Annotated in this window: 89 protein-coding genes, 2 tRNA genes and 7 pseudogenes (2 of these 98 running past the window's edge); 41 read left to right on the forward strand and 57 right to left on the reverse strand. The window is 38.6% G+C overall.

Annotated features, from left to right (window positions below; all coding sequences use genetic code 11):
* From E2I05_RS22045 to E2I05_RS11495, 4 genes and pseudogenes are all read right to left on the reverse strand, one after another.
* On the reverse strand, positions 1 to 131 hold the 5' portion of the coding sequence (locus tag E2I05_RS22045; RefSeq protein ID WP_170179632.1) for a hypothetical protein. 16 nt of this gene lie to the left of the window's left edge; 131 of the gene's 147 nt are visible here — the first part of the coding sequence; the start codon lies at positions 129 to 131; its stop codon lies beyond the left edge, outside the window.
* Positions 128 to 463 (reverse strand): IS110 family transposase, encoded by a 336-nt coding sequence (locus E2I05_RS11480; protein ID WP_425325186.1) that lies wholly within the window; start codon positions 461 to 463, stop codon positions 128 to 130. Before E2I05_RS11480 ends, E2I05_RS22045 begins: the two co-directional genes overlap by 4 nt.
* Before the next feature lie 346 nt (positions 464 to 809).
* Positions 810 to 1,244: pseudogene (locus tag E2I05_RS22555) on the reverse strand (ISAzo13-like element transposase-related protein).
* A gap of 29 nt (positions 1,245 to 1,273) precedes the next feature.
* Complete coding sequence (locus tag E2I05_RS11495; RefSeq protein ID WP_133309646.1) at positions 1,274 to 1,519, reverse strand: helix-turn-helix domain-containing protein; 246 nt, start codon at positions 1,517 to 1,519, stop codon at positions 1,274 to 1,276.
* A gap of 912 nt (positions 1,520 to 2,431) precedes the next feature.
* On the opposite strand from E2I05_RS11495, the gene E2I05_RS11500 reads away from it, so the two are divergent.
* Complete coding sequence (locus E2I05_RS11500) at positions 2,432 to 6,442, forward strand: pentatricopeptide repeat-containing protein (RefSeq protein WP_133309647.1); 4,011 nt, start codon at positions 2,432 to 2,434, stop codon at positions 6,440 to 6,442.
* 151 nt (positions 6,443 to 6,593) lie between these two features.
* Here the strand turns inward: E2I05_RS11500 and E2I05_RS11505 are convergent, their stop codons facing one another.
* Both E2I05_RS11505 and E2I05_RS11510 read right to left on the reverse strand, forming a co-directional pair.
* Positions 6,594 to 6,869, reverse strand: a complete 276-nt coding sequence (locus E2I05_RS11505; protein WP_121854404.1) for a type II toxin-antitoxin system RelE/ParE family toxin — start codon at positions 6,867 to 6,869, stop codon at positions 6,594 to 6,596.
* A complete protein-coding gene (locus E2I05_RS11510; RefSeq protein WP_121854405.1) occupies positions 6,869 to 7,129 on the reverse strand; it encodes a CopG family ribbon-helix-helix protein in 261 nt (86 codons plus the stop codon). Before E2I05_RS11510 ends, E2I05_RS11505 begins: the two co-directional genes overlap by 1 nt.
* A gap of 160 nt (positions 7,130 to 7,289) precedes the next feature.
* Here E2I05_RS11510 and E2I05_RS23020 point away from each other — a divergent pair, with 160 nt between their 5' ends.
* Positions 7,290 to 7,379 carry a helix-turn-helix domain-containing protein gene (locus E2I05_RS23020; protein WP_165905534.1) on the forward strand — a complete coding sequence of 30 codons (90 nt, stop codon included), beginning with the start codon at positions 7,290 to 7,292 and terminating at the stop codon, positions 7,377 to 7,379.
* A gap of 380 nt (positions 7,380 to 7,759) precedes the next feature.
* On the opposite strand, the gene serC is transcribed toward E2I05_RS23020, so the two are convergent.
* Together serC and gyrA are read right to left on the reverse strand one after the other, a co-directional pair.
* A complete protein-coding gene (gene serC, locus E2I05_RS11520) occupies positions 7,760 to 8,869 on the reverse strand; it encodes a 3-phosphoserine/phosphohydroxythreonine transaminase (RefSeq protein ID WP_121854407.1) in 1,110 nt (369 codons plus the stop codon).
* A 64-nt stretch (positions 8,870 to 8,933) separates the two neighbouring features.
* On the reverse strand, positions 8,934 to 11,639 hold the full coding sequence (gene gyrA / locus E2I05_RS11525; protein WP_121854408.1) for a DNA gyrase subunit A: 2,706 nt from the start codon (positions 11,637 to 11,639) through the stop codon (positions 8,934 to 8,936).
* A gap of 364 nt (positions 11,640 to 12,003) precedes the next feature.
* Between gyrA and ubiG the strand changes: the two genes are divergently transcribed.
* The 8 genes and pseudogenes from ubiG (at position 12,004) to E2I05_RS11565 (ending at position 19,880) form a co-directional block, all read left to right on the forward strand.
* Positions 12,004 to 12,714: a bifunctional 2-polyprenyl-6-hydroxyphenol methylase/3-demethylubiquinol 3-O-methyltransferase UbiG gene (gene ubiG / locus E2I05_RS11530; protein ID WP_121854409.1), complete on the forward strand. Its 711-nt coding sequence runs from the start codon at positions 12,004 to 12,006 to the stop codon at positions 12,712 to 12,714.
* On the forward strand, positions 12,711 to 13,376 hold the full coding sequence (locus E2I05_RS11535; protein WP_121854410.1) for an HAD family hydrolase: 666 nt from the start codon (positions 12,711 to 12,713) through the stop codon (positions 13,374 to 13,376). Before ubiG ends, E2I05_RS11535 begins: the two co-directional genes overlap by 4 nt.
* A gap of 381 nt (positions 13,377 to 13,757) precedes the next feature.
* The gene (nrdA, locus tag E2I05_RS11540) at positions 13,758 to 16,046 is read left to right on the forward strand and encodes a class 1a ribonucleoside-diphosphate reductase subunit alpha (protein ID WP_121854411.1); all 2,289 of its coding nucleotides are present in this window, start codon (positions 13,758 to 13,760) and stop codon (positions 16,044 to 16,046) included.
* 89 nt (positions 16,047 to 16,135) lie between these two features.
* Positions 16,136 to 16,840: pseudogene (gene nrdB / locus E2I05_RS11545) on the forward strand (class Ia ribonucleoside-diphosphate reductase subunit beta); the annotation flags it as partial.
* Between the two features lie 140 nt (positions 16,841 to 16,980).
* Positions 16,981 to 18,111 carry a class Ia ribonucleoside-diphosphate reductase subunit beta gene (nrdB, locus tag E2I05_RS11550; RefSeq protein WP_121854412.1) on the forward strand — a complete coding sequence of 377 codons (1,131 nt, stop codon included), beginning with the start codon at positions 16,981 to 16,983 and terminating at the stop codon, positions 18,109 to 18,111.
* Complete coding sequence (yfaE, locus tag E2I05_RS11555) at positions 18,080 to 18,364, forward strand: class I ribonucleotide reductase maintenance protein YfaE (protein ID WP_121854413.1); 285 nt, start codon at positions 18,080 to 18,082, stop codon at positions 18,362 to 18,364. Before nrdB (E2I05_RS11550) ends, yfaE (E2I05_RS11555) begins: the two co-directional genes overlap by 32 nt.
* Before the next feature lie 132 nt (positions 18,365 to 18,496).
* On the forward strand, positions 18,497 to 18,712 hold the full coding sequence (locus E2I05_RS11560; RefSeq protein WP_121854414.1) for a hypothetical protein: 216 nt from the start codon (positions 18,497 to 18,499) through the stop codon (positions 18,710 to 18,712).
* Positions 18,713 to 19,004: 292 nt separating this feature from the next.
* Positions 19,005 to 19,880, forward strand: a complete 876-nt coding sequence (locus E2I05_RS11565) for an ankyrin repeat domain-containing protein (protein ID WP_121854415.1) — start codon at positions 19,005 to 19,007, stop codon at positions 19,878 to 19,880.
* Positions 19,881 to 20,085: 205 nt separating this feature from the next.
* On the opposite strand, the gene E2I05_RS11570 is transcribed toward E2I05_RS11565, so the two are convergent.
* On the reverse strand, positions 20,086 to 20,484 hold the full coding sequence (locus tag E2I05_RS11570) for a hypothetical protein (protein WP_133309648.1): 399 nt from the start codon (positions 20,482 to 20,484) through the stop codon (positions 20,086 to 20,088).
* Positions 20,485 to 20,605: 121 nt separating this feature from the next.
* Between E2I05_RS11570 and E2I05_RS11575 the strand changes: the two genes are divergently transcribed.
* Entirely contained in the window at positions 20,606 to 20,812 is a 207-nt protein-coding gene (locus E2I05_RS11575; protein ID WP_279387034.1) for an ATP-binding domain-containing protein, read from the forward strand.
* 85 nt (positions 20,813 to 20,897) lie between these two features.
* On the opposite strand, the gene E2I05_RS11580 is transcribed toward E2I05_RS11575, so the two are convergent.
* The 8 genes from E2I05_RS11580 to E2I05_RS11615 all read right to left on the reverse strand — a co-directional run bounded on the left by E2I05_RS11580 (position 20,898) and on the right by E2I05_RS11615 (position 30,488).
* Positions 20,898 to 21,827 (reverse strand): hypothetical protein, encoded by a 930-nt coding sequence (locus E2I05_RS11580; protein ID WP_121853872.1) that lies wholly within the window; start codon positions 21,825 to 21,827, stop codon positions 20,898 to 20,900.
* 69 nt (positions 21,828 to 21,896) lie between these two features.
* Complete coding sequence (locus E2I05_RS11585) at positions 21,897 to 22,601, reverse strand: M48 family metallopeptidase (protein WP_121853871.1); 705 nt, start codon at positions 22,599 to 22,601, stop codon at positions 21,897 to 21,899.
* 7 nt (positions 22,602 to 22,608) lie between these two features.
* A complete protein-coding gene (locus E2I05_RS11590; RefSeq protein ID WP_121853875.1) occupies positions 22,609 to 23,415 on the reverse strand; it encodes a hypothetical protein in 807 nt (268 codons plus the stop codon).
* Positions 23,416 to 23,446: 31 nt separating this feature from the next.
* A complete protein-coding gene (locus E2I05_RS11595) occupies positions 23,447 to 26,491 on the reverse strand; it encodes a type I restriction endonuclease subunit R (RefSeq protein ID WP_121853870.1) in 3,045 nt (1,014 codons plus the stop codon).
* A 37-nt stretch (positions 26,492 to 26,528) separates the two neighbouring features.
* The gene (locus E2I05_RS11600; protein ID WP_121853869.1) at positions 26,529 to 27,824 is read right to left on the reverse strand and encodes a restriction endonuclease subunit S; all 1,296 of its coding nucleotides are present in this window, start codon (positions 27,822 to 27,824) and stop codon (positions 26,529 to 26,531) included.
* Positions 27,817 to 29,568 (reverse strand): type I restriction-modification system subunit M, encoded by a 1,752-nt coding sequence (locus tag E2I05_RS11605; RefSeq protein WP_121853868.1) that lies wholly within the window; start codon positions 29,566 to 29,568, stop codon positions 27,817 to 27,819. The genes E2I05_RS11600 and E2I05_RS11605 overlap by 8 nt, the downstream gene beginning before the upstream one ends.
* A 250-nt stretch (positions 29,569 to 29,818) precedes the next feature.
* Complete coding sequence (locus tag E2I05_RS11610) at positions 29,819 to 30,199, reverse strand: MbcA/ParS/Xre antitoxin family protein (protein ID WP_121853867.1); 381 nt, start codon at positions 30,197 to 30,199, stop codon at positions 29,819 to 29,821.
* Positions 30,200 to 30,254: 55 nt separating this feature from the next.
* Positions 30,255 to 30,488, reverse strand: coding sequence for a helix-turn-helix domain-containing protein (locus E2I05_RS11615; RefSeq protein ID WP_121853866.1), 234 nt, complete (start codon positions 30,486 to 30,488; stop codon positions 30,255 to 30,257).
* Between the two features lie 155 nt (positions 30,489 to 30,643).
* Here E2I05_RS11615 and E2I05_RS11620 point away from each other — a divergent pair, with 155 nt between their 5' ends.
* The 3 genes from E2I05_RS11620 to E2I05_RS11630 are packed head-to-tail and all read left to right on the forward strand — an operon-like array spanning position 30,644 to position 33,028.
* Positions 30,644 to 31,162 carry a hypothetical protein gene (locus tag E2I05_RS11620; RefSeq protein WP_121853865.1) on the forward strand — a complete coding sequence of 173 codons (519 nt, stop codon included), beginning with the start codon at positions 30,644 to 30,646 and terminating at the stop codon, positions 31,160 to 31,162.
* A gap of 10 nt (positions 31,163 to 31,172) precedes the next feature.
* A complete protein-coding gene (locus E2I05_RS11625; protein ID WP_121853864.1) occupies positions 31,173 to 32,588 on the forward strand; it encodes a DEAD/DEAH box helicase in 1,416 nt (471 codons plus the stop codon).
* A 17-nt stretch (positions 32,589 to 32,605) separates the two neighbouring features.
* Positions 32,606 to 33,028: a DUF6957 family protein gene (locus E2I05_RS11630; protein WP_121853863.1), complete on the forward strand. Its 423-nt coding sequence runs from the start codon at positions 32,606 to 32,608 to the stop codon at positions 33,026 to 33,028.
* A 703-nt stretch (positions 33,029 to 33,731) separates the two neighbouring features.
* On the opposite strand, the gene E2I05_RS11635 is transcribed toward E2I05_RS11630, so the two are convergent.
* The 9 genes from E2I05_RS11635 to E2I05_RS11675 all read right to left on the reverse strand — a co-directional run bounded on the left by E2I05_RS11635 (position 33,732) and on the right by E2I05_RS11675 (position 45,578).
* Entirely contained in the window at positions 33,732 to 34,211 is a 480-nt protein-coding gene (locus E2I05_RS11635) for a hypothetical protein (protein ID WP_179952721.1), read from the reverse strand.
* A 2-nt stretch (positions 34,212 to 34,213) separates the two neighbouring features.
* Positions 34,214 to 34,756, reverse strand: a complete 543-nt coding sequence (locus E2I05_RS11640) for a TIR domain-containing protein (protein WP_121853861.1) — start codon at positions 34,754 to 34,756, stop codon at positions 34,214 to 34,216.
* A gap of 125 nt (positions 34,757 to 34,881) precedes the next feature.
* Positions 34,882 to 35,646 (reverse strand): HEPN domain-containing protein, encoded by a 765-nt coding sequence (locus tag E2I05_RS11645; protein WP_121853860.1) that lies wholly within the window; start codon positions 35,644 to 35,646, stop codon positions 34,882 to 34,884.
* A gap of 83 nt (positions 35,647 to 35,729) precedes the next feature.
* Complete coding sequence (locus E2I05_RS22770; RefSeq protein WP_121853859.1) at positions 35,730 to 36,635, reverse strand: toll/interleukin-1 receptor domain-containing protein; 906 nt, start codon at positions 36,633 to 36,635, stop codon at positions 35,730 to 35,732.
* 633 nt (positions 36,636 to 37,268) lie between these two features.
* On the reverse strand, positions 37,269 to 39,431 hold the full coding sequence (locus E2I05_RS11655; protein WP_121853858.1) for an AAA family ATPase: 2,163 nt from the start codon (positions 39,429 to 39,431) through the stop codon (positions 37,269 to 37,271).
* Complete coding sequence (locus E2I05_RS11660) at positions 39,428 to 39,865, reverse strand: VPA1267 family protein (protein ID WP_121853857.1); 438 nt, start codon at positions 39,863 to 39,865, stop codon at positions 39,428 to 39,430. The genes E2I05_RS11655 and E2I05_RS11660 overlap by 4 nt, the downstream gene beginning before the upstream one ends.
* Positions 39,866 to 39,941: 76 nt before the next feature.
* Entirely contained in the window at positions 39,942 to 40,622 is a 681-nt protein-coding gene (locus tag E2I05_RS11665) for a hypothetical protein (protein WP_133309649.1), read from the reverse strand.
* The gene (locus E2I05_RS11670) at positions 40,619 to 44,149 is read right to left on the reverse strand and encodes a VPA1269 family protein (protein ID WP_121853855.1); all 3,531 of its coding nucleotides are present in this window, start codon (positions 44,147 to 44,149) and stop codon (positions 40,619 to 40,621) included. Before E2I05_RS11670 ends, E2I05_RS11665 begins: the two co-directional genes overlap by 4 nt.
* A 1-nt stretch (position 44,150) precedes the next feature.
* On the reverse strand, positions 44,151 to 45,578 hold the full coding sequence (locus tag E2I05_RS11675; RefSeq protein WP_170179633.1) for a site-specific integrase: 1,428 nt from the start codon (positions 45,576 to 45,578) through the stop codon (positions 44,151 to 44,153).
* Between the two features lie 128 nt (positions 45,579 to 45,706).
* On the opposite strand from E2I05_RS11675, the pseudogene E2I05_RS11680 reads away from it, so the two are divergent.
* Positions 45,707 to 46,141: pseudogene (locus E2I05_RS11680) on the forward strand (ribonucleotide-diphosphate reductase subunit beta); the annotation flags it as partial.
* Positions 46,110 to 46,430 (forward strand): class I ribonucleotide reductase maintenance protein YfaE, encoded by a 321-nt coding sequence (yfaE, locus tag E2I05_RS11685; protein ID WP_121853853.1) that lies wholly within the window; start codon positions 46,110 to 46,112, stop codon positions 46,428 to 46,430. The pseudogene E2I05_RS11680 and the gene yfaE (E2I05_RS11685), both read left to right, overlap by 32 nt.
* Before the next feature lie 185 nt (positions 46,431 to 46,615).
* On the opposite strand, the gene E2I05_RS11690 is transcribed toward yfaE (E2I05_RS11685), so the two are convergent.
* The 3 genes from E2I05_RS11690 to E2I05_RS11700 all read right to left on the reverse strand — a co-directional run bounded on the left by E2I05_RS11690 (position 46,616) and on the right by E2I05_RS11700 (position 47,896).
* Complete coding sequence (locus E2I05_RS11690) at positions 46,616 to 46,996, reverse strand: group II intron maturase-specific domain-containing protein (RefSeq protein ID WP_170179634.1); 381 nt, start codon at positions 46,994 to 46,996, stop codon at positions 46,616 to 46,618.
* Between the two features lie 75 nt (positions 46,997 to 47,071).
* Positions 47,072 to 47,611, reverse strand: a complete 540-nt coding sequence (locus E2I05_RS11695; RefSeq protein WP_133309651.1) for a reverse transcriptase domain-containing protein — start codon at positions 47,609 to 47,611, stop codon at positions 47,072 to 47,074.
* Between the two features lie 6 nt (positions 47,612 to 47,617).
* Positions 47,618 to 47,896, reverse strand: coding sequence for a hypothetical protein (locus E2I05_RS11700; protein ID WP_133309652.1), 279 nt, complete (start codon positions 47,894 to 47,896; stop codon positions 47,618 to 47,620).
* A gap of 1,389 nt (positions 47,897 to 49,285) precedes the next feature.
* On the opposite strand from E2I05_RS11700, the gene E2I05_RS11705 reads away from it, so the two are divergent.
* Positions 49,286 to 50,755, forward strand: a complete 1,470-nt coding sequence (locus E2I05_RS11705) for an ISKra4 family transposase (protein ID WP_133309522.1) — start codon at positions 49,286 to 49,288, stop codon at positions 50,753 to 50,755.
* 94 nt (positions 50,756 to 50,849) lie between these two features.
* On the opposite strand, the gene E2I05_RS11710 is transcribed toward E2I05_RS11705, so the two are convergent.
* The 14 genes from E2I05_RS11710 to E2I05_RS11775 form a co-directional block, all read right to left on the reverse strand.
* Positions 50,850 to 51,389 (reverse strand): cell division protein ZapC, encoded by a 540-nt coding sequence (locus E2I05_RS11710; RefSeq protein WP_121853690.1) that lies wholly within the window; start codon positions 51,387 to 51,389, stop codon positions 50,850 to 50,852.
* 164 nt (positions 51,390 to 51,553) lie between these two features.
* Positions 51,554 to 52,573, reverse strand: coding sequence for a quinone-dependent dihydroorotate dehydrogenase (pyrD, locus tag E2I05_RS11715; protein WP_121853689.1), 1,020 nt, complete (start codon positions 52,571 to 52,573; stop codon positions 51,554 to 51,556).
* A gap of 62 nt (positions 52,574 to 52,635) precedes the next feature.
* Positions 52,636 to 57,480 carry an NAD-glutamate dehydrogenase gene (locus E2I05_RS11720; RefSeq protein ID WP_121853688.1) on the reverse strand — a complete coding sequence of 1,615 codons (4,845 nt, stop codon included), beginning with the start codon at positions 57,478 to 57,480 and terminating at the stop codon, positions 52,636 to 52,638.
* A gap of 263 nt (positions 57,481 to 57,743) precedes the next feature.
* A complete protein-coding gene (locus tag E2I05_RS11725; RefSeq protein ID WP_121853687.1) occupies positions 57,744 to 60,050 on the reverse strand; it encodes an efflux RND transporter permease subunit in 2,307 nt (768 codons plus the stop codon).
* A 12-nt stretch (positions 60,051 to 60,062) separates the two neighbouring features.
* Positions 60,063 to 61,076 (reverse strand): WD40/YVTN/BNR-like repeat-containing protein, encoded by a 1,014-nt coding sequence (locus tag E2I05_RS11730; RefSeq protein WP_121853686.1) that lies wholly within the window; start codon positions 61,074 to 61,076, stop codon positions 60,063 to 60,065.
* Positions 61,077 to 61,173: 97 nt separating this feature from the next.
* On the reverse strand, positions 61,174 to 62,538 hold the full coding sequence (locus E2I05_RS11735; protein ID WP_121853685.1) for a DUF1329 domain-containing protein: 1,365 nt from the start codon (positions 62,536 to 62,538) through the stop codon (positions 61,174 to 61,176).
* A 14-nt stretch (positions 62,539 to 62,552) separates the two neighbouring features.
* Positions 62,553 to 64,622 carry a DUF1302 domain-containing protein gene (locus tag E2I05_RS11740; protein ID WP_121853684.1) on the reverse strand — a complete coding sequence of 690 codons (2,070 nt, stop codon included), beginning with the start codon at positions 64,620 to 64,622 and terminating at the stop codon, positions 62,553 to 62,555.
* A gap of 305 nt (positions 64,623 to 64,927) precedes the next feature.
* The gene (locus tag E2I05_RS11745) at positions 64,928 to 65,143 is read right to left on the reverse strand and encodes a DUF2835 domain-containing protein (protein ID WP_121853683.1); all 216 of its coding nucleotides are present in this window, start codon (positions 65,141 to 65,143) and stop codon (positions 64,928 to 64,930) included.
* Positions 65,144 to 65,257: 114 nt separating this feature from the next.
* Positions 65,258 to 67,816: an aminopeptidase N gene (gene pepN / locus E2I05_RS11750; protein WP_121853682.1), complete on the reverse strand. Its 2,559-nt coding sequence runs from the start codon at positions 67,814 to 67,816 to the stop codon at positions 65,258 to 65,260.
* A gap of 472 nt (positions 67,817 to 68,288) precedes the next feature.
* Positions 68,289 to 70,331, reverse strand: a complete 2,043-nt coding sequence (gene prc / locus E2I05_RS11755; RefSeq protein WP_121853681.1) for a carboxy terminal-processing peptidase — start codon at positions 70,329 to 70,331, stop codon at positions 68,289 to 68,291.
* Positions 70,332 to 70,535: 204 nt separating this feature from the next.
* Positions 70,536 to 71,213, reverse strand: a complete 678-nt coding sequence (gene proQ, locus E2I05_RS11760) for an RNA chaperone ProQ (RefSeq protein ID WP_121853680.1) — start codon at positions 71,211 to 71,213, stop codon at positions 70,536 to 70,538.
* 243 nt (positions 71,214 to 71,456) lie between these two features.
* Positions 71,457 to 71,933 carry a GAF domain-containing protein gene (locus tag E2I05_RS11765; protein ID WP_121853679.1) on the reverse strand — a complete coding sequence of 159 codons (477 nt, stop codon included), beginning with the start codon at positions 71,931 to 71,933 and terminating at the stop codon, positions 71,457 to 71,459.
* 69 nt (positions 71,934 to 72,002) lie between these two features.
* Positions 72,003 to 72,281, reverse strand: a complete 279-nt coding sequence (locus tag E2I05_RS11770) for a YebG family protein (RefSeq protein WP_121853678.1) — start codon at positions 72,279 to 72,281, stop codon at positions 72,003 to 72,005.
* Positions 72,282 to 72,380: 99 nt separating this feature from the next.
* Positions 72,381 to 74,351, reverse strand: coding sequence for a BCCT family transporter (locus tag E2I05_RS11775; protein WP_121853677.1), 1,971 nt, complete (start codon positions 74,349 to 74,351; stop codon positions 72,381 to 72,383).
* Positions 74,352 to 75,208: 857 nt separating this feature from the next.
* Here E2I05_RS11775 and E2I05_RS11780 point away from each other — a divergent pair.
* The 4 genes from E2I05_RS11780 (at position 75,209) to ltrA (ending at position 81,663) form a co-directional block, all read left to right on the forward strand.
* Complete coding sequence (locus tag E2I05_RS11780) at positions 75,209 to 75,841, forward strand: paraquat-inducible protein A (protein WP_121853676.1); 633 nt, start codon at positions 75,209 to 75,211, stop codon at positions 75,839 to 75,841.
* 10 nt (positions 75,842 to 75,851) lie between these two features.
* Positions 75,852 to 76,481 (forward strand): paraquat-inducible protein A, encoded by a 630-nt coding sequence (locus tag E2I05_RS11785; protein ID WP_121853691.1) that lies wholly within the window; start codon positions 75,852 to 75,854, stop codon positions 76,479 to 76,481.
* Entirely contained in the window at positions 76,468 to 79,110 is a 2,643-nt protein-coding gene (locus E2I05_RS11790) for a PqiB family protein (protein WP_121853675.1), read from the forward strand. Before E2I05_RS11785 ends, E2I05_RS11790 begins: the two co-directional genes overlap by 14 nt.
* 1,272 nt (positions 79,111 to 80,382) lie before the next feature.
* Positions 80,383 to 81,663, forward strand: coding sequence for a group II intron reverse transcriptase/maturase (gene ltrA / locus E2I05_RS11795; RefSeq protein WP_133309653.1), 1,281 nt, complete (start codon positions 80,383 to 80,385; stop codon positions 81,661 to 81,663).
* Positions 81,664 to 81,800: 137 nt separating this feature from the next.
* Here the strand turns inward: ltrA and dbpA are convergent, their stop codons facing one another.
* Positions 81,801 to 83,216, reverse strand: coding sequence for an ATP-dependent RNA helicase DbpA (dbpA, locus tag E2I05_RS11800; RefSeq protein ID WP_121854228.1), 1,416 nt, complete (start codon positions 83,214 to 83,216; stop codon positions 81,801 to 81,803).
* A gap of 565 nt (positions 83,217 to 83,781) precedes the next feature.
* Between dbpA and E2I05_RS11805 the strand changes: the two genes are divergently transcribed.
* The 4 genes from E2I05_RS11805 to phoU all read left to right on the forward strand — a co-directional run bounded on the left by E2I05_RS11805 (position 83,782) and on the right by phoU (position 89,392).
* Positions 83,782 to 86,037, forward strand: a complete 2,256-nt coding sequence (locus E2I05_RS11805; protein WP_121854227.1) for an ABC transporter permease subunit — start codon at positions 83,782 to 83,784, stop codon at positions 86,035 to 86,037.
* An 89-nt stretch (positions 86,038 to 86,126) separates the two neighbouring features.
* Positions 86,127 to 87,779 (forward strand): phosphate ABC transporter permease PstA, encoded by a 1,653-nt coding sequence (gene pstA, locus E2I05_RS11810; RefSeq protein WP_121854226.1) that lies wholly within the window; start codon positions 86,127 to 86,129, stop codon positions 87,777 to 87,779.
* A 32-nt stretch (positions 87,780 to 87,811) separates the two neighbouring features.
* The gene (pstB, locus tag E2I05_RS11815) at positions 87,812 to 88,636 is read left to right on the forward strand and encodes a phosphate ABC transporter ATP-binding protein PstB (RefSeq protein WP_121854225.1); all 825 of its coding nucleotides are present in this window, start codon (positions 87,812 to 87,814) and stop codon (positions 88,634 to 88,636) included.
* Between the two features lie 45 nt (positions 88,637 to 88,681).
* Positions 88,682 to 89,392, forward strand: a complete 711-nt coding sequence (gene phoU, locus E2I05_RS11820; protein ID WP_121854224.1) for a phosphate signaling complex protein PhoU — start codon at positions 88,682 to 88,684, stop codon at positions 89,390 to 89,392.
* A gap of 118 nt (positions 89,393 to 89,510) precedes the next feature.
* On the opposite strand, the gene E2I05_RS11825 is transcribed toward phoU, so the two are convergent.
* Positions 89,511 to 89,855 carry a hypothetical protein gene (locus tag E2I05_RS11825; protein WP_121854223.1) on the reverse strand — a complete coding sequence of 115 codons (345 nt, stop codon included), beginning with the start codon at positions 89,853 to 89,855 and terminating at the stop codon, positions 89,511 to 89,513.
* Between the two features lie 418 nt (positions 89,856 to 90,273).
* Between E2I05_RS11825 and E2I05_RS11830 the strand changes: the two genes are divergently transcribed.
* Both E2I05_RS11830 and E2I05_RS11835 read left to right on the forward strand, forming a co-directional pair.
* Positions 90,274 to 90,690 (forward strand): CBS domain-containing protein, encoded by a 417-nt coding sequence (locus E2I05_RS11830; protein WP_243641100.1) that lies wholly within the window; start codon positions 90,274 to 90,276, stop codon positions 90,688 to 90,690.
* Positions 90,691 to 90,920: 230 nt separating this feature from the next.
* Positions 90,921 to 91,289 carry a hypothetical protein gene (locus tag E2I05_RS11835; RefSeq protein WP_121854221.1) on the forward strand — a complete coding sequence of 123 codons (369 nt, stop codon included), beginning with the start codon at positions 90,921 to 90,923 and terminating at the stop codon, positions 91,287 to 91,289.
* 96 nt (positions 91,290 to 91,385) lie between these two features.
* Here the strand turns inward: E2I05_RS11835 and E2I05_RS11840 are convergent.
* A pseudogene (locus E2I05_RS11840) lies at positions 91,386 to 92,378 on the reverse strand (ISKra4 family transposase); the annotation flags it as partial.
* Between the two features lie 121 nt (positions 92,379 to 92,499).
* Positions 92,500 to 92,673 carry a hypothetical protein gene (locus tag E2I05_RS22050; protein ID WP_165905521.1) on the reverse strand — a complete coding sequence of 58 codons (174 nt, stop codon included), beginning with the start codon at positions 92,671 to 92,673 and terminating at the stop codon, positions 92,500 to 92,502.
* 461 nt (positions 92,674 to 93,134) lie between these two features.
* On the opposite strand from E2I05_RS22050, the gene radD reads away from it, so the two are divergent.
* Together radD and E2I05_RS11850 are read left to right on the forward strand one after the other, a co-directional pair.
* The gene (radD, locus tag E2I05_RS11845) at positions 93,135 to 94,877 is read left to right on the forward strand and encodes a DNA repair helicase RadD (protein ID WP_121854219.1); all 1,743 of its coding nucleotides are present in this window, start codon (positions 93,135 to 93,137) and stop codon (positions 94,875 to 94,877) included.
* Between the two features lie 54 nt (positions 94,878 to 94,931).
* Positions 94,932 to 95,189, forward strand: a complete 258-nt coding sequence (locus tag E2I05_RS11850; RefSeq protein ID WP_121854218.1) for a GrxA family glutaredoxin — start codon at positions 94,932 to 94,934, stop codon at positions 95,187 to 95,189.
* 454 nt (positions 95,190 to 95,643) lie between these two features.
* Here the strand turns inward: E2I05_RS11850 and E2I05_RS11855 are convergent, their stop codons facing one another.
* Positions 95,644 to 96,441 carry a hypothetical protein gene (locus E2I05_RS11855; RefSeq protein ID WP_133309654.1) on the reverse strand — a complete coding sequence of 266 codons (798 nt, stop codon included), beginning with the start codon at positions 96,439 to 96,441 and terminating at the stop codon, positions 95,644 to 95,646.
* A gap of 674 nt (positions 96,442 to 97,115) precedes the next feature.
* Here E2I05_RS11855 and exaC point away from each other — a divergent pair.
* Positions 97,116 to 98,636 (forward strand): annotated as a pseudogene (gene exaC / locus E2I05_RS11860) (acetaldehyde dehydrogenase ExaC).
* Positions 98,637 to 99,567: 931 nt separating this feature from the next.
* Here the strand turns inward: exaC and E2I05_RS11865 are convergent.
* Positions 99,568 to 99,990: pseudogene (locus E2I05_RS11865) on the reverse strand (ISAzo13-like element transposase-related protein); the annotation flags it as partial.
* A gap of 158 nt (positions 99,991 to 100,148) precedes the next feature.
* On the opposite strand from E2I05_RS11865, the gene E2I05_RS11870 reads away from it, so the two are divergent.
* The 3 genes from E2I05_RS11870 to E2I05_RS11880 are packed head-to-tail and all read left to right on the forward strand — an operon-like array spanning position 100,149 to position 102,741.
* Positions 100,149 to 100,370 (forward strand): hypothetical protein, encoded by a 222-nt coding sequence (locus tag E2I05_RS11870; RefSeq protein WP_133309655.1) that lies wholly within the window; start codon positions 100,149 to 100,151, stop codon positions 100,368 to 100,370.
* Positions 100,367 to 101,431 (forward strand): IS701 family transposase, encoded by a 1,065-nt coding sequence (locus tag E2I05_RS11875; protein WP_133309569.1) that lies wholly within the window; start codon positions 100,367 to 100,369, stop codon positions 101,429 to 101,431. Before E2I05_RS11870 ends, E2I05_RS11875 begins: the two co-directional genes overlap by 4 nt.
* Positions 101,432 to 101,448: 17 nt before the next feature.
* Positions 101,449 to 102,741 carry an IS4 family transposase gene (locus E2I05_RS11880; protein WP_244935385.1) on the forward strand — a complete coding sequence of 431 codons (1,293 nt, stop codon included), beginning with the start codon at positions 101,449 to 101,451 and terminating at the stop codon, positions 102,739 to 102,741.
* A 107-nt stretch (positions 102,742 to 102,848) separates the two neighbouring features.
* Here E2I05_RS11880 and E2I05_RS11885 read toward each other — a convergent pair whose 3' ends face one another.
* From E2I05_RS11885 to E2I05_RS11895, 3 genes are all read right to left on the reverse strand, one after another.
* Positions 102,849 to 106,337: a pentatricopeptide repeat-containing protein gene (locus E2I05_RS11885; protein ID WP_133309656.1), complete on the reverse strand. Its 3,489-nt coding sequence runs from the start codon at positions 106,335 to 106,337 to the stop codon at positions 102,849 to 102,851.
* 244 nt (positions 106,338 to 106,581) lie between these two features.
* On the reverse strand, positions 106,582 to 106,845 hold the full coding sequence (locus E2I05_RS11890; protein ID WP_165905569.1) for a hypothetical protein: 264 nt from the start codon (positions 106,843 to 106,845) through the stop codon (positions 106,582 to 106,584).
* On the reverse strand, positions 106,832 to 107,179 hold the full coding sequence (locus E2I05_RS11895; protein ID WP_121854993.1) for a hypothetical protein: 348 nt from the start codon (positions 107,177 to 107,179) through the stop codon (positions 106,832 to 106,834). The genes E2I05_RS11890 and E2I05_RS11895 overlap by 14 nt, the downstream gene beginning before the upstream one ends.
* Before the next feature lie 418 nt (positions 107,180 to 107,597).
* Here E2I05_RS11895 and E2I05_RS11900 point away from each other — a divergent pair, with 418 nt between their 5' ends.
* The 4 genes and pseudogenes from E2I05_RS11900 to E2I05_RS11915 form a co-directional block, all read left to right on the forward strand.
* The gene (locus E2I05_RS11900) at positions 107,598 to 107,789 is read left to right on the forward strand and encodes a hypothetical protein (protein WP_133372218.1); all 192 of its coding nucleotides are present in this window, start codon (positions 107,598 to 107,600) and stop codon (positions 107,787 to 107,789) included.
* 493 nt (positions 107,790 to 108,282) lie between these two features.
* Complete coding sequence (locus E2I05_RS11905) at positions 108,283 to 108,999, forward strand: reverse transcriptase domain-containing protein (protein ID WP_207805329.1); 717 nt, start codon at positions 108,283 to 108,285, stop codon at positions 108,997 to 108,999.
* Positions 109,000 to 109,081: 82 nt separating this feature from the next.
* Positions 109,082 to 109,189, forward strand: a complete 108-nt coding sequence (locus tag E2I05_RS22335; protein WP_207805330.1) for a group II intron maturase-specific domain-containing protein — start codon at positions 109,082 to 109,084, stop codon at positions 109,187 to 109,189.
* Between the two features lie 491 nt (positions 109,190 to 109,680).
* Positions 109,681 to 109,878, forward strand: a pseudogene (locus tag E2I05_RS11915) (transposase); the annotation flags it as partial.
* A 95-nt stretch (positions 109,879 to 109,973) separates the two neighbouring features.
* Here E2I05_RS11915 and E2I05_RS11920 read toward each other — a convergent pair.
* From E2I05_RS11920 to E2I05_RS11940, 5 genes are all read right to left on the reverse strand, one after another.
* Complete coding sequence (locus E2I05_RS11920) at positions 109,974 to 110,372, reverse strand: CBS domain-containing protein (RefSeq protein ID WP_121854996.1); 399 nt, start codon at positions 110,370 to 110,372, stop codon at positions 109,974 to 109,976.
* The gene (locus E2I05_RS11925; RefSeq protein ID WP_121854997.1) at positions 110,369 to 110,722 is read right to left on the reverse strand and encodes a P-II family nitrogen regulator; all 354 of its coding nucleotides are present in this window, start codon (positions 110,720 to 110,722) and stop codon (positions 110,369 to 110,371) included. Before E2I05_RS11925 ends, E2I05_RS11920 begins: the two co-directional genes overlap by 4 nt.
* Positions 110,712 to 111,500 (reverse strand): DUF1538 domain-containing protein, encoded by a 789-nt coding sequence (locus E2I05_RS11930; protein WP_121854998.1) that lies wholly within the window; start codon positions 111,498 to 111,500, stop codon positions 110,712 to 110,714. The genes E2I05_RS11925 and E2I05_RS11930 overlap by 11 nt, the downstream gene beginning before the upstream one ends.
* On the reverse strand, positions 111,497 to 112,231 hold the full coding sequence (locus E2I05_RS11935; RefSeq protein WP_121854999.1) for a DUF1538 domain-containing protein: 735 nt from the start codon (positions 112,229 to 112,231) through the stop codon (positions 111,497 to 111,499). The genes E2I05_RS11930 and E2I05_RS11935 overlap by 4 nt, the downstream gene beginning before the upstream one ends.
* 405 nt (positions 112,232 to 112,636) lie before the next feature.
* A tRNA-Val gene (locus tag E2I05_RS11940) sits at positions 112,637 to 112,713 on the reverse strand.
* A 290-nt stretch (positions 112,714 to 113,003) separates the two neighbouring features.
* On the opposite strand from E2I05_RS11940, the gene E2I05_RS11945 reads away from it, so the two are divergent.
* From E2I05_RS11945 to tnpB, 4 genes are all read left to right on the forward strand, one after another.
* Positions 113,004 to 114,359: an MATE family efflux transporter gene (locus E2I05_RS11945; RefSeq protein WP_121855000.1), complete on the forward strand. Its 1,356-nt coding sequence runs from the start codon at positions 113,004 to 113,006 to the stop codon at positions 114,357 to 114,359.
* A gap of 158 nt (positions 114,360 to 114,517) precedes the next feature.
* Positions 114,518 to 114,594, forward strand: a tRNA-Val gene (locus E2I05_RS11950).
* Positions 114,595 to 114,861: 267 nt separating this feature from the next.
* The gene (locus tag E2I05_RS11955) at positions 114,862 to 115,233 is read left to right on the forward strand and encodes a hypothetical protein (RefSeq protein WP_133309597.1); all 372 of its coding nucleotides are present in this window, start codon (positions 114,862 to 114,864) and stop codon (positions 115,231 to 115,233) included.
* Positions 115,230 to 115,343, forward strand: partial view of an IS66 family insertion sequence element accessory protein TnpB gene (gene tnpB, locus E2I05_RS11960; protein ID WP_133309503.1) — the beginning only. It continues 219 nt past the right edge of the window; only the first 114 of its 333 coding nucleotides appear in the window; the start codon lies at positions 115,230 to 115,232; the stop codon falls past the right edge of the window. Before E2I05_RS11955 ends, tnpB begins: the two co-directional genes overlap by 4 nt.

Genomic DNA, 115,343 nt, shown 5'->3' on the forward strand with positions numbered 1-115,343 from the left:
CTCATCAATAGCAAGTAAATTTGGGCGTGTCGTTTCTTATGTTGAGCAACACGTGGTTTCTTCTGCTTTATCAAAGCCTCAAGCATTGAACGTTCTTCATTACTCAAACGAACATGGTATTTAACCCTCATCTGAGTTGCTCCTGCTGTGGCGCTGGAACGAAACTTGACCGAACGAGTCCATAGTGACCGAGTGAAGCGAGCCATTGACTGTCAATGACATCTGTCTTTCGACCGGGAACATTCTTGACATGTCTTGCATTAACGACCTGCGTTTTTATGCCAGCAGTAACAAGTGAATGGTAGATGCTTTTCCAGTAAACACCTGTGCTTTCCATTACAGCTAGCTCAATATCATGCTGCTTGAGAAAATGGCATAATTTCAAGCGTTCTTTTTTTAAAGTACCAAAGGATTGAGTGATTTCTTCAATTCCCTGCTCTGTCTCCTTGCGGGTAGTGACCATGACCATCACCTTGTGGACATTCAATCCTGCACAACTTTTTACAATAGGTTCCATAAAATACTACTCCACTGAATTAAAGTGAGTAGCAGAGCCTAGTGGATAGATTGGATTGCCAAGAACTCTAACGAGAACTGGTCATTTTACCGTTCATTCAATGCGTAAAAGCTAAAATAGCGAGAGTACGAGCAACCAGATCCAGATCAGTTTAGGTTCAGTTATGAAAACTAAAAAAATGCGACCACGATTTAAGCTCTGCTAATAGTTAGAATAAAACAGAAAGAATTTTCATGCTGTAGGGTGATAGAAAAATAGTTGTCAAAGTAAACGCATATGACATCTATACCTATCATGAACGAACGTTTAGGTCGTAGATGCCGTGAGGTATGAGTTTACCATGACCATTACTAGGAAAATCATGATCATTAACGGTTGTCGGCTCAGCGGCATCTGTGACTCCATCACGAAAGTAATTACCTAATTGTTCTTTCTTTTTTGTATCGATACTCAGGACGGGGTTCCCCTTATCAAGATAGTCTTGTTTCAGTTGAGCCAGTTTTTCAAACTAAGCGTTACGATCGACATATTGCTTCATCGTTTTGGTTTTCTGAGCCTTACGACGGTGAAAACCCTGCTGACACAATAATCTTGAAACGAGGTTTTTACTGGCGGGTATTCCGTTGGCGTATAGCTTGCGAGATATTTGTCTACGTGATTGGTTTGTCCACCTTAAATCTTGGCGCATAGGATCACCAGCGGTATGGTTTTTTAGAATTGCCTGCAAATTATCATCTAAATCGGGAAAAGTTTATGTCAGCTTTTTTCTACCTCCCCTTTTTTTCTTTGCCCTTTATTGCTCAGCTCTACTTCATCTTCTAACTCATGAATCCCACGACTTATAGTTTTGGGGTCACATTTCAATACCTTGGAAATGTATTCTATACCTCCATGCCCAAGTTTTAAGGCTTTAATGGCAGCATATCGTCTACGATCTCGTTGATTAAGTGATTTGTAAAAACGTAACATTTGATTCTTTACGGTAGAAGAGTAGGTGTTCATGATGTTTCAGAGAAAGCTGGGGGAGAAGGCTTATATTGAACCACCTTACGAGATTAGGTAAACACGGAAGTTATTTTGGAACAGTTCCTAAGCGCTCACAAACTTTGTGTGATATACGGTAGCGGTTCAACTGAGGTTGAGCTGACGATCTCTCTTTGATTTGTTACCTTTAAGCCCTATGTTTTGATCAGTCCTGAAATAAACCTGAAACGCCACGTAGTATTAACATGCTTGCTTCGGATGAATTAATACCAACTTTAAAGTGAGTTCAATCGATCATCTTCACTGTGTTTGGGTGCTAAGGTCTGTTGATCTATCAGGATTAAATTTTGTGCTATTTGATCATTTATCTGTTCAAGGCGTGAGCAGTGATGCTTAGCCATCTAAGTGAGCAGGTCACAACACAGAACAGTGAATGCTCAAAAGCATCGAAGACAACGTAAATTGGTCATTTCTGCTGTGTTATCGTTTTCTTATTTGGAAACGAAGTAACGACAGTTTTGTATGTCGATAATAACCAAACCTCACAAACTCTGCATTGCATGAAATAACCAATTTATCGCTGAAAAAACAATCACGAAAGATCAACAGATCCTAGAACGGCTAAAACCACAAGATGGCTCTTGTGCCACTTAAGATAAGGTTTAAACTGTGAATCCAGAGAGTTGATGAGTTCCATGGCTGTTGGGAGTGTTTTGGTACAACATCCATTATAAAGCACTTTCATCAACTCACTTTTTGTCGTGTACATTGGTCTGAGATACAACGATGAGCTATGAAACGGCTCCCCTGTGCGGTGGATAATTTTTTGTTATACATTTATAGAATGCCTTAAAGCTGAATATTTTTGTATTTATTTTTTTAGTGCGTTATTTATTAGCCTGTTAATTCACTCACTTATTGAGTAATGTGATGGCGACAGTGCGTACTCCTGCTGAGCAACAATCAATATATAGATTCATGCTCAAAAGTCTCCAAGAATACCCAAGCGAAGCCGTATCCTATCTAAACTTTGAGGTTTCAAAGTTTGATGATGATGACGACTTACAACAGGGCTATCAAAGATTAAGCAAAACCGATAGACAAAAGCTGTATGATTTTTTCAACAATAAATCATCGGCGACTCGCTCTAACTCTCACACACGAGAGACTCATTATTGTAAGAAGCCAAGTAATGCTTGCCGACGTTTTGCAACCGAGCACCGCTCCATTACTCCAAAATCGAGCACTCAGTATCCCAAGCAAATACAGCAACCACCTTCCTCCCCTAATTCCTTTTTTACTCAGACCAGTGAGCTTATTCACTCTTGGAAACTTAAACAGAGAAGCAAAAATAAACTGGGTATTGATTTAAATGCATTAATTGGTGGTTGCACTAAACTTTCTCAGCTTATTGAAATCATTCACAGCCTAAAAAACGACAAACAGGTCATGGAAACATCATGGGACATAAGGTTAATCCATAAACTGTTACACAAAGCCGCCGAGTTTTCTGACAGCCATTCATCCAATTTCGACGGCATTTTTAGTGACATAATACGATTTAAATCGTCCTATGAAGCGAAAACATGCACACTATTACTGAAATTAATTAAGTTAAATTTAAATTTTTCAGATGCCAAAAGCTTGGTGCTAGGCAATGCAGCTGAAGCCAGCGTAATGCAGCAATGGGGCATCAAGCCTAATGTTGCCATTTACAGTGCCTTTATCACGGTATGCGCTAAAACTGGCCAGTTTGATAATGCTTGGCAGCTGGTGCGTGGTGATAAGCCCGTGATGGCACCTCATTTGTCATTAAAATCCAATCAGATCACCTGCATGAATTTGCTGACGGCCTGCGCTGAAGCGGGGCGTTATGCCGAAGCTAAATCATTGGTGTTTGGCGATACAGATACAGCCAGCTTAATGCAGCAGTGGGGCATTAAGCCTAATGTTGCCATTTACAATGCCTTTATCACGGTATGCGCTAAAACGGGCCAATTTGATAGTGCTTGGCAACTGGTTTGTGGTGATATGCCCGTGATGGCACCTCATCTACCACTAAAGGCAGATTCAATCACCTGCATGAATTTGCTGGCTGCCTGCGCTGAAGCGGGGCGTTATGCAGAAGCCACATCATTGGTGTTGGGCGATGGCGCTACAGCTAGCTTAATACAACAATGGGGCATCAAGCCTAACGTTGCCATTTACAGCGCCTTTATTACGGTATGCGCTAAAACGGGTCAGTTTGATAGTGCTTGGCAACTGGCGTGTGGTAATAAGCCCGTGATGGCACCTCATCTACCACTAAAGGCAGATTCAATTACCTGCATGAATTTGCTGGCGGCCTGCGCTGAAATGGAACGTTTTACAGAAGCCAAATCATTGGTGTTGGGCGATGGTGCTACAGCCAGCTTAATACAACAATGGGGCATTAAGCCTGATGTTGCCATTTACAGTGCCTTTATCACGGTATGCGCTAAAACGGGCCACTTTGATAATGCTTGGCGACTGGTGTGTGGTGATAAGCCTGTGATGGCACCTCATCTACCACTAAAGGTCAATAAAATCACCTGCCTGAATTTGCTGAGCGCTTGCGCTGAAGCGGGGCGTTATGCCGAAGCAAAATCATTGCTGTTGGGCGATAGTGATGCCGATACTGATACAGCCAGCTTAATGCAACAATGGGGCATCAAGGCTGATGTTGCCATTTACAGCGCCTTTATCACGGTATGCGCTAAAACTGGCCAGTTTGATAGTGCTTGGCAACTGGTGTGTGGTGATAAGCCCGTGATGGCACCTCATTTGCCAATAAAAGCCAATCAAGTCACCTGCACGAATTTGCTGGCTGCCTGCGCTGAAACGGGGCGTTATGCCGAAGCCAAATCATTGGTGTTGGGCGATGACGATGGCAATACAACTACAGCCAGCTTAATAAAACAATGGGGCATTAAGCCTGATGTTGCCATTTATAGCGCTTTTATCACGGTATGCGCTAAAACTGGCCACTTTGACAGTGCTTGGCAACTGGTTTGTGGTGATAAGCCCGTGATGGCACCTCATCTATCATTAAAGGTAGATTCAATCACCTGCACGAATTTGCTGACTGCCTGCGCTGAGACGGGGCGTTATGCCGAAGCCAAATCATTGGTGTTGGGCGATGGCGATACAGCCAGCTTAATGCAACAATGGGGTATCAAGCCTAACGTTGCGACTTACAGCGCCTTTATCATGGTATGCGCTAAAACCTGCCAGTTCGATAGTGCTTGGCAACTGGTGTGTGGTGATAAGCCCGTGATGGCACCTCATTTGTCATTAAAGGCCAATAAAATCACCTGCCTGAATTTGCTGACTGCTTGCGCTAAAATAGAACATTTTATAGAAGCCAAATCATTAGTGTTGGGCGATGGCGATACAGCAACAGCTAGCTTAATGCAACAATGGGGCATCGTGCCAGATGTTGCCATTTACAGCGCCTTTATCACTGTATGCGCTAAAACAGGCCAGTTTGATAGAGCTTGGCAACTGGTGTGTGGTGATAAGCCCGTAATGGCACCGTATTTGCCATTAAAGGCCAATCAAATCACTTGCATGAATTTGCTGACTGCCTGCGCTGAAGCGGGGCGTTATGCAGAAGCCAAATCATTGGTGTTGGGCGATACAGTTACAGCTAGCTTAATGCAACAATGGGGCATCAAGCCTGATGTTGCCATTTACAGCGCCTTTATCACGGTATGCGCTAAAACGAGCCAGTTTGATAGTGCTTGGCAACTGGTGTGTGGTAATAAGCCCGTGATGGCACCTCATCTACCACTAAAGGCAGATTCAATTACCTGCATGAATTTGCTGGCTGCCTGCGCTGAAATGGAACGTTTTACAGAAGCCAAATCATTGGTGTTGGGCGATGGTGCTACAGCCAGCTTAATGCAGCAGTGGGGCATCAAGCCTGATGTTGCCATTTACAGTGCCTTTATCACGGTATGCGCTAAAACTGGCCAGTTTGATAGTGCTTGGAAACTGGTGTGTGGTGATAAGCCCGTGATGGCATCTCATTTGCCATTAATAGCCAATCAAATCACCTGCATGAATTTGCTGACGGCCTGCGCTGAAACGGGGCATTATGCAGAAGCCAAATCATTGGTGTTGGGCGATAGCGATACAGCTACACCCAGCTTAATGCAACAATGGGGCATCAAGCCTAACGTTGCCATTTACAATGCCTTTATCACGGTATGCGCTAAAACGGGCTACTTTGATAGTGCTTGGCAACTGGTGTGTGGTGATAAGCCCGTGATGGCACCTCATTTGTCATTAAAGGCCAATCAAATCACCTGCATAAATTTGCTGACGGCCTGCGCTGAAGCGAGACGTTATGCAGAAGCCAAATCATTGGTGTTGGGTGATGTCGACACAACTACAACCAGCTTAATGCAGCAATGGGGCATCAAGCCTGATGTTGCCATATACAATGCCTTTACTAAAGTATGTATTAATGCAAAGGAATTTGACATTGGAATATGGTATTTAGAAAAAATAATGAACGAATGTAACATGAGTACTACTTCACAAATACATGCTCAGCTTGCGCCGCTTGAAAAAGATAATTTCGCAAGCATGATTGATAAAGGGATAACACAAGGAATATATAAAAAAAATGTTGGCTTAATGAATCATTGTATCGATTTGCATATGGATAAAATCTTCGAAGGACATTCAGGCGATGGTACACATATTCGAGGTGTTCCATTAGCTTTCGCAAAACTATTATTTTGTTACCACAAAAAAAACAATGAACCCAAGATAACATCGATCATAACTGGATACCATGGCAATAATACGTTAAAAAATGGAATGATAAGTTTTCTCGAAGATGAATTTAGACTTGAGTTTAACGAGGATGAATTCAACTCAGGAATGATAGTATTGAACGAGTCTAGCCATTAACTTGATGCTAGCGAGCACACTTTTTAGTATAATCGCATCATAAAATGAACATCATAGAGCAACGACAATATTATAATGATAACTACTTTTTTGTTTTAATATTCTAAACGGTTTGGGGCATAACCTTACCAGCACTTCAATTTAAATTGGATCATCTTTTCTCTCGAGTATGCCAAATTCGAAGGATAAAAAGAACGTCGTCAGTCACTTCATACCGCATTTCATAGCTACTAATGATTAGTCTACGAACGTCACGGTCAGTAAATGAATCAAGTCTCTCTCCAATAAATGGCTGTTGGATGAGCCGATTTGGAGCATCAACCAAAGTTTGTACTGTTTTGGCTGCTGTATTTCGATTAACGTAAGCTAAAAATTCAAATAACCTACTCAAATCGGAGGCTGATTTACTTGTCCATTTGATTTGCATTAACTTGTAACTGATTTGGATTTATCAGTATCTAGACTTTGTGCCCAATCAAGCATTGATTGGTGTTCTATAACATTATTGTTATCAACATCAGCTAGCGCTTCTAATGTTAACTTATGCCTCTCTTCTTCTTGATCAATCCAAGCGGCTAAAGCTTGTTTCATGATCCATGCCTTCGACCGTTCTAATCTATTAGCTAAAAGATCAACCTTCTCAGCTAACGGAACTGGAACATGGGCGGTAATAACTTTAGTGTCCATAATAAAACCTCAAACATAATCTTTATACATCAAAGTTAATCATAGTGAATAATAAATAGCAAATATACCTCTCAAAAAACGAACGTTTTATGAGACTCAAATATTAACAGGGAAAGATCGGAACGAATAACCCTACCCTAAAATATGCATGACGAAAGAAATGAACAATACCAATACCATGTCCATAGATGCCATTTGTGACTCATTATCTATTTCAAAGGCAACTTTTTATCGATATTTATCATTGTAATTCTAGCGATATAAAAAGTTGGGACTTATCGCAGCTATGTGGTCACTCCCCAATTAAATGCTCAACTCAGAGCTATGTATGCGCAAAAAGTACAAACGAAATTGGTGAAAACATAGTTATTACCGACATGCAAAGCTATAGTTATTACATTGCTACGTTGAGATAATTTTGTGAAGTGTTCTTTATAAACCAAAGTGTACGCATACAAGCTCCCGAAGGGCAAGGCTAAAGGTTTCCATTACTGCGTAGCACGTTCTTGAATTATCCCGACTAAAGCACGAAGTGCGTTGAAAGCCAGCTTTGTATGGCGTCCGTAGGGAATATTGTACTTCGAACATGCGCCCTGTACTTAAAACCTTTATCTCTTGATAAGTGAGAGATTAATTACTGTAATTGGTATTAGACTCTTCAAATTCGACCATAAACTTCGTTAGTGCCTGAACACCTTTTACTGGCATGGCGTTATAGATACTTGCTCTCATACCGCCTACAAGACGATGACCTTTCAAGGCGACTAATCCTTTATTTTTAGCCTGCTCTATAAACTCTGTTTCGAGTGTTCCCTTAGTGAGTTTAAACGTAACGTTCATCCAAGATCGGTTCTCTATCGCTACGTCATTAACGTACAGATTAGAGTTGTCGATACAATCATATAAAAGCTCAGCTTTTTTATAATTGTTCTCTTCAATTTGAGCCACACCACCGTTTTGTTTTAACCATTTAAACACTTCAGCAGCGAGGTACCATGCAAATGTGGGAGGTGTGTTATACATGGAGCCTGATTCTACTTGCATCTGATAATTAAAAATTGATGCTTGAGGCAATTTAGGAAGCTTGAGCATATCATTACGTATAATCACAATCGACAACCCTGATGGTCCAATGTTTTTTTGAGCACCAGCATAGATAACCGCATAACGACTGACATCGATTTGTCTGGACAATATATTCGACGACATATCAGCAACAATCGGCCAAGGTGAAGATATATCATCAAAAATTTCGATACCATCAACAGTTTCATTAGGGCAGAAATGTAAATACCTATATTCATCATTCATATTGTTAAAGTCTGGAATCGATATTGATTTTACTACTGGCTCAACTTCATTCTTCGTGACATCAATTGTATCAACGCCTTTTGGACCAACTAACCTAATTGCTTCTTCAGCCGCCGCTTGTGACCACTGCCCAGAAGTTAAATATAACGCTTTGCCATTACTGCCAAGAAAATTATTCACAACAGCAGCAAATTGTGCTCGTCCACCACCATGCATAAATAAAACGTGATAGTTATCCGGAATAGACATTAATTCACGTAAGTCTTGATCAGCTTGCTTTGCCAGTTTCTTAAATTCCGAACTTCTATGGCTAACTTCCATTACTGAAGTGCCTAAACCATCCCAGTTCAGTAGCTCTTTTTGAGCTTTCTTCATGACCTGAGCAGGTAGCATGGCAGGTCCTGCACAAAAGTTATAAACGTCTGTCACTGTAGAACTCCCAAAATAAGGTAAAAAAAGAGCGCCATTAGGCGCTCAATATTAATAGCAAAATTTATTCGTCACCAGTAGCTTCAGTTGATGCTTCATCAGAAACAGCTTGATCATCTGAAAAAGCACTCTGCTCATCTGTAATTTCAGAGCCTTGATTTTCTTCAAATTCGTCATCAGCACACTGAATCTCATCAATTCTTTGTAAACCGACAACACTCTCGCCTTCAGCAGTTCGAATAATAGTGACACCCTGAGTGTTACGTCCGATTGTAGAAACACCTGTTGCAGGTGTGCGTACAAGCGTACCTTTATCACTGATCAGCATGATTTCATCATTTTCACCAACTTGAACAGCACCAACAACTTCACCATTCCGTTCGCTGACTTTAATAGAAACCACACCTTTCGTTGCACGACTCTTAGCTGGGTACTCACTTAACTCTGTTCGCTTACCATAACCATTTGCTGTAACCGTTAAAATTGCACCATCTTCTTTTGGAACAATAAGAGAAACAACTTTTTGGCCATCTTCTAGTCTAATACCACGAACGCCAGTTGCCGTTCTTCCCATCGGGCGAAGAGAAAGAACTTCTTCACCGGTTTCTGGATCAATTTTAACTGCGCCGGTTGCAGCGTCACGAGCTTTCTCACCGAAGCGTACAACTTTACCTTCATTAGAGAACAACATGATCTCGTCATCACCATTTGTGATATCGACACCAATCAATTGATCTTCATCTTTTAAGTTAACCGCAATAATGCCGTTTGCTCTAGGATTACTGTATGCTTTTAACGGTGTTTTCTTAACCGTACCGTGCGATGTTGCCATGATAATGAATTTATCATCCGAATATTCACGTACAGGCAGAATCGCGGTAATACGTTCACCCTCTGAAAGTGGCAACAAGTTAACGATTGGGCGACCACGAGCTGTGCGGCTTGCTAGTGGTAATTGATATACTTTTAACCAATACATCTTACCAAAATCAGAGAAACACAAAATCGTATCATGAGTATTTGCAACCAGCAATTTTTCTACAAAGTCTTCATCTTTGACTTTCGTAGCGGCTTTGCCTTTACCGCCTCGACGCTGTGCTTGATAATCACTCAATACTTGATACTTGGCATAACCAAGGTGAGACAAAGTCACAACCACATCTTCTTCAGTGATCAAGTCTTCTAGACTCATATCAATTTCATTAGCATTAATTTCAGTTCGGCGCTCATCACCGAAATCAGTCATCACTAATTCAAGTTCTTCTTTAATCACTTCCATTAAGCGCGCAGGACTATTAAGAATGTGAAGCAATGCGGCAATAACTTCTAATAACTCTTCGTATTCACTCAAGATCTTTTCGTGTTCAAGACCCGTCAAGCGATGTAAACGAAGTTCCAGAATGGCTTGTGCTTGTTGTTCTGTTAAATAGTACTTATCGCCACGAATACCATATTCTGGATCTAACCACTCTGGGCGAGCCGCATCATCACCTGCTTTTTCAAGCATTCCTTTTACATTACCTAATGACCAACCTTCAGCAATTAGTTTTACTTTTGCTTCGGCAGGTGTCGGTGACGCTTTAATTAAAGCAATAATTGGATCGATGTTGGCAAGTGCGATAGCGAGTGATTCAAGGATATGAGCACGTTCGCGTGCTTTACGTAACTCATAAACTGTACGGCGGGTAACCACTTCACGACGATGAAGAACAAAGCATTCAAGCATTTCTTTAAGGTTGAAAAGTTTAGGTTGACCATTAGTCAACGCAACCATATTTATACCGAAAGAGCTTTGCATTTGGGTTTGAGCATATAAGTTGTTTAAAACAACCTCGCCTACTTCACCACGCTTAATTTCAATAACGATTCGCATGCCTTCTTTATCAGACTCATCACGAAGCGCACTGATGCCTTCTATCTTTTTCTCTTTAACAAGGTCAGCAATTTTCTCGATCAAACGAGCTTTATTCACTTGATACGGGATCTCAGTAACAATAATGCTTTCTTTATTATTTTTGTCCGTTTCAATAGTCGCTCTAGCTCGCATAACGGCACGACCACGACCCGTCTTGTACGCATCAATAATTCCTTTACGACCATTAATGAATGCAGCCGTTGGGAAATCAGGAGCCGGAATGTACTCCATTAACTCATCAATAGTGATTTCTGGATTATTAATTAAAGCTAAACAACCTTGAACAACTTCACTTAAATTATGAGGAGGAATATTGGTTGCCATACCAACCGCGATACCTGACGAACCATTAACAAGTAATGTAGGTATTTTCGTTGGCAATACAGCAGGAATAAATTCAGTGCCATCGTAGTTTGGTACAAAGTCTACTGTTTCTTTGTCAAGATCGGCCAATAATTGATGAGCTAACTTTTCCATTCGGATTTCGGTATAACGCATTGCAGCTGCTGCGTCTCCATCTACCGAACCAAAGTTACCTTGACCATCAACTAGCGTATAACGCATTGAGAAAGGCTGAGCCATACGTACGATTGTGTCATAAACCGCAGAATCACCATGAGGGTGATACTTACCTATCACGTCACCGACAATACGAGCAGACTTTTTATAAGGCTTATTAAAGTCATTCTTTAACTCGTTCATTGCAAAAAGAACACGACGATGTACAGGCTTTAAGCCATCACGTACATCAGGCAGTGCTCTGCCCACGATAACGCTCATTGCGTAATCCAGGTATGAATTTTTCAATTCATCCTCAATATTTATCGGTGAAATTGATGATGCCAGATCAGTCATAAACCGCTCGCTCTCCTGATGGTTTGCTGACGACACAAAATCCGTGTCATTGTCGAGCTGAAAAAACGTAATTTAACATTCTAACACAGTTATTTAATGCCGCCAGACCTAACAATCGATCTATCTGTTATTGTCTAATACATTTATTAATATAATCACAGAAAACCGAGAGTTAGCTGCAAAACACAGTATGTTTAAATGCTTGATATTTGTTCAATGAATAGTTAATTAATCCCCAAAATAAACATTTGAATTCAAAATCTTTGATTTTAGTTGCTCTTATGTTTATTTCGTTACCCATTAACAGTAATTTTAAGTATATAATCTTGCCAAGATTTACAAACTCTTTAATACAGGTACTTGCATGAATCCCAGTCCAAATGTTGATCAACAAGAAATCGCTAAGTTTGAAAGTATGGCTGCCACTTGGTGGGATCTTAATGGTGACTTCAAGCCTTTGCATTTAATGAACCCTTTACGGTTAAATTATATCGACGAAAAATCAAACGGCATTTTTGGAAAAAAAGTATTGGATATTGGCTGCGGTGGCGGAATACTTTCAGAAAGTATGGCCAAGATTGGAGCCACAGTTCGTGGGTTAGATATGGGAACAGAGCCTCTTGAAGTTGCTAAACTCCATGCATTAGAAAGCCAAGTTGATCTTGATTACATTCAAACAACAGCAGAAGAACATGCCATTAAACATAAAGAACACTACGATGTCATTACTTGTATGGAGATGCTTGAACACGTACCTGAGCCAGCGTCAGTGATTCAAGCTTGTTTCGACATGGCAAAGCCTGGTGGTTATGTTTTCTTTTCGACCATTAATAGAAACATTAAGTCATACATACAAGCCATAATCGGAGCCGAACACATTTTAAAAATGCTACCTGTAGGTACACATGAACATTCAAAATTTATAAAGCCGTCTGAATTAATTAGACTTGCTGAGCAATCAGAATTAGTTTGTTTCGATGCACTTGGTATTACCTATAATCCCATTAGCCAACTTTTTAGATACACTGATAGTCTTGATGTTAATTATATGATTGCAACTCAGAAACCTTTATGAAGAATCCCAATCCGATAAAAGGCGTTTTGTTTGATTTAGATGGCACCTTGGCCGATACTGCTGTTGATCTTATCGAATCTTTAGATGCCAGTTTACGTGATTTTGGTTATGAACCTTGTGATCCCAGTATTGCAAGGTTTGCAGCATCTCACGGCAGTTTATATATGGTTCAAACGGCTTTACCTGATATAGCCGAGTTTGAACAAAAGCAAATTCAAAACAAGTTACTTGAATATTATCACTTAGTAAATGGTGAAAATGGTGGACTTTTTGAAGGTATCTTTGAGTTACTCTGTCGATTAACTCAATTAAATATTCCGTTTGGTGTGGTCACCAACAAGCCAGCTCGATTTAGTCGACCACTTATCGCTAAATTGGGCTTGTTATCCGACATAGGTTGCATTATCTCAGGTGACTCTACACTTTTTTCAAAACCTCACAATCCGCCAATGCTTCTCGCTGCACAACAGATTAATTGCCTGCCTAGAAATATTTTATATGTTGGAGACGCACAAAGGGATATCGAAGCTGCCAGTAACTCACAAATGCAATCTGTGGCCGCACTCTGGGGTTATATTTCTCCAACTGATAAATACGAATCATGGGGCGCAGATTATTTGTTCGAAATCCCTTCCGATTTACTACAATTGTTTAAAAAATAAAACTGAGTGTTTAACATTTTATTAACGGCATTTTTAGAATTTTTTTATTGTGTGATTTTGATTCAAACTTCCACTGACCTTTTTAGAATTTACCCTCTCGGGTTAGCTTTTACTAACCCGACATTTTACCCTCAAGTTATCCACAGCTTGCCCAATTAAAACCTTCTTGCAAATCACCTCAAACCTCACTATCTTGTATCTAACAAATTAATAAACACTATATCTTGTGTAGTTAACACAATCTCACACACAAATTTGTGTCTAATACATAGCGCAAAATTAGTCAACACCTTGACTCGCCAGTGGTTGGAAAGATTGATTTTTTACATAGACAGATCAGTAGTATTCACTGATAGATATACGAACCAAGGCCTCTCATAAATGAACAGTAATTTGACAGTAACTAAACGTAGTGGTGAACGAGAAACAATCAATCTCGATAAGATCCATCGCGTAATTACATGGGCAGCTGAAGGGCTGAACAATGTCTCGGTTTCAGAAGTTGAACTTCGTTCTCACCTGCAATTTTTTGATGGTATTCCAACAGAAGCCATCCACGAAACAATCATTAAAGCAGCTGCAGATTTAATCTCTCCTGAATCACCTGATTACCAGTTTCTCGCAGCACGTTTAGCCGTTTTTCACCTTCGCAAAAAAGCCTTCGGTCAGTTTGAACCGCCAAAGTTGTATAAACATGTTCAAAAACTGGTTGAATTAGGCAAGTATGATAACCATATTCTTGAAGATTACACTCAAGAAGAAATCGACATAATGGACAGCTATGTCGATCATTGGAGAGATATGAATTTTTCCTATGCTGCCGTTAAACAGCTTGAAGGTAAATACTTGGTTCAAAACAGGGTAACAAACGAAGTGTATGAAAGCGCCCAGTTTTTATATATTCTTGTTGCAGCTTGCTTGTTCTCACGCTATCCCAAAGATACTCGACTTGACTACATCAAACGCTTTTATGACGCGGTTTCAAGCTTTAAAATTTCGTTGCCAACCCCAATAATGGCTGGTGTTAGAACCCCTACTCGTCAATTCAGTTCATGTGTATTAATTGAGTGTGATGATAGCTTAGACTCTATCAATGCCACTTCTTCTTCAATTGTAAAGTATGTCAGCCAAAGAGCTGGTATCGGTATCAATGCGGGACGAATTCGTGCTTTAGGTAGTCCTATTCGTGGTGGTGAAGCATTCCATACTGGTTGTATTCCGTTTTATAAGCATTTCCAAACGGCCGTAAAATCTTGTTCACAAGGTGGCGTTCGTGGTGGTGCAGCTACTTTGTTCTACCCAATTTGGCACCTTGAGGTTGAATCGCTTCTTGTCCTCAAGAATAACCGTGGTGTTGAAGATAACCGTATTCGTCATCTAGACTACGGTGTACAAATTAATAAGTTGATGTATCAGCGTTTAATTAAAAAGCAAAATATCAGCTTATTCAGTCCTTCGGATGTTCCAGGCCTTTATGATGCTTTCTTTGAAGATCAAGCCAAATTTGAGCGTTTGTATATTCAATATGAAAATGACAGCAATATTCGTCGTCAAACAATTCGAGCCAGCGAGCTGTTCTCTCTTTTGATGCAAGAACGTGCATCAACTGGGCGCATTTACGTTCAAAACGTTGACCACTGTAATACTCATAGTCCATTCGATTCTAAAGTTGCGCCGATTAGACAATCGAATTTGTGTCTTGAAATTGCGCTGCCAACCAAGCCAATGAGTAACATTGATGACGAAAATGGTGAGATTGCTTTATGCACGCTATCAGCACTTAACCTTGGTGCAATTGATGATTTGTCTGAATTAGAAGAATTATCAAATCTTGCCGTCCGTGCGCTTGACAATTTATTGGATTATCAAGACTACCCTATCAAGGCGGCCGAACAAGCTTCAATGAACCGTCGAACATTGGGTATTGGCGTAATCAACTTCGCGAATTATCTTGCCAAAAATGGATTAAAATATTCGGATGGTAGTGCCAACGATTTAACCCATAAAACATTTGAAGCCATTCAATTCCATTTATTGAAAGCTTCTATGAACCTTGCAAAAGAATATGGCGCTTGTCCGCTATTCAGTGAAACAACCTACTCCCAAGGTATTTTGCCTATAGACACTTACAAACGCGATCTTGATAAAGTGACTCAAGAGCCACTGCATTTAGACTGGGAAACATTACGAGAAGAAATTAAGACTTATGGACTCCGTAATTCTACATTATCAGCTTTAATGCCTTCTGAAACCTCGTCTCAGATTTCGAATGCAACGAATGGTATTGAGCCGCCACGTGGTTTAATCAGCATTAAAGCAAGTAAAGACGGTCAGTTAAAGCAAGTTGTACCTGACTTTAAGTTATTAAAAAGCAAATATGAATTGTTATGGCAAATGCCAAATAATGAAGGTTACTTGCAACTAGTTGGTATCATGCAAAAATTTGTTGATCAAGCCATTTCAGCAAACACCAATTATGATCCTGCAAAATATGAAGGCCGCAAAGTACCAATGCAAGCCTTACTTAAAGATTTATTGACCGCCTACAAATTAGGTGTCAAAACTTTGTATTATCATAATACTCGTGACGGTGCGACAGACAGTCACGATGACATCACCAGCATAGAAGAAGAGGATGACGGATGTGCTGGCGGCGCATGTAAGATATAATTCTTCAGCTCGTAGAAGACATATATTTTACAACACTTTTAATTTCGTAGTACTTTGGGGGCTTGGCCCCCGCTTGGAAGCAAATACTCATGGCCTATTCAACTTTTTGTCAAACACCTAACAACTCGACTCTTGAACCAATGTTTTTTGGTCAGCCAGTTAATGTCGCTCGTTATGATCAACAAAAATATGAAGTTTTTGAAAAGTTAATTGAAAAGCAGTTATCCTTTTTCTGGCGCCCAGAGGAAGTTGATGTCAGTAAGGACAAAATTGATTACAACGCTTTGCCAGATCACGAAAAGCATATTTTCATTTCAAATTTAAAATATCAAACATTACTTGACTCTATTCAAGGTCGCTCACCTAATGTTGCTTTTTTGCCGTTAGTATCAATTCCTGAATTAGAAACATGGATTGAAACTTGGTCTTTCTCAGAAACCATCCATAGCCGTTCTTATACGCACATCATTCGCAATATTGTTAATGACCCATCTGTGGTTTTTGATGACATAGTTGTCAATGAAGAAATTTTAAAACGTGCAACGGATATTTCTGGTTACTACGACGAGCTTATTAAACTCACACAAGTGTATGAGTTGCATGGTGAAGGTACTCACCAAATAAAAGGTGAAACTGTTACTGTAAGCTTACGAATTCTGAAAAAATCACTTTATCTATGCATGATGTCCGTAAATGCACTTGAAGCCATTCGCTTTTATGTAAGCTTTGCTTGTTCATTTGCATTTGCTGAAAGAAATTTGATGGAAGGAAACGCAAAAATCATTAGATTACTATTACAATACAAACCATCCCGTAACCACCGAGTGAGTGAGTGGAACCCAGCATTTACAGTTCCCACAGCAAATGATGACTTGTGGGAAACTTCCCGCAACTTAAACGTTGCCGTATAATTCTGGAGATATGGGAAAAAATTATGAAATATTCAACATTTAATCAAGTAAAAAACAATCAACTATTAGAACCAATGTTTTTTGGTAACCCAGTTAATGTTGCTCGCTATGATCAACAGAAACATGAAATTTTTGAAAAATTAACAGAAAAACAATTATCTTTTTTCTGGAGACCTGAAGAAATTGATGTATCACGAGATAGATCTGATTTTCATGCTATGTCAGATAGTGAAAAGCACATTTTTACTTCAAACTTAAAATATCAGACACTATTAGACTCTGTCCAAGGACGAAGTCCAAATGTTGCGTTTCTACCTATAGTGTCTATACCCGAATTAGAAACATTCATTGAGACGTGGTCATTTAGCGAAACAATTCACAGTCGCTCATATACTCATATAATGAGAGCATTATATAGTGACCCCAGTCCAATTTTCGAAGATATTGTAACAAACCAAGAAATTAAAAAACGTGCAACTGATATATCGAAATATTACGATAGTTTAATTTTCTCTACTCAACTATACCAAACTCTAGGTGAAGGGACACATACAATAAATGGTGAAAAATATTTAATCACCACAAGGGAATTAAAGAAAAAACTATTTTTATGCATGAACTCGATTAATGCACTAGAAGCTATACGTTTTTATGTTAGTTTCGCTTGTACTTTTGCATTCGCTGAAAGGGAACTTGTTGAAGGTTCAGCTAAAATCGTCAAACTCATAAGTCGTGATGAAAATGTTCATCTTTCAGCGACCCAAAACATTCTTAACATTTGGGCTAATGGTCTGGATGACCCTGAAATGAAAGAGATAAGCATAGAATGTGCAGCTGAAGCTCAACAAATTTTCATTGAAGCAGTAGAGCAAGAGAAGGAATGGGCAACATACCTATTCAAAGACGGTTCGATGATAGGCCTTAATGAAGAGATTCTTTGTCAATATGTTGAGTATGTCGCCTCGCTTAGGATGAACGCAATAGGTATGCCATCCCCGTATGTAGTAAAAAGTAACCCTCTGCCTTGGATTAATAAATATCTTAACTCCGATAATGTTCAAGTTGCTCCACAAGAAGTTGAAATATCATCATATTTAATTGGTCAGGTTGACTCAAATATTGATGAGAGCGAGTTTGAAGATTTTGACTTGTAATAAAAATGTCGATGTTAACGGTAAAAGCGTTATATTCAGCGATGATGACAACACACTTCTCTCTTGTTTATTAAAAGGTGGGATAAACGTCAACAATCATTGTAATGAAGGGTTTTGTGGCAGTTGTAGGGCAAATTTAATACATGGAAAAGTAAAATATATCTCGAAACCTCTAGCCTTTGTTCATGATAGTGAGATATTAGTTTGTTGCTCTATACCAATTACAAACATCAAAATTGAAATAGTTGAGTAAGCTCTTAGAATGCCAGCTGCTGCTATTTGCTTATTTGTTTAATAAATCTTTCGGATTTACAACTGTTGTAGATTAATTCACCACTTACTTGCTCAATCATTCTCAAGGTTAGATTTCTAAGAGAATGCTTGAGTGCAAAATGGCTCGTTGGGTAAGCTGATCTCTGTTGAACAAAATGAACTCAGTTTTGGCGTAGTTAAACTGGATGACACTCAAGAAGAGATCGCTATTACCAAGCTATTACTAGACTCGCTTGAAGCGGGATATTGCATCACGCTGCATAAAGCCCAAGGCTCTCAATTCAAACGAGTGATTGTCGCATTAGGCAAGACTAAAATGATTGACTGAGCGTTGCTATACACCGCCATCACTCATGCCGAGGTTGAATTACACATAGTTGGCAGTAAGTCAAAATTAGAGCAAGCCATTCAAAGTTTGAGTCATCATTATCAACGCAATACCCATCTAGTGAACTTACTTAAAGTCCAAAATTAGCTCATGCAGAATTTATACGGCTGTACTTATTCGGTTGCATAGCTATTAATTAGCACATTTTAGTCTTACTCATTATCTATAAACCGAATGGTTATCGTTGTAATGTAGCAAACACGATCTGTACAAATATTATCGGAGCGTTCACATGAAAATTGCTTCCATTTTGTTACTGAGTTTACTTGCATTTAATTCACACGCTAAAGACTTAATTGATTTTGTTTCTTCAGGTAATCAAGTAGCGATTGACAACCTTTTACTGCTTGGAGTTGATCCTAATATAGAAAAGGATAACCAAACTCCATTATCTGCATCTCTTATAAGATGCAAAAATATTAAGAATAGAGATGGAAATTACTATCAAGCTAAATGCTATAAGATTGCCAATCAGTTAATTAAAGCAGGAGCCGATATCAATTGGAAAGATAGAAATGGCAACAATATTGTGATGTTAATGGCAATTAATCCTGAAAGTTTTCAAGCTTGTGTGCTGCCTAGCTCCACCGTGTTACAGGAATGCAGCGATTTCATGCAATACCTTCGTGATAATGGCTTTAATTTTGAGGCAAAAAATAATGATGGTAACTCCTACTCCAATTTACTGGCTAACAGCCTAAATCATGCCGAAATCCCAGACCGATGCAAAGATAGTCCATACACTTGTGAAAATTATAATGGTTTCTTAGGTTCTTCCTGTACAGTAAAAGAGCCTAAAGGTTGTCAAAACCGTTTTGGTCAAACTCCCATAATGCAACGAATTAACCTACATTTTTGGCGTAAAAATACATATATTGACATCAACTTAAGTGATAACACCAATCACACCTTGCTCACATATCTACTGGAAAAAAATGAAGAAATACCGCCCAATGTAATGGATTTGTTTATTCAATACCTATTGCCAAGGTTGGATCTAGGTAAAGTTGTTTACAACGGTAAAACGCAAAAACAACTGTTAGAAGAGTATTATCAAGCAAGAAATTTGATATTTAAAAATTATATGCACGTCAAACACTGTATGTAAAAAATTACAGGTTGAAAACACTCAGGCTATTCTAGCATCTGCAAGTTGGTTGGTGACTTAAAAGGAAATAAGCAAAGAAATTTGATTTTTCTTCGCCAGCCATGCAAGGCTGGCGTTCAACACCATTTACGCTTTTATCTCACTTTTATGGAAATGACGAAATCAATTAATATAAGGTGACATTGAAAATTTCAAGATCTGTAAATCAATTATTTTGTTCTCTGCTGCTAAAAAGCCGAATAGCCCAACGATTTAATTTCATAGTTTCTCCATCAATGCCCTTGGGGTATGCATAATAAGTTTCATCTGTTGAAGCAGTAGCTGGGAATTCACCCCACAAGGTCATGGATCTATAATAACGGTGTAGTGCAGGCCCTCTATTATTACCGCTAGTTCCAGAGAAATAATTTTTCCCAGCTTTTATCATCACTTTGTTTTCATCAATGAACAAACAACTGCTTTGGGGGTAAGTTTCGCCCAACGCATAGTCAACAAGAATACATGTTCTTGTCGTATTAGGCGGCAGCGGTACATCTTCCGAAAACACTTCAAAAGAAATAAGTAGAGTGAAAAAAATCATAAGAAAACGTGTTCTGATGGACATAGTAACCTCAGTTAAAACTGACGAAAATGTAAGAGTTAAATAGCGACCACAAAACCACAAGCTTCAATTAATATAAGGTATTCAATTCAACCATAAGCTTTCTTTAATAAATGGGTATTGCATCACGCTGCATAAAGCCCAAGGCTCTCAATTTAAACGAGTCATTGTTGCATTAGACAAAACTAAAATGATTGACCGAGCGTGGCTATACACCGCCATAACTCGTGCAGAGATTGAATTACACATAGTTGGCAGTCAGGCTAAACTGGAGCAAGCCATTCAAAGCTTGAGTACTCATCATCAGCGGAATACTCATTTAGCGAATTGACTTACAAGCGTTGTCAATACTTAAAAATAGCACCTCTTCATAGTACAACAGAGGTGCGAACTTTAGTTATATCGAAAATATTTTATTAAGCGAACAATTTTGAATATATCCCATTAATAACATCAACTTCTTCATTACTAATTGCTTCCAAAATTGTAGCTTTAGACCTTCGATCAGCTTTGATTTCAAACTCATCAGCTAAAAGCTTTAAATCAGCATGAGAAAGGCTTACTAGATATTTCATAAAGTCTTCGATTGTCATGTTTTCATCATCTGAACTAGTATCATCAACTTCATATTCTTGATGGTGTTCTTGTGATGATGTACTGCAAAGCAATTCCTTTTTCTCACCTTTAATATAAAAGAATGAAATACCCAGTATGATTAATGATATTACAAGCGATCCTACAGAGGCACCGTATGCAATTGGGTAGGAAGCGTAAAAATCAAGTAGACTAAGACTTTGTAGTTTTTGACTTAATTGAAGAACCCAAGTCGGTTCTAACCATATAAACAAAGAGAAAGAAATAACATAGCTTAAGATTGAAAAGCGAAAGGATAAAGGCATTGATGCACTAAAGAGCCACTCATTTGACCTTTTTTCAGGTAAAGCCTCTAAATCTGCTAAAGATTGCTCAAGGTTATCAGCTTTGGGTGAAAGGTCATTTATTTCATTGTTGAACTGTTTGCCCTTTTTACTACGCTCATTAAACATCCCATCTTGTCGCTTGGTGAGTGACTGACCTTCATGCTCAATTTTATCTAAGCGAGTGTCTATTCGATCAAGCTCTCTTTCATGCTGACTTATCGCTTTAATTTCTTTATTAGTATGATCAAAGTCATGAATTGAAACAGGCTTTATTAACCTTGCGCCTTTTCGCTCAAAGTACCACCATGCAACAAAAAGTAAAAAACTCCCTATCATTACCATCAATATGAATAAAGTTACAAATGCTTTAGCGAGTAAGCCTCCAGCATTACTACCTTGTTTCCTTCTTCTACGTCTTTTCGCCACGAACTAATCCCTATATAGTGTTTTTTTGAATACAATTTTATTAGTTTTTTACGTTGATATATTGTTTATTTAAACCTCCAACCCCTCCCCATGCTGCTTTAACCAATCCTTACACTCAGCGTAATCAGGCATAATCCGTTCAACTTCACTCCAAAATTTTGGTGAATGATCATGATGAATTAAGTGGCAAAGCTCATGCACTACCACGTAATCGACAATGCGATTCGGAGCCATAACGATTTTCCAGTTGAAGGTAATGTCTCCTTCGGCACTACAGCTGCCCCAGCGGTTTCTGTAGGTTTTTATACCGACTGAAGCGCACTCAACTTCTATTATTTTGGCGTAGCGTTTTGCTTTTTGTTTCAGTTTTGTATTGGCATTTTTTTTATACCAACTCTGAAGCGAATCTTGGATTAATTCAGGGTTCTCACTACCACCTTGCAAAGTGATAACAAAGCGACCTTGGCTAAGCTTTGCAGGTTGATAATTACCCTGATGCACTTTTAAACGATAGTTACGGCCTAAATATGAGAAGCTTTCACCCGACACAAACTGTTTAGTGCTTTTAGGTTGTGCCTCACGGTGCAAAGCTAACTTCTCTTTAATCCAGCAGTTTTTATCTTTCAATAACTTGCTGATGCGTTCGTTTTCAAGCAACAGAGGCACAACGACACACACATGACCTTCTTCAACTGTTATGGTGGCTGACTTAATGCGTTTGGTTCGCTTTATTTGAGCCGTAAAACCATTAAATTCAAAAAATTCTGGAGCCATTAGCAAGTTACCTTATAAACCATCTCTTCTCTGCGATGTCCTTGCTGCGGTAATCTGCATCATTAGAGTTTATGTCTAGCCGCCCAAATTCTTTGAGGTAAAAACCAAAATCAGTCAAGAAGTTACATTCCAATTTGGTTTCTACAGGGATTGGCAACAGCTCTCCAACTTTAAAATGTTTATTGAAATCTAGTCCATACATATTAAAAGCCAATTCATCTTCTACTGATATATCATCCACAGCTTTGTGTTCATAAACTCTTGCTTTAAGCCATAATTTTATATTACCTAATGAAAATTCGAATAAATTAGATTCTATTTCCCCATCTTTTCTGTCATCTGACTTGTCAGTTGCATGGATAGTCATAACAAGTGCGACGGAATATTGCTTTTTCCCTATTTCTATAGTCGGATTACCAAGTTCACATTGGTGATCGCCATCAGTAAAGTTGTAAAATTTCCTTTTTCTAAGTTCATTAGAGCTTTTTATCTCAATTTTTTTTAAGTAAGGATGTGTATGGAAAGATCCAATATGCTGATACCCTTCGCCAAAAACACTTGCTATATCTTTTTTAATTTCCAGAGATAATGGTTCTGGAGCTACACTACATCTATCTTGAGCCGCTGAAGTATCGACCGAAACATGCTCAATAGAGCATTTAAACGGGTGAGTTTTATTAACCTTCCCCCAGAGATGTGCATGAGTTTCGATAGCAACAATATCTTTACCATCATGCTTTACACCATAAGCTTCGAATGCCGCCATAACCATTTCAAACAATGCACTTTTGCTTACTTTAACTATTGCAGTCACATTTATTTCCTTGTGATATTCGATTATCAAATTATCGCTTATTAAATTTCGTTTTGCCCAACTCCATAAAACGCTCTTGTACGATTTTAACCAAACTTGGCTCACCAAAAGAGGTTTCAATAATCGCCCGTTTAATGGTTTTTTTCATGCGTTTTACTTCATCTTGCTTGTTAAAAAAATCAACGATTTCTGTCGCTTCATCAAAGGCGCTAACCAAAACTTGAGTGGTCTTTTTGATTTCATCAAAGACTTCAGAGTCAACCACATCAGTACCTTGGGCACTGGTGACTTCAGCCATTAGAATATTGTAAAACGCATATTCAGTATCAGACAAACCCACATCTTGTGCGGCTTTTTGATGTTCAACCTCAATGTTATCGACCATAACAAGCAATAATTCTAGTTGGCGCTCCCAGTGTCCTGCATTTTTAACAATAATATCTCTGAGTCTTAAACTCAGCGACTTATAGTATTCAGGATCTTCCTCAAGGTTGACCGTAATGTGATGCTTAATGGCACTTTCAACTTCAGAGGCTTTAGACTCAGTTGATTTAACCTCTTTAAGCATCTCTTTGAAGTTAGCGGCTAGCAAATCAATGGGCGGTATTTTCGGGTCAACACCCGTACTGATGATGTGTTCATCAACCAGTTTCCTTACTTTCTCGCCAACGCCCGATAAATCGAGTCCTTCTTCACGGTAACGCACTCTGGCAGCGTTTAGCACTTTGCCTAAAAAGGTTAAATCCCGAATAAATGGCGATGCCCCTTTGTCAGGTAAAATCACATTCATTTGTTTAGCAAAGCGTTTAAAGGCGATTTCAAACTGCGCTCTAATATCTTCGTTTTTCAATGCCAGCACGTAATCATCAACATCATCACTGGGTTTACCGTTGTTAAGCACATCTTTAAAAAAGCTCATTGCGACTGTATGAGCTGCTTTCAGCTTGGGTATCTCATCTTTGAGTGATTGATAAGTACCATCAACATCGTCACTGGTGAATAACTCCAGTGCGTCAGTTAAATGCTTTGATAGACCATAATAATCCACCACAAAACCACAGGTTTTGCCTTTGTATGTACGGTTAACTCGTGCGATAGCTTGCATGAGTGTATGGTCTTGCAGTTTACGGTCGATATACATCACTTGTGCAATCGGTGCATCAAAGCCCGTTAGCAGCATGTCTTTAACAATTAAGAATGAAGTCGAATCTTCGCTTAGCGGTTTAGTAAAACCAGCAATGGCTTTTTTGTGTTTGGCTTTGTCGGTGAACTGCGCCAAATACGCTTCATCATTATGACCACCAGAGATAATCACCTCTGACAGTGGCGCACCTAACTCATCCAGTGTTTTTTTATAAAGTGCGGCAGCGTGGCGGCTACCTGTGACTATCATGGCTTTAAAACCATCGGGTTGAATGTGTTCACGGTAATGCTTGAGCAAATCGATACACACCCAACGAATACGGGCTGGCGCTTCACGTACTGCCCGTTCTACACCATATTTTTTCTTAATTTCACGTTGTTCTTCTTTGCTGTAATCGGCAAAGTATTCTTCAAACAATTTATCAAGTGATTTACTGGACACATCGGTAATGACTTCTCGACCTTCATATAAAATACGAACCGTTGCACCGTCATCAACGGCTTCATTAATTTTATATTGATCGATGTAGCCACCAAAGGCTTTGCCCATTTTTTGAGTCTTTAACAATGGCGTACCTGTAAAACCGATTTTAGGCGCATTAGGCAATGCCGCATTAATCACCATTGCTAAGCCACCAAACTGGGTTCGGTGAGCTTCATCAGCCAGAACAATGATTTTGTCGCTTGGGTTTAAATCGGTAAACGCTTTATCAAGATCACCATTGAGCAGAGACGTGGCGGCTTCTTTTTCAGCATCTTGAAACTTTTGCACCATTGCCGTAACGAGGTCAGACGAATCTTTTTTTAGTAGCTCTCGAAGCTTAGCGACTGAGGTAGCGTTATAAACGGTTTCGCCTTGAGCATCACGGAAGGTACTGGATAGCTGTTCATCAAGTTGGGTACGATCAGTAATAAACACCAATTTGTATTGCTGAAGAATCGGATCTCTTCGCATTTTAACTGCGAGCATCACCATTGTGAGTGACTTACCTGAACCCTGAGTATGCCAAACTACGCCTGACTTATCCTTGCGATGTTCACCTGTTTTTAAACGTTCAATAACTTTATTTACCGCTCTGAACTGTTGGTAACGGGCAACTTTTTTAATTAACTTGCCTTCTACTTTTTCGAAAATAACAAAGTTTTGCAGTAAATCTAAAAATGCGCTTTTGCTGAACATTCCTGCTAGTAGACGTTGTTGTGCCGTAGTGTCTTCACCATCAAGCTCTTTATCTGTAAAGGGATAAGCATCTTTCCAGTCACCATAGTGTTGAGAGCTTGAGCTAATCGTGCCGACTTTAGCTTGGTCTCGACAAGTTGACACCATAATCTGGTTATACCAAAACAGCTTTTCAGCGCCCTCGGCTTCATGAGGGTGACGTAGGTTCGCATAGCGTCTTAGTTGATTAATGCCCTCAGCCATTGGGCTGGTGATGTAAGGCGATTTACACTCAATAACCGCCAGCGGCAAGCCATTAACAAAACAAACAATATCAGGGATGATGTTTTGATTCGCTCCTTCAACCTTAAACTGATTGCTACAAACGAATTCGTTATTATCGAGATTATCAAAATCAATAATTTTAACGGTTTGCCCTTTGCGACCTTTCCCCAAGTCTTGCTCGACGGATTGATAACTCACTAAGGTTTGATATATGGCGTGGTTATATTCCATTAACCCAGAAAAATTAGGATGAGTTAGCTCACGAGATACTTTTTTTAAGTTTTCATCGCTTATCCAAGGGTTAATCCGCTTTATTGCAGCGTTTAACTGCTCAACCAATACCACATCACGCATATAGACTCTGGGACTTCCACCATCAGCATTTAACGCATCTGGTGTGAGTGCTGCTCCGTGAATATAGCGCCAACCCAATTTTTGTAGTTGTTCAATGGCTGGCAGTTCTACATTGTTTAACTCATCCTGATTCATAACGTCCTTGGATGCACTCACACCGCAACAGCGATGACTAGCCCACCGCTACCTCTGTGTTAGTTGATTCGGTATTGACTCGTACCTTGCCTGTGAGCAGATCTTGCATGAGTGCTTTTTTAGTCGATTTTAGTGATGTTAACTTTTTAATTAAGAGGTAAGATTTACTCGATATGGATTCGATTGTTTTTACTATCGAATATTGCTCTTGAATTTGAGGGATAGGTACATTTAAATTTTTAAGCAAACCAATTGTTAGTTGTGGAATAGCACTACCAAATGCCAGTAACTCAGTTTGTTCAATTATTAAGGGAGAATTTAGTAATAAATTCAAATATGAAGTTGATAAAATATTTCCTTCATTTCTTAAAATAGCCATTCCAGAGTTTATTCTTAAATGCTCGTATGGGATATTTTCATCAAAATATGCAATATTGCCAAGTGTGCCTCTAGTAGTTATAACTAAGTCATTACGTTGTAACTTTCCTTTACGCAATAACTCATCTTTTTCCAGAGTGATAAATACTTTTGTATCAAATGAAAACCCGGATTTGGTTACGTTTTTTGCGGATAGAAATAAACAATGACCATGCCCTAAAAAGTCTTTGTCATTAGGATACTCTTTCCCTCTATCGCCATCCAAGACGTTAACTTTACATTCTTCGATAGACTTAACCTCCCACCCAGAAGGAATCCGACCGACTGGAGAGTCTTTGAATTCAGTGTGTCCGATACCGTTGGTGAGCAGTTCTTGCATCATGCCTGTTTTCAGGTCTTTTAACTTGTCGATTTGCGCTTGTGTTTTTTCAATCACATCATCAACAGAGGTAAGGATTTTGGCAATTTTTTGTTGTTCTGGGAGTGGTGGGGTTGGTAACTCTAATAGTTTAATATCCTTTAAAACAACACGCCTAATGGCTGAACCTGACTTTGCATTTTCAAGCTGCTTATAAAACAAAGACGATTGAAGATACTGTGAACAATAATCAGAATTGAGTTTATTTTGTTTCAATCTAATTATTGCAATCGAAGATAGAAGAACCACTCTATTCTTTTGACGATAAACAAAAGTTTTACCTATAGTTCCATCTTTAGAAAATAAAACATCACCAATTAATGGTAAACAGTTACCTCGCTCGAGTTCATCAAAACTGTCTTGAGAAATTAATCTGCATGAACTTATATCGAAGTCCCTACTTCTCATATTTTGAACTGTAGCAATAGGTAAACCATTATCAACTGTTGCAGGTGAAAAGTGTGAACCGTCAGTAATCAAAATGGCATTGGACTCAAGAGTGGTTACTTTCCAATCATCAGGAATTAAATTACTCATAACCCAATTCCTTCAAGTAACCATGCATTTCTGTTTCGGCTGCTATTACTTGCTCATCCAGTTCATGCAACGAGACCTTGTACTTATTCCACCAACGTTCTAGTTGAGCAATAACACTTGAGTCTGCATCTATTGCACTCTTATCTACAAGAATACGAATGTCTTCTTTTGAGGTGATTTCAACTTTAAAGTCGTAATAGTCTGGATTCCCGCCTTCGCGGGAATGCCGAGGAGTAAACACCGTCAGCACATCAAAGCCTGCCAGAATTTCTTCTTGAATATAGTCGCTCTGCACTTCACGTACTGGAATACCGCCATGCAATATGGCTCGAACATCATAAATCTCTGGTGGAGGTGACGTGTCTGCGTAGCGCCTGATGTTAAGGTTAAAATCGTTTTCTTTAATCTCGCTAATGTCTACCACTTTGGCGTAACGCTTTATGTCTTGGTATGCGTCAAAGGTGGTGATGATTTTTTCAATGTCTTGCTTACGCAGTTTGTTTTGGTTTTTGCCTTCTTCATACTCAAGTTCTGAGTTAATAAACAAAACTTTGTTTTTACGTGCAGCGGCTTTGTTTTTATTGATGATAAGCAAACACGCTGGAATGCCAGTGCCATAAAATAAGCCTGACGGTAAACCGACTACGGCTTCTAATAAATCGTCTTCTAACATGCCTTGGCGAATGGCTTTTTCACTCGCACCACGGAACAACACGCCATGTGGCATTACGATGCCAGCCATGCCTTCGTCATTAATAGAGGCTAACATGTGTTGTACAAAGGCTAAGTCACCTGCATCTTTCGGTGGTGTGCCATAAGGGAATCGACCGAAGCCATCGTTATCGCATTCATCTTTACCCCATTTTTTAAGGCTAAATGGTGGGTTGGCGATAACACGGTCGAAGCTCATTAACTGTCCATGCTCTGTGTGTTGTGGATCACGCAGGGTGTCACCTTTACGAATGTCGGCACTGAATACGCTATGTAAAAACATATTCATTTTACAAATCGCCCACGTATTTAGGTTCATCTCTTGTCCAGCAAGTGACAAGTTGGCTGCGTTTTCGCCATTAGCCGCAAGGTAGTTACGGGTTTGTACCAACATTCCGCCCGACCCTGCGGTTGGGTCATAAATTCGCATACCTGCGTGAGGTTTTAGCAGTGCGACTAATAATTGCACCACTTCACTTGGGGTATAAAATTCACCGCCTTTTTTACCTGCGGAGTCAGCAAACATTTTGATCAGATATTCGTAAGCTGTGCCGAGTAAATCAGGTTGTTCAAAGTCGCAATTACGTAAGCGATATTTATTAAAGTGTGACAGTAAATCACGCAGTTTTTTATCGGATAATTTGTTTTTGATATTGAAATCAATACTGATCAATACGCCCTCAAGTGAGCTGTTGTGTTCTTCAATCGCTTCGGTGGCTTTGTTTAGCTCAGAACCAATGTCATGCTTTAAATCTTTAAGCACATGCCAACGAGCGTTTTCAGGAATAAAAAAGGTGCTGTCGTATTCGTCTTCATCTTGTGCGAGTTCTTCAGCTTGCTGTTGGCTTTTTCCTGTTGTTAAGTAATGAGCAACCACAGCTTCTTTTGCTTCATCAAATGAGTCAGAAAGACGTTTTAAGAACATCATCCCGAAGATGTAGTCTTTAAATTCAGAGGCATCCATATTGCCACGTAAAATATCGGCAGTTTCCCATAAAAAAGATTCTAATTGTTGAAGCGTGATTTTTGTCATAGTTAATGCGTGCTTTAATGTGACATTAGGCTTACTTGCTACTCACATAACTGGGTAACAGATAAGCAAAAAAGAGTTTAATAAGTTGGAGGGTAATTTATCAAGTTGTTGCTGATTGGGCTATGAGTTTTGTGACTTTATTTTATATTTTGAATGTGCTGAGAATAAAGCATTTATCTGCATGATTTTACCTAAAGCCATTAGCCATCGTTTAGCTATACAGCTGATATCTTTAGGCCATGCAAATTCGCTATACCAATATAAGCCTGTCAATTTGATCTACAACATTTTTGAAATCTTCAAGTTTACCTGTTTCGAGTATTTCAATAGGAGCATGACCATTGAAAAATTCATTGTTATTTTTCATCGACATAAAACCAACAACATTGTCAGGGTTTTCAAATACAGTTCGTAATGCCGAATGTATGTTAAGCAAGTAACTCACACGCAAAAGCTGCTCATTATTTAGCAATGCATTTTCAGGGCTCATTTTAAATTTTTTGAATGATAATTCGTCTAAATTTAAGATGTTTTTAATTTGCTTTTCTTCACAGTCCCATGAGGACAAAAGCTTAATAGCGGCTTTAAACCCTACAATAGACTCATTATTGTTAGCTTCAGGTAAATTCAAATTATGCTCTGCGTGTACATTGATTTGTCACAATAATACCACTTCTAAACTTTATTCAAGTCTTATCTTTGTTGTATTCGATGTGGGGCATTAACTCTGCTGGCTGGCACTCTAGTGCTTTTGCAATTTTTAGAAGTGTATCGAATGTAAGATTTACCTCACCACGATCAACACGTCCCATATAACTTCGGTCAATTTTTGTAAGTTTTGCTAATTTTTCCTGAGAAATATTTTTTTTTGTTCTTAAACTTCTTAATTTTTCAGAAAATTCTTGTCTTGGGTCACTCATTGGATATCCATTCGATCCAAACAAAAAATTATCACATATTGCATCTTTAAATATCATGAGTATTATAACACCACGGAGTTTAACACCAGTCCAGATTCTCTATATTGTTTGCGGATTTTATGTTCTTTTCTTTTTAAGTTGTTAGGAGGAAAAATATGAAGTTACATCATCTAGTTGCACAAATTATTATTCAGCCCAATTTTGATTATTTTACGGCTATTGAAATGAGATCTGCCTTTTTAGCCTTAAGTGATGACAAAAACCTTGATCCCGATGCCACACGTCGATTTGTTTATACCCAACTGACAAAATTAGTTAAAAATGAGTGGTTGATAAAATCTGTTTCAGAAGGAAGGAAAATCACCTCTTATATCAAAACGGAAAAGTTTGATGTTGATGCAATTATCACAAAGCCATTGACCATTGTGAACACAAATAAGACAACTCAAAAAAGTGATGAAAGCAATTTAAGTAAAACCTTAAATAAACGCCGTAACGATTATAAAGACTCACTATTAATAGGCTTGGGTGAAGCTGATGAATATAAAACTTTATATGGTCAATTTCCTGATCTTCAGTCTAAATTGCAACCAAAATACAATGAGGTACGAGAACGCAATAGCAAGTTGCTCGGTAAAATAAAAGCAGTGGAAAACTTATTATCAGTTGAATAGCAGAAATATTATGAAACTACGTCACTGGCAGACAGAATGCATAAACCTTGCGATCCAAAAATATGAAAATGGTCAAAAAAACTTTTTAACATTAGCCTCTCCCGGTGCAGGTAAAACGGTTATGGCTTGTGGTCTTGCAAATGAGTTACTCATACAAAACCTAATCGATATTATTGTTTGCTTTTCGCCTTCCTCTGTTGTTTGTGCTGATTTTTGCTCAATCTTAGAAATGGTGATCGGTCACAGGTTTGACGGGCTACTAGGTTCAAAAGGACAATCTCTTACATATCAAAGTATGCAATATCTTGATGATAGTTTTTGGCAGCTTTTTAGTGATCAACGAGTATTTGTTATTTTTGATGAAATTCACCATTGTGCTGGTTCAAATACCAACGACGCTAATGTTTGGGGGGAACAGATTATTTTGAATATTCAAGGAAAAGCTGAATTTTCAATTGCCTTGACAGGTACTCCTTGGCGTTCAGACACCGCTCCTATCGTGCTGTCTAGATATGCGAGTCGTACTAGCAAAATTGAGTGTGATTATGTTTACGGTATATCTAGAGCCGTATTTGATGGTGTTTGTCGTACCCCACAAATAATTGCTGTTGATAACGACCATATTTCGGTCACTGAGAAAGATGGAGAGAAGTCGTTTTCTTCTTTTAATGATCTCTTCTCTAACTCACTTTTTCCTTATAACAAAGTAATACAAAATGAGAAGTTATTGCTCCACATATTGAAAAGAGCCAACAACAAGTTGGATGAGGTTCGAACAGTGAATCCTGCTGCTGGTGGTTTAATTGTCGCTTCGTCGATAGAGCATGTTCACAAAATAGCTCTGTTAATGAAAACACAATTGGGGGAAGACTCTACGACTATTACATACAAGGAAGATGATCCTACCCAATTAATACGGCAGTATCGAAACTCAAGCAGTAAATGGGTCGTTTCGGTTGGCATGATCAGCGAAGGAACGAATATTCCTCGTCTTCAAGTTACTTGCCACCTCACTAAAATTAAAACTGAAATGCATTTTAGGCAGATTCTCGGACGGAACATGCGAATGACGGATCAACAAAATCAAGAATCAATTATGTTCATGCCTGCCGAACCAAAGCTAGTCGAATACGCTTATCGTATTGCCGATGACATACCTGATGAAGCTGATATTGTTATTCTCGAAAAAATGACACCTTCGCTCTGCATAAGTGGCGAATCAGAGAATACCTCTTACCAAGAGCCACCAATAATAGCGGATCAAGGTATTGAACTTAATAATATAGAATTTGAGTGTGATGCAACTTTACCTACGGTACAAACTAAAAATAACAGTGAGTTAACAGATAATTATGAAAAGACGTTGAATATTTTTGGAAAATTCAAACAAGAAACTCTTGAACTTGGTTTATCGCCAATAGATTAATTACTTAAGGAATTGCTATGTCTCCTCTTGATTCTTTGGATAAGTTAGAACGTACATCATCTGCATTTTGTAATAAAGGAGACCACTTTGATGTTGGTTGTAGCGAGGATGATGTCGAAAAATATAGGGCTCTATCTCATACTCTTATATTGTCTAAGAAGGTATGCATTGTAAAAAATTGGCTATGGTGGGATATAGATGTACCCAAAAATACTCTCGACTTACTAACTCAAAACAGACTTCACCCCGTTATGGTTAAAGCTGACACTGTGATCGAGGATGAAGCAGGACGATTTCATTATGGCGACTGGGTAAGAACGTCTTTCCTAACCAAGTTTACTGATAACTGCATTTTTGAAACAAAGAATACCGTGTATTTATTAGTTGGCTCAGGTATGAGGAAGTCTGTTAGCTTGGATGTTGCGTTGTCACTGTTCTAGGTTTTTTGAATTGATTTAGGATAAGAAGTTTATGAAGTTATATGAAATAGCTCTGTTATTTCTAGCTTTTGTATCGGCGAACCTTTTGATTTCTGCTGTGCCTGTATACTTACTTTGGAACTGGGTTGTACCTGATTTGTTCTCATTACCTCACATAGGATTTCTTCAAGCTTCAGGTTTGGTGCTTTTAATTCAGTTTCTTTTTAACACGAGAAAGTTATTCTCAAAGGAGTAAGGTGTTGATTAGTGAATTTGTTTGTAACTTTACCTGATTGCCTATAAATATGGTAGGGTAAAAAGTTTCATCCTCAATCGCTCTGTAGCCTTGATTAGTACGTTGAAACTTTAGCTATCGAAAGTCTAAAGTTTCATACTGATTCGCTCTTAAAGGCATTTTTTACAAGAAAAATTAAGTAATAACGTATCAGACCGAACGAAACACGCTTTTGGACATGAATGTGTTTCGGTTTCAGTTCATAATTAACAGATTGCATTAGAAAAAGTAACTCTAAAATCAAATTATGATCATAAAATTTCGATAGTCACTACTAACTATAAAAACACCAGTTAGGGCTTACAACAGATGCTTAAAACAGGAGTGCGTACAACGGCGGCTAGGTAAATACGCTTTGAATAAAATAAACGCCACCAACACCGGAATTTTTGGAGCGAAGCGAGTAAATTTTCTGGGTGCTTGCCCTTGCTAAATTTCGTCACTCTCAAGCTCAGTAAGATCTTCAACTCCAGCCATATCAGCTAACATTTTTGTATATATTTTCAACACCCCTTGAAGTTCAGCCAGTTCCACTCTGAATTCTTCACATTTTTCTTGATCATTAAATGCTCCATTCACAGACAAACCATGCCATTTAGCTGTGAATGGTCTAACTATTTGATTAAGCACGATGATAGCAATTTTTGTAAACTCAATACAGTGCCGCCCATTACTTTTCATGACATCACGTGTAATGGAGAATAATGAAAAAACACTCGTTAAAGCTGTCTTTTCGTCTCCGTGATTATCATCCAGCTTCTGGGTGGTTATTCTAGTTAGTAACTCAATGTAAAGATCCCAAGCAGCTGCTTTATCCTCTTCCTGAGGTTTCCACTCCATATCTAAAAAGGGAGTTTTTATTTTGAGGGATGTCATAGACCAATTATCTAACCACTGTCCAAATTTCATAATTAGCACCAACTCGATGTGGAGCGATTTTGCCTAAACATTTCGCGAGAGTTATTAGGATTAACTTGTTTGCGCCGTTTAAAAGCTTCATGAATCCATTTTTGCACTTCATATGAATCATTAGACCAATTGTATATTTTAGCAAAACCACAATCTATGTTGTCTTGCAATCTTGGAGGAATTGTTCCTTTACTATACTTACTTGTATCTGTTCGTGGATACGTAGGGAGTATAATACCAATTAAACCTGTCCTTGAGTTAAGCTGAGTGTCACGAATACTAGAGGATATTTCCCAATCTACATGTTTTCTCTTCCACGTCTCTGAACCAATTAAAACAACAGTTACGCTGGCTGAGCGAATAAAATCGTCCCTAATTTTTTGGCGGATGGTTTCTGTTTTGATATAAGGATCAATATCTCCATCACTCACTGCTTTAGTTTCCAGAATGTCATACACTCCAGAGAACAACCTTTCAAACTCAGTTTTATACCCCTCATCATTCTTGTGATGGTAGCTGATGAAAACATTGTGACGATTACTCATGAACTCTCCTTAGGAAATTTAACGCCCAGCTCAACTGCGTAGCAAGCTGGCAGGATTTTTGGAACAAAAAGCTTGACAATTTGCGGAGTCAGATTGCAGATGCTGGTTATATGCGTCTGTATTTATCAATCTATTACCACCCAATCATCCGATAGTATTTCAGATACAGTGAATATATATGGTAAATATTGCCCATTTTTTGAAAAGGCTATCCTTTTAAAACTGAATTTTTGTGCTATGAAATGTGTGGCCACTTGAGGAATAAGTAGAAAAATAGCTTCGGCTTTTTGAATAAACTGAATATCAACTTCAGGCCTATAATTGGCGTCATGTACTACCTTATGTCGAATTGAAAAGGTCTTATTTACAACTTCATGCCAATCATCAAAAAAGTTATTCACGACAAATTCACCTGATACTTGCCCACTAATCCCACAAGTTCCAATATCTGTTGTACATATATTCTGTAAAAAGCTACCTCCCCATAAATCGTCGAAGGCTTCTTCTAAATCCTTGACGTTTTGAAAGTTAAAACTTTTACTCAACAATTCTGACAAAGCGATATCACACTCATCAAATGTGTCAGCTGCTGGCTTCATCTTCTTCAATAAACGATTGGTAAGATTTTCATTTTTTGTGTGAATATATACGAAAACATCACGAAAGAATGTCTCCCAACAACTGACAAGAAACACATAGTATTGACGATATGCAATTATTAAGAGATCTTTATTTTTCTCATCATTTGACACAAATGAATGCATCAAGCGGCAATTTTCATAGAAATTGATTTGATGTGAAGAACAAAAGTCATCAATAGACTTTCTACTACTTCGAAGATCGATTAACTCATCAACGAGTTTATCTGTTTTCTTTCTAATCTTTTTCACACTTAGGCCTCTACGTGTGGGCGTTATGTTTGCTTTGCTGGACAAAAAGTGACTATGGTCGGAAGTCAGATTGCAGCAGCTTATTATGCCCCGACTCCAAGAATAACTTCAGAAAGCTCATCTGCAATTTCTTGAATACTACTGAGAGATGTGTTTAACGCAACCTTATCAGCAAGTGCAGGACTAAAACTCATCACTTCATCCTTCGATATTTTATGCCATATAGGTAATATCATTTTGTGGCCATTCATTTCTCTTGCAACCATAGAATCTAGCTCATACTGAGTCCAGTTCTTTGAGCAGAACGCCGAAGATAAGATCACTGTGCCGAATTTTGATTTAACTAAGCCATGATCAATGCTTTTTCGTAAGCTATCACCCACTTTCAATGTGAATTCATCGTACCAGACTTTAACACCCATATTCTCTAGGGTTTCAGCCAAGGGGCGAACAAATTCATCTTTGTCTTCCGATGCATGCGATATGAATAAGTCGTATTCAGTATCAGGCAAAGCCATAGTAGTATTTATAGAGCTATTAACATTCAAGGCCATTGCTTTAGTTACGCTAATTTCAGCCTGTAAATTCCTTTGGTGCGCAAGTTGCTCTCGTTGCTGCCTTTTTTCTAAATCTAGTAACTTTTTTCTTTCTCTTTCTTCAATCACTGCTTGTTTTTTTCGTTCTTTTTCTTCTTCTTTCAAAAGATCCTGTTTTAATTTTAATAGTTTCCCTTCTTTATCTGATAATTTTTTATGCAGATCAGCCTTTTTTATTTGAGCTTGAGTTATTTCGTTATTCTTTCTATCTACTTCAGCAGCCTTACTTTTTAACGTAGAGACACTGGTACTTTTTGTAATACTTCGCTTTATCTGATTAATCCGGCTGCCACAATTGGACTCTTTTTTTGTTTCTAAACTGATTTTATGGTGGAGATCTGCCACCTCTTTTCGAGTTCTTGCTATGGAACTACTTATTGTTGAAATAGACACTAAAACTCCATGTTAAATTTTTAGAGAAGACATAACGTTTTAATCATGCTCTTGCTCATTAATGTGATTTGATATCCAAGGCCAGATTACGCATAACTTATTGTTTTAATGATTTAAGAATCAGACATTAATTATTGTCTTCTTGTAAACATGCTGGCACGTTATCCAAGACCTGTTTCATCGCTATTTATCACAATAGCATTTTAACCAGTTTTATAGAACGAACCACTATAAATATTAATCGTTAGGCCTACTTCGTCACTACTTGTGTCTGTCAAAAAGAACATGATTTTAACGGCTAATCAATAGAAATAGTATTGCAATGGTTGAGCATTGCCAACAAGGAAAGTGGCAGAATGTGCTAGAAAACACAACATTACAGCTCATTTAGTATGGTTCTTTAGTGCCTCACTACAATAAAGCCCTACTATCATATATTCCACAAAAGAGTTCATCAATATAACTGTCAATTTAATACGTATGAGTGAAAATGAATTTTGTTAGATAGGCTATCAAAAGCTCTGTTTGCTCAGCACTGAGTCGACTGACTGTATATTTGTCACAATTTAACAGGTAATCCAGTTTATTCGGTTAAGTAACTTATATTGATGACAATGCATGCAATAAAACTTTTTATGCTTTTAATAGTTCAACGAGATAACTATTGCGCTTGTTTGAGTTGCTTGGTTGATGCGTCACGGATTTAAAATCTGTGGCACTACCAACTATATGAATTTCAGCTTCAGCCCTTGTAATTGCTGTATATAGCCATGCTCTGTCAACGATTTTACCTTTATCCAGTGCAATAATAATTCTAGGAAATTGTGAGCCTTGGGCTTTGTGAAGAGTTATTGCATAACCTAACTCTATACAATCAAGTACTGGTTGTGTGATTTCAACTTTATCACCTGTATCCAAAGTAACCTCACCGTAGCTTTCTCCCGACGATGCTAAGTTTGTTAGTATGCCTAGAGAACCATTTTGAATGCCTTTATCATAGTGATTTTGTGTAAATAAAATTACATCATTTAATCTTAGGTTTTGAAAGTAACGCTCACCGTGCATTTCAAACTCAAGTCTTTGGCCGCTTGGGTTAACAGTCTCTTGTATAAGTTTATTAGTTTCAGAGACAAGTGCTTTGGTTGGTGCCATAACACGGCTATTTCTTGGTGACTGCTTATACAATTCACAACACACTTTGGCTATGTCGCTCTTGGTCGTTTCGTGAAAGTGGATAGCGCCTGCACTTAATTGCTCAGGCACGATCCCACAGTTAATTAGGTTGGAGTATTCAGGGATGCCAGTTGATCCTTCTTGTCGCTTAACGATATCTAACTTGGTGCTAGCAATGGCTTTTGACAAAACAATATCCGCAAGTACCTTGCCGCAACCGATGGGCGGAAGCTGATTAGGATCGCCAGTGATTACAATGCGAACTGAAGGATGAATATGATTAACAATACGATACATAGTTGGTAAATCAATCATACTGGCTTCGTCAATTACCAACAGGTGCTTTTGTTTGTCTGATCTTGGTTCTATAGGCTCTTCACGCAATAGCTTAGCAATAGTTGAGGTGATAAAACCAATTGACTCATGCAATCGCATAGCCGCTCTTCCACTCAGCGCTACCGCATGTATTTCAAATCCCATTTGATGGTAGGCTCTAAGTGCGGTTCTAAGCACCGTCGTTTTACCTGTACCCGCACCACCTGTAATGCAACTTACAGCATTGTCTAAACACGTTGTCACTGCTTCAATTTGTTTCTTCGTTAGCTCGTATGGCAATTCATCAACCGCCGAGCAATATGCAGAATTTGCATATTCGTCATAAAAGTTGTTTTGATTAGCGAGGGATTTAAGTCGCTTGGCAACGACATTCTCCATCAGCAGCTGTGCGGTGGGATGGTATGTCCCAGTTTCAGGGTTAAGAATGTATTGTGCTTTGTTGTGCCCAGCTTTGAATGCCTCGGTAACTAACTCTTTATCCTTGAGAAGTCTGGTTAGATATGGCCTCAAATTCGCTTTGGTGGTATATGTGTGGCCTTTTTCAATTTCTTTTCGAATAGCAGTTTCGAGTGCCGCACTGAGTCTACGAGGGTCACAATTTGATATTTTAAACTGTTCTAATTCGAGTTGTTTATCAACATCCGTAAACGACATACCAAAGCCAATCAGTACATACGGATTATATTTTATAGCTACGACTGACTCTTCCCCATGATGCTTCAATAAACGCTGCTGAACACTTGATGGTATCTTGTGGTCAGTCATCCAGTTACAGTAAGCCAGATTTTTATATTTAGCGTAACCTTCGTATAAAGTACTGATACAATCTTCACTAAGAACCTCTCTGAGTTTCTGTCTTGATTCTGGCGAGTTTTTTTTAACAGTAGAGTGAAAGTTTCCTCCTAGTAGCTCCCAGAGTGCTCTTGCCTTGCTTTCACCTATACCCTTGAAGTCACCTTCTCTTGCGATGAAACGAATTAACTGCTCACCTGTTTCAGGTAAGTTACATTGGATGTGCTCAGGAGATTCATAAGTATGCTGTTGCATCACGTAATCACCAGTCTTCCTTTCTTCGACTAATCGGGCACCTTTTACTGTCCAGTGTTGACCGAGTGCGAGTGGAATTGGCATTTTATCAGGTTTGACTTTTATGGTTACATAATACTTGCCACTGCTGGTTTTGTATGAGTTTTTTGCCAATGGCACGCCGCTGAATATAACCATATTAGTAGAACTGTAACGGATACTGGTGACGCGCATTTGTTCTTCATGCAATGCAATATTCATCGTGGCATGAACCCCATTTCAGATAGCGTTTCATTTAACTCGCCAAACCGCTCTAGCTTGCTTTCTAGCTCTTTGATTTTGGCTTTCAGTTCAATATTTTCAGCTTCTAACGCAGATGCTCGTTTTGAGGTGAGCAATGTTCGATTTGCAGTGTTGTCATATTGCTTTGGCTTACCGACATTCTTTAGGGCAGTCTCAGTCAGTTTCGGCAGTACACCTTTATCACGTAATGAATCTTCAAGATTGATTAACGCATCTTTCAATGCTGGATTCTGGTTGAGGGCTGATTTACCACAACCTACAGCTTTTGCAACATCCCCTCGATTTAGTTGCCCTCTAAATACTATTTGCTTGAAATCATCGTCAGTCTGAGTAGCTTTCCATACTTCAAATGATTGCAAGTTTTGCTCTGCTTTTTGTCGTCCGTTTGTCATTGTAGGGCACCTCCAATCTATATCTTGTAATTACATTAATGAGTGTTGATGGGTTGTCGCACTGAGCTAGCATTCTTTACTTTTTTAATAGCTTGCTAAGCTCTATGAAATGATGTGAAAACAACGAAACTTGCCCAGTTTCAACGTCAATTGCTTGTCTTGATGGCAATTCCCCTCTAACCTCAAGTAAGTCACCTCCTATATCCTCGTGTTCTCCCGTTAAAATCGTAATTGCTTCTCTTTGTAATGATGATAGTCCTTGGTTATTTTTAGATACCTCAATTGTCCCGTTTTCACTTGGTGTTTCATGAATTAGCTGTCTCAGATCAAGCGTGGTTGTTTCTGTATGCTCTTTGTAAAATTTGTCTAATTGAGTGTTTAAAAGATTTACTTGCTCCTCAAGTTGAGCTATGTACATTCTGACGTCTAGGGGTAAGTCTCCATTTTTCCCTTTAGCTTTATCGGTAGGATGTTTGGTCTTAGCACTCTTGTTTGGTGGGTTGCAGTTAGCATATGCGTTAATGATTTTCTTGTAGAGTCCTTTGGGATCATTGTCTATTGTCTTTCTTGATGGTTTACCACCGTAGAGCGCAGAAATTCTTTCCGCTACTGATTTTTGAGTCAATAATAGTTTTTTAGCAATTAAGTCTTTACACGCCATTTGTACGTTTCTGATTGATCGAACAAACCTACTGTCCTTTACTTCATCTAAAATGCTATCAACAATTTTGTCGGCTGATATTGTGTTCGTCATCATTTCTCTCCAATAGATATGATACTATTTTTATCAAACTCACTAAGTGCTAATCCAATTCTTTCAGAAGTATCTAACTGCAATTTATCTAAAAGTAATTGAGGGTTTTCATATTCTTCATTTGTGAATGTACGACCTATAATTTCAGTAACCTGTTGTATCTTGTACAGTATCGCAGCACGCTTCACATCATCATCAGGTACATACAGCAACGCATTGGGCGACTTAGTTATGTCTGCTAGCTTGTTGTATAGTTTTTGTAATTCTCTCATTGGGATAGTTTCTTCGTCACCATCAATACCAAGGATCATACCTTGTGTCGCAATCTCCATGTGTTTTTCGAGGTCATTATCAAGAATAAGGTTTTTTGTATCTTCAACCCGCACTTCTGTGCTATCGCAGAGGGAAGGTAAAAGGTTTTTGAGAGAATTTTTTATTTGGGCTTTTTCTAATGAGGCATTAAGAAGATGTTCTCTTCTTTCTCGTTCTTGAATGAGCTTGGCAAGTTCGAGGTTTGTATCATCAATCCTAAAATTGATCTGATGCGAAGCGATCTGAGCGCATTCAGAATCTTTACTATTATATCTTTCTTTTGACTGTTGGATTAATCTTGCCCGCTTATCTATAAATTCTGATATCTTCGAGCCAACAAGGTTATAATAATAAATCTGTTCTAATAAAAACTCTGGCCCTGACTTGAAAAAACGACACAACCCACATCTTTGATATTCATTGGCCTCTATAACTTGAGATTCCCCATGCTTAGTTATTTTTATTGAAACCCTTCCTTCATCACAGTTAAAACCAAAGCATACCCCCCCGTTCAAGATTATTGGCATACCATGATGGAAATTCTTCGGATGATGTACCTCGTCTATGTCCTCAAAGTCATTAGCTACATCAAAAATAGCAATTAAATCATTACCTTCTTTATCTAAAAATCGCTTCGTGTTTAAATTGGCCATGCCGTTTTGAGACTTAGCCACGAACAACTGTCTTCTATATTCTTCAGATAGTAGCTTTTTGTAATAAATCGTCATAACTGAAGTAGCATGTCCCACTAGAGCTTGAACTGTATCTACAGACAACCCCTGTTCTAAAAGAGAGGTTATGCCGTACACTCGTAGGGTATGGACATCGAAAATACGATTACCGTTGCTATCGTATGCGACATTTCGATTTTTGTACTCGGGGTAATATTCCTTGTATCGTTTATCAGCAATGTCAAGCAGATTGTAAAATACCTTTCGAACGGCATCTGAGGATGGCGGTAGATAAAGGTTTTCTGTGTCACTGTTTTTATCAACCTTGACCTTTTTAGATACTTTGCTAAACCTAATGTCTCGGAAGAGCGGTACATGTTTAGGTAAATGATCCCATTCACTTATATTGTATTTTTTGGCATCTTCATCAACACTGCTGACAGGCGTTGTGAACATCGGTGATGCCGCATAGACACGGTTAAACTTCATCTGCTCTTGAATAATTTCATAAACCTTATCAACGTTAGGTATGCCAGTTTGCGCAGGCCAATTTAGCTCATAACCATGTGTACCGTTTTTTCGGGCAGATGCGAGGGTTGTTTTGTTTGTGTTAATAAACAACAAAATGGATTCAATATCATTATCGTTGCTTGCTCTTAATACTCCCGTAGCCCCGAATTTCTCGTGATGACTCTTACCGTCCTTGTATCGAAAGTTCTTTAGATGTTTATATGGGTTGGGCACATACTTCAATTGTTCATAGTCGAATAGCATCATATCGAGAAGCCCTTCATCTAACCAGCGCACTTGATGAGATCGCAACGGCACAAGAAGTAATAAATGGATGATTCTAGCTATATTTTTGAACTCGACTATTTCTGTTTCGCCAGTTTCGTTGTTAACAACAGAAATCCGCTGAGTGCTTTTTGAGTTTTCATAGTCATTTTCTGTAGCAACTTCAAGAAGGACTTCATAAAAATTTGATGGCATAGCACGTCGTGAAGTTTGTTTTGGATTATCATTGCGCATAGGAAAAATATCTTTTACGACGGGCATGGGACATTGTATATGGTGTTTTAACTCCATAGAGAGTTTGTTGAAACACCAAGTTAAGCACTGCAAGATTGTCCCCCAAGTGCTTCTTTGTGATACGGGGCTTTTCTGAATAGATTGTAAATAAGTGTGGAATGTTGGTAGTGTTTCCACTTCAAGAGTATCAAAAAAAAGCGTAGGTCTGAGAGAAGATAATTCGTTTACTGATGCACCGTTCTCGTTAATTGAAATCAAATAATCAAGAAATATATTTATGCGATCTGAAATTGCAGCGTTGGTGCTTAGATACAACCAATCACTTATTATGATGCGAATTCTTTCATCAATCTTTCCTTTTGCCCACACAATGTCAGGGTTTCCTCGGCTAGTATTGTTGTTAGTTAGGACTTTTAAAGTGTTAACAGAGATTTTCTCTTTAGGGAAATCTACGTTGAGTGTTTCAAATACCTTTGCAAAGGTTTTGTATTTTAGCCCAGTAGACGTATTGTATTCTGTTGAATTGCGAATATTCTCAAATATATTTAAAAAAAAGTCATGGGGGATTTCGGCCATTGATTGGAATGAAAACCGATAAAGCTTTCTTAATGCAGACTTATCACCTTTAGGGAGTGCGCTACCTTCAGGGCTTTCTAGGTACTTCTCTATTTCATAGTTTAGCGGATGCTGAGCGTTGAGCATTTCTAGGGGGAAATGCTGTAATGTTTTTATTTTGAATGACCAAGGAAAATGACATATCATTCGATTTGAATTACAGAGGTTAACTATTGTGTATAGACTCTTTGCCTGCGACCAAACCATGTATATATAGTCTAAGAATTGATTCCGCTTACCCTCATAACCAATATATTTTTGTTCAAAAAGCTCTCGCAATGTGTGCTCTTTCAAAAAACGCTCGATACGTTTATCAGTGTATTTATGCGCAACCCTTTCCAAAAACAAATAAAATGGGGATGATATAATTGTATCGATATTGGTTTCTCGTTTGGCTGCTAATGTACCAAAATTTTCCTGAGGGGAGAATACAGTGCCAACTGCTATATGATGCAGCCACTTCACAGCTGCCAATGGCGGCACGTTTTTGAATGTGGCATCGATATTGATTAGAAAACTAGAAAAAAATGCGCCACCACAAGAAATGGAAAGCTCGTCGTCCCAAATGCCACCGTTATTAAGTAGATGCTCTCTTATTTCCTTCTTTGACGATATACCAACTTGTTTTAATTTATTCTCTGTTAGTGGAAATAAAAACTTTGTTGCACTACTTTCGCTATTGTGCGAAAGTCTTCCCGCATGCTCATCTAGCGACAAATCATTCATGGTGGTGTAAAACGAATCAACTTTCGACAACGCTTCAATGTCAATAAATACAGTATCACGAGAATCGTTATATACAGCCTTCGTTCTTGTATCTTGTTGTAATACGGACATATCTGTACCTAGTTTCATATCAGATACATCGTTCCACTTTTGTAGCTTTTCACTTAAATCCGTCACTTTAACACCACCCCTCGTTAAGTTTATGTTTTAGTTCTTCCCAGCTTAGATCTCTACCATCACCCTCACCGTGTAGTTGTAGTATTTCAGAACGTATTTTTTGCTTCGATTTTTTATAATATTTATTAGTTGAATCCACTGATGCATGACGAAGAATGTCTTTAGTTTGATCTACTGACATATTGAGGGCGTTAGCACAAAATTCTCCGCAAAAATGCCGCAGCGAGTGTGGCCCTATCTCAAATGTAAGTATCTTTTTTGATTTATATCGAAATGTGTTCGTGTAATTGCTAAGTGTGAGAGGCATGCCCGAACTTTGAGTTATTAATAAGTATGGGTGATTACGCCTCGCTTGAGCTTGTAGCTTATGTACTAGTCTCGAAAATTCCCTATGGGCAGCGTCACTTGACCAGTTCAACGTATATCCGAATTTAGGATTGTAATCGACATTAGGGAAAGTCATCCCTTTCCATTCCAAATTGTACTTATTTTCTAGATCAACTCTAGGCCTCATGTGTTCAAGAAATTCGATGTCAGTATCACCTAAACCCACATGTGATTTAGCTTGCACTGCAAACTTGTGGAGCAAATCTTTTCTACGGATAGCCTGTTTTGATAGGGGGTAATATGTATTTCCGTTAACGGGGTGACTTACTATTACCTCATAGCCTCCTCTATTTTTAGGCACGATATCTGTGATTAGAATATGAAGCACTTCACTAGCTCTTAAGCCAGTAAAGGCTTGAAGTAGCATAGCTGCTTTAAAATTTATATTTGTTTGACTATCGATGAACTCAAAAATGGAATTATGTGGGAATGCTTTATAGTTATGACCATTCAGCGAAAAGTTATCTTGTTGAAACTCTTGTCGTTGTCGAGTAACCCATTTTGAACCGCTGTTGTCAGTTTTAGATTTACCATCGTCTAAGTGTGCTAACAGGCTAAATTTTGATTTTTTTTGTTCTTGCGTATAAGTCTTTGTTAATGAGCCGATATAATCACGGTCATTTACAACATTTAGATACCTAGCGCACCATTCGTGAAATTTTTCAAAGCACTTGATCTCGTTGCTTGCAGTATCATATTTAACGGGTTGATAAAATAAACCAGTCTCATCGCTCTTGGATGTTATTGTTCCATGCAATCTCGCAGAAAAATATGATAGAAAAAGCCTTGTAGGTTCTTCTTGCCACTCCGTGTGTTTTTGTTTTTGCGTCAAATAAAAATGATAGATTCTTGCAACTACAATGATGATCCGTCTTAATGCTCGATTACTACCACCCCCAATTTCAATTTGCATCTTACAAAAAGCAATTAGCGATGGAGAAACCGAGCCATCACAAAAATAGCAGATCGGAAACTTTTTATTGGGAAACTGTTTGGTTTTATAATATTCGATTCTATATATCGATGTGCGTTTAAGTTTCATCTCTAATTTCAACTTACGGGATAAGGGCGTATTGTAATAATGCAAGAGAAATATAGTTAAAGTCAACATATTCTCAGAAAGTTAAAGATATAAGGGATAAAGCACCCATATATGGGATATGTTAATAAAGATTAATTGCGCGAGATGAGGCCTTACACCTGAACAGCACACAGCATATCTTAAACATTATGCAATCAGGCAAAGATGATCCTGAAATGGCAGAAATTGCCATTGAATGCCGTCAAGACGCTTACGACTTATTCTATAAAGCTGCTGAGCAAGAAAAAGATTGGGCTGAATATCTGTTTAAAGATGGCTCTATGATAGGTATGAACGAAAATATCTTATGTCAATACGTTGAATACATCACCAATCAACGTATGAAAGCCGTTGGTTTAGAACTGCCATATCAAGAAAAATCTAACCCATTACCATGGATGAAAAACTGGCTTGAAAGCGATGCAGTTCAAGTGGCACCACAAGAAGTAGAAGTATCTTCATATCTTGTTGGCCAAATTGACTCTTCCATTGATGAGAGTGAGTTCGAAGACTTTGATCTTTAAGAAACCCCCTATCGTCAGATTAAAAGGGCAGCCTGTATTATTATTTGATAAGCAGCCTACTTTGCTTGATGCATTAGAACAAAAAGAAGTCGAAATTTTTTCAGAATGTCGAAGTGGTTTTTGTGGTTCCTGTAAGACTAAAATGATATCGGGAAGTGTCACTTACGTCCAAGAACCATTAGCTGCATTAGAAGAAGACGAATGTTTACCTTGCTGTTGTGTTCCAGTCACAGATTTAGATCTAGAACTACCACTGCACCAACACGAAGCACTCGCCATTGAGCAGTAACGATTATGGCTAAACAAAAAGGCTTGGATAACCAAACCTTTTTGTTATTCTCTTATACCAATTACGTAGAGTAGGCTACTGGCTTCGCTATCGCTTATCCAGCAGCCCCTCTTCGATTCCGTGCATGAGGTTTTCCCTCACACGGCTCTGTTGTTACACTTCTCTCAGCCCCTTCACTTTGCTTATCATCTTGTCGTGGGTAAATACTCAAGACCAGCTTGGCGTAATTTTTCGTAAGCACCTCGTGATAGATACTTGCTTCGACGTTGACTTAAGCGACGATGCCAGCGATAGAACCGGTTTACTACAAATCCATTTATTCTGAAAAATACACCTCTGGGATAACCTATCCCAGCAAAATAGTGTTTCCATCCCCTCAGAACTTGATTAACTTTATTTATCAGTACGCCAAGTGTATTTGAGGTTCGATGCTTCACTATGTCTCTGAGTTTATTTTTCAGCTTTGTTTGGCTCTTCTTAGACGCCTGTATCTTAATGTAACTGGTGCCTTTGATGAGGCCTGTGATCCGTTGAAAGTTAAAACCGAGGAAATCAAACTCATTCATCAGCTTTCCCATATCCACACAGTGGGTTTTACTTTGATTTAGCTTCAGACCTTCATAACTTAATTGCTGTGTTATTCAGTCCAGTTGCTCTTGTGTGTAGGTTTGCTTATGAAGTACAACAAAATCATCTGCATAGGTAACGATTTTACACGGTGTTTTTTCGTGTATTTTCAAACAGAAATCGTTGAGATAGATGTTAGCCAGTAGTGGAGAGATAACTCCGCCTTGTGGAGTGCCACATCGGCTTGCTTCTATTCGCCATTTCCCGTTGACCGTCTCTATGCTGATGGGCGCTTTGATAAAGCTTTTCAGTAAACTCAGAAAGCTGCTGTCGCTTATTCGCCTTTCTATTTTTGTCATCAACTTAGCGTGCGGAATGGTATCGAAATAGGCGCTCAAGTCAGCATCGAGTACGTGCTGATAGCCTTGTTTTAGGCTCATTTCAATGACTTTTACCGCTTGCTGGGCGCTTCGACATGGACGGTAGCCATAACTGTGTTCATGTAAATGAGGTTCGTAGACGGGTTGCATCACTATTGTCATCGCCATTTGCACAATTCTGTCACTGATTATCGGGATCCCAAGTTTCCGCGTTTTGCCGTTGTCTTTGAGTATTTCTACTCATTTGACTGGGCTAGGTCGATAGTTTTTCTGTTGTAATTGAGTTTGAATTTCTTTTAACAGCGCAACGACTTTCTTTTGCTGCTCTAGATAACTGAATGTGATGCCATCAATTCCTGCTCCGCCTTTATTGGCTTTGCATCGTCGATAGGCTTCTTCGAGTATATCTAGGCGACTGAGTTTATCGTACAAGCTGTAAAATCGAAGCTCCGAGTTAAGCTTTGAGCGTAAGTAAAGTTTTCGCTGTAATATTCTGATATTTACTGGAGTGTTAGCCATATGGCAATTTCACCTCAAAAGTTACGTTAAAAAACGGGTGTAACACTGAGCCCCTTCCCTGATGTAAAGTTATGTTGTCTTCACGGTTAACGGTACTATGGGCTCATCCGACTGCCTGAGCGCCCTATCTGAAATTTCGGTTTACCTTATATTCGGATAGTGGAAGTCACTACCTTCCAACACTCAGGCTCTCCCACGTTCACTTTATTTCCTTCAATACATGCCACTTCATATTACGCCGGAAGATCAAACAGATGCATTTACCAGTTGCTTCTCTGTTTGTGTCAGGGTTCGTCAACTAGGAAAGACTCCCCATCTTCATTTTTTGATTTACGACGCTTAACTGAATTCGCTTGATGCTGCGGCCTACATTGCATCTCAACCTTTATTCAAGGCCTTTGTCACAGGGCTTCATGTCATAGCGGTTACCCATTATGCATGCCCGTCAGATTTCGGGATGAACTGGTAATTATCCCGTCAGGTACGTTTCAACCTGATGGACTTATTATAAATAATAACGTTGCTGTCTCTGGTTTATGGCCATGTAATCGCTTGGCTGCGTATACGTTGAGACAAATCCCGCAACAGAATAAAGCGCTTCGTGGCGCTCCCTAGAAACATCAGTTGACTGCGTTCTCAAGCGTAGAAAAAATGGCTGATAGTAAGGCGTAGCTTGCAGCAAGTAGTTATTCTACTTGCAAAAGTTACAACACAGATAGCAGTCATTTTAGCAAGCTTGTGAGCGTAGAGCACTTCACTCATTGGGTGAAAGCCATGATGATAAAGTTATCTTATTGATCAAGCAGTTACTCATATACTCAGCGTTCAACTGATGTTTTTAGATTTAAGCACACCAAAATTATGTTGAGAATGGTTTTAGATTTTTTACAAGCAACAATAATACCAATTACAGTAATTAAATGCTCAACTCAGAGCTATGTATGTGCTCAAAGTACATTCGAAATTGATGAAGACATAGTTGTTCTACGTCAAGACAATTTTGAGAAGTAATTTGCGCACATACAAGCTCCCAAAGGGCAAGGCTAAAGGGTTCCATTACGCGTTACAAGCACTTGAATTATCCCGATAGTACTTCGAGCTTGTGCCTTGCATTGAAACCTTTTAGCTCTTGCTGAGTGAGAGATTAATTACTGTAATTGGTATAAGCATGAAAATACACTTAAAAGACAAAATGTTATATTTCAGATAAAGTAAATTTAGCTGAAGTCGTGAATTAAAAAGAAATGGGTGTAGATCTTTTAGATCGACGAAAAGCATGAAAAGATCATTCATTATCAATTGGATGGGTTTAATAAATGGTGCGAAAGGAGCAATTTTATAGTACTTATCAGTTTCCACACACAACAAGTATATAAAAAGGCTCCTTTCATGAAACTAGCATACTCAAACTCACTCGAATTTTCATTCTTTTCTGAAGCCAAATTGAAATTTGAGCGTATTATTTCGCACCTCGAAGACAAACAAGTTAAGCAAGAGAGCCATGGAGAAGTTGAAGCCTATATCGATACCGAAGGAACTGAGTTGTTGCGGTGTTTATTGCAGGGTTTCTTAGATATCAAAACCGCTGAAGAGCCCCGTCAGCAAGTTTGTTCCAACCGTGACATTGCATTGAATTATTTGAAAAATAACTGCAAACGAAACTTAGAAAGTTTATTTGGTACCGTAACGATGCATCGAAAAGGTTACAGTCAACGTCGGTGTGATAGCGTGTTTCCAATGGATGGTGAGCTGAATCTTTCGAAAGATAAATACTCTGATGGTGTACGCCTAAGACTCGCTACAGAAGCAGTCAAAGGCTCATATGATGATGCAGTAAGCTCAATAGATACCACCACAGGTGCGCACGTGCCCAAGCGACAAGCAAGGCAAATTGTGCAGGATATTGCACAAGATTTTGATGGTTTTTATCTCCAGCAGAGATACCTTAAGCCAGAAAATACATCTGATTTACTGGTATTGACTATGGATGGAAAAGGCATCGTTATGCAACCTAATAGCTTGAGAGAGGGCACGCAAAAAGCAGCGAAACAACAGAAGCTCAAAGGACGCCTAAGTGCTGGAGAAAAAAAAGACCGCAAACGAATGGCAGAAGTTGCAGCGGTATACACCACCAAGCCTTTGCATCGTACCCCAGAATCAATCATGTCTAGAAACGATAATTCAAATGTTCGTCCATTACGTGTGCCACCAAGAAATAAACGTGTGTGGGCAAGCGTAGAAAGAAGCGCTGCGACTGTGATTGAAGAAGCATTTTTAGAAGCTCTGGAACGAGACCCTACTCAAAGCCGTCAGTGGGTTGTACTCGTTGATGGTCATCCTCATCAGCTAAAACAAATTTATCGGGTGATGAAGAAACTCAACATCAATGCAACGGTGGTCATGGATTTCATCCATGTGCTTGAATATCTCTGGAAAGCGGCGTGGTGCTTATTTGAAAAAGATGATCCAGAAGTCGAAGATTGGATAGAAAATCGAGCGACTGAAATCTTACGAGGTAATGCGTCACAAGTAGCAAAAGGCCTTGGGATCAGTGCAACAAAACGGAAATTAAAACAACGAGAAGGCATTAATAAGTGCATCGGTTATCTATTGAAAAATAAATCAAGATTAGAATACGGTAAAGCGTTAGAGCAAGGTTTCCCAATTGCTAGCGGTGTCATTGAGGGAGCTTGTCGTCATCTGATTAATGATAGGTTGGATATCACTGGAGCGAGATGGAGCCTTGAAGGTGCAGAAGCTATATTAAAACTTAGGTCGTTAAGATCGAGTGGTGATATTGAAAAGTATTGGGAGTATCACAAAAAGCAATCCAAACAGAGGTTATACAGATGTGGATAACTTCGTCGTTTTAAAAGACACACACCCAAAAGAAATGATTAGGAAATTACAAATATAAATGGCGAGAAAAAGATAAAAGCAGCATGAACTAACATTATGCAGCTGCAATTTGTCTTTTAGATTTAAGTGGTCTTAAACGATCGTGCATCACTTTGATCGTATCAAACTGTCTCAACACCTTACCAGATGATAAAACGCTCTCTGGTGATAATATCATCACTAACGTGGCCTGTAAGCCTCGCTCAATTGCAAGTACTAAAACACGTTCGTTGTTATGTTCAAGCTTTAATTCAAAAACTTTACCATGCTCACTGTAGACACACGTATTTGAAGCTTCAAAAAACCAAGACTTTGGCATTTGAGGCTTTAACATAAAATGTGCAGCTGTCGCATTTAAAGCGATTTGAACCAGACCAGCTTCCGTGATGGTCAAAACATTTTGTAAACGATCGATCATCTCAATATAAAAGTTTGCATGTTCTAAATCAAAAACCATTTTTGAACAAGCATCTGGAATTAGTTGTTTTTTCTTATAAGAAGTTAAAAATTCTAATTCAGAACCAAGAGATAAACTTAATACATCATTTACATAATCATATTGCCATTGCCAGTCCTTTTTTGGCATAAGTAGCATAATAATTACCTAATTAATTATATTCGTGGATATAATAGACGATATTTTATTCAATTTCAAAACTTTATTTAAAATTGATATTTGATCTATTGATCATTACTCTTGATCGCAACGATCACAAATAGATCTTGATGGGTAATATGATCTATTTGTGATCAAAAAGATTAACTTTTAATATATGAATTTATAATATCACTAACTAATTTAGGACCTTGATAAATAAATCCTGTATAGATTTGAACTAAGCTTGATCCAGCTTTGAATTTATCAATTGCATCTTTGCCTGATGATATTCCACCAACACCAATTATGGGTAACAAACCCTTTAATTCAGTCGAAAGCTTTGAGATAACTTTTGTAGAAGATGCCGCTACTGGCTGACCACTAAGTCCGCCACTCTCTTCTGAGTTTTTCAAACCTTTAACGGCGTCACGAGACAAAGTTGTATTTGTAGCTATAACGCCATCAAATTTAAATTTAATTAAAGATTCAGCAATTTGTTTAATTTCATTATCATTTAAATCTGGTGCGATCTTTAAAGTCAAAGGCACATATTTATTATATTTATCTGTTAATTCTTTTTGTCTTTCTTTAAGAGTGCTTAATAAATCATCTAATAAATCGCCAAACTGTAATGAACGTAAATCAGGTGTATTAGGTGAAGAAATATTTACGGTTATATAAGATGCATAAGGATAAACTTTATCCATACAGATTAAATAATCTTCTTTACCCTGTTCAACTGGGGTATCTTTATTTTTTCCAATATTAACTCCAACAATAATGTCAGACTTTTTTTCTGTCAAATTTTTAACTAAATTATCAACACCATGATTATTAAAACCCATTCGATTAATTATTGCTTGTTTAGATTCAATTCTAAATAATCTAGGCTTTTCATTTCCTGGCTGTGGACGAGGTGTCACTGTGCCAACTTCTACAAATCCAAAACCCATTGCTGAAAATGCATCAATGGCTTCACCATTTTTATCAAGACCTGCTGCTAAACCGACTGGATTAGGGAAATCAATTCCCATTACTTTAACAGGTGCCGATGGCAAAGTTTGTCGATAAAAGCAGTTTAATGGAGAGTTCGCGGTTTTACGAAGATTATTAATTGCAAAATTATGTGCTTGCTCAGCATCCATAGAAAACATAAATTTTTGAGCGAGTGTATAAAGCATGAACATTTCCTTAGCCAAAAAAAGCCCCGGCTTTCGCCAGGGCTTGATAGATTATTTAGTTATTATTTTGAGCCTTCACAATGAAGAATAAGCAAATTCAATTCGCGTAACGCTACTGAAAATTTTGCAAATTCATGACTTTTAGAGCTCTTAAAGTCAGCAAGCATATAATTCCAGCGTGCTAACAGTGCTTCATGACCTTCTATCCAATCAGTAATAATGGCATCTGCGCTACAATCTGTATCACAGGTGGTTAATACTGTTGAAGTCAACGAACGCTGTTGCCAATCTAATTCTTCTCGATAAGCGGCGCGGGCTAAAGCTTGCCAATGGTTAGCAACTGGTTGCCCTGTTATTTGCACTAAGAACCAATGCAGCTCAATACGAGCACCTAATTTAAAGTAGGTTTCTGCAACTAATGAGACAGATTTTCCTGAATTTTCTGCTATTTGCGCAATATCTAATGCCGAGAATAATGTACTCATGCATGCTACTTCTGTTGCTACCTTTTCAGGTACATTTTCTTCAAGTAGTGCGGCAATATCATTATTAAGTTCAACAACTTCGACTTCGATTAAGTATTTATTAATACCTGCTTTGAGTTCTTCGACAACAGGCTTAAAGAATGCTGCAGTCTCTTCAATACTTGTATTGCGATTACGATGGCGCAAGAACCAACGACAGGCACGACGCATACTACGACGAAGTTGATGCAACATTTCACCTTGAACAATTGCTGGTACAACAAAGTTCAAGTCAGTGATTTGCTTAACTATTTCATTTAGTCCGAAAACTTCACGAGCTATTGTGTAACAAATTCCGATCTCTGCGACAGTGGCACCAGTTTCATCTTGCATGCGTTGAACGAAATTCATGCCTAAATTATTTACAATTTCATTGGCTAATGAAGTTGCAATAATTTCACCGCGTAATGGGTGTGAAGCCATTTTATCACTATACAGCTCTTGCAATTTTTTAGGGAAATAAGCTTTTAATAACTGACTTAATAAAGCATCTTCTGTAATTTCAGGAATTACAAATTGCTCTTTAAGAACCATTTTTGCATAGGCAACTAACACAGAAAGTTCTGGGCGAGTTAATGGCTGACCAGAAGCTAAACGCTCAGCTAATTCATCATCTGAAGCTAAAAACTCCAATGCTCTATCAAGCTTACCATCTTTCTCTAGATAGTGGATAAAGCGAATTTGCTCTTTAAGTTGCTCAGCTCCACGAACTTGGGTAACTGAGATTGAACGGGTTTGATCTTGACAGTTTTGTAAAACAATTTCACTTACTTCTTCAGTCATTTCAACAAGTAACGTATTTCGTTGCTTGATCGTTAAGTCACCTTCTGCGACTAGAGAGTTAAGCAAAATCTTAATGTTTACTTCGTTATCAGAGCAATCTACACCACCAACGTTATCGACGAAATCCGTATTCATTCGTCCACCGTTAGCCGCATACTCAATACGACCCAATTGTGTGCAGCCTAAGTTTCCGCCCTCACCAATAACTTTTGCATTGACTTCAATTCCGTTAACACGAATGGCATCGTTTGCACGATCTCCCACTTCTACATGGCTTTCAGTCGTTGCTTTTACGTAAGTTCCAATTCCACCATTCCAAATTAAGTCAACATGCATTGTGAGCAATGTTTTGAGTAATTCATTGGGTGTCATTGTGCTTTTCGTTGTGCCGAGCATCTTTTTCATTTCGCTAGAAAGCGGAATTGATTTCGCACTGCGCGAGAAAATACCACCGCCCTTCGAAATTAATTTAGCACTGTAATCTTCCCAAGATGAACGTGGCAGATCGAATAAGCGTTCACGTTCTACATAACTTGTTTCTGCATCAGGATTTGGATCGATGAAGATGTGCATGTGGTTAAATGCAGCTTGAAGACGTATGTGTCTGGATAATAACATTCCGTTTCCAAACACATCACCACCCATGTCACCAATAGCGATACAAGTAAAGTCCGTTGACTGACAGTCAATTCCAAACTCACGGAAATGACGTTTCACAGATTCCCATGCACCGCGTGCGGTAATACCCATTTTTTTATGGTCATAACCGTTACTACCACCTGAAGCAAAGGCATCCCCTAACCAGAAACCATATTCTTCTGCAATTTCATTGGCAATGTCAGAGAAGGTAGCTGTACCTTTATCGGCCGCAACAACTAAATATGCATCATCTTCATCATGGCGTACCACATCAACAGGAGGAACAACTTCACCATTGATAATGTTATCGCTTATGTCCAACAAACCACGAATAAACATACGGTAGCAGTTTTGTCCTTCATTGAAGAAGGCTTCACGACCACCTTCTGTTGGCAGTTGTTTACAAACGAATCCACCTTTCGCACCGACAGGAACAATAACCGTATTTTTAACTTGCTGAGCTTTTACAAGTCCTAATACTTCAGTACGGAAATCTTCACGTCGGTCAGACCAACGTAATCCGCCACGAGCTACTTTTCCACCACGTAAATGAACCCCTTCTACACGTGTCGAATACACAAAGATTTCATAGCGCGGCAATGGCTTAGGCATCTCTGGGATTTGTGATGGATCAAACTTAAACGAAATATATGGTTTTGCTTCGTTGAGCTTGGTAACTTGGTAGAAGTTAGTACGCAGCGTAGCATCGATAAGATCCAAGTAACGACGAATAATTCGATCGTCATCCAAACTTGAAACATCATCTAAACGTAAGTTAATTTGCTCAACAAATTTTTCCAAAGTTCGAGTTTTGAGCTTCGGATTAAACTTACGAATAAACATTTTTACTAATAATTCCGCGAGAAACGGATAACGAGTAAATGTTTCTTCAATATACGATTGACTGAATGTAGCATCAATTTGACGCATATACTTTGCATAAGCGCGAATAACAGAAACTTCACGACCTGTCAGACTTGAGGCTAAAACAATACGGTTAAATCCATCATCTTCAAGCTCTTTCCGCCAAACCTGAGATAAAGCATTTTGGAATCTATCTTGAATATCAACAAGATTTTCTGTCGCTGCGCCTTTGACTGTCATTAAGAAGTCAAGGATCCAGTATGTTGCACCATCTGTAGTTTTAACTTCGTATGGGCGCTCATTAATAACCCGCAAGCCAAAGTTTTCAAGCATCGGTAACACATCTGATAGATGAATTGGTTCGTCTTTATGAAATAGTTTTAAACGAACTTTATTAGAGTTAATTGCCGATTCTTGTGGCTGATAGAATAGCATCCCTAGTTTGTGATCTTCATCTAAGGCTTCTAGCTTTTGCATATCTACGACAGCAGAACTAGGTAATACATCTTCTTTATAACTAGGGTGGAACGCATTCAAATAACGCTTACTTAATGCATTGCCCACTTCTTCACCCAACGCACCATTTAATGCGAAAGTAAGTTTATCTTCCCATGAGCGAGCTGCTTCAATAAGATTATTTTCAATTGCTGCCACATCGACATCCATATTATTGTTTTCAACTTTGACAATATAATGTGTACGTGCCAAGGTCGATTCAGAAAAATAGGTCGTAAATTCGACTTCTTCTTTGCTATTAAAATGTTGTGCTAGAATCCGTTGTGTATCTTCACGCAGCTTAGTATTGTAACGATCTTTTGATACATACACTAAGCAAGACAAGAAGCGACCGTAGCCATCTTTTCTGACAAATAGTTTCAATTTATCACGGTCTTGCATCTCTAACACACCATGAGCGACAGACATCAGCTCATCTTCATTGCCTTGAATTAGCTCATCACGAGGTAAATTTTCAAGGATGTTCATGAGATTTTTATAGTCGTGAGATCTCGGTACTAAACCTGACTTATCTAAAACTCGGCTTACTTTCTCTGCTAGTAATGGAATTTCTCGAAGACTTCGATTGTATACATTTGATGCATATAACCCGATAAATCTATCTTCACCGACTACATTACCTTTTTTGTCAAAACGTTTTATCCCAATATAATCAATATATGCAGGGCGATGTACACGACTCTTACTGTTGCATTTAGTTAGAATAAGTAAGTTATCATCGAGTGCTTCTTTACGTGCTGACTCTGAAAATGTTGATAAGAATAAACCCTTTTCTGGTTGTTTTTGATCCGGTTTATTCATCAAACCTAAGCTTGTGCCCATATCCGGTACAAGCTCTAAATCACCTTTTACAGGGTTAAGGTCGTAACGACGATACCCAAGAATAGTAAAATGGTGATTAACTAGGTAATCTAAAAAGTTTTTTGCTTCAGTTAGATCTTGCTCTTTACCTGGGTAAGGACGAGACGGTAATTCATTAACAATACTGCTTAACTTATTTGACATTGCTTGCCAATCATTAACTGAAGCAGCAACATCCATGAGTACTGATTGAATTTCTTTTTCTAATTCTTTTATGTCGTTCTCGCTGCTTTGGCGATCTATTTCAATCAAAAATACAGCAATTTTCTCATCTTCTTTTGGACTATCAACCACTCGGCCAATTTTTTCTACTATCTTATTACCGCGCTCAATTGCCAAAGGCATGTGCAACATCATGTGTGCAGTAATTCCGATACGGTTTAGCACCATACAGATCGAATCAACCAAAAATGGCATATCCGGTAAAATAATTTCGATAATAGAATGTGTCGACTGCCAACCATGTTTTGACTGGTTAGGGTTAAACACTTTTAAATGAGTTTGACCAAAGGAAGTTTTGTTTAATGCGTTCCACAAGCTAAGTATTGCACCGTATAGGTCACTATCATTACGTGCATGTAAGTCATCTTTTGACATTTGCGCATAAAGACAGTCAGCAAATTGCTCAACTTGTTTCGCTTGAGAAGGCTGGACTTTTTTATTGATCAAATTGATTACGTTTTCAAGTAATACTGAGGGCGTTGCATCTTTCAAGGCCATTTTGCTGTTTCCTTAAGCGTCTATGGCAGCGCTTTTTCATGGTTAGGATGCTTGAAATATTCGAGTACAGAGCGGAATATTCCGCACCATGTCGCGAAGTTTATTACTAAATGGGATATTTTTCGAGAAAAATTTTAGTGGTATTTCCACTAATTAAAAAGAAAGTAGACTAGATAAAATTTTTTGTTGAAGAAAAAGTCAATTTCTTGGACTGACTATTCAAAATTCGAGTGAGAGCCGTTCCTCCCACTCGATATTAATGTCTAACGCTTTGTCCAAAATACAGCAGATAAAGCTGGAATTATTATGATTGCTCCGAGCATATTAACTAAGAACATAAATGTCAGTAATATTCCCATATCCATTTGAAATTTTAACGCGGAAAAAAACCATGTGCTCACCCCGATAGCAAGAGTAAGTCCAGTGAATATAACTGCACTCCCTCTTTCTTGAAGCGCCTCTAAATAAGCTTGATGCACAGATAACCCTGCCGTTAACTTTCCGGACATTGTAGACAGAATATAAATACCGTAATCAACACCTATTCCAACGCCTAACGCAATAACAGGCAAGGTACTAACGACTAAACCAATATCTAAATAGGTCATTAATGCTTGTGCCAATGTTGAAACAACATACAAAGGGATGAGTACCACAATGGTAGCTTTTAAAGATTTAAAACTTATCAAACATAAAATAAACACTGCACCATAAACATATAGCATCATTGGTAACTGTGCATCAGCTACGGCTTCGTTGGTTGCGGCCATAACTCCTGCAGGGCCTGAAGCAAGCTTGAATTGTAAGTCAGAGCCATCAAACTGTTGAGCCAATACTTTAACTTTATCAATAACGGTTTCTATTGTTTCAGCTTTGTGATCAGTAAGGAATACATAAATTGGCATAACCGAACAATCACGATTTAATAGTCCTGATGTGGTCGGAACGCGACCAATGGCTTGAACTAAACTTGCCGTTGTACGCGGCAACATCTGCCATTTAGCATTACCTTCATTAAAGCCAGCATTCACCTTCTTTGCCACAGACGCTAAACTAACCGTCGACTGCACACCTTGAGTATTTGAAATCAGCCACTCAAATTCGTCAATCTTTTTGATTAGTTCGTAATATGTACAGGCTTCTGGTTTTCCTTCAACTAGTATTGTTAACACATCTGTAGTGATAGAAAAATTATTGGTTATATATGCTGTATCGAGATTATATCTAGAATCATAATGTAAAGCTGGTGCACCCGAATGTAAGTCCCCTATCTTCAACTGTTGAGACTGATATAAAGCTAGCCCATAGATAACACTAGTAATAACCAATACATACTTTGCATATCTTGGTGTAGCAAAACACGCCAACTTTGACCAAATTGGATTAGTTTCAACGTTATCTACGGCTTTATTCTGAGCCGTAGAAAGATCAGTAAAGGATAATAAAACTGGTAGTAAGATAAGATTCGTTAAAATGATAACGGCAACACCTAGTGAAGCTGAAATGGCGAGTTCACGGATGATTCCGATGTCAATTGAAAGCAGTGTGAGAAAACCTACTGTATCTGAAAGTAGAGCTACGCCACCCGGGATCAATAAGCTTCTAAAAGCTAAAGTAGCGGCAATTTTAGTCGTTACTCCTTTCACTACACGTTGTTTAATAGCATTGATCATTTGCACGCCATGACTGACGCCTATTGCAAATACGAGGAAAGGAACCAAAATTGACATTGGATCTATGCCAAAACCAACTACAGTAAGCAAACCTAATTGCCATTCAACAGCGATTAAGCTGCAAACCAAAGGTAAAACAGTTAACAATAATGAGCGCGAAAACAAATAAACCATTACAGCAGTGATTGCGATTGCAACTAAAAAAAATAGTAAAACCCCTTTAGCACCATCAGCAACATCACCAGCCATTTTTGAAAAACCAATAATATGTATTTTTATTTCATCAGTTTCATATTTAACTCTTAATTGTTGCTCTAATTCGTTTGCTAACGCAATAGTATCAAGAGCCTTACCTGTTTGAGGATCAAATTCCATCAATTGTGCCGAAACTATGGCTGCGGAATAATTCTCTGAAACTAAACGTCCAACGATACCAGCTTTCTCAATATTAGCTTGAACACGTTTTAAACTTTCTTCGTTGGAACTAAAGTCGGCAGGAATGACAGGACCACCAGCAAAACCATCTTCAACGACCTCAGTAAAGCGTGTTGAAGGAGAAAATAAAGATTTGACCTGAGCTCTATCAACGCCCGGTATGAAAAACAGTTGATCGTGTACCTGTTTAAAAACTTCAAAAAAATGAGGATTAAAAATGTTTCCGCTTGAGTCCTCTACTGCAACCATAATTGAGTTTGCACCACCAAATTGTTTTTGGTGTTTCAAATAGGTTTTCATGTACTCATGTTGTAGTGGAATATTTTTAGTGAACGCGGCATCCATTTTCAATTGGCTCGCCTGAAACCCTAAAAATATACTCAATAAAACAAAGGCGCATATCACCCATCCTCGGTGACGGAATATAAACGTTTCTAATCCATTAACCCATTTTTCTAACATGGTACAGCCTTATTATTGTTGTTTATTTAAATCTAAAAGTTGCAAACCTTGTGTGCCACCAAGCCATACATGTCCATTTTCATTTTGAGCAATAGCCAATATATTCTGTCCTTTCAGTTGCTTAACAATAACAATACTCCGGTCATTTTTGACTCTAAGCACTGCACCTGAGTTACCAACTAAAAAAGTTTCATTATTTATTATCACGCTTCCAAAAATACTCGAGTCTATAGGCGTTTTAAGCTTATGCCATCCATTTAATATTTTATCCGTTTTAAAAACATTTCCTCTAAGTCCTGAAAAAATAAACCCGTTTTGTGTTTCAATGCCAGTAAACATTGAGCCTTCATAAGGGAATTCCGTTTTAGTAAAAAAATGTCCTTTATTCGATGATATAGAAACTAAGCCTAACTCTCCGATTAAAATGGTACGTCCATCTGTTGTTTTTAAAATCTTGTTAAAGTGTGGCAGTAAAGATGCTTTTTCAATTTTGTAACCTTCAGGATCGTTTGTCTTTAAATCCTCTAAATACGCTTTATCATCATCAAGTAACAACTCTTCATGAAATTCTTCACTCCAAGTATTTCCACCATCAACAGTCCGATAAAAAAGTCCGTAAGCTCCTACCGCAACCCCTTCCATTTCATTAAAAAATAATATATCTAAAAATGGTTTTTCAATCTCAGAAGACTCAAAAGCGATACTCCAAGTCTTCCCTCCGTCAGAGGTTTGTAAAATGGTTGCATCATGCCCTACAGCCCATCCCTTTACGCTGTTCAAAAAAAACACGTTGGTTAAATTTGTAGAAGTTGGACTGGCAACCTGCTTCCACGATTCATCTAGATAGAAAATATGACCACGCTCACCAACAGCAATTAACTTGTGTCCAGCTTGAGCAATATCGGTAATAAGTGCAGAGACTGCTTTGGGTTGAATTTGAGTATTAGCAGAAGAATAAAAACTCACTGTATAAAACAACAAACTCAAGCCAAAACAAACTGTTTTGCACAACGATTGTAAATACATAAAAGGACTACCTGTAGTGTTGCAAATTTAAGTGTAGATATATGTGGTTAATCAATTCCTAAGAAAAGATTAACCACAATTTTGAATGACTGAATGGCTATCGAATACCACTACGACGTAAAGCAGAAGGCGTGAAGTCAGAATCATTCAACTTCGCATCAAAGTTATACATTTGACCTTCATTATCTAAACCCATCGCAATATAACGACGGGATTGAAGATCATGAAATACTTCAAGTGTACTCCACTGTGTAGGCACTTCGTAATAGTTCAAACCATGCGCTACTGCCACACGATATAATTGATCACGATTATCATATAAATCCGCTGCAGAAATCTGCCAAGAATCTTCATCGATATAGAACACACGAGTTTTATATAGATGGCTTGTACCCGGTTTTAGAGTCGCTTTCACTTCCCAAACACGATGTTTTTCCCAGCGTACATATTGAGGATCAATATGGCCTGGAGTTAAAATTTGGTCATATTCAATTTTGTCAGAATGCAGACGATAATCGTTGTAAGGAATATAGATTTCCTTTTTGCCAATTAATTCCCAGTTATAACGAACTGGTGAACCATTGAACATATCAAAATCATCAGTCGTTCTGAGACCATCAGATACTGAGCCTGGGGTATCAAAAGCCACATTTGGTGCTTTACGTACGCGACGCTGTCCTGTGTTATAAGTCCAAGCTTGACGTGGGAGTTTTTCTTGATCCATGGTTTCTTTGACGAGCAACGCAGTACCAGCTAAACGAGCAGGCTGGGTAACAACTTGTTTGAAGAAAAATAATGTATTGTCTTTTTGTAACTTGTCCAACGTCATTTCAGGTCGTGTATATTCAAAGCGTATTTGCTCACTGGTTTCAACTAGTGTATATGAACCACCTGAAGTTGGTGCAGCTTGGCTACGAGACGTTTCGACGTCTACGCCACGGAATCGTAATATATGGTTCCACACAGCTTCTAAGCCATTTTTAGGCATAGGAAAAGGCACGCCAATGACAGCCCCAGAAACACCATTACCCTCTGCAACTAACTCGGCTTTGGTTGCATTTGATTTTGTTGCATCATAAACATATTGCGGTGCAGCAGCACTACGTCTTGTTTGATAAACATTCATCTTAAAAGTATCAGGATACAAATTAAACAAAGCTAACAAACCAGGAGTTAAATACTCCTTATATTGTGCTTTATTGCCATTGGTTATAGTGAATAATACTTTGTCATTTGGAAACGGATCTGGATGGTGCATACCATTTTTATAACCAGCGACTGGTTTTGTGATTCCACCTGTCCACTTTGGAATTGTGCCGTCTGCATTCCCAGCTACTTCACCACCAAGAGGCGTCAAGCTTTCCCCCAATTTATTCGCATCAGCTTGAGAAATCTTCGCGGATGCAATTGGAGCTGTAATAGCCAATACTATAGCTGCAGACAATAGAGTCATCTTTTTCATTTTTATTGTCCTTATTAAATCGAATACTTAATGTTGAAAGATACGTAATCACGATCAGCTTTAGCATTGGTAGTACCTACACCACCAAAGAAACTGTTGTATGAGATATCTGCTCCCCACTTGCTTTGATAATCAAACTTCACACCAATAGCGAGCGATTTACTGCCTTCAGTGAATAAGAACATAGGATCAGGCGTGATACCTTTAACATCATGGGAGAAAATGATCCGTGGTGACATATTCACGCCAGAAAAAACATTATTAAAATCGGCTTTTGTAACAAGACGGTATCCCCAAGCAAAATCAGTTGGGAATGGATTAGTTTCAGGCCCATCATGCAAGGCTTGTATTACGCCTGCTTTTTCTGGGTTACCACCAGAACGTGCCGTACCCGGACCATTTAAACGCAACACGTCAGGATCGGGCATGTCATGTATCCATACACCACCAACCTCAGCCAAAGCTATTAGGTTATCCATGCCCCATGCACGACCAAATGAATGAGTAAGTGTAAATTGCGCTTGAGTTGTATCACTTCGAACAAAGCCTTCTGCGTATTCACCTAGACCTACATTACTTACTGCTGAGGTGTATTGAGAAATGCCATCTAAGTCAGGACGAATACCAGCGTTAGCTAACTGTTGTGGCATTGCTGCAAACAGCAGTTCAACATCATCAATTTGTAAAGGTTCATCTTCACGATAACTGATTTCGCCAGCAACCGATGTATCACCGACTAAAGTATTAAAACTAAAACCATAAAGCTTGATGTCTTCTGGGAAAACAACTTGTGCTTTAGAGAAGCTGTTGAGGTTTAATAAAGTATCACGATCAACCGAGCCAGCGTTTTCACCAATGACTCGAAGATCAGCCAACAAAGAACTGGTTGAGAAATCAGCCGTAGTTCCGCTGATTAAAGGCCGACGGCTATGGTAGTTAATGAAGTATAAACCGAACTCTGTTTCACCAAGTTCTGGCGCATAGTAACTGAGCTTTAAACCATATTGTCCATCATCAGAAGCTTTAGCTTGATCTTCAACCAAGGTCGTCTTAGTTGGGTAAGCCAGAGCTAACTGGATCATTCGAGCTTGGATTTCGGCTGGAAGTTGATTAAGAGGTAAATCAGGAACTAAACCACCAATTTTGTTGTATTCAGAAATCAAGAAATCAAGATTAATATCCGGATTAGAATTGAAGCCAAGCTGAGCATTATTTAAATAGCCACCATAACCAACAAAGTCATTAGTGCCAAAAATTGATCCCGGCGTAGGAATCCAAATGGGTTGCCAATCATATTGATAAAATGCTTCGACAGTAAGCTCATCGGTCAAACCTAATGAGGCCCAAATCATTCCCTGAGGACGGAATGCTTCTTTAAGCTCAGCACCAGGTTGGTTTAATACATTTAAATCAACTGGGTTAATGATACCAATGCCATGGGGAATTAAGGTGCTTTCCCCCCAAGATACTACTTGATTACCAACACGCACAGTCAGCGGGTTAGCACCATCATTAAAATCAAAATTTCCGTAAACAAAAGCATCAAGTAAACGGATATCTTTACACTGAACCTCAGAGGCCTTTTTATCTTCACAGGCATCAAACTGCTTACCTGTTAGTTGATTTGTATAGCCAAAATCACCATCGATCAGTTTACGGTCATAAAAATATGAACCACGAACAAATACACCATAGTTCTTATACTCTAGGGATAACTCATGCAAACCTTTAAAGATTTCAGAAGTGGTATCACCTTTAGCATAAAGAAGATTACTTAAATCATTATTACTCGAATAAGAACCTTCTTGCTGCCAAATTTCAGTATTAGGATAAATTGTATTACCTAAAGCTGTGTAGTTAGCAAAATCAAAGCGTGGGTGATTAACCTTACCAATTTGATCTTTCCAATCTCTGTCCGATACGCGCCAGCTAGCACCAACGGTGAAAGTTGAATCGAAAGTACCTTTGACCTCACCCCAATTAAAAGACGCTGCATTTGCTGTAGACATCATTCCTAGAGATATTGCCGACGCTACCCCCAAAGCAATCGCCGACCGATTAAAACTATGCTGAAACTTGTTCATTGTTGTAATTCTCCGTAACCTGCTAATTATTTAATATATGCCAACTTCTTGTTAGCACACAGGTAACATTATTGTTACAGCATTCAATACCAATGAGCAAGATGTAATACGTTAAAAAAAGCCTTAAGTTTTAAGCAGCATTAAACAAATTGATGTTAATTTTTATACAGGCGTTTAAATGACGGTGTTGCATGAGGTTATGATGTTGTACTTTTCACGTAAGATGCTAATTAATTAGACTTAATTACGACCACATCTGACCAGTTTGAAAAACAGAAATAAAACCACAGTTTAAAGTATTTACTCTAAATAGGTTTTAGAGATTTAAAATTATTTTGATTATCAAGAGTTAATTGAAACTGCCCTCTTATACCCGATTCACTTAAAAATGGTAAAAAATGTCGTGCATGAATATGAAGGCAACGCCCATGAACATCAATAACTTCTACGCGATCAGCATTTCCTTTATAAAAACGTAGAAACTCCTGAGAAGTTATTGATAAAGAAAAATAAAATTCCATAAGATTTATGCTCTACTCAATAAAAAGCGACATCGAAAACGATGCCGCTTACAAAACTAAATATACTTCTTTTGATACTCGAAAAAATCTACCTAATCAGAATCTAAATGACTATCAGCTTAAAGCTCGTGATACTTTTTCATACAAATCTTTTGACAGATTAGGTAAATCTAACAACCCTTGTAAGCAGTGTTTTATTTTCGCTTGTCTCAACTCGTCAAACTTAGAAAATTGAATGAGTGGTGTGATAATGCGTGCCGCCACTTGTGGGTTCACACCATTCAACAACTTCAAGGTTTCGGTGATAAACTCATAACCTCTACCATCAGCTCTATGAAACTGTTCAATGTTAGCGGCGGCAAAAGTCCCAAGTAATGACCGAACTCTATTTGGATTTTGGTAACTGAAAGCAGCATGCTCTGTTAATGCTTTAAGGCTATCAATTACCTTTTCGGATTTATCCACAGCTTGCAGCATAAACCACTTGTCCATTACTAATGGAGTTTTGTTCCACTTTTCTTCAAAGCGAGCCATTAAGACTTCATAACAGCGTACTTCACCATTACTTGCTGCTTTAAGTGCCGCTAGAGAATCTGTCATGTTATCAGCATGCATAAACTGGAATTCAATAAGTGCTTCGTATTGCTCACCGACTCGACTCAGCCAATACAAACACGCATTCTTGAGTGCTCTTGCTTGTACTGTATCTTGATCTTTTAAATCGTGATATCTCGCATTTAACTCATCTTCACAGGCAACCCCAAGTTCATCAACTGTAAATTGGCGGGCAAGCAATAGCTTATCTAAATCGACTGTACTTACTTGTTCAATTAATTCACTTACTGAAGGTAGATTCATAACTTCAGCAATTAAAGCAGGATCAAGCATAGGATCAAGTATTAAACCACGGAATGCATCTTGGACTAATGAACCGACCTGCATCGCTTGACCGTTTTCTAGTGCCGCAACACAACCCCATACTGTTTTGCTGAATAAACTCACCGATGCTTCCCATCGAGCAACTTCATTTGTCGCATAACGCATCAAATGTGCTAAATGATCGGCTGTATACTCATAGTCAATTTTTACAGGAGCTGAAAAGTTTTGTAATAAAGATGCCGTAGGTTGACTGTCAATACCTTCAAAGGTAAAAATCTGTTGTTGTTCTGTGAAACTTAGCACGTCAGAAAACAAACTATTACCTTTCGAATCTATAAGTTCAATATCAAAAGGAATATGCATGGCTTCAGTATTATTGCCGGCAACAGTAGGCCTGTTTTGAGATAACACTAGTTTGTATACTCGAGTCTGCTCGTTATATTCTTCACTGACAGTGACTATAGGTGTACCAGCTTGGCTATACCATAATCGAAATTGTCGTAAATCAACGCCGCTCGCGGTTTCCATTGCACTTACAAAATCATCACAAGTGACCGCTTGGCCATCGTGCCGTTTAAAATACAACTCCATGCCCTTCTGAAACTTAGTTTCGCCAAGCAGCGTGTGCATCATACGAATGACTTCAGCACCTTTATCGTATACCGTAACAGTATAAAAATTATTCATCTCAATAACAGATTCAGGCCGAATTGGGTGTGCCATTGGCCCAGCATCTTCAGCAAACTGTTGGTTACGAACAACTTTAATCGCATGGATACGATTAACCGCTCTTGAACCAACGTCAGAGCTAAACTCTTGATCTCTAAATACTGTTAATCCTTCTTTGAGGCTTAGTTGAAACCAATCACGACAAGTTACTCTGTTACCAGTCCAATTGTGAAAGTATTCATGACCAATAACTGATTCAATGCCATGAAAATCTTGATCTGTCGCACTTTCTGTATCTGCAAGTACATATTTTGTATTGAAAACATTTAACCCTTTGTTTTCCATTGCACCCATATTGAAAAAATCAACGGCGACGATCATATAAATATCAAGATCGTATTCAAGATTAAAACGGGTTTCATCCCATTCCATAGACTTTTTAAGTGAAGCCATTGCATGATTAGCTTTATTAAGGTTTCCTTTATCTACAAATACCTGAAGTTCAACTTCACGCGCAGATCGCGTTGTAAAAGAGTCTTTTAGTTGATCAAAGTCGCCTGCGACTAATGCAAATAAATAACTTGGTTTTGGATAAGGGTCTTGCCATGATGCAAAATGACGTCCGTTGTTTAATTCACCTTTATCTAATAAATTTCCGTTACTAAGTAAGAACGGGAAATCTTCTTTATCGGCTTCAATACGTACATCGAACTTTGCAAGCACATCCGGACGATCAAGGTAATATGTAATACAACGGAAGCCTTCTGCTTCACATTGGGTGCAATAGGCACCATCAGACAAGTAAAGCCCTTCTAATGAAGTATTTTTTCCTGGTTCAAGCTTGGTAATTATCTCTAATTCAAAGCTATCAAGAATTGTCTGGATGATGAGTTTTTCATTTAATATTTGGTGTTCAACTGCATTGTTATTAATTTTAACCGATACTAACTCTAATGAATTACCATCAAGTTCTAAGCGAGTAGCTTCTTTATTTTTTTTAACTACTTGGCTGATGGCTGTCACATATGTGTAGGGTTCATTTAGATCAAAGTTAAGTTGAATATGATCTATAGTGAAATCTGGTGCACTATAGTCTTTTAGATATTTTGCTTGTAGCTGTGACATAGTGGTCCTATATTATCGTTATACCAATTACAGTAATTAATCTCTCACTCAGCAAGAGCTAAAGGGTTTCAGTACAAGGCACAAGCTCGAAGTACTATATTCCCTTCGGCCGCCATACAAAACTGGCGTTCAACGCACTTAGTGCTTTTGTCGGGATAATTCAAGTGCTTGAAACGCAGTAATGGAACCCTTTAGCCTTGCCTTTCGGGAGCTTGTATGTGCTCAAATTACTTCTCAAAATTGTCTTGACGTAGCAATGTAATAACGACAGTTTTGTATGTCGGTAACAACTATGCCTTCATCAATTTCGATTGCACTTTGAGCACATACATAGCCCTGAGTTGAGCATTTAATTTCTGTAATTGGTATTAGTTTAAAATGTTAAAAAACGCGCTAAAGGCGCGTTTTTTTGTAAAGTCTTACTTAACCTCAGCTCTGAGTAAGCAACCCTCAGGTTATTTACACTATTTAATCAATGTTTTTTCTTACTTGCATCTACTAAATCGAGAGTAATGTCTGCTGTCTGTTCAAGTAGCGGATCAGACTTATCTTCTTTATCATCAAGCTTTGCGAGTTCGTCTAAATCAGCAAATGGTTTTTTCCCTTCCACTAATCGACGCTCGTTTGCTCTAGTTAGAGACTTAGAGTCGATATCTTTCTGTTTCGCTAATCGTTCACTTTCTACCAATGAAACACTTTTTTCATCACGTCTTTTACGATAATCAGCAATGTCTTGAGCTATATAACCAAACTCTACGTTTGTTTTTATACGTGACTCATACTTAGCCGTAAGCCGTTTTATCAAAGCAGGAGAAATGTCATCTACCTTCTTATAATCTGCTACAGGTACTTGATCCCATGGCAAAGCGTTTTCTTGTTCCGCTTCACCAAATTCCCCGGGTTTTAGCGCACTTGGGAACATAATATCTGGTGTCACACCTTTAAGCTGAGTACTGCCTCCATTGATACGGTAAAACTTTGCGATAGTATATTGAACATAACCAATTGGTTTATCATACATATCGTAAATACGCTCTAAGCCTTTATGTTGCTGAACAGTACCTTTTCCGAAAGTAGCTTCACCAACAATCAGGGCTCGACCATAATCCTGCAACGCAGCTGCAAAAATTTCAGAAGCAGATGCACTGTAACGGTCAACCATAACCGTTAATGGACCATCGTAGGTAACCGCGTTATTTTCATCTTTGTTTTGTACCACTTGACCACTAGCATAACGAACTTGAACAACAGGTCCTTTTTGGATGAACAGACCTGTTAATAACGTTGCTTCAGTTAATGCTCCACCACCATTACCACGTAAATCAATGATGATACCTTCAACCTTCTCAGCCTTTAATTTTGCTAACTCTTTAGAAACGTCTCTTGAAAGGTTCATATAAAAACCAGGGATATCAATTACACCTATTTTACGGTTTTTATATTGGCCAACATCACCTTCAATGACTTTCGAACTCGCAGCTCTATCTTCTAGTCGAATAGTATCTCGTGTAATCACAACATCAAGAGGTTTCGCACTGGATCCTGCCTTCTTTTGTAAAATTTGCAGTGTAACTTTGGTGCCCTTAGGTCCTTTAATCAGATCGACAACATCATCTAAACGCCAGCCGATGACATCAACTATCTTTTCACCATCTTGCCCTACACCGATAATTTTATCACCATCAGACAATTGTTCACTTTTTGCCGCTGGCCCACCATTTACTAAGCTACGGATCATGGTGTAATCGTCTTCTGCTTGCAAAACGGCACCAATTCCTTCCAGTTTCAAGTTCATTTCTTGTTGAAAGCGCTCAGCATTACGTGGAGATAAATAGCTTGTGTGTGCTTCGATGGTACGAGCAAACGAATTCATTACAATTTGAAATACATCTTCGCTATTGGTTTGAGTTAAACGCTTTAATGCGTTGTTATAGCGTTTAGATAAGATTTCAACAATCTCATCCCATTTTTTATCTGTAAGCTTTAAATTTAAAGCATCATATTTAACACGTTGACGCCACAATTCATGAATTTCATTAGTATTTTTAGGCCACTTGGCATCTTCACGATCAAACTGATATTGATCATTAGCTTTCGTGAAATCCATTTTGTTATCAAGTAGACTCAATGCGTAAACAAAGCCCTCATAGCGTCGATTTTGTACCAAATCATACATGGTATAGGCTTCAGTGAGATTACCCGTTTTAAGCATGTCATCAAAGTCATCAGCATATTTCTGAAAACCATCAACATCCGCTTGAGTTAATACATTGCGACGATAATCTAACAAAGAAAGGTAACGCTCAAAAATTCTTTCAGAAAACGCATCATCTAATACGAATCGATGGTAGTGAGTGCGGGTAAACAAATCAGTAATACGTTTACTGGTGACAGAGTGTTGTTGCTCTTGTTTTAAATCTGGTAACTCGCTGATCAAAATTTTGGGAGGAATAGCCCAGGCACTAAACCCGACTAAGATTGTGGCTAGAGACGTAGCCATCGTAAGTTTTCGCATCAACAAGTTACTCCTTTATTTGAGGCCTTTTATCTTTATATTCTATCCATTCTTAAACTAATTTTTGAAAAATAAAAAACTGCACATCATAACTGACACCCATGAATTCAATATCACAGGTGCCACATACAGTCTTTAAAATCTAGCACTTAAACTAGCTGTAAGGTATAGAACTTAAAGCTGAAAGATCAACTGACCTTCCTACTATAGTAAAATATGTTCAGCTTTAACTTTAACTGTTAAGCCACTGTCAAGTTGAACCATTACTTCTTCTTTATTTATTTCTGAAATAACACCAGAAACAGGAGATTTACCTAACTTTACGTTCACGCGCTGCGTTTTGCTTAGTTGAGACAATTCTGCTTGTACTAAATTAACCGGAGAACTCACTGTTTTATTTCCAGCAGGCTTTCCTTTTGATTGAACTTGCTTGAAATTACGATCATTACGAGGGCGTTTTGAAGCAGGCTTTCTTGTGGTTGTCTTATCTGACTTGGCGTCATCTGGTTTAGATGATTCAGCTTTGGCTGCTTTTTCTAATCGTCTAGCTTTAGCGCGCTCTTGGCTTTCTTTCAAACTTTTTTGAGCATGAGCAATGTGCTCTTCTTCTAGTTCACCACAAGGCTCACCAGATAAATCTACTCGAACTGCACCAGCCTTAATACTTTTAAGGTAACGCCAGCTACTGGTGTAACGTCTTAAAGCTACTCGAAGTTGAGTTTTACTGACTTTAGATTCATCAGCTAATTTTTCAGCCAAATCTTGAAACAAACCAATTTTTAACGGTTTCACTTCCCCTTCAGCGATAAAACACTGAGGAAAAGATTCATATAAATACGCTAAAATTGCATTAGTATCGGTCAACTTTTCTGTTGATTCCATTATTACTTCCACGTTTACTGGGACTACGGCCGTTTCAAGCAGTTGGTGTACGGTTCGTGTCGTTTATCATCGTAAAATTCTATTGAGCTTAAAGCCCAGTTTACTTCATATCAATAGCTATAAAGTGCTAATAAATAAAAAGTAACAAAATTCACCTATTCGAGCGACCTAACATTTTGTCATTACTGGCCGCAAGCAGCCGCCTATTATAAAGCTGATGCTTACAATTGCGACCCTGATTTATTAAATTTTGTGCATTTGTTGTGCAAATAGGCATTTTTCGAAGCTTTCAACGATTGTTTCAAGTCCATTTTGGTCTTGTTCATCGAAGCGAGAGAAGTTTGGACTATCAATATCAAGCACTGCAATAACTTTATCGTTTTGTATGACTGGAATTACAATTTCCGAATTGCTTGCGGAATCACAAGCAATATGTCCTTTAAATTGATGTACATCGGCAATACGCTGAATTTTATTTTCGGCAGCCGCTGTACCACAAACACCACGTCCCATTGGAATACGTACACAGGCAACTTTACCTTGAAAGGGCCCAAGTACCAGTTCATCATTCTTGGCGAGGTAAAAGCCTACCCAATTTATTTCACTAAGGTGTTCGTTTAATAATGCTGATAAATTAGCCATAGCAGCAATTAGATCAGTTTCGCCTTCAAACAACGCCAGAACTTGGCGGTTTAAAGTATCGTACAATTCAGACTTCATGTGTTTCCTTAAAATAAACAGCATCAATCTACAGCGATATCCCATGAATGAATATCTAGATTGGAGACATTAAGCTGCTTCTAGTTTTCTCTTAGTTTTTGGAGGTGTCTGTTTTACTGCAGATGCACCTTTGAGTAAAGCAAGTAAATCATCTTTATTAGAAGCAAGATAGAAAGATAGCTTTTCTACATCATTTTCTGCAATTTCCAAATCGGACTTTTCAATGAAAGGGATTAGATTGTCAGCTATGTCTAGCATTTTATCGTAAGCATCAGCTTCTTTTTTTGAAGTAAATGTCATTTTCTCTACCCCTTCCCTGATCACAACAAATTGAGTGACGACTGTCATAGCATCTCCGCACTGTATTTATACACAGTGATAGAGTGTCACAAGGCGGCTACACTTTGCAACACTCTTATAAAGAAAGACTCCCAACTATTCAAAGAATTATCTCAACAGATGTAAAAAGTGCATGTGTTTTTCGTATTGATCAATGATATCCCCAATAACCTGTACCTTGGTATATCCCATGATGTCATAATCCTGCCCGCCTTCATTCAAGAATACTTCCGCTCGAGAGTACTTCAAACTCGACTCATCACCTTCATCATTCGCGAAGCTGGGTTGTAAATTAGAACGTGAAATAATAGTGTACGTAAAATCACGTTCATCACCATGCAAAACTCTTAAAGAAGGCGAGCCTTTTCCATCAAGTTTTACTTCACTTTGCACGCCTTGTTTTTCAAGCTCATCTACCACGGCTCTCATAGCAGGCGTAGCGACTTCGACAATAAATTGCCTTACATCGGACTTACCGGAAAAACTCACCAAGTTAGCCAAACGGTCTTGCCACTGAATTAATTGTTTACCGACTTTTGGCGTTAATGTGGTTTGCGCCAAACTATCTTTTTTAGTGGCATCAATACCTAGTGCTTTAAACAGGCCATACATTGACACTAATAAAATTATTGAAAATGGCAATGCTGTCATGATAGTCGCTGTCTGCAATGCCTTAAGCCCACCTACTAGCATGAGAATTAATGCTACAGTACCAATCAAACTTGACCAAAAAATTCGTTGCCAAGTTGGCGTGTTACTATTTCCACCAGATGAAAGCATGTCGATAACCATGGCACTAGAATCAGAAGATGTAACAAAAAACAACACCACCATAATAATTGCGATAAAAGACAAAAGGCTGGAAAACGGAAAGTGCTCTAAGAATTTGAATAAAGCTAAAGAAACATCTTGCTGAACGACTGTTCCAAGGTCAACAGCACCTTGGTTCATGATCATATCAATCGCACTATTACCAAATACCGTCATCCAAATAAATGTGAGCAATGTGGGAACAAACAAGACTCCGCAAACAAATTCTCTGATTGTCCTGCCTTTAGATATTCGAGCAATGAACATTCCAACAAAAGGAGACCATGACAACCACCAAGCCCAATAAAAGAGTGTCCATCCTCCCATCCAATCTGTCGGCTTGTATGCGTAGAGGTTAAATGTTTTATCGATAATATCTGAAAGATAACTCCCCGTATTTTGCACAAACAATTGCAAAAGAGTTGAAGTTGGCCCTAGCACTACAACGAAGATAACCAGCAGAATAGCCAAACCTAGGTTCGCTTGAGAAAGGATTTTAATGCCTTTGTCCAAACCTGATACTAAAGATAATGTTGCCAAACAAGTAATACCAACAATAAGCCCAATTTGAACAGTCGTACTCACCTCAATATTAAATAGATAATTGAGACCTGAGTTAACTTGTAAAACACCATATCCTAATGCTGTTGCCACACCAAATACTGTACCTAATATGGCAAATACATCGACAACATGACCCACTATCCCATAAATTCTATCACCAATAATCGGATACAGAGCCGATCTAAGGGTCAAAGGTAGACCATGACGATAACCAAAGAAAGCCAATATAAGTGCAACAATTGCATAAATGGCCCAAGCGTGAAGTCCCCAATGGAAAAAAGTAATTTTCAATGATTCTTTAGCGGCTTGGATTGTACCTGGTTCGCCCGTTGGCGGTGATAGGAAATGCATTACAGGCTCGCCAACCCCAAAAAACATCAAACCAATCCCCATTCCTGCAGAAAAGAGCATGGAAAACCATGCAGCAAAACTATATTCGGGCTCAGAATGATCAGGGCCAAGTTTGACATCGCCATAACGCGACAAGCCTAAAAACGCCACGCAAAATAAAATAACTGCAACTACTGCGACATAATACCAGCTCGCATTAAGGATGATTTCATTCTGTAAATAGGCAAAATATTCTGATGCATGTAAAGGAAAAAAAGATACGTAACAAATAAGTATTAAAATTGATAATGTCGAACCAAAAAAAACGGGTCGATTAATACTTGAGCAAAAACGTGATAATTGATTTTTAGCCATACAGCAAAGACGCCCCCTAAATTTAAATTATTGCCCAATCAATTATCATAGATAATCAAGTATCTTCACTGATTGCGAGTACTGATCAGGAGCAAAGACTTATCACTTTACAGAAGCCTCATTACTAACTCAAATGATTATCAGTAAAGTGTATTATCATAAAACATCAGTTGAACGCTGAGTGTATAAGTAACTGTTTGAGCAATACGATGATTTTATTATCATGTTTTTCACCTAGTGAGTGAAATGCTCTACGCTCACAAGCTTGCTAAAATGGCTGCTATCTGCGTTGTAACTTTTGCAAGTAGAATAACTACTTGCTGCAAGCTACGCCTTAATATCAGCCATTTTTTTTACGTTTTAGAACGCAGTTTCTAGGGCCTGTTGATCTTTCGTGATTGTTTTTGCAGCGATAAATTGATTATTTTATGCAAGGCAGAGTTGTGAGGTTTGGTTATTATCGACATACAAAACTGTCGTTACTTCGTTTCCAAATAAGAAAACGATAACGCAGCACCTTTTATTTAGAAAGAGCGACCAATTTACGCTCTCTCTTTTTTCGATGCTTTTGATCATTCACTGTTTCTGTGTTGTGACCAGCTCACTTAGATGGCTAAGCATCACTGATCACGCCTTGAACAGATAAATGCTCAAATAGCACAAAATTTAATCCTGAAAGATCAACAGACCCTAGGATTATAAGGCGAAATTTACAGTGATCACCTTGTTATTAATAAAGAAGCTCAATGAAAAATTTTGTTATAAGGACTAATCTGTTAATATTAGGCAAAATTTTGGCTGCCTTTGTTTACGATACAATTTTACGAATTGAAGGCTTGATTTATGGATGAACATCGGTGAGTCGACACCAAAACCCAGAGCTTAACGCTATAATTCTTTGCCATTCGTGTGATCTAGTTGTAGCCAAGCGAGCCTTACCATCAAATGTTAGAGCATTATGCCCTCGATGCCATACGGTTCTTTTTGATGCGCCTTTTTGCACCATTAACGGATTATTAGCGCTTTGCTTAACAGCACTAATATTTTTTATTCCAGCTGTAACTATGTCAGTGCTCGAATTACATTTTTTAGGGAGTGTACGAACCGCAACAGTTTTTGATGGAGCTTATATTGTATTTGAACAAGGTTATTGGATTGTTGGATTAGCTGTCTTTATCGTTGCGATAGTCGCGCCCGGTTTGCTTATCAGTTCAATTTTTTTACAAGCCATCATCGTTAAATCATCGCCTATCACTCCGTTTTGGCTAAAAACATACAAGGCACTTTTAAAAAGTCAAAACTTACTAAAACAATTTTCAATGCCTGAAATTTATATCATCAGTTTGCTTGTTACGACATTCAATTTAGCCGACTTTGCGGATATGCATTTTAGTATGGGAACATTTTGCTATTCGATGCTTTTTATTACGATGATTTTCTTACAACGTGAATACAACTTAGAATATATGTGGGCACAAGTTAATGATTGATCATAGCGAAATGTCACAGACTAGTAGCACTCAGGGCAATCAAGTTGGCTTATATACTTGCCAAAACTGTAAAAAAGTCAACTTAAGCAAAGCTACAAAATGCTGTCGTTGCGATACAGCACTCGCTGAACGTGATTTTTTAAGCATTCAAAAAGCTTGGGCTTTATTAATCACTGCAGCCATCTTGTTAGTTCCTGCAAATGTTTACCCCATCAGCTTGATAACCAAACAAGGAAAAGTAACTGAAGACACTATTTTTTCAGGTATTTTACATACAATACACTTAGGCATGATCCCTATCGCCATTATTCTTTTTATTGCTAGTATTCTAGTTCCTTGGTTAAAAATCATTGGCCTTGCTACTTATTTAACTGCAATAACTTTCAAAATTCCCATGTCTAAAAGAACATTAATGCGTGGTTACCACATCATAGAATGGATTGGTCGATGGTCAATGCTTGACCTATGCGTCATATCATTAACTGTTGCTCTCGTTAATATGGGCCAGCTATTAGACGCTAAACCAGGCCCTGCTGCTACAGCATTTGCACTCGTTATTTTATTTACTCAACTTGCCGCTAAAGTACTCGATACCCGACTACTTTGGGATCGAATGGACAGTAAACATGATTCAAACTGAAACGCCCAAAATTGTCAAAAAGAAACTTTTTTCGCCAGTATGGCTTCTTCCAGTAGTTGCCATAATACTTGGTATCTGGCTCATCATTCGAGGTATACATGACGCAGGTATTGAGATTGAAATCCATTTTCCTAATGCCACTGGCATTGAAATCGGAAAAACTTTAGTAAAGTACCAAGGCGTAACTGTTGGTAAGGTGACAGATATTGCCATTGAGCCAGATTTGCGAGGCGTAGAAGTCACAGTAAATATGAACTACCGTGGTATTTCATTTTTAAATGAAAATACCCAATTTTGGTTAGTCAGCCCTAAGGCGAGCATTACCAAAATTGAAGGATTAGATACACTATTTTCAGGTAACTATATCGCCATTAAACCCGGTGATGGAAACATGGCTCTTCGCTTTGAAGCCAGTCTCGAAGCTCCAGCACAAATGCCAGCCAGTGAAGGAATGCTTGTCACTCTATTTGCCGACAAGCTCAGTTCACTTGATATTGGTTCTCACGTTTTTTATCGACAAATTCCTGTTGGTAACGTAGTAAGTTACCGTTTAAACCAAGACGACAAAGTAGCTATTAGCGTTTTCATCCAAAAGCAGTACGCAAATCTTATAAAAAAAGGCACTCATTTTTGGAATTCCTCAGGTGTTCAAATTGATGCTTCGTTATCCGGTATTTCAGTGAAAAGTGAAAGCCTTGCTTCGCTTATCGCTGGCGGTATTAGCTTTAACTCTCCCAAAGACAGTGAGTCAGCAAAAAGTGGTGATATTTATAAACTGTATGATTCAGAAGAGAATGCCTTAGGTGGTAAAGAATTTACAATCACCACTTCTAATGCAGAAAGTGTTAATAAAGGAACTCCAATCAAATATAGAGGCGTAAACATTGGTGAGATAGTATCTAAAAGGCTGATCAATTTAGGTCGTGTAGAATTGTCAGCCCGCATTTATCAACATTATGCTCATTTACTCACGGGTAGTGCAAAATTTTGGGTAGAAGGCGCTGATATTTCATTATCAGGCATTAAGAACCCTGAAAGATTGATATCTGGCTCAGTGATCAGCTTTTTACCCGGTCAAGGCGCCGCAAAGAGTGAATATCCTATTTTAAGCGAAACACCTGATGCAGCAAAACAGAAGAACGTTAAAATAAATATTACCAGTGATCAGAACTATGGTTTATCTATTGGTGCCGAAATAAAATACAAAGACATCACTATAGGTAAAATTAGTGCCTTAGCGTTGAATGGTAGTTTTACTCAAGTGGATTTCACCGCAGAAATTCGACCTGAATTTAAGCCACTGCTAACGAATAACAGTTACTTTGTGCCTAAATCAGCATTCGCTTTAGAAGCTTCCCTTGATAAAGTCTCTGTTAAAACAACGGGTATTTCATCGGCCATTACGGGTGCAATTGTTTTAATGAAACATCATGGCAAAACTACCAACTCAACCGCGCAATTCGCATTGTATGAATCCCTCGATAATGCAATGAGTATTTTTGAACAATCCAATACTACACTCATCGGCTTGTCCAATAAAAATGCGGCTGATTTACAAAAAGGTTCACTGGTTTATTATAAAAAAATGCAAATCGGTAAAATACAGTCTGTAAATTGGCAAGCCCAAACTGACTCATTTGACATTAAAGTGGGTATACAAAAAGAATTCACATCTTTGCTTTCAAATAAAACCGTTTTTTGGCGTAACAGTGCAGCAAAAATAAATGCTAGTTTGAGTGGAATTGAAGTCGATGTAGCGCCATTACAAGGTGCATTAAAAGGCAGTATCAGCCTAGGCTTGATAGAAACGTCTCAATACAACAAGCCTAATACGCAACTTTACGACTCTAAAAACCTTGCGCTTAATCAAGCGCAACCAATTACGATTGTTTTCCCAGCAAGTGTTAAATTAAAAGCCAAGGCTGAAATTCGCTATCAAGGTTTCCAAGTCGGCAAAGTTCAGGCCGTCTCGCTGAATAAAGATTTAAAATCAGTAACTGTTATAGCCTACTTATACGGCGAATACGCGCGCTACTTTAACAAAACTGACAGTCAGTTTGTTATTATTGATGCTGATATCTCGTTAGCTGGTATTACTGCACCTGAAACAATTATCACAGGGCCCTATATTAATGCCATTCCTTCATTAGGGAGTGGTACAAAGATTAATACCACTACTCCAACATCAAACTTTGTCGGAAAGCTTGCGAATGAAACTTATGCAAACTTACCAAAAGGTGCGGTAAAAATATTACTTATAAAGCCAGAACTTGGATCAATTAATATGGGCACTCGAATATTCTTTCGCGGCATCGCTATTGGGCAAGTAGACGGTTATAAACTGAGCGCTAATGGTAACGATGTAATGGTTTTAGCGCATATTACTAAGAAATATGCTCCATTAGTGAATAGCACAAGTAAGTTTTGGAAGCGTTCGGGCATTAAAGTTGATGCAGGACTTTTCTCAGGCGTTCAAGTTGATACAGGCTCTCTTGAAAATATTCTCGTTGGCGGTATCGCAGTTGCAACAGAGCATTCAACTGATTCAACCAATGCTTTAACTGATTCCTCTAGTTTTATGCTTCACGATGAAGCCAAGCAGGATTGGATAAAATGGAAATTTAAATAAAAAGCTAACTTCTAATTCGATATTATAAATTTATTAACAGCTAGATTTACAAAGCAGCACTGAACAAAACTTGCTGCTTAAACCTAAACATCATTTGAACGCTGAGTATATGATACCAATTACAGTAATTAAATTCCCAGCTCAGAGCTATGTATGTGTTCAAAGTACAAGTGAAATTGATGAAGACATAGTTATTACCGACATACAAAACTGTCGTTATTACATTGCTACGTTGAGACAGTTTTGTGTAGTAATTTGGACACATACAAGCTCCCGAAGGGCAAGGCTAAAGGATTCCATTACTATGTTACAAGTTTTTGAATTATCCCGACAAAAGCACTAAGTGCGTTGAACGCCAGTTTTGTATGGCGGCCGTAGGGAATATAGTACTTCAAACTTGCGCCTTGTACTTAAATCCTTTAGCTCTTGCTGAGTGGGAAGTTAATTACTGTAATTGGTATGAGTAACTGTTTGAGCAATACGATGATTTTATTATCATGTTCTTCACCCCATGAGTGAAATGCCCTACGCTCACAAGCTTGTTAAAATGGCTGCTATCTGCGTTATAACTTTTGCAAGTAGAATAATATTTGCTGCAAGCTACGCCTTACTTTTAGCCATTTTTTTTACGCTTGAGAACGCAGTCAACAGATGTTTCTAGGGAGCGCCACGAAGCGCTTTATTCTGTTGCGGGATTTGTCTCAACGTATACGCAGCCAAGCGATTACATGGCCATAAACCAGAGACAGCAACGTTATTATTTATAATAAGTCCATCAGGTTGAAACGTACCTGACGGGATAATTACCAGTTCATCCCGAAATCTGACGGGCATGCATAATGGGTAACCGCTATGACATGAAGCCCTGTGACAAAGGCCTTGAATAAAGGTTGAGATGCAATGTAGGCCGCAGCATCAAGCGAATTCAGTTAAGCGTCGTAAATCAAAAAATGAAGATGGGGAGTCTTTCCTAGTTGACGAACCCTGACACAAACAGAGAAGCAACTGGTAAATGCATCTGTTTGATCTTCCGGCGTAATATGAAGTGGCATGTATTGAAGGAAATAAAGTGAACGTGGGAGAGCCTGAGTGTTGGAAGGTAGTGACTTGCACTATCCGAATATAAGGTAAACCGAAATTTCAGATAGGGCGCTCAGGCAGTCGGATGAGCCCATAGTACCGTTAACCGTGAAGACAACATAACTTCACATCAGGGAAGGGGCTCAGTGTTACACCCGTTTTTTAACGTAACTTTTGAGGTGAAATTGCCATATGGCTAACACTCCAGTAAATATCAGAATATTACAGCGAAAACTTTACTTACGCTCAAAGCTTAACTCGGAGCTACGATTTTACAGCTTGTACGATAAACTCAGTCGCCTAGATATACTCGAAGAAGCCTATCGACGATGCAAAGCCAATAAAGGCGGAGCAGGAATTGATGGCATCACATTCAGTTGTCTAGAGCAGCAAAAGAAAGTCGTTGCGCTGTTAAAAGAAATTCAAACTCAATTACAACAGAAAAACTATCGACCTAGCCCAGTCAAACGAGTAGAAATACTCAAAGACAACGGCAAAACGCGGAAACTTGGGATCCCGATAATCAGTGACAGAATTGTGCAAATGGCGATGACAATAGTGATGCAACCCGTCTACGAACCTCATTTACATGAACACAGTTATGGTTATCGTCCATGTCGAAGCGCCCAGCAAGCGGTAAAAGTCATTGAAATGAGCCTAAAACAAGGCTATCAGCACGTACTTGATGCTGACTTGAGCGCCTATTTCGATACCATCCCGCACGCTAAGTTGATGGCAAAAGTAGAAAGGCGAATAAGCGACAGCAGCTTTCTGAGTTTACTGAAAAGCTTTATCAAAGCGCCCATCAGCATAGAGACGGTCAACGGGAAATGGCGAATAGAAGCAAGCCGATGTGGCACTCCGCAAGGCGGAGTTATCTCTCCACTACTGGCTAACATCTATCTCAACGATTTCTGTTTGAAAATACACGAAAAAACACCGTGTAAAATCGTTACCTATGCAGATGATTTTGTTGTACTTCATAAGCAAACCTACACACAAGAGCAACTGGACTGGATAACACAGCAATTAAGTGATGAAGGTCTGAAGCTAAATCAAAGTAAAACCCACTGTGTGGATATGGGAAAGCTGATGAATGAGTTTGATTTCCTCGGTTTTAACTTTCAACGGATCACAGGCCTCATCAAAGGCACCAGTTACATTAAGATACAGGCGTCTAAGAAGAGCCAAACAAAGCTGAAAAATAAACTCAGAGACATAGTGAAACACCGAACCTCAAATACACTTAGCGTACTGATAAATAAAGTTAATCAAGTTCTGAGGGGATGGAAACACTATTTTGGTGGGATAGGTTATCCCAGAGGTGTATTTTTCAGAATAAATGGATTTGTAGTAAACCGGTTCTATCGCTGGCATCGTCGCTTAAGTCAACGTCGAAGCAAGTATCTATCACGAGGTGCTTACGAAAAATTACGCCAAGCTGGTCTTGAGTATTTACCCACGACAAGATGATAAGCAAAGTGAAGGGGCTGAGAGAAGTGTAACAACAGAGCCGTGTGAGGGAAAACCTCATGCACGGAATCGAAGAGGGGCTGCTGGATAAGCGATAGCGAAGCCAGTAGCCTACTCTACTTAAAATCAGATAAAATCTAAACTAACCATGCTCTAAATGTGCGGCCTTTTATCTTACCACTAGTGATTTTGCGTAACGCTTTTTTCGCTAATGCTTGCTCAACGGCAACAAATGCTCGAATATCTGTAATATGTATTTTACCAATTTGAGCACCTGTTAAGTCGTTGCCATTGGTTAATGCCCCAAGTATGTCACCCGGACGTAGTTTTTGCTTCTTACCACCGTCAATTTGAATGGTTTTCATCAGCGGTGCTGGCGGAAAGATATCTAATGTACTTAATGGCGGTAATTCTTCGTTGGTAATCTCACGACCCAAAGATTCTGCTATTAGTTCTGTAATATAACCGTGTTCATTGAAAAAGGTATAAGCACTACCCTTACATCCAGCACGACCTGTACGCCCTACTCTATGTGTATGCACTTCAGCATCAAACGCTAAATGGTAGTTAAATACTGCATCAAGTGAATCAATGTCGAGACCACGCGCTGCAACATCAGTTGCTACTAAAATATTGATACTCTTGTTAGCAAACTGAAGTAATACTCTGTCACGATCTCTTTGCTCTAAATCACCATGAATAGCCAAAGCGCTAAAACCTCTATCAGCTAATTCATCGGCAACTTGTTGGGTTTCTCGTTTGGTATTACAAAACACTACGGCACTTTGCGGCTGTTTGTCTAAAATAAGCAATTGCAATGCTTGCATACGTTCATCGTTCGTTTTTAAACGATAAAAATGTTGCTCAATACTGTCGCTATTATGTGTTTCTTTCACCGTAACTCTTTTTGGTGAATACATAATACTTTCTGTCATTTTTTTAATTTGCTTAGGGAAAGTCGCACTGAATAATAGTGTCTGACGTTCAATTGGCATTTCAGCCAAAATTTGATCTACCGCATCTTGAAAACCCATTTCTAGCATGCGATCGGCTTCGTCCAAAATAAGCATATTTACATGACTTAAATCTAGGCGACCACGACTAAGATGATCCGTAATACGACCCGGAGTACCAACAATAATATGAGCGCCATGCTCTAATGAACCAATTTGCGGCCCCATTGGTACGCCACCACAAAGGGTAAGTACTTTTATATTGTGAATACCTCGCGCCAGTGTACGAATTTCTTTTGCTACTTGGTCAGCCAATTCACGAGTTGGGCATAACACGACTGATTGAATACGAAAACGCTTCACATCAAGTTTATGCAGTAAACCTAAACCAAATGCGGCAGTTTTACCTGAGCCGGTCTTTGCTTGTCCAATCACATCCTGTCCAGTTAAAATTAACGGCAAGCTTTCAGCTTGGATTGGTGTCATCGTTTGATACCCCATGGTATCAAGATTTGTAATTAATTCACTTTTCAAAGCTAACGATGAAAAAGCTGTTACTGGTTTTGCGGTTTGTGATGAAGACTGCTGAGATTCGCTCAAGATGTGTTTCCTAATTCTATTTCAATAACGCGTTTTATTTATCTGGCTAGATCTTACCAAAGTTTAAGTTATCTCACTCGCTTTTAAACGAATTATTATCATTATGATCCGTTAGCAACTTGGGCGTTTGCTAATCACATCATATACCATTTTGAAATAACTGCTTATTTCAATGGCTAAGAGTTAGGGTCTGTTGATCTTTCGTGATTGTTTTTGCAGCGATAAATTGGTTATTTTATGCAAGGCAGAGTTTGTGAGGTTTGGTTATTCCAAATAAAAAAACGATAACGCAGCAGAAATGACCAATTTACGCTGTCTTCGATGCTTTTGAGCATTCACTGTTCTGTGTTGTGACCAGCTCACTTAGATAGCTAAGCATCACTGCTCACGCCTTGAACAGATAAATGCTCAATAGCACAAAATTTAATCCTAAAAGATCAACAGACTCTAGGACTGTAATACAACTGTCATCTTTACGTCATACAATCCTCAACGTCAAAAAGGACTCGTAAATTTGTTACTTTTTCAACAATTTTGCACGCAGCGATTTAAATAGAGGTTCTTAATGGAAAGTCAGGTAAAACAACCTGGTTCAAGCTCCCAGATACTGTTTGCAAACAGTTCTGCTAGTCGTCGGACATTTAAAGATAAAGCCGTTAAAGTCGGTGTTGCTATTGGTGGCACTATGGTTTTTGTTGCGCTTTTACTCATCTTCTTTTATCTACTATATGTCATAAAACCTATCTTCGATGGTGCTTCGATCAATCAAGCCAATTCGATTACGGTCGAAAGTCAAAGTACTCCCAGCCTTCTTGTTGGCAGTGACGAACAAAATGAAGTTATTTATAGGGTATCTCAAAGTGGTGAAGTTGAATTCTTTTCAGTTTTATCTGGTGAGAAACTTCTAGACTTTAAACCACAACTCCCTGATGGTGTTACCGTAGTAAGTAGCAACAAAGCGATACCCAGCGAACAAATGTTTGCTTTAGGCCTAAGTAATGGTCAGGCTTTATTGCTTTCCATTAAATTTGGTGTCAGTTATCCAAACAACAAACGTGTTACCACTCCTAAAATTGATTTCCCAGCTGGAGATGAACCTCTGTTAATCGATGAAGTCGGTTCTCCATTACAACAATTATCTTTCGAATACACCAACGAACAAATGACTTTTGCTTATTTAAGCCCTACTGGCTGGAAGCTTAAACGCTTTATTGGCGAAGAAAACATGATGACGGAAGAAATTGAATGGACTTCAGAAGAAACAGATCTGGCTGATTCACCAATAAATGTCGATCAAGTGATCGTTACTCCAGATCAACGACAGTTTATGCTCAAAGCCATTGACAAAGTATTCGTTTACGATATTCGTTACTTAGACGAGGCTAAACTGCTTCAAGTTATCAACCTTGAACATTCTGATACCAAAGTCGTCGATATAAAACTATTAGCTGGTGCTAGCTCTATTATTGCCGCTTACGAGTCCGGAAAAGTTAGTCAATATTTCCAAGTTAACGGAGATAAAGGACGCTTATATCAACTAATCCGTGGATTTGATGACATTCCGCCAATCGCTAATGTCGCAACAGAGTTTTATCGGAAAAGTTTTTTTGTTGCAAGCCCTGAAGGTGAACTCACCTTGCTTTATACCACCAGTCAACGTGAACTATTAAGACAAAAATTTAATATCGGTAAGCCACAATCTATGGGCTTTAACCCCCGTTCAAACGGTTTAGTTGTTGATACGGGAAACAAAATTCACCTTTTTTCGGTTGATAACCAGCATCCTGAAGTTTCATGGAGCGCGTTATGGAACAAGGTTTGGTACGAGAGTTACCCTGAACCTCAATATGTGTGGCAATCAACATCCGGTACTGCTGATTTTGAAGCAAAATTAAGCTTAATGCCGTTAGCATTTGGCACCATGAAAGCGGCGTTTTATGCCATGTTATTTGCGGTTCCATTAGCAATTGCAGGTGCGATATATACAGCATATTTTATGTCCGCCAAAGTAAGAAGCGTGGTTAAACCAACCATTGAAATAATGGAAGCCTTGCCTACTGTTATTTTAGGTTTCTTGGCTGGACTCTGGTTAGCCCCTTTAATTGAAGAGCATCTACCCGGTATTGTGATGCTACTCATTATGTTACCGATATCAATATTAGTGTCTGCATTGTGCTGGAGTAAACTCCCTATGAAATGGAAGCAGCGCCTTCCTGAAACATATCAAGAGCTAATGCTAATTCCTGTGATTTGTTTTGTTGGCTGGGCAGCCTTTTCATTAAGCCCAGCAGTTGAAATTGCCTTTTTTGGTGGAGATACAAGGCAGTTTATCACTAATGACTTAGGCATTACGTTCGACCAACGAAACGCTTTAGTTGTCGGTATTGCTATGGGTTTTGCGGTTATCCCAACTATTTTCTCAATTGCAGAAGATGCCATCTTTTCAGTACCTCGCCATTTATCAAATGGCAGCTTGGCACTTGGTGCAACTCAATGGCAAACTCTCATTCGTGTTGTATTACTTACTGCAAGCCCTGGGATTTTCTCTGCTGTAATGATGGGGCTTGGACGTGCCGTTGGTGAAACTATGATTGTTCTTATGGCAACGGGTAACACTGCAATTATGGAATGGAGCGTACTCGAAGGTATGAGAACACTTGCAGCAAACATTGCAGTAGAAATGCCTGAATCAGCAATTGGTAGCTCACATTACAGAGTCTTGTTCTTAGCTGCTTTTGTATTATTTGTCTTTACATTCTTCTTTAATACGATTGCAGAAGTCGTTAGACAAAGATTACGTGAAAGATATAGCTCACTTTAAGTTGAGACATCAAGGAATAATAATGATCGATTTAACTGCGCTAATAAATGTACAAGAGATTGTATTACAGAACTGGAGAGATTTGAGAAATGGGTAATTGGTTTAAATCTGGCTCTCCTTGGATTTGGATGACAAGCGGAGCTGTAAGTTTAAGTCTAATCGCTGTATTAGGACTTTTATTATTAATTGCAAGCCGCGGTTTAAGTTATTTCTGGCCTAATAGTATTTATGAATGGGAACTTGTAGATTATAACGGCAAGAAAACAACTCTTATCGGCGAAATTTACGACACTGAGTTTGTCCCTACTGAACGTTTAGAGTCTGCTGGACACAAGTTTAAACAACACCCTGGTGAAACAGTAAAACGATACTTAATTAAAACAGGTAACCGTGAGCGCGTTGGCTTAGACTTCCGTTGGGTTTTAGAAACTGACATGGTAAGCCGAACCACTCCTACTGAAATTGCTATGTTTGAACGCAGCAAAAATGGAAACTTTTATGGTTACCCTATTGCCGTAGTTGAAGAAGGAAAAAAGCTTGAAAACGAGAATTTAGAAAAGTCATTACGTGAACATATTTCTAGAGCTGTCGATCTTTCTCATCAGGCTCTATCCCTACAAAAAAGTGATATTGGCAGCATCAACTACCAACTCGAAAAATTGCGGTTGAAAGGTAAAAAATACGAACTGAATAATGAACTTACCGTTGAACGCCAGCAAGAATTTCAACAACAAACAAACAAGCTTAATGAAGATTATAAATTACTCGAAAAGCAATTTTTTGCACTAAAAACACAAGCCGCTCGAGATGCTGTTTTAGTAAAAGATATGTCAGGTGACATTGTTAAACTTCCCATGGACTCTATTTTAGACGTTTCCTTTTTCAATCGAATGGGATTTTTAGATAAAGTCGGTCATTGGTTCACAGGTGTAGGTCGATTTGTCAGCGATGATCCTAGAGAAGCAAATACTGAGGGTGGTGTGTTTCCTGCTATTTTCGGAACCGTCTTCATGGTAATGTTAATGGCAGTTATCGTTACACCTTTTGGCGTTATCGCCGCGGTTTACTTACACGAGTATGCTAAAAAAAGCACTGTAACCAAAATGATCCGAATCGCAGTGATTAATTTAGCAGGTGTACCTTCTATTGTTTATGGCGTATTTGGTCTTGGTTTCTTTGTTTATATGCTAGGTGGCTCACTGGATCAGTTATTTTACCCTGAAGCTTTGCCAACACCGACATTTGGTTCTCCCGGTGTAATTTGGTCAGCACTCACACTCGCAATTTTAACTTTACCGGTTGTTATTGTCTCGACAGAAGAAGGTTTAAGCCGAATTCCAAGCTCAGTACGTCAAGGTAGTTTAGCTTTAGGTGCAACCAAAGCAGAAACCCTATGGCGAATTATCCTACCAATGGCAAGCCCTGCAATAATGACAGGTTTAATTCTTGCGGTAGCACGAGCTGCGGGTGAAGTTGCACCTTTAATGTTGGTTGGTGTAGTAAAACTAGCACCTACTCTTCCTATTGATATGAATTTCCCTTTCATTCACTTAGAACGAAAATTCATGCACTTAGGTTTCCATATTTACGATGTCGGCTTCCAAAGTCCAAATGTTGAAGCCGCAAGACCTCTGGTATATGCCACTTCATTTTTACTGGTATCAGTAATTGTGACACTTAACTTAACAGCAATTGGTGTTCGTAACCACTTGCGTGAAAAATACCGCTCATTAGAACATTAAAAAAGCAATAGCTGATGTGATTAGGACTGAATATGATTTCTATAGATCAAACACAATTTAACACGGAAAAAGAAAAGCTTAACTTAGCTGCTCTGCCTGAGAATCAAACAGCATTGCAAATCCGTGATTTAAATTTACGTTATAGCGACAAGCCCGCACTGATTGATGTTTCGATGAGAATACCGAAGAAACAAGTTACTGCTTTTATTGGGCCAAGTGGTTGTGGTAAATCTACTTTACTACGCTGCATTAACCGTATGAATGATTTGGTTGATAACTGCCATATTGACGGGGAAATACTGCTTCACGGACAAAACATTTATGATAAAGGTGTTGATGTTGCCGCTTTACGTCGCAATGTCGGAATGGTTTTCCAGCGCCCTAACCCTTTTCCAAAGTCAATTTACGAAAATGTAGTTTATGGATTGCGTCTTCAAGGAATCAATAACCGTCGTTTACTAGACGAAGCGGCTGAACGCTCTCTCAGAGGCGCAGCTATATGGGATGAAGTTAAAGACCGACTACATGATAACGCTTTCGGGTTATCTGGTGGTCAACAGCAGCGTCTGGTTATCGCTAGAGCTATCGCAATTGAACCTGAAGTTCTACTATTAGATGAACCAACTTCAGCATTGGATCCTATATCAACATTGACGATTGAAGAATTAATTACTGAATTAAAATCAAAATATACGGTTGTTATTGTCACCCATAACATGCAACAAGCGGCAAGAGTATCTGATCAAACAGCATTTATGTACATGGGAAATTTAATCGAGTATGAAGATACCAATACTATTTTCACTACTCCACGCCAAAAGAAAACTGAAGACTATATTACCGGCCGATATGGATAGTAATCTTGCTCAGCAAGTTAAGTGTTTAAGAATTTTGAGGTTAACATGGATAACATTAGTTTAAATAAGCATATTTCTGGGCAGTTTAATGCTGAATTAGAAGATATTCGTAATCGTGTTCTGGCTATGGGCGGTTTAGTTGAAAGACAACTGGAACAGTCGTTAGATGCATTAAGTTCTTTGGATTCGAATTTAGCTAAAAAGATAATCGAAGGCGACCACAGAGTTAATGGTATGGAAGTATCAATTGATGAGGAGTGTGCACGCATCATTGCAAAGCGTCAACCCACAGCCAGCGATCTTCGCCTCATTATAACAACGACAAAAACCATTACTGATTTAGAACGCATAGGTGACGCTTGCGTTCGTATTGCCAAGTCAGCTTTAGAGAAACGCACCAATAACCAACAGCCTCTATTAGTCAGTATTGAAAGTATGGGCCGTCATGCGACTCGTACTCTTCATTCCACCTTAGACGCATTAGCGCGCATGGATGCCGATGCTGCATTAGAGATCCATAAAGAAGATGTTAAGCTAGATAAAGAATATGAAGGCATTATCCGCCAACTCATGACTTACATGATGGAAGATCCGCGTTCAATTCCCGGTGTGTTAGACGTGCTATGGGCTGCGAGGGCTATTGAGCGTGTAGGTGATCGTTGTAAAAACATATGCGAATACATTATTTATTACGTCAAAGGAAAAGATGTGCGCCATACTTCATATGAAGATATGGAAAAGGATGTTCAGAGCTAACCAAATCAATTATTTAAAGTTTAAATATACCCGTAATAACTTTCACTGATTGCGGGTATATATTTATGAGATTTATCATTTTAAATTAATATTAGTAACTTAGTCAGCCTACTTTGTTTCATTTTGGGCAGGTATCACCAGCCGTGATTGGGTGTTCAAGATCAATATTTACGTCCCAGACTAAGGGGTTAAATGGATCCCAAAATTTGAAAGTGCCATTAGAAATCAAAGGTGCGATATCAAATTTTAAAGGATCTGGTTTCCCAATGTCGATTACGACCTGTCCCGAATCAAATGAGCAAGTTGCATCTACATAATGTTCTGTATGTCTAATTTTTCTATCAAGTAAATGAGCGTCACATTTGTAAACATTCATTTCGATGTAATCACCTTTATAAACAATTGCATTTGCCATACTTGATATTGAAAAAACTAGAGGAATTGCAACGTATTTTATATTCATAATTAACTCCAATTACCAGTCTCTAACAAAATCAGCTTACTGTTATTAAAATAAAAACGTAGTTTAATTAAATATGCTCCTCCACTTTTTAAGTAATTAATATGGAAAAACTTAAAATTTAAAATCCCCCCAAGCTTTGTATCTATAAAATTTGATACTATCAGGGTAAATAAAAACATATAATAAGTAGAAAATATAAATTAGTTCTTCACTATCTAACGAAAATATAACTACGAACGTTTCAATTGCTTAAAAGTTAATATACAAAAAACACCTTTAAAAACACAGTAAACACTTAACAAAATAAATTTAGCCAATAGACTTTATTGCACTATTGTTAACATGCTAACCGTACAGTATTAATAATTGCCCTTCTATAGACAACTTGATAAGACTCTAATTATGGGATAAGGAAAAAATGATGAAAGAATTAATAGTTAAAGACTTTATGCAATCCCACGTTCCAACAATAAACCCCGAAACTGAACTCAGTAAAGCAATTGATTTATTAAAAAAACACCATTTGATTGGTTCGCCTGTCACTGACACTGATAAAAAGCCCATAGGTTACCTTTCAGAACATGAATTACTTAAACCTATGCTACATGCTAGCTATTACTGCGACTCAAACTTAAAAGTTTCGGATGTTATGCGACATGAATCACTTACCGTTTCCGAAACTAGCTCTCTATTTAACCTTGCTGAAAAAATGCTAGAAGCAAAACCTAAAAATTATCCTGTTGTAAACGAAAAAGGCCAAATCATTGGCGTTATCACCCGGACTCACGTTCTTGCTGCCCTCTCAGAAGCCTACAATCATTGTCACCCGGTTTAGTCATGGATTATTTACTATAAGGGCTTAATTCATTTCGCATTAAGCCCTTATCAACAAAAGTAAGGGCATTTATTGATTTTATTACTGACTCTCTGGCTTCATAAAAGTATTTAATACTTAACTATTTGTCTTATAAAAAATTATGCTTTCAACTTAACCGTCAATATGTTATTTTTTGGCTGGAATTTTTAACATGTCATTTGCAAATAAATTACATGGAGAAGCAATAAATGTACATAATCCTAAGTATGGCGGCTTTAATGTATGCCTTCTTTATGGCTTGTAATGCGCTTGATCGTTCAGAAGAAAAAGAAGGGCATAATCGCAATTCCTATCTTTGGTGTATTTGGTTTGGGTTTACTATCCGTCTTCAGGGACTTGTTTCGATATTTTATGCTGGCTACGAATATTTCGTAACTGGATACACTATAGAGCAGCCAGTTTTAGCATTAATCGGTGTGCTAATGTTTACTATGTCATTCACTGTCTTAAACAAAAATAAAATTGCTTGGTTTGTAGCCACAGCTATTACACTCAACCCGATATACTGGGTACTCAACGTTATTTATTTCACAAAAAATAAAGAATGTTTTAAATAATACCAATTAGATAAAGTCATTGAGTGTGGGTCTTTTAAAACGACTAAGTTATCCACATCCGTATAACCTCTGTTTGGATTGCTTTTTGTGATACTCCTAATATTTTTCAAGATCACCACTCGACCTTAACGACCTAAGTTTTAATATGGACTCTGCACCTTCAAGGCTCCATCTCGCTCCAGTGATATCCAGCCTATCATTAATCAGATGACGACAAGCTCCCTCAATAACACCGCTAGCAATTGGAAAACCCTGCTCTAATGCTTTGCCGTATTCTAATCTTGATTTGTTTTTTAATAGATAACCGATGCACTTATCAATACCTTCTCGTTGTTTTAATTTCCGTTTTGTTGCACTGCCCCCAAGGCCTTTTGCTACTTGTGATGCATTTCCTCGTAAGATTTCAGTTTCCCGCTTTTCTATCCAATCTTCGACTTCTGGATCATCTTTTTCAAATAAGCACCATGCCGCTTTCCACTGATATTCAAGCACATGAATGAAATCCATGACCACCGTTGCATCGATGTTGAGTTTCTTCATCACTCGATAAATTTGTTTTAACTGATGAGGATGACCGTCAACGAGTACAACCCACTGGCGACTTTGAGTTGGGTCTCGTTCAAGAACTTCTAAAAATGCTTCCTCAATCACTGTCTCAGCGCTTCTTTCTACGCTTGCCCAAACGCGTTTATTTCTTGGTGGCACACGCAATGGACGAACATTTGAATTATCGTTTCTCGACATGATTGACTCTGGGCTACGATGCAAAGGCTTAGTGGTGTATACCGCTGCAACTTCTGCCATTCGTTTGCGGTCTTTCTTTTCTCCAGCACTTAAACGTCCTTTGAGTTTCTGTTGTTTTGCTCCCTTTTTCGTACACTTTCTCAAACTATTAGGTTGCATAACAGTGCCTTTGCCATCCATGGTCAACACCAGTAAATCTGACGTATTTTCCGGAGAAAAGTAGCGTTGCTGAAGATAGAAACCATCAGAATCTTGTGCAATATCCTGCACAATGTTCCTTGCTTGTCGCTTGGGCGTGTACGCACCTGTGGTGGTATTTATTGAGCTGATTGCATCATCATATGAGCCTTTGACTGCTTCCTAATAAATTTCGTTTGCAGTTATTTTTCATATGATTCAGTGCAATGCTATGATCGGAATAAACTTGCTGACGGGGCTCTTCAGCGGTTTTGATATCTAGGAAACCTTATAATAAACACCCCAATAACTCAGTTCCTTCGGTATCGATGTAAGCTTCAACTTCTCCATGACTCTCTTGCTTAACTTGTTTGTCTTCGAGGTGCGAAATAATACGTTCGAATTGTAATTTTGCTTCAGAAAAGAATGAATATTCGAGTGAGTTTGAGTATGCTAGTTTCATGAAAGGAGCCTTTTAATAGACTTGTTGTGTTTGCAAACTGATAAGTACTATAAAATTGCTCCTTTCGCACTATTTATTAAACCCACCCAATTGATAATTAATGATCTTTTCATGCTTTTCGTCGTTCTAAAAGATCTACACCCAAAGTCATTTAATTACGAAAGCCAGTATTACTGGCTTTTTATTTATAACTTGAGAAAATCACATCTAAAACCTATGAGTCACAAAGAATACAGCAGTAGTCTTCTCTAGATGAAAATACAGCCATCGCCGTGACAGAAAGAATAAAAAATTGTCAAAAAGCAAACTATTCATAATAAAGCAATTATGGCTTTAGCCAACCCGTATCAAAGCAATAATTTATTCAGTTTCAACAAAAAACAACAAAAGCATAATCGAACGTTCTTATCTGAAATTAGAAATGTTAAAATCTATAGCAACAATCATCACCAGCATTTCACTTGAAACTTAGCCTTAGAGATTACCAACAAGACTCTGTCGATGCGGCAATCGAACATTTTAAATCATCAACTGACTCTGCTGTCATTGTTCTTCCTACTGGAGCAGGAAAAAGCATTGTTATTGCAGAATTAGCAAGGATAGCAAAAGGTCGCGTGCTTGTTTTGACGCACGTAAAGGAGTTAGTAGAACAAAATGCCCAAAAGGTCGGGCTACTAACTACAGCTGCAGATATCTACTCCGCGGGTTTAAAACAAAAAAAAACGGCTGGTAAAACGGTTATAGCTAGTGTGCAGTCAGCAGCAAGAGCCCCAGAAAAATTTTCAGAATCGTTTTCTCTTGTAATCATTGATGAATGCCATCGCATTAGTTTAAGCAAAGACAGTCAATACCAGCTTTTACTTGATCATTTGCAACAAATTAATCCAAGTATTAGGTTACTTGGGTTGACCGCCACTCCGTATAGATTAGGAACAGGTTGGATCTACCGCCACCATTACCATGGTAAGGTTGGTAATACTGAAAACCCCGTTTTCGAAAAATGCATCTTTGAACTACCTATTCGCCCACTCATCAAACGTGGATTTTTAACAGAACCAAAAATGCTTGATGGTGTAATGGCCCAATACGATTTTAGCTCTCTTTCAGCATCTTCCAGCAGTGATTACAGTGATGCCAAAGTAAATTGCATTCTCTCCCATGCTGGTAGAGCCACAAAAGCTATTGTCCAACAAATACAGTCATTGGGACAAAATAGAAAGGGCGTTATCATTTTCGCTGCTACAGTGAGGCACGCACAGGAAGTCGTTTCTTACCTTAAAGATAGTCAAACGGCACTTATTACCGCTGATACTCCTCAGGATGAGCGTGATCGACTTATAAAGTCATTCAAAAATGAGCAATTTAAATTCTTGGTGAATGTTGCGGTCTTAACGACAGGTTTTGATGCCCCTCATGTTGACTTTATCGCTATTTTAAGACCAACAGCCTCCGTGAGTCTTTTTCAACAAATGGTAGGAAGAGGTTTAAGGCTATCAGAAGGAAAACAAGACTGTTTGGTCATTGATTACGCAGCTAATGGATACGATTTATATTTTCCCGAAGTAGGCCAAGTAAAACCAAGTAGTCGTTCTGTTCCAGTACAGGTGTACTGCCCTGTTTGTAATTTCGCAAATACATTTTGGGGCCTAACAGATAATGACGGAGATTTAATTGAACACTTTGGTCGTCGTTGCCAAGGTTTAATCGATGAACCAAACTACAAAGGACAATGCGAATATCGTTTTAGATCCAAGTCATGCCCTGATTGTGGCGCTGAAAATGATATTGCGGCAAGAATATGTCAAACCTGTCAATCGACACTGATTGATCCTGATAAACGCTTAAAACAAGTTCTGTCTCAACAGCATCATCACCTTTTTAAATGCCAAGATATGATCCTACATGCTGAAGACGAAACGTTGAAAGTGCAATATATAGATGTCGATGGCAACGATTTTATTAGAAAGTTTAAAATGGAAACAAAGGCGCAAATTCGCGCAATGTTTGCACTTTTTATTCATCCACATACAAAAGTTCCTGGTATATTACGTCCGAAATATACCACTCCACAGCAAGTCGTTGATGATTCAGATACTTTTAGAAAGCCTGATCTTCTGTTGCTTAAAAAAGAAAAAAAATATTGGAAATTAATGGAAAGTTATTTCGATTACCACGGTCGTTATCAGATAGAAGCGCAAAATTAGCGAAATTTGAGTGCTTATGATATAAAACTGCAAAATTTATTTAAGGAAGTAAAAATGAAAGTAACCATCTATGGTCGTCCTGGTTGTCCATATTGCTCACGAGCAATTCAAATTTCAGAGCAGTTGAGCAAACAACGTAAGGGTTTTAGTTTCAATTATATCGACATGTTCGCTGATGGTATTTCAAAAGAAGCATTAAGTGAAAAATTGAATGTTCCTGTGAGAACTGTTCCACAAGTGATTGTTGATGGCAGTCACGTTGGTGGTTGCACTGAGTATGAACAATATGTAATTGCTAACAAGCTATTGTAATAACAATTACAGTAATTAATCTCTCACTCATCAAGAGCTAAAGGTTTCCAGTACAAGGCGTATGTTCGAAGTACTATATTCCCTACGGCCGCCATACAAAACTGGCGTTCAACGCACTTAGTGCTTTTGTCGGGATAATTCAAGAGCATGCAACGCAGTAATGGAAGCCTTTAGCCTTGCCCTTAGGGAGCTTGTATGCGCAAAAATTACTTCACCAAATTTTCTCCACGTAGCAATGTAATAACGACGGTTTTGTATGTCGGTAATAACTATGTTTTCACCAATTTCGTTTGTACTTTGTGCGCATACAAAGCTCTGAGTTGAGCATTTAATTACTGTAATTGGTATAAGACAGCAGCGCTTATAGCCAAAGCATCCATTTCCTAGATCTTACATTTTACCTTAACGATTAATCTGTAAGATCTAGTCTGAGCTACAGCTGAGTAATAACCGTTCATTCATTAAAACTATCTGCTTTCATTTCCATCATCAGCCTGTCTCTATCTAAAAGTTCAAAAAATGAAGCGATTAATTTCTGAATAAATGAAGAATCATTATTATTACAATATTCAAAAAATGTTTTAAACTCTTTATCCAATTGACTGTATAAGAAAAGTGATGTTAATTCCAGCTTTGAAAGGTGTCTACGCAAAACTTGCCATGTAGGTGCAACCATAACATTCCCTCCACCACAAACTCCAAAGCCAGAAATAGTGCAATTAGCATTTAGACTGAATACACAGCGATTTTTTAATACTCCAAACAACACCCATTCGGCATCTCCGTGTAAATGAGCATAATCGCAGCTAATTAAACTAATAACGTTTTCTTCATTTACTTCAATATCATAAGTAAATTCAGAGAGATCTTCTTGTGGAACTCCCTTCACCGTCAACCAGTTAATTTCATTTAGAACTTCATCAGCCTCTTCATGTCGTATGCTTTCTGGAATAGGATTTAACTTAATTCGACTAATATCCTCTATTAATTTATGCAGTATTTGATCAATATATGTTGATTTTATCGATTGCTTTTCGAGCTCTATAGCTAGCTTTAAAGTATCTAATAATGATAGGTCAACTAGAAGCCTATCAAGTTTTGATATTTCAGGGGAGTCCAGAAAGTTTATCAAGTGATCGGCATTAATTTTGATGGACTGAATAGAAGGTAATAGTAAAATTGGATGCGTTCTACTTGCTAACATTGCCGAAGATATACTGGAAACGCCATCTATTGTAGATGATATTGACATATTTTAATTACGCAGCTTCAAATAAAGATTACATTGTCGGTTAATAACCGTTATACACTATATAATTTATTGCTATAAAACAGATTTAATAAAGTCTCTGACTTATTGGGAATAAGAAAGAACAAGTCGAGTTAAATTAACCCTTCTATGTTTTACATGACCGATAACTAAAACCTTTAAATGGCTCTTGTACCACTTTAAATAAGTACCTGACGATAAATTATTAAACATTTTACTCATATCTTAAGCACTTTACAGCGTTGTGTCTCAAGTTGCATAGCTACGGCTATGCGTCCCTCCCCACGCCTTGTATTGCACTCAAACTATGAACAAAAAAGTACTCAATAACTTATACTCAGGTACTTAAGGTCTAAATTGGGAAATCAGTGAGTTGATGAGTTCCATAGCTGTTAGGATCATTTTGGTACAACAGCCTATGATAATCCTAAAAAAATCGGTTGAACGCACAATTTAACTTTAATTTATTGAAGTTAAATATAAAATTAAGCAACCCTAATTCACCCATCAGGTGAGTGCTGAACATTCATATATAAAAATTCTTTTCCACTAAAATTTGAGTTTTCATTTCAAGAAAACTATTCCATTTTATCACTTACGGTGTTAGTTATATGCCTTTAGAGTTTGATTATTACTGATGGAATAGGAGTAATTTTATGATCTATGAAGCACCTGGCAAGTCTGGTTCAATCATTCAGTTTAAAAAGCGCTATGAAAATTTTATTGGCGGAAACTGGGTTGCACCTGTTGATGGAAAATACTTTGAAAACACTACACCCGTGACTGGTGAGGTAATTTGCGAGATCCCTCGTTCAAACAATCGAGATATAGAACTTGCCATAGATGCGGCGCATTTAGCAAAGGATTCTTGGGGAAATACTTCACCCACAGAACGCTCCAATTTATTATTGAAATTAGCAGATAGAATTGAAGAAAATATCGAAATGCTTGCTATTGCTGAGTGTTGGGAAAATGGTAAATCAGTCCGTGAAACGCTTGCGGCTGATATTCCGCTAGCCGTCGATCATTTTCGCTATTTTGCGGGATGCATTCGCGCACAAGAAGGCAGTGCTGCAGAAATTGATGGCAACACCGTCGCTTATCATTTTCACGAACCACTTGGAGTTGTAGGGCAAATAATTCCGTGGAATTTCCCTATTCTAATGGCAGCTTGGAAATTAGCTCCTGCACTAGCTGCAGGAAATTGCGTGATCCTGAAACCCGCAGAGCAAACTCCAGCATCAATACTGTTAGTTGCTGAACTTATTGCCGATATACTTCCTAAAGGTGTGTTGAATATAGTCAATGGGTTTGGAACCTAAGCCGGATCTGCCCTTGCTCAAAGTGAAAGAATTGCAAAAATTGCGTTTACAGGCTCGACACCTGTTGGTTCTAAAATTCTTCAATATTCTGCGACTAATATCATTCACTCTAGCGTCGAACTCGGCGGTAAGTCACCCAATATCTATTTTGAAGATGTACTGGATCATGAGGACGCCTATCTCGATAAAGCTATAGAAGGCGCTGTACTCGCCTTTTTTAATCAAGGAGAAGTTTGCACTTGCCCGTCTAGGCTACTCATTCATGAAAAGATATATGACAAGTTCATTGAACGCGTTATCGAGCGAACTAAACAGATCAAACGAGGAAACCCTCTAGATACAGAGACCATGGTAGGAGCTCAAGCCTCACGAGAACAGTTCGATAAAATTTTAAGCTATCTTGAATTAGGTCGGAAGGAAGGGTGTCAATTTTTAACAGGCGGAGAAATTGAGTCTACAGATTCATCCTTAAGTAATGGTTTCTATATTCAACCAACAATTATGAAAGGTGATAATTCGATGCGGGTGTTTCAAGAAGAAATCTTCGGACCAGTTGTAGGGGTAACCACCTTTAAAACCTTCGAAGAAGCCATCGAAATAGCCAATCAAACCGATTTCGGACTGGGTGCTGGTGTTTGGACGCGAGATATGAATAAAGCATACCGAGCTGGGCGACAAATTCAGGCTGGACGCGTATGGACTAATTGCTATCACAGTTATCCTGCTCACGCTGCTTTTGGCGGATATAAAAAATCAGGAATTGGGCGAGAGACGCATAAGAAAGCTTTAGAACATTATCAACAAACGAAAAATTTACTTGTGAGTTATGATGTAAACCCGCTGGTTTTTTTCTAAAATCGAGTAGGAGGGAGCCTCACGGCTCCCGTCCTCTCACACCACCGTACAAGCGATGTCGCATACGGCGGTTCCAATTATACGCTTAACTTATTGTACCCTTCTAAAAACAAATACAATCCCATATCTTTAAACCTCTGATTTGGTAAAGCTTGATTGAGTTGTGGCGTTTTAGAGAGTTTCCACCAACCTTTATCAGATTTCGCAAGTTTCCAAGTATTGTGCTCTGTTACGCCTAGAGTCTGTTGATCTTTCGTGATTTTTTTGCAGCGATAAATTGGTTATTTTATGCAAGGCAAAGTTTGTGAGGTTTGGTTGTTATCGACATACAAAACTGTCGTTACTTCGTTTCCAAATAAGAAAACGATAACGCAGCAGAAATGACCAATTTACGCTGTCTTCGATGCTTTTGAGCATTCACTGTTCTGTGTTATGACCAGCTCACTTAGATGGCTAAGCATCACTGCTCACGCTTTGAACAGATAAACCTAAATAAATCGGTCTAACGCACAATTTAGCTTTAATCTATTGAAATTAAATACAAAACTAAACAACCCTAATTCACCCATCAGGTGAGTGCTGAACATTCATATACTTGCCAAAACCACCGCTAGCTGCGTTATAAATTTTGCAAGTAGAACCACTACTTGCTGCTATTCATGCCTTGCTATCAGTAATTTTTTCTGCGTATATGAACGCTCCCAACCGATTTATTTAGGATAAATGCTCAAATAGCACAAAATTTAATCCTGAAAGATCAACAGATCCTTAGGGATCTAGCATTTAAAAATCTACCGCAACTGGAGTGATTGTAAGATCCCACTTTGGTAATTCACTATTTCTGACTATTTTACCTGACATTGCGCACACGGAATAGCTATGTGGTTGATGTTGAATAAGAAATCACTCTTTATCTATATTTTATTTAAAATTAACCGATATGAACATTTTCACAACGCAAAGGTGAGTAACCATTCATTAATTTTGGGTTTTTAATAGATGTGCTCAATGTCAGTTTTACTTTCCAGTTCTTCTTTTCTTTGCTATTGAGCTTGATTCCCTTTGAGTAAACTTTATCAATTAAATTGACTACTGGTCTCATTGCTTTCCATGTCATTGTTTTTGTCCACTCTATTACCGTTTTGGCTGTACTCAGTAATGTGCCATTCCAATGTCTCTCTAACGATGACCAGACTCGTTCAATCGGGTTATATTTACTATAATATGGTGGGTAGTAGACGTTTCGAACCTTTAGTTTCGATTGTTCACTAAACGCTACTAATCTAGACAGGTACTGAGTACGACAGCCGCTATTTTCAGGGCCATTATCTGAAAAAATAATGAGTTCTTCGACTTCTGGATTTTCACTTTCAACTCAAGTTTCGGAGTTCAAATTCAATAATGAAGTGAGCGTATTTTACTGATATATAAATAAAAGATGAGAGTTAATGTGTTATAATCTTGTTGCTTAGACAAAAACTAAAACACACCAACTCTCAGACAAATATTGACATGAAATCACTTTCTCTACCATCACTTACTTCTAATTTTTTACAGCGTTCAGGCATTCAAATTGATAATTCGTTAAGCACATCATGGAAACAGCTTGGTTTTGTTTCAATGTTGACATCTTGTGGTTTCAGTAAACGTTCGGGTATTGAAGCAACCGAAGTCATTTACTTACTAACTCATGTTACGCACCGCCTAAAAATTAGTGGCATAATCAAGCTATGAACGATGAATTACTAGAGCTGTATAGCGATTACCAACTATCTAGCTTTGGACAAGTAACAGCAACAGGGATGTCAGACTTACTAGATGGTGCTTACAGTCATGATCAGGTAACAAGACTCCTTTCTACTAACGAGTTCACCAGTAAAACTCTTTGGGGAATGGTTAAATCCACTGTAAGACAGGTCGAAGAAGATGATGCCGTTCTTATTTTCGATGATACGATTGAAGAAAAGCCTTATACGGACGAAAGCGACTTGATCGCTTACCACTACGACCACACAAAAAATCGAACCGTTAAAGGGATTAACCTTCTTAATTGTCTTTACTACTCCCAAGGTGTATCAATTCCAGTATCTTATAAGTTGATCACTAAGCCAATTCCCTATTGTGATCTGAAAACTAAGAAAGTTCGCAGAATGTCTGAAACAACTAAGAATGAAGATTTTAGAGAGCTTTTACAAATTAGTTACCAAAACCAACTTAAATTCAAATATGTTCTAGCAGACAGTTGGTTCTGTTCAAATGAAAATATGGTGTTTATCAAACACAAATGCCACAAGGATTTTATCATGGCGTGCAAATCTAATCGTCTTGTTTCTTTGAGTGAAGATGATAAGAAGCATAAGAAATCACAACGGGTTGATACACTTGAGTTTCAAGAAGGGCAGTCTGTCAAAGTTTGGATATCTGGGGTAGATTTTGAGTTACAGTTATCCAAGAAAGTCTTTAAAAACAAAGATGGAAGTACAGGCGAGCTTTACTTGTTATGCAGTGATTTAAGTTGTGATGATGAGTTCATCCAAGCGGTCTATCAAAAACGATGGAACGTTGAACTCTTCCATAAAAACCTGAAGTCAAATGCGGCAATTACCCGTTCTCCAGCACATACAGTTAAAACACAAAGTAATCATCAATTTTTATCAATTTATAGTGCATTTAGGCTTGAAACCTTAGCTTTAAAACTGAAAATGAATAAATTTCAACTGAGGGCGAAACTGTATATAAAAGCATTAAAAACAGCCTTTACAGAACTTCAAACTCTAAAAGCTGTTAGTGCGTAACATGAGTTACTAATGCTTTGGATTGGTTGAAGGTTGATACCATATCTATGTTTGCTAAAGAGTCACTACTCAGCTTTTCTTCTGCTAAGAAAGATGTGCTTTATGATTTACTCAACCGAGAAGACTTGAATTGGAGAAAACTGCAACTTTACACCGCTAAAAAACTCATAAAACAGGAAGGCAAGAGTAAAGTCAGAGCTTTTGTTGTCGATGATTCAGTAAAGCAACGTCGTGGTAAGAAAATGCCCGGCGTATCCACTCACTTCGACCATTTGACAGGGCGTTGTGTTATGGGACAGCAAGTACTGAGTTTTGGCTACGCTTCTGATAGTCAATTTGTCCCACTGGATAATGAACTCTTCATCAGTCAAACCAAAGCACAACCTCTAACCGGTAAATTTAAAGATGAGCGCTCAATAGTCGCTAAACGTTACAAGCAATCTGTGGCTCAAACTAAGCCTGCTATGGTTGCAGGTATGGTTAAACGTGCGCTGGGAGTAGGTATTGAAGCTGATTATTTTCTTGCAGACTCTTGGTTTGCCACCAAGCCTATTATCAGCATGACGCTTGAGCATGATTTGACGGCTATTCTCCGAATGAAAAAAAACAAAATGAAGTACCGCTTAGCGGATAAATCAGAGTGCAGTGCCGCCGAACTATTCAAAACTCAAGTAAAAGGCCGATGGCAAAAACTAGCAGGGTTGCCTTATCAAACAAAGTCCATTGTCGTTGAGTTGAATCTAGCAGAAACGGCAAAGCTTGAGCCGAATTGGATTAAGGTTAAACTCGTCTTTTGTCGAGGTGTTAATCCTGATAAGAAAAAAGGAGGTAAACACGATTGGGCATTATTTTTAAGTACGGACGCTTCGCTAAGCGATGAAAAAATTCTTGAGATTTACGCTTTGCGTTGGGGAATTGAAGTGTACTTCAAGGAAGCCAAACAACATCTTGGCTTTTTGAGTGAGCAAAGTCGTCATTACAGTGCTTATATTGCTTCAATTCATCTAACAGGGTTGAGGTTTTGCTTGCTTCTGCATGCGAAGCAAAATGATGAAAACAGCAAAGTCTGTGACTCAAGGAACCTACTTTGCGACAGTCTACAAAATTTAGATTTTGCTTGTAAATTATGGGGCTTATTTAAGGCTTTGATCAGCGATGCAGTTTCTAGTATTTCTTCGTTATCAACAACAGAAAGCGAAATCATACTGAATAAAATCAACGAAGAAGTGACCTCGTTTTTTAATCAAGTCATGCAAATGGATACTTTTACATTACGCCAAGAGGCTATTTCTACTGGAAAGTACCCATGATTTTAGCTAAAAATGAACTCCGAAACTTGAGTTATAATATTGTCGTTGTTCTATGATGTTCATTTTATGATGCGATCATACTAAAAAGTGTGCTTGCTAGTATCAAGTTAATGGGTAGACTCGCTCAATACTATCATTCCTGAGTTGAATTTATCCTCGATAAACTCAAGTCCAAATTCATTTTTGAGAAAACTTATCATTCCATTTTTTAACGTATTATTGCCATGGTACCCAGTTATGATCGATGTGATGTTGAGTTCATTGTTTTGTTTGTGGTAACAAAATAATAGTCTTGCGAAAGCTAATGGAACACCTCGAATATGTGTACCATCGCCTGAATCTCCTTCGAAGATTTTATCCATATGCAAATCGAGACAATGATTCATTAAGCCAACATTTTTTTTATATATTCCTTCTGTTATCCCTTTATCAATCATGCTTGCGAAATTATCTTTTTCAAGTGGCGCAAATTGAGCATGTATTTGTGAAAAAGTACTCATGTTACATTTGTTCATTATTTTTTCTAAACACCATATTCCAGTGTCAAATTCCTTAGCCTTAATACATACTTTAATAAAGGCATTGTAAATGGCAACATTAGGTTTGATACCCCATTGCTGCATTAAGCTGGCTGAAACTGTATCGCCATCGCCCAACACCAATAATTTGGCTTCGGCATAACGCCCCGTTTCAGCGCAGGCCGTCAGCAAATTCAGGCAGATGATTGAATCTGCCTTTAGTGGTAGATGGGGTGCCATCACGGGCTTGTCACCACACACCAGTTGCCAAGCACTATCAAATTGGCCTGTTTTAGCGCATACCGTGATAAAGGTGCTGTAAACGGCAACATTAGGCTTGATGTTCCACTGCTGCATTAAGCTGGCTGTAGCTGTATTGCCCAACACCAATGATTTGGCTTCTGCATAACGCCCCGCTTCAGCGCAGGCCGTCAGCAAATTCGTGCAGGTGATTGAATCTGCCTTTAGTGGTAAATGAGGTGCCATCACGGGCTTATCACCACACACCAGTCGCCAAGCACTATCAAACTGGCCAGTTTTAGCGCATACCGTGATAAAGGCGCTGTAAATGGCAACATTAGGCTTGATGTCCCATTGCTGCATTAAGCTGGCTGTATCGCCGTCGCCCAACACCAATGATTTGGCTTCTACATAACGCCCCGCTTCAGCACCGGCCGTCAGCAAATTCGTGCAGGTGATTTGATTGGCTTTTAATGGCAAATGAGGTGCCATCACGGGCTTATCACCACACACCAGTTGCCAAGCACTATCAAACTGGCCAGTTTGAGCGCATACCGTGATAAAAGCATTGTAAATGGCAACGTTAGGCTTGATGCCCCATTGTTGCATTAAGCTGGCTGTATCGCCATTACCCAACACCAGTGATTTGGCTTCTACATAACGCCCCGCTTCAGCGCAGGCCGTCAGCAAGTTTAGGCAGGTGATTGAATCTGCTTTTAGTGGTAAATGAGGTGCCATCACGGGCTTATCACCACACACCAGTTGCCAAGCACTATCAAAGTGGCCCGTTTTAGCGCATACCGTGATAAAGGCGCTGTAAATGGTAACATTAGGCTTGATGCCCCATTGTTGCATTAAGCTGGCTGTAGCTGTATCGCCCAACACTAATGATTTGGCTTCTGCATAACGCCCCGCTTCAGCGCAGGCCGTCAGTAAATTTATGCAGGTGATTTGACAGGCCTTTAATGACAAATTAGGTGCCATCACGGGCTTGTCACCACACACCAGTCGCCAAGCTCTATCAAAGTGGCCCGTTTTAGCGCATACCGTGATAAAGGCACTGTAAACGGCAACATTAGGCTTGATGTCCCATTGTTGCATTAAGCTGGCTGTATCTCCATCACCCAACACCAATGATTTAGCTTCTACATAACGCCCCGCTTCAGCGCAGGCCGTCAGCAAATTTAGGCAGGTGATTGAATCTGCCTTTAGTGGTAAATGAGGTGCCATCACGGGCTTATCACCACACACCAGTTGCCAAGCACTATCAAATTGACCTGTTTTAGCACATACAGTGATAAAGTTGCTGTAAACGGCAACATCAGGCTTGATGTCCCACTGCTGCATTAAACTGGCTGTAGCTGCGTCGCCCAACACCAATGATTTAGCTTCTGCATAACGCTCCATTTCAGCGCAGGCCGTCAGCAAATTCAGGCAGGTGATTTTATTGGCCTTTAATGGCCAATGAGGTGCCATCACCGACTTATCACCACACACCAGTTGCCAAGCACTATCAATTTGGCCCGTTTTAGCGCATACCGTGATAAAGGCATTGTAAATGGCAACATCAGGCTTGATACCCCATTGTTGCATTAAACTGTTTGTAGCTGTATCGCCCAACACCAATGATTTAGCTTCTATAAAACGCTCCACTTCAGCGCAAGTGCTCAGCAGATTCATGCAGGTGATTTGATTAGCTTTTAATGGTAAATGAGGTGCCATCACGGGATTATCACCACACACCAATCGCCAAGCACTATCAAACTGCCCTGTTTTAGCGCATACCGTGATAAAGGCGCTGTAAACGGCAACATTAGGCATGATGCCCCATTGTTGCATTAAGCTCGTAGTAGCTGTATCGCTATCGCCCAACACCAATGATTTAGCTTCTGCATAACGCCCCGCTTCAGCGCAAGCCGTCAGCAAATTCAGGCAGGTGATTGAATCTGCCTTAAGCGATAGATGAGATGCCATCACGGGCTTATCACCACACACCAGTTGCCAAGCACTATCAAACTGGTCAGTTTTAGCGCATACCGTGATAAAAGCATTGTAGATGGCAACATCAGGCTTGATGCACCACTGATGCATTAAGCTGGCTACTGCTGCATTGCCTAGTACCAATCTTTTGGCATCTGAAAAATTTAAATTTAACTTAATTAGTTTCAGTAATAGAGTGCATGTTTTCGATTCATAGGACGATTTAAATCGTGTTATGTCACTAAAAACACCGTCGAAATCAGATGAGTGGCTGTTAGGAAAATCGGCGGCTTTGTGTAACAGTTTATGGATTAATCTTATATCCCATGATGTTTCCATGACCCGTTTGTCGTTTTTTAGGGTGTGAATGATTTCAATAAGCTGCGAAAGTTTAGTGCAACCACCAATTAATGCATTTAACTCAATACCCAGTTGATTTTTGGTTTTCTGTTTAAGTTTCCAAGAGTGAATAAGCTCACTGGTCTGAGTAAAAAAGGAGTCAGGAGAGGAAGGTGGTTGCTGTATTTGCCTGGTATATCGAGTGCTCGATTTGGAAGTAATAGAATCGAGCTCAGTTACAAAACGTTGGCGAACATTACTTGGCTTCTTACAATAATGAGTCTCTCGTGTGCGAGAGTTAGAGCGAGTCGCCGATGATTTTTTGTTGAAAAAATCATACAGATTTTGTCTATCGATTTTGCTTAATCTTTGATAACCCTGTTGTAAGTTTTCATCACCATCAAACCTTGAAACCTCAAAGTTAAGATAGGATAGAGCTTCGCTAGGGTATTCTTGGAGGCTTTTGAGCATGAATCTATATATTGATCCATGCTCAGCAGAAGTGCGCACTGTCGCCATCACATTACTCAATAAGTGAGTGAATTAACAAGCTAAGAAATAACGCACTGAAATGATAAATACAAAAATATTCAGCTTTAAGGCATTCTATAAATGTATAACAGAAAATTATCCACCGCACAGGGAAGCCGCTTGGTAGCATATAGTTGTACATCAGACTCAAACAAAAAATAATGAAATTGAGCGTAAATTGGTTTTGTCTCTCCCTTGCCAACTTGGTCGGTTGGCGCATTTTTGTCCAAACTTATGCCAACGACTCTGCTGGCAAATGTTGAGAAATCTCCTGGACGTGGGTTTCAGGGCAATCAATAGGCATTTCAAATACTCGAGATGATCTTCCTGGTGGCTGGATGATATTGAGTTGCCAGTTAATGGGTAACAGTTCATGCCATTTCAAATAAGTGGACGCATTGCCACCGGCATAGAGAAAGCAAAATAATCTAACATCCGGCGAACGGGTATTGCCAGAGGAAATTAGCCATTTTTCCTGTGAGCTAGGATTCATCATCTTCTCTTTTCCGTTCCAGTTCATTTGCGGTTTCTAACAAAGAACCTTTGCAGGCGCTTTTATAGCCTTGCAGACTTTCACCAGAGAGTTGTTGACTGTCATCATCGTTCACAAGACTCAATAGATACCGCTGGCAATTTTCATATTGTTCATGATTAGCCAGATAGGTTTCATCTTTAAGAAACTGCTTGTACCCGGTCATTCCCTGATAGAGATTTCTGTTTTCCGGCGCTTTATTCTGTTCGTAAGCCTGATGTGGTGCCAGGCTCGAGCATCCTGAGATGGCAGTATACAAAGCAGATACCACCAACAGGCGATTTCTTAACTGATTCATAAGTTCACTTCCTTACAGTCAGACTCGCTCCCTCGCAGATAGCAAATCTCTTTGACTGTAGTCAACGTTGCCAGTTTCTCGCTTATCACATCAAAGTTCTTGTGCGTGATATTTTCACCGTTGACTTGAGTGATAACATACGATTCTTTTAGACCATTGTTTTGTGCGGGGCTCACGGTCCTAACCTTCTCGATAAAGACTCCATTTGTATGGGGAAGCAATGTCAGACCGAAGGTATTTGCGTAATTAGGCTTTTAAAAGTTTGCATTGGGTGTCAGGTGCAGCTTTTGCGCTGGATAGTCCACAATAAGGCAGGGCGGGATCGTGCTTTAGGTCTTGAAAATAATTAAATCAATTTTGAACTTTCCTGAGTAACGATGATCAGATCGACAAATGAATACTGAATTTGAGTCTGATTATGGACGTAATGAATAAATCAAGCCATGAAACGTCTTATTACATAACCTCGTTAGCCAGTGACGTGGAAGGAATCGCTAGATATATACGGAAGCACTGGGCAATAGAGAATAGTCAGTATTGGGTTCTTGATGGTGTGTGCCACAGGCACATAGAATTGCTGCGTAAGAATATGCTCGAAGCTTATGGCTAAGCTTAAGAATAGATGGTGGTTTGACCCACCGGAGTCTGCTGTCGGAAGCTAGCTCCAAACCGCTTCAAGCTGCGAATATTAAGAGTATTCGTGGTGAGCGTTGAAGAAACGGGCATATTTATGTGCTCAGGTGTGAAATGAGAAGACGAGCTATCGAACCCATGATGACGCATCGTAAGCCAATGAATCGACATCAAAAGCCAATAGCATCTAAGGTTGGTGATAAATTTACAGGTTGCTCCGAAGGCTGTGTAAGTGGTGCCCGGTGTAAAGTGGGCGTGAGCTCATTTCAGGCTCTTTTTAGGAATTGTGGGAACCAGTCGTCAGAATGTTAAGGGAGAAATACAAATCATTAAACTGGTAAGTATGAGAGTACCAAAGTCTGGCACTGGGACGGAACGATCCGTAGTAGTGATGAAGCATTTGTAATGAATGTGGAGCGAAGGGGTCGTGTTAAACAGTATTCATCTACTTCCCACCTGCAGTTAAAGCTGTGGCGATACCAAAGAAATCAGGAGGAGAGAGGATACTAGGTATCCCTACGATCCAAGATCGTATCGCTCAAATGATAGCAAGGCTTTCATTTGAACCCTTGGTTGAGCCTGCGTTTCTAAAAGATTCCTATGGTTATTGTCCAAGGAAGTCAGCAATAGATGCTCTGCGAGTGACAAGAAAGCGCTGTTGGTATCAAGATTGGGTTCTGGAATTTGATATAAAAGGATTGTTTGACAACATTTCACATGAATTGCTAATTAAAGCAGTACGCAAACATACAGATTGTAAATGGTTGCTGCTGTATATTGAGCGTTGGTTAAAAGCACCGATGATAAAAGCGGACGGTGAAATAATAGAGCGCACACAAGGGGCACCGCAAGGTGGTGTCGTGAGTCCTGTGTTAGCCAACTTATTTCTTCATTATGTTTTTGACAAATGGATGCAAAAAAATCATTCGAATGTGAAATGGTGTCGTTATGCCGATGATGGGCTTGTTCACTGTGATAGTGAAAAGCAAGCTCAGCAATTGTTAATCGAGCTTAAAGAAAGATTTGAAGCCTGTGGACTCGAACTTCACCCAACGAAAACCAAAATTGCATATTGCATATTGCATATTGCATATTGCATATTTCAAAGATGGCACTCGAAAAGGCAAGTACGAGAATATAAGTTTCGACTTTTTAGGATATACCTTCAGACCACGGCTTTGTCGTAATAGGCAAACACAGGGTATATTTGTCAGCTTTACGCTCGCAGCGAGCAGAGTTGCTCAAAAGGGGATGATAAAGAGGATCAGAATGTTAGGTATCCGAAAGCGAACCGATTTAAGTCTTGAGCAAATAGCCAAATGGATAAATCCGATCATTAATGGTTGGATTAATTATTATCCTAAAATCATCAGTTGAACGCTGAGTATATGAGTAACTGTTTGAGCAATATGATGATTTTATCATCATGGCTTTCACCCAATGAGTGAAGTGCTCTACGCTCACAAGCTTGCTAAAATGACTGCTATCTGCGTTGTAACTTTTGCTAGTAGAATAACTACTTGCTGCAAGCTACGCCTTACTATCAGCCATTTTTTCTACGCTTGAGAACGCAGTCAACTGATGTTTCTAGGATTATGGTAACTTCTGTCATTCAGAGCTGTATAGGGTTTTCCGCGAGGTAAATAAAGCATTAATCTGGTGGGCTAGGCACAAATACAAGAAACTCCAGCGACGTAAAACGAGAGCGGGTAAGTTTATGGAAAATATTGCAAACTCTCATCGCTACTTGTTTGCCCATTGGCGAGCAGGAATGAAAGGATCGATGGTTTAATGGGAGCGGTATGAGTCGAGAGGCTCACGTACCGTTCTACGAGGGGCTGCTGGGGAGGTTCCAGCGGTCTACTCTACTAAGCTTTGATGAAGATTCATGTCGGTTAAGAAGTGGAAACGCAGCAGAGAACATGGCTATCATGAATAAAACAGCACTCAACATGCTGAAAAATGAGAAAACAGCAAAAGTAGGAATAAAAAGCAAACGTTTAAAAGCGGGCTGGGATGAAGAATATTTGATGAAGGTATTAACTGTGGGCAAACTGGCTGTTTAATTTAGACCCGTTTGCCCTAAATATTCCCCTTGTGTTGTGGTTACTAAAGGGTAGTTGAGTTACTGTCCTTCATAGTTTCTAGTATCCTTAATCACTTATTTTTCTAACATACGCTTTAAAACTATTTCGTTGTAACTCACAACGCCAAGAATTTCTGCTCCCTCTATAACAGGAGCACGGCTAATGCCAAAGTTTTCAAATAATCGAGCGGTATAACGAATATCCATGTACCCATGAACTGAAACTACAGGCTTTGTCATTATTTCGTACACATTTACTCTTTCTGGTGATCGATCTTTTGCAATGACTTTTTTGGCTATATCACTCATCGAAACCATTCCATATTCATCGTGCTCATTACGTTTCTTTACGAAAAGGATTTCAACACCATTTTCAAGTGCAATTTTTATCGCTTCTGCGATAGTAACAAGACCATCAACCATTGCATAAGATTGAGTCATAACATCTGAGTTTTTGATTATTGTTGAATTCATACCAGTTGATCTCCTAGCTCTTTTGTTAACGCTTCAACCTGATGTGCAACACCAACCGCATCTTCAACATCAATCTGAATAGCTATACCCTGCCCTGGATTACTATCAAACTGCCCTGTTTCGTTTATAGTTTCTAGTATGTTACGGCTTAAATGTTCTTCTACTAACAATAAAATCACATCCCTTTGGACATTTAGAGTTAATCCCATAAATGTTTGCTTTTTGTTAACCCCTTCACCTCGAGCATGATTAATCACGGTGGCTCCAGTTGCACCTGCTTCTCGCGTGGCGTCTAATATCTTATCGGTGCAAGCATCATCTACGAACGCTACAATGAGTTTAAATCGCATCAGCTGATTCCTTTTTAATTTTTTTTGAACTTAACATTTCAACAAGTTGCGCATATGCCATAACAGTAATTATTGGAAATAAACTGGCAAACGCAATTAAACCAAAACCATCTATCAGAGGATTTCTTCCTTCCACATTTGTGGCCAAGCCTAAACCTAAGGCGGCAACAAGTGGAACAGTGACCGTTGAAGTCGTCACACCTCCAGAGTCATAAGCAAGAGGAATAATCATTTTAGGGGCAATAAATGTTTGTATGACAACAATGACGTAACCTCCAAGAATGTAATAATGAATAGGATCTCCAACCACTATTCGATAACAACCTAAACTGATCCCAATCGCTACGCCCAAAGCCACTGAGAGTCGTAAACCTTGAACACCAATAGTGCCACCAGAAACCTCATTAGCTTTAATTGCTACAGCGATGAGGGAAGGTTCAGCAATCGTTGTACTTAAACCAATAGCAAAAGCGAATACATATACCCACATGTAATCTGACCATATTGGTGTTTCAGGATTACTTGCATTAATAAACTCAGGAGAAGTGAGTTGCTCAGCCATTGTACTCCCAAGCGGGAACAAGGCTAAATCAAGCCCAACTAGAAATAAACTTAACCCAATAATTACATAAGCAAATCCTAGAATAACTTTAATAGGGTTTGATATTGATCTTTTTAAAACGGCTAACTGAAACCCAAAAAGAATAGCTGCAATAGGTATCACATCGCGAGCTGTAGATAAAAAGGTATTAAGCAGCGAGTTAAATACTTCATTCATAGCACGATCATTCCATAACAAAGCACAAAAATCATAGGAGAAAGGCTTGCAAACGCGATTAGTCCGAAACCGTCTAACATCGGGTTCCTGCCTTTGATGACACTAGCTAACCCAACACCAAGTGCAGTTACAAGAGGAACTGTAATAGTAGAAGTTGTCACACCACCACTATCGTAAGCAATACCAATGATACTTTCTGGCGCAACACTCGTTAGAAGCATTACCAAAATATATCCACCAATTATTAAATAATGAATTGGCCACCCTTTTAATATTCTGATGACACCAAGAAGTATTGCTAAACCAACAGACACCGCGACTGTAATTCGCAGTCCCATGGCATAACTTTCCTTTGCAGTTTCAGACGCACCTATTGCTCCAGCATTAGCAGCAACCTGAGCAGCTTCTCCCGCTACAGCCGTTAAAGCCGGCTCAGCAATTGTCGTTCCAAACCCTAATGCAAATGAGAATATGGAAAGCCAAAAAACGCTTCCTTTCTTTGCTAGTGCATGAGCGAGTGACTCACCGATCGGAAATAGCCCTAACTCAAGGCCCACAATAAAAAACGTCAATCCAAAAACGATAAAAACAAGTCCTATGCTGATTCCCATTAAATCTTCAGGAGTTTGTTTCAAGACAAAAACTTCAAAAAACACAACAACTAAGATGATAGGCACAAGATCGCGTAGACTGCTAAATAAGGATTTTGACAGTAACACCAATGATTCCACACCGACTCCTTCAATCCAAACTTAAGAATAATCATTGACGCATTGTGTAAAACACACAGCAAGATAGTCAATAAAATAATGATATCAACTTTAGTTTGTCGTACTGTTTAATCTAGATCAAAAAAGCAGTGAATAAGCAAAATGAAATTACCGATTGTGAAAACTGACATTGCGTACACGGAATAGTTATGTGATTAAGGTTGAATAAGAAATCACTTTTTATCTGTATTTTACTTAAAATTAACCAATGTGAACATTTTTACAACACGAAAGTTAGTAACCATTCATTAATTTTGGGTTTTTAATAGATGTGCTCAATGTCAGGTGAAATCACAATTAGGAATTTGAAACTGAGTAAAGAAAGAAAATAATTTAAGAAGTAAATTTGATATAACTTAGAGAGATTGGTACAACCGAGTGGATTCGAACCACCGACCCCTACCATGTCAAGGTAGTGCTCTAGCCAACTGAGCTACGGTTGTATTGTGAAAACGTCGCTAAAGAACGAGGCGCATATTAAGAGCAATGAAGGTAATAGGCAAGTAATATTTTATTTTAAATGTTTGTTTGATTAATTGTTGCCCGTTATGGAAATAGCTTATTTTCTAATAAATTAAATGAAAGCATTAGAACTTCCATTTATAAACTTAAAAATTTATTATTTGCGTAATGATTTACGTAGTTTTAAGTAGCTCCAAATTTTAATGGCACTTCATGCACCTATTGAACAATATCATTAAGCTGCATTGATACTTTTGTAATTGAGAAAATAATGAACCATTCTGGTTATCAAGCTAAGAGATTAATTCAACTAGCTTTTCCTGTTCTAGTGGCCCAAGTTACTCAGACAATGATGGGTTTTATTGATACTGTCATGGCGGGAAGAGTAAGTGCAACTGACATGGCGGCCGTTGCTGTTGGCACAAGTCTTTGGATGCCTGCAATTTTATTTGTTCAGGGATTGATATTGGCATTTACACCTCTAATTGCTCATCATCATGGTGCTAATAACACAAAAACAATTCGTCCTCTTCTTTATCAAGCATCCTATATAGCACTTTTAGGTGCGAGCATCGTCATGATTGCACTTAATTACTCTTCTTGGGTATTTGAAAGAATGGAAATTGAAGCAGAGCTACAGAGGCTATCAACTGGTTACATACAAGGTGTTATGTGGGGAGCTCCTGCATTAGTTTTATATCAAGTATTGCGAAGTTGTAGTGAGGGAATTTCTTATACTTTCCCAACAATGTTAATTGGTTTCGTTGGGTTGGCAATAAACATTCCTGCAAATTATATATTCATTAATGGTTACCTTGGGATGCCCGAACTTGGTGGTGCCGGCTGCGGTGTAGCTACTGGAATAGTCAGCTGGGGCATGTTTATAGCAATGCTTTTTTATGTCCGCTTTCATTCCCGATTAAAACCTATAGAGCTATTTGAAAAAGTTCATTTACCAGATATAAAGACGATGTGGAGCATGACTAAATTAGGAATGCCTATAGCAATGGCTTTACTATTTGAAGTGAGTTTGTTTGCTGTAATTGCATTGCTATTAGCGCCTTTAGGTTCCACAGTTGTTGCAAGTCATCAAATTGCTTTAAATTTCTCTTCCATTGTATTTATGCTCCCTCTCTCAATAGGTATGGCAGTATCAATTCGAGTAGGTTATTACTTAGGTCGTGAACAGCCAGATGTTTCCAAGACTGTGACAAAAGTAGGTTTGATATTGGCTTTTGTGCTAGCAGCAATAACGGCAACAATTACTATTTTACTTAGAGGGCCTATTGCTGAGCTATATAATGATAATTTAGAAGTAATTGCTCTTGCTGGTAGCTTAATGTTCTTAGCGGCTTTGTATCAACTGTCAGATTCAATACAAGTTGTAGCTGCTGGTGCATTGAGAGGATATAAAGATACTAAAAGTGCCTTTTATATTACACTGTTTTCATACTGGGTAATTGGAATGACTTTAGGTTACATTTTGGCAAGAACTGATTATATTTTTCCTGCAATGGGAGCTTATGGTTTTTGGATAGGTCTCATAGCTGGCTTGTCTTCTGCTGCTGTATTATTTGCTATTAGATTGGTAGTTATTCAAAAGCGAGTAGCTAAAGAAGTAAATTAGTTTATCGCTGACTTATTTAGATTTGTCGAGATAGATTAATTGAAGTGTTTTATATTACAGGCGACAAAAACAGCACTTGAAATGAGATTCTTGATTTTTACTTGCATACTAAATTGAGAATCTCTATTATTTAGCTCGTTCAAATACATCTTCACAATACAACCGTAGCTCAGTTGGTTAGAGCACTACCTTGACATGGTAGGGGTCGGTGGTTCGAATCCACTCGGTTGTACCAAGTTCTCTTATCAATAGATTTCATTCATTTTCAATTTCATTACAGTCTAGTCTCAAGAATTCAAGCTAACACACTGTAAAATATTGCATTTTATTAAAAACCACTTGTGAATTTAATTTATTTGAAAATGTTAAAAATAATAATAATTTTAAAAAATTACAACAATTTCACTACAATCACTGAATCCTTGTGAGTTTACGGCAGCATAGTGCAACTTTAACCCAATAATTTGATGTAATGATGGCAGATTAATTATCGGAGCCCATCATGCCAAATATAGAGCCATTAACTCGCGTCGCCACAGTCTTCGCCCATTGGCGCATAAATAAGCCGAGTCGCGGAACTAAAATACCAAACACTCTCCGCGAGCAAGCCATTTCATTGCTAGAGCATTACTCATCATCACAAATTTGCACCGCTTTACGTATCAGTGGCTCTCAATTTAAACAATGGTGCCAGGTATCAAACTCGGCAGAGTCCATTACAGACTTCATTGAATTACCCAACTTACCTGAGGTCATCAAGCCCAATTCCCCAGTAAAACTTGAGTTGAATCTATCTAATGGCGACAATATTCATATACAAGGTGTGGTGGATGTTCACTTTATTTGCGCCCTTATCGGGGCAATGAAATCATGATCTATTTAACTTCCAACAGTCGTATCTTCATTGCGACTCAGCCTGCTGATTTTCGCTGTGGTATCGATGGACTGGCGGCCGTGTGCCAACAGCGCTTGTCGAGTAATCCG

The organism is Parashewanella spongiae, assembly GCF_004358345.1.
Lineage (GTDB): Bacteria > Pseudomonadota > Gammaproteobacteria > Enterobacterales > Shewanellaceae > Parashewanella > Parashewanella spongiae.

What these genes read in the sequence shown, in the direction of transcription:
- E2I05_RS11480 (WP_425325186.1), bottom strand. Translation starts at nt 463, where the DNA reads ATGGTCACTACCCGCAAGGAGACAGAGCAGGGAATTGAAGAAATCACT.
- E2I05_RS11495 (WP_133309646.1), bottom strand. Translation starts at nt 1,519, where the DNA reads ATGAACACCTACTCTTCTACCGTAAAGAATCAAATGTTACGTTTTTAC.
- E2I05_RS11500 (WP_133309647.1), top strand. Translation starts at nt 2,432, where the DNA reads ATGGCGACAGTGCGTACTCCTGCTGAGCAACAATCAATATATAGATTC.
- E2I05_RS11505 (WP_121854404.1), bottom strand. Translation starts at nt 6,869, where the DNA reads ATGCAAATCAAATGGACAAGTAAATCAGCCTCCGATTTGAGTAGGTTA.
- E2I05_RS11510 (WP_121854405.1), bottom strand. Translation starts at nt 7,129, where the DNA reads ATGGACACTAAAGTTATTACCGCCCATGTTCCAGTTCCGTTAGCTGAG.
- E2I05_RS23020 (WP_165905534.1), top strand. Translation starts at nt 7,290, where the DNA reads ATGAACAATACCAATACCATGTCCATAGATGCCATTTGTGACTCATTA.
- gyrA (WP_121854408.1), bottom strand. Translation starts at nt 11,639, where the DNA reads ATGACTGATCTGGCATCATCAATTTCACCGATAAATATTGAGGATGAA.
- ubiG (WP_121854409.1), top strand. Translation starts at nt 12,004, where the DNA reads ATGAATCCCAGTCCAAATGTTGATCAACAAGAAATCGCTAAGTTTGAA.
- E2I05_RS11535 (WP_121854410.1), top strand. Translation starts at nt 12,711, where the DNA reads ATGAAGAATCCCAATCCGATAAAAGGCGTTTTGTTTGATTTAGATGGC.
- nrdA (WP_121854411.1), top strand. Translation starts at nt 13,758, where the DNA reads ATGAACAGTAATTTGACAGTAACTAAACGTAGTGGTGAACGAGAAACA.
- nrdB (WP_121854412.1), top strand. Translation starts at nt 16,981, where the DNA reads ATGAAATATTCAACATTTAATCAAGTAAAAAACAATCAACTATTAGAA.
- yfaE (WP_121854413.1), top strand. Translation starts at nt 18,080, where the DNA reads ATGAGAGCGAGTTTGAAGATTTTGACTTGTAATAAAAATGTCGATGTT.
- E2I05_RS11565 (WP_121854415.1), top strand. Translation starts at nt 19,005, where the DNA reads ATGAAAATTGCTTCCATTTTGTTACTGAGTTTACTTGCATTTAATTCA.
- E2I05_RS11570 (WP_133309648.1), bottom strand. Translation starts at nt 20,484, where the DNA reads ATGTCCATCAGAACACGTTTTCTTATGATTTTTTTCACTCTACTTATT.
- E2I05_RS11585 (WP_121853871.1), bottom strand. Translation starts at nt 22,601, where the DNA reads ATGGCTCCAGAATTTTTTGAATTTAATGGTTTTACGGCTCAAATAAAG.
- E2I05_RS11595 (WP_121853870.1), bottom strand. Translation starts at nt 26,491, where the DNA reads ATGAATCAGGATGAGTTAAACAATGTAGAACTGCCAGCCATTGAACAA.
- E2I05_RS11600 (WP_121853869.1), bottom strand. Translation starts at nt 27,824, where the DNA reads ATGAGTAATTTAATTCCTGATGATTGGAAAGTAACCACTCTTGAGTCC.
- E2I05_RS11605 (WP_121853868.1), bottom strand. Translation starts at nt 29,568, where the DNA reads ATGACAAAAATCACGCTTCAACAATTAGAATCTTTTTTATGGGAAACT.
- E2I05_RS11615 (WP_121853866.1), bottom strand. Translation starts at nt 30,488, where the DNA reads ATGAGTGACCCAAGACAAGAATTTTCTGAAAAATTAAGAAGTTTAAGA.
- E2I05_RS11620 (WP_121853865.1), top strand. Translation starts at nt 30,644, where the DNA reads ATGAAGTTACATCATCTAGTTGCACAAATTATTATTCAGCCCAATTTT.
- E2I05_RS11625 (WP_121853864.1), top strand. Translation starts at nt 31,173, where the DNA reads ATGAAACTACGTCACTGGCAGACAGAATGCATAAACCTTGCGATCCAA.
- E2I05_RS11630 (WP_121853863.1), top strand. Translation starts at nt 32,606, where the DNA reads ATGTCTCCTCTTGATTCTTTGGATAAGTTAGAACGTACATCATCTGCA.
- E2I05_RS11635 (WP_179952721.1), bottom strand. Translation starts at nt 34,211, where the DNA reads ATGAAATTTGGACAGTGGTTAGATAATTGGTCTATGACATCCCTCAAA.
- E2I05_RS11640 (WP_121853861.1), bottom strand. Translation starts at nt 34,756, where the DNA reads ATGAGTAATCGTCACAATGTTTTCATCAGCTACCATCACAAGAATGAT.
- E2I05_RS11655 (WP_121853858.1), bottom strand. Translation starts at nt 39,431, where the DNA reads ATGAATATTGCATTGCATGAAGAACAAATGCGCGTCACCAGTATCCGT.
- E2I05_RS11660 (WP_121853857.1), bottom strand. Translation starts at nt 39,865, where the DNA reads ATGACAAACGGACGACAAAAAGCAGAGCAAAACTTGCAATCATTTGAA.
- E2I05_RS11665 (WP_133309649.1), bottom strand. Translation starts at nt 40,622, where the DNA reads ATGATGACGAACACAATATCAGCCGACAAAATTGTTGATAGCATTTTA.
- E2I05_RS11675 (WP_170179633.1), bottom strand. Translation starts at nt 45,578, where the DNA reads ATGAAACTTAAACGCACATCGATATATAGAATCGAATATTATAAAACC.
- yfaE (WP_121853853.1), top strand. Translation starts at nt 46,110, where the DNA reads ATGAGAGTGAGTTCGAAGACTTTGATCTTTAAGAAACCCCCTATCGTC.
- E2I05_RS11690 (WP_170179634.1), bottom strand. Translation starts at nt 46,996, where the DNA reads ATGAATGAGTTTGATTTCCTCGGTTTTAACTTTCAACGGATCACAGGC.
- E2I05_RS11700 (WP_133309652.1), bottom strand. Translation starts at nt 47,896, where the DNA reads ATGGCTAACACTCCAGTAAATATCAGAATATTACAGCGAAAACTTTAC.
- E2I05_RS11705 (WP_133309522.1), top strand. Translation starts at nt 49,286, where the DNA reads ATGAAACTAGCATACTCAAACTCACTCGAATTTTCATTCTTTTCTGAA.
- E2I05_RS11710 (WP_121853690.1), bottom strand. Translation starts at nt 51,389, where the DNA reads ATGCTACTTATGCCAAAAAAGGACTGGCAATGGCAATATGATTATGTA.
- pyrD (WP_121853689.1), bottom strand. Translation starts at nt 52,573, where the DNA reads ATGCTTTATACACTCGCTCAAAAATTTATGTTTTCTATGGATGCTGAG.
- E2I05_RS11720 (WP_121853688.1), bottom strand. Translation starts at nt 57,480, where the DNA reads ATGGCCTTGAAAGATGCAACGCCCTCAGTATTACTTGAAAACGTAATC.
- E2I05_RS11725 (WP_121853687.1), bottom strand. Translation starts at nt 60,050, where the DNA reads ATGTTAGAAAAATGGGTTAATGGATTAGAAACGTTTATATTCCGTCAC.
- E2I05_RS11730 (WP_121853686.1), bottom strand. Translation starts at nt 61,076, where the DNA reads ATGTATTTACAATCGTTGTGCAAAACAGTTTGTTTTGGCTTGAGTTTG.
- E2I05_RS11735 (WP_121853685.1), bottom strand. Translation starts at nt 62,538, where the DNA reads ATGAAAAAGATGACTCTATTGTCTGCAGCTATAGTATTGGCTATTACA.
- E2I05_RS11740 (WP_121853684.1), bottom strand. Translation starts at nt 64,622, where the DNA reads ATGAACAAGTTTCAGCATAGTTTTAATCGGTCGGCGATTGCTTTGGGG.
- E2I05_RS11745 (WP_121853683.1), bottom strand. Translation starts at nt 65,143, where the DNA reads ATGGAATTTTATTTTTCTTTATCAATAACTTCTCAGGAGTTTCTACGT.
- pepN (WP_121853682.1), bottom strand. Translation starts at nt 67,816, where the DNA reads ATGTCACAGCTACAAGCAAAATATCTAAAAGACTATAGTGCACCAGAT.
- prc (WP_121853681.1), bottom strand. Translation starts at nt 70,331, where the DNA reads ATGCGAAAACTTACGATGGCTACGTCTCTAGCCACAATCTTAGTCGGG.
- proQ (WP_121853680.1), bottom strand. Translation starts at nt 71,213, where the DNA reads ATGGAATCAACAGAAAAGTTGACCGATACTAATGCAATTTTAGCGTAT.
- E2I05_RS11765 (WP_121853679.1), bottom strand. Translation starts at nt 71,933, where the DNA reads ATGAAGTCTGAATTGTACGATACTTTAAACCGCCAAGTTCTGGCGTTG.
- E2I05_RS11770 (WP_121853678.1), bottom strand. Translation starts at nt 72,281, where the DNA reads ATGACAGTCGTCACTCAATTTGTTGTGATCAGGGAAGGGGTAGAGAAA.
- E2I05_RS11775 (WP_121853677.1), bottom strand. Translation starts at nt 74,351, where the DNA reads ATGGCTAAAAATCAATTATCACGTTTTTGCTCAAGTATTAATCGACCC.
- E2I05_RS11785 (WP_121853691.1), top strand. Translation starts at nt 75,852, where the DNA reads ATGTCACAGACTAGTAGCACTCAGGGCAATCAAGTTGGCTTATATACT.
- E2I05_RS11790 (WP_121853675.1), top strand. Translation starts at nt 76,468, where the DNA reads ATGATTCAAACTGAAACGCCCAAAATTGTCAAAAAGAAACTTTTTTCG.
- ltrA (WP_133309653.1), top strand. Translation starts at nt 80,383, where the DNA reads ATGGCTAACACTCCAGTAAATATCAGAATATTACAGCGAAAACTTTAC.
- E2I05_RS11805 (WP_121854227.1), top strand. Translation starts at nt 83,782, where the DNA reads ATGGAAAGTCAGGTAAAACAACCTGGTTCAAGCTCCCAGATACTGTTT.
- pstA (WP_121854226.1), top strand. Translation starts at nt 86,127, where the DNA reads ATGGGTAATTGGTTTAAATCTGGCTCTCCTTGGATTTGGATGACAAGC.
- pstB (WP_121854225.1), top strand. Translation starts at nt 87,812, where the DNA reads ATGATTTCTATAGATCAAACACAATTTAACACGGAAAAAGAAAAGCTT.
- phoU (WP_121854224.1), top strand. Translation starts at nt 88,682, where the DNA reads ATGGATAACATTAGTTTAAATAAGCATATTTCTGGGCAGTTTAATGCT.
- E2I05_RS11825 (WP_121854223.1), bottom strand. Translation starts at nt 89,855, where the DNA reads ATGAATATAAAATACGTTGCAATTCCTCTAGTTTTTTCAATATCAAGT.
- E2I05_RS11830 (WP_243641100.1), top strand. Translation starts at nt 90,274, where the DNA reads ATGATGAAAGAATTAATAGTTAAAGACTTTATGCAATCCCACGTTCCA.
- E2I05_RS11835 (WP_121854221.1), top strand. Translation starts at nt 90,921, where the DNA reads ATGTACATAATCCTAAGTATGGCGGCTTTAATGTATGCCTTCTTTATG.
- E2I05_RS22050 (WP_165905521.1), bottom strand. Translation starts at nt 92,673, where the DNA reads ATGAAACTAGCATACTCAAACTCACTCGAATATTCATTCTTTTCTGAA.
- E2I05_RS11850 (WP_121854218.1), top strand. Translation starts at nt 94,932, where the DNA reads ATGAAAGTAACCATCTATGGTCGTCCTGGTTGTCCATATTGCTCACGA.
- E2I05_RS11855 (WP_133309654.1), bottom strand. Translation starts at nt 96,441, where the DNA reads ATGTCAATATCATCTACAATAGATGGCGTTTCCAGTATATCTTCGGCA.
- E2I05_RS11870 (WP_133309655.1), top strand. Translation starts at nt 100,149, where the DNA reads ATGAAATCACTTTCTCTACCATCACTTACTTCTAATTTTTTACAGCGT.
- E2I05_RS11875 (WP_133309569.1), top strand. Translation starts at nt 100,367, where the DNA reads ATGAACGATGAATTACTAGAGCTGTATAGCGATTACCAACTATCTAGC.
- E2I05_RS11885 (WP_133309656.1), bottom strand. Translation starts at nt 106,337, where the DNA reads ATGGCGACAGTGCGCACTTCTGCTGAGCATGGATCAATATATAGATTC.
- E2I05_RS11890 (WP_165905569.1), bottom strand. Translation starts at nt 106,845, where the DNA reads ATGATGAATCCTAGCTCACAGGAAAAATGGCTAATTTCCTCTGGCAAT.
- E2I05_RS11895 (WP_121854993.1), bottom strand. Translation starts at nt 107,179, where the DNA reads ATGAATCAGTTAAGAAATCGCCTGTTGGTGGTATCTGCTTTGTATACT.
- E2I05_RS11900 (WP_133372218.1), top strand. Translation starts at nt 107,598, where the DNA reads ATGGACGTAATGAATAAATCAAGCCATGAAACGTCTTATTACATAACC.
- E2I05_RS22335 (WP_207805330.1), top strand. Translation starts at nt 109,082, where the DNA reads ATGTTAGGTATCCGAAAGCGAACCGATTTAAGTCTTGAGCAAATAGCC.
- E2I05_RS11920 (WP_121854996.1), bottom strand. Translation starts at nt 110,372, where the DNA reads ATGAATTCAACAATAATCAAAAACTCAGATGTTATGACTCAATCTTAT.
- E2I05_RS11925 (WP_121854997.1), bottom strand. Translation starts at nt 110,722, where the DNA reads ATGCGATTTAAACTCATTGTAGCGTTCGTAGATGATGCTTGCACCGAT.
- E2I05_RS11930 (WP_121854998.1), bottom strand. Translation starts at nt 111,500, where the DNA reads ATGAATGAAGTATTTAACTCGCTGCTTAATACCTTTTTATCTACAGCT.
- E2I05_RS11945 (WP_121855000.1), top strand. Translation starts at nt 113,004, where the DNA reads ATGAACCATTCTGGTTATCAAGCTAAGAGATTAATTCAACTAGCTTTT.
- E2I05_RS11955 (WP_133309597.1), top strand. Translation starts at nt 114,862, where the DNA reads ATGCCAAATATAGAGCCATTAACTCGCGTCGCCACAGTCTTCGCCCAT.